This is a genomic window from Xanthomonas prunicola, assembly GCF_002846205.1.
GTDB classification, from domain to species: Bacteria; Pseudomonadota; Gammaproteobacteria; order Xanthomonadales; family Xanthomonadaceae; genus Xanthomonas; species Xanthomonas prunicola.
The window spans coordinates 230,686-346,028 of sequence record NZ_PHKV01000005.1 but is presented as its reverse complement, the minus strand read 5'-3'; the positions used below and the strand labels follow the sequence as shown (position 1 = coordinate 346,028).

The window sequence follows — 115,343 nt, the reverse complement described above, 5'->3', positions numbered from 1 at the left end:
TGTAAAAAGAGCGCCGGCGTCGCCGGTTCCTCATTCCCCAACGGGCATCCGCCCGACCCACAGCAGATCGATTCCCGCCATGACCGAGCAGACCCCCGCGCCGCAGACCCCCGCCGACGAGAACAGCCTCATCGCCGAGCGTCGCGCGAAACTGGGCGCATTGCGCGGCCAGGGCATTGCCTACCCGAACGACTTCGTGCGCGAACACTTCGCTGGCGACCTGCAGGCCGAATTCGCCGATGCCGACACCTGGACACCCGAAGCGCTGGAAGCCAGCGGACGCACCGTCAAGATGGCCGGCCGCCTGATGGCCAAGCGGGTGATGGGCAAGGCCAGCTTCGCGCAGATCCAGGACGAATCCGGGCGTGTGCAGCTATTCCTGCAGGGCAATGTGCTGGGCGATGCCTACACCGCCTTCAAGGGCTGGGATGTCGGCGACATCGTGGCGGTGGAGGGCGGGCTGACCCGCACCAAGACCGGCGAGCTCTCGGTCAAGGCGAGCGCGCTGCGCCTGCTGACCAAGTCGCTGCGCCCGCTGCCGGACAAGTGGCACGGCCTGTCGGACGTGGAGCAGCGCTACCGCCAACGTTACGTCGATCTGATCGTCACTCCGGAAGCGCGCGAAGTCTTCATCAAGCGCTCCAAGATCATTCGCGCCATGCGCGCCTGGCTGGATGCGCGCCGCTTCCTGGAAGTGGAAACGCCGATGATGCATTACATCCCCGGCGGCGCCACCGCCAAGCCGTTCACCACCCACCACAACGCGCTGGATCTGGACCTGTACCTGCGCGTGGCCCCGGAGCTGTACCTCAAGCGGCTGGTGGTCGGGGGACTGGAGCGCGTCTACGAGATCAACCGTAATTTCCGTAACGAGGGCGTGTCGACCCGGCACAACCCCGAATTCACCATGCTCGAGCTCTACGAGGCCTATGCCACGTACCACGAGATCATGGACCTGACCGAGCAGGTGATCCGCGACACCGCGCAGTCGGTGCTGGGCACCACGCAGGTGAGCTGGGACGGGGCCGCCATCGATCTGGCGCCGGCTTTCCGGCGCTGGCGCATGGATGAGGCCGTTCGTCACCACAATCCGGAGATCAGCGCGGCCGATTGCACCGATCGCGAGGCGCTGGCGCGCCATTGCGAGCGGTTGAAGATCCGCACCAAGCCGTCCTATGGCTGGGGCAAGTTGTTGCTGGAAATCTTCGAGGCCACCGCGGAACACACGCTGGTGCAGCCGACCTTCATCACCGACCACCCGGTCGAAGTGTCGCCGCTGGCGCGGTCCAGTGACACCGAGCCGGGCTACACCGACCGCTTCGAGTTGTTCATCAACGGCAAGGAGCTGGCCAATGGCTTCTCCGAGCTCAACGACCCCGAAGACCAGGCCGCGCGCTTCCAGGCGCAGGTGCAGGCCAAGGACGGCGGCGACGACGAAGCGATGCACTACGACGCCGATTACATCCGTGCGTTGGAGTACGGGATGGCGCCGACCGGCGGCCTGGGCATCGGGATCGATCGTCTGGTGATGCTGCTGACCGGCAGCACCTCGATCCGCGATGTCCTGCTGTTCCCGTATATGCGTCCGGAAGCCTGACTTTTTTGCGCTGTCGGTGTGCCGACGGCACAGATACTGCATATGCTAGGGCGGAGCCTCGAACACGGTATTGTTCGGGGGGAGCCGGCGCAGGAGCCGGCGTCATCGCTTTTCCGTTCTCGAGATAGAGGAGCAACGGCTATGCAGGATGTTTTAGGGAGTCCGGGCGGCATGATGTCGACGGATACATGGGGAAGCTGGGCGGAAAAGGCGGATCTGGGATTGAACATCGTCATTGTCGATGACCAGATGTCCGCGCGGACGATGTTGCGTCATGTCATCGAGGACATCGCGCCGGAGCTCAAGGTCTACGACTTCGGCGATCCGCTCGACGCCTTGGCCTGGTGCGAGGCCGGGCGCGTGGATCTGTTGCTGCTCGACTACCGTATGCCCGGGATGGATGGCCTGGAGTTCGCGCGGCGCCTGCGCCGTCTGCCCAGCCACCGCGATATCCCGATCATCCTGATCACCATCGTCGGCGACGAGCCGATCCGCCAGGCGGCGCTTGAAGCCGGCGTGATCGACTTCCTGGTCAAGCCCATCCGACCGCGCGAGCTGCGCGCACGCTGCTCCAACCTGCTGCAGCTGCGTCAGCAGAGCGAGAGCGTCAAACAACGTGCGCTCTCGCTGGAACAACGCCTGCTGGCCAGCATGAACGAGGTCGAAGAGCGCGAACGCGAGACGCTGTCGCGGCTGGCGCGTGCGATCGAATACCGCGATTCTGGCACCAGTGCGTTCCTGGAGCGCATGTCGCACGTGGCCGGCCTGATCGCCGAACAGCTGGGCCTGTCGGAAGAAGAAGTGCGCATCATCGAGATGGCCGCACCGCTGCACGACATGGGCAAGATCGCCATTCCCGATTCGGTGCTGCTCAAGCCGGGCAAGCTCACCGACGACGAAATGAGCGTGATGAAACGTCATCCGCGCATCGGCTACGAATTGCTCAGCGGCAGCCAGAACCGTTTCATCCAGGTCGGCGCCTTGATCGCGCTGCGTCATCACGAACGGTATGACGGCACCGGTTATCCGGATGGCCTGGTCGGCGAGGCGATTCCGCTGGAAGCGCGCATCGTGGCAGTGGCTGACGTGTTCGATGCGCTGCTGTCGCCGCGCCCGTACAAGGAAGCCTGGACCATGGATGCTGCGCTGGCCTACCTGTATGCCCAGCGCGGCCGTCTGTTCGACCCGCGCTGCGTGGATGCGCTATTGCGCGGCCGTGCGCAGCTGGACCAGATCTGTGGCGAGTTCTCCACCGCATCGGCGCGACCCGGGGTGTGAGGTGAGGGTGGCGCCTGGCCAGCTGGGCGATCGCCCCATCGGGCGACCTTACGGCAAGCATGGTCAGGCGTCCGTCGCGCTGCTCTGGAGAACGATCGGCAGCGCGCCGCGCCGCGGCGGTGAGGCCCTACACACGGTCTTGACCCCTGCCACGCTCAGCTTGGGTGCAATGTTGGCGTGGCAAGGTCACCATGGCGCAGCGATTGCACTGCCGGGTGCGTTAACCTGCATTCCTGTGACGTTGTTGCGTACGCTGCACGAGCGAGACCGGGCATCATTTGGCCTGCGTTCGCTGCAGGTATCGACGCTGCGTTGCAGCCACGGAAGGATCCCAACCCATTGACGCGAGCGCGCGTCTGAGGCGTCTATGAAGTCTCCACTGCCATGGTTGAAACAACGTCTGTCAGGGCGGGCGGATACGGAACACGCGCAAAACCTGATCCGTATCATCATCACCACGCTGTTTATTTCGTACCTGGGCTGGCGCTATCAGCACACCCACGGCGACACCTTGATGGCCACCTGGTTGATCCTGGTCGGCGAGCTGGTGGTGTCGCTGGCGCTCATGGTGGCGATCCTGCTACGGCCGCAGGTGTCACACACGCGGCGTCTGATCGGCATGCTGCTCGATTACACCTGCACCGGCGCCATCATGGCAATTCAGGGCGAACCGGCGTCGCCGTTGTACGCGGTGTGCATGTGGGTGACCATCGGCAATGGCTTGCGCTACGGCAGTAACTATCTCCGTGCCGCCACGGCGATGGCCAGCCTGAGTTTTCTCAGTGCCATCCTGATCTCGCCTTACTGGAAGGCCAATCCCTATCTGAGTTGGGGCTTGCTGCTGGGGTTGATCGCGGTGCCGCTGTACTTCGACTCGTTGTTGCGTGCGATGACGCGCGCGGTCCGCGAGGCGCGGCATGCCAACCAGGCCAAAAGCCGATTCCTGGCCAATATGAGTCACGAGTTCCGCACGCCGTTGAACGGGTTGTCGGGCATGACCGAAGTGCTGGCCACCACGCGTCTGGATGCAGAGCAGAAGGAATGCCTGAATACCATCCAGGCCTCGGCGCGCAGCCTGCTGTCGCTGGTGGAGGAAGTGCTCGATATTTCCGCGATCGAGGCGGGCAAGATCCGTATCGATCGCCGCGATTTCTCGCTGCGCGATCTGATCGACTCGGTCAACATGATCCTGCAGCCCCAGGCCAAGGCGCGCGGACTGGATTACGGCACCGACGTTGCCGTCGACGTGCCGGACCTGCTCAAGGGCGACACCGGCCATCTGCGCCAGGTATTGCTCAACTTGCTGGGCAATGCGGTCAAATTCACCGAGCACGGCCATGTGCTGCTGCGGGTCGCGCGCGTCTCGGGCAATGGCAATGAGACGGTGCGGCTACGTTTCGATGTCGAGGACAGCGGCATCGGCGTGCCGATGGACATGCGTCCGCGCTTGTTCGAGGCGTTCGAGCAGGCGGACGTGGGTTTGTCGCGCCGCTATGAAGGCACCGGCCTGGGCACCACGATCGCCAAGGGGCTGGTCGAGGCGATGGGCGGCGTGATTGGCTTTCTACCCAATCCTTCCGGCGGCAGCGTGTTCTGGTTCGAGCTGCAGCTGCAGATCGGCGTACTGGAGAAGGCCGCCCCGACGCGTAAGCCGGTGGGGGCCCTGCTGGAGACTCCCGACGAGCTGGAAGCCTCCAACGTCATTGCCTTCTCCAACCCGTTTCTGCGTCATCGCGCGCGCGTGCGCAGCATGCGCATGCTGGTGGCGGACGACCATGAGGCCAATCGCATGGTGTTGCAGCGATTGCTGGAGAAGGCCGGGCACAGGGTGATGTGCGTCAACGGTGCCGAGCAGGTACTGGACGCGATGGCCGACGAGGACTTCGATGCGGTCATCGTGGATCTACACATGCCAGGCATGAGTGGACTGGACATGCTCAAGCAGCTGCGAGTGATGCAGGCCAGCGGCATGCGCTATGCCCCGGTGGTGGTGCTTAGCGCCGATGTCACACCGGAGGCGATACGCGCGTGCGAGCAGGCCGGTGCGCGTGCGTTTCTGGCCAAGCCCGTGGTGGCGGCCAAGTTGCTCGACACGGTGGCCGAGCTGGCGGTCAGCACCCGTCCACTGGCCACGCCCGCCCCCGTTGCGCAGGCACCGACCAGTTTCGAGGGCGTGCTCGACGCCAGCGTGTTGGACGAACTTGCCGCGTTGGGCATGGGTGAAGGATTCGAACGTCAGTTCATTCGGCAATGTCTGGATGATGCACACAATTGTGTCGGTGCGATCGAACGCGATGGCACCCGCTCGGATTGGGAGCAGCTACGCGAGAGCGCCCACGCATTGCGTGGCGTTGCCAGCAATCTGGGCCTGGCCCAGCTGGCCAGCAGTGGCGGCGAGCTGATGCGCATGGCCGACTGGCAACTGCAGGCCGACTGGCGACAACGGCTGTCGGCGTTACGCGAGCAGCTGCAGGCCGGAAGGGATGCACTCGACGCGCGCCTGCAAGGCGTCAAGGACGACGAGCGCTCCCCCCGGAGTAGTGAATAGCCCGCCGCACATCAGCTGGCGTCGAGCCCGGAGCGACGCGATTGCGCACGGACCAGGCGGTCCATGGTACGCAACGACTTCTCGCCTAACTGCATCGCCGTATCGACCCAGATTTCGGTGATGCGCATCATCTCCTCTAGCGGTACCGCCGTGGTCATTTCGCGCACCTGCTGCATCGCCGCCCAGGCATGTGGTGTGCGCTTGCTTTCGCGGATCACCTGTTCGACTGCGGCGACGCCCTGGCCGCGCGGCACCACGCGATCGATCAATCCCATGCCAAGCAACTCCTCGGCGGAGTACAGATTGCCTTCGAGCATGATCTTTTGCGCCAGTTGCGCACTGACGCGCTGGCACATGAAAGAGTAGGCGCCCATCCCCGGGAACAGGTCGAACAACACTTCGGGCAAGCCCATCATCACGCCTTCCTCGGCGATGATGGTGTGGCAGCTCAACGCCGCTTCGAACCCACCGCCGAGCGCATTGCCCTGCACCAGGGCGATGCTGTGCGCACGCGCGCCGAGGCCGACATGGAATGCATGCACGCCGCGTACACAGCGTTGGGCGTAATCAAGCAGTCGAGCACGGTCGCCTTCGCGAATGAGCTGGCAGAACAAGGCCAGATCGCCGCCCAGGTTGAACACGTCACTGTCGGACGCCAGTACCACGTGCGGTGCCAGCACGCCGGCGTTGGTCAGGCGCTGCCCCAAGTTGGTCTGATAGCCGGTAATGTCGTCGACCAGGCGCGTCGAAAAGCAGGCGCGCCCCGGGTTGGCGGCGAGGTCGGCATGCATATGGATCCAGTACACGTCACGCTGCGGTTCTTCAATGATGCGGAGGCTCGAGCCAATGTTGGTGCGAATGAAGGGTTGAACTGCAGACATGGTGGTTCTCCGTGATGACCGTCCGGCCGGCCGCCTTTCGGACGGAGATGAGGTTGAACGCGTGAGCGTGCGCCGACCCTGGATTCTATGCGTGTAAAAGCGAACGCCCGCAAGGCCTTGTGGCATTGCGGGCGTCGCTGAATACTGAACGATTGGATCTGCGGTATAGCCGGTATTACGTTTTCGGCGCGTCCCGCAATTCGCGGCGCAGGATCTTGCCGACGTTGGTCTTGGGCAACTCTTTGCGGAATTCGATCACGCGCGGCTGCTTGTAGCCGGTGAGGTTGGCGCGGCAATGCGCCTTCACATCATCAGCGGTCAGGGCCGGATCCTTCTTCACGATGACTGCCTTGACGATCTCACCGGATTTCTCATCCGGCATACCGACGGCTGCCACTTCCAGCACGCCGGGCATTTCGGCGATCACGTCCTCGATCTCGTTGGGGTACACGTTGAAGCCGGACACCAGAATCATGTCCTTCTTGCGATCGACGATGTAGACGAAGCCCTGTGCGTCCATCCGCGCGATGTCGCCGGTATGCAGCCAGCCTTCGGCATCCATGACCTTGGTGGTTTCTTCGGGCTTCTTCCAATAGCCCTTCATCACCTGCGGGCCCCTGATGCACAGCTCGCCAATTTCGCCGAGCGGCAGTTCTGCGCCGGCGTCGTCCTTGATGCAGGCATCGGTGGACGGAATCGGCAGGCCGATCGAGCCGTTGTAGTCCTTCAGGTCCATCGGGTTGATGCACGCGGCCGGCGAGGTTTCGGTCAGGCCGTAGGCTTCGACCAAGGTCAGGCCGGTGACCTTCTTCCAGCGCTCGGCGACCGAGCGTTGCACGGCCATGCCGCCGCCCAGAGTCATCTTGAGCGAGGAGAAATCCACCTGATCGAAGCCAGGCGTGTTGAGCAGGCCATTGAACAGCGTGTTGACGCCGGTGAACGCGGTGAAGCGGGTCTTCTTCAGTTCCTTGACGAAGCCGGGCATGTCGCGCGGGTTGCTGATCAGATGATTGCAGCCGCCGATTTTCATGAAGACCAGGCCGTTCGCGGTCAACGCGAAGATGTGGTACAGCGGCAGCGCGGTGATCACCACCTCGTTGCCTTCTTCCAGCTTGCCGGTGCCGGCAAGCCACTGGTGCGCCTGCTGCATGTTGGCGACCAGGTTGCGGTGGGTCAGCATCGCGCCCTTGGCCACGCCGGTGGTGCCGCCGGTGTACTGCAAGAAGGCGATGTCGTCGGGCTCGATCTGCAGCGTCGGCACGCGATGCTTGCGGCCCAGCGCCAGCGCGTCGCGGAAGCGGATCGCGCCGTTGATGCGGTAATCCGGCACCAATTTCTTGACGTACTTGACCACGAAGTTGACCGCCGCCGCCTTCGGGAAGCCGAGCATGTCGCCCAGGCCGGTGGTGATGACTTGCTTGACTGGCGTGTCGGCAATGACCTGCTGCACGGTGGTGCCGAAGTTATCGATGACCACCAGCACGCTGGCGCCGGAGTCGATCAACTGATGCTTGAGTTCGCGCGGGGTATAGAGCGGATTGACGTTGACCACGGTCAGGCCGGCACGCAGTACGCCGAAGGTCGCGATTGGATATTGCAGGCAGTTGGGCATCATCAAGGCGACGCGGTCGCCCTTCTTCAACTGCAGTTCGCCAAGCAGGTAGGCGGCGAATTGCTCGACCAGTTGATCCGCTTCGCGGTAGGTGATGGTCTTGCCGAAGCTGTGATACGCAGGCCGGTCGGCAAAGCGTTTTACCGACGTGGCGAAGACCTCGGCCACCGTGCGGAACTGCTCAAGATCGATGTCGGCGGCAACGCCGGCCGGATAACTTTGCAACCAAGGACGTGCCTGATTCATCTGCCCCCCTCCAGGGTGTTCTTGACGCGCCGCAGTGTGTTCCACGGCGTTACAACAGCTGGCAGCATACCGTCATGGATGGAAAAGGCGAAGCGTGATGCAGAGCAGCATTCAAGTGCGCTCGCGTGTGACGTGGGTGGGGTTTTGCTTGCTGGTGTTGCTCGGGTGCACGCGTGCCGCGCCGGAACAACGGCTGCGCGCAACGCTGGAGCAGATGCATCAGGCCATCGAGGCACGCGAGATCGACGATGCGATGGCGCCGGTAGCCGAGGACTTTGTCGGTGAAAACGGGCTGGACGCAGCCGGGTGACGGCGCTGGATGCAGGTGCAGATGCTGGGCAGCCAACAGATCGGCGTGACCATGGGGCCGGTCGACGTAGCGCTGCGCGGCGACACTGCCACGGTGCGCTTCACGGCGCTGTTGACTGGCAGCAATGGCCGCTGGGTGCCCGATCAGGCGCAGACCTACCAGGTCACCACCGGTTGGCGATTGCAAGGCAGCGGCTGGCGGCTCTATCACGCGCAATGGGCGCTGGCAGGGCGGTGAAGGCGTTGCTCGGCTGCAACGCCTCGATTGTAAGTGCCGCCCATGGTCACATGGCGTGGCCGATACTCGACCCAACACACACGCCTGGGATGCAGGAGCATCGACCAGGTGCGCAGCGCCCCGCCCTGAGGGGATGCCGAGGTCTGGTGCTGGTGTGGCAGTGGGCATGCGTTGTTGAAGTGCGATGCACGCGATTCCCAACCACCTGGCAGCGATTCACCAAAGTTTGCTCGCCACGTCGTGTGATGCCGGAAACGCAACTCCCGCCGAGCGGCGGGAGTTGCGTGACATCTCTGGGCCCCAGGGCCCAAACGCCGTGGTCAGGCTGCCTTGCGGGCGGCCAGTTGGCGCAGCACGTACTGCAACAGCCCGCCGTGCTTGAAGTACTCCACTTCCTTGGGTGTCAGCAGCAGCACCTTGACCTGGAACTGCTTGACGCTGCCGTCGGACTTCCTGGCATCGACGGTGGCACGGCGGCTGGCGCCATCCTGCAGGCCGGTGATGTCCAGCACTTCCGAGCCATCCAGTCCCAGGGTCTGTGCGTTCTCGTTTTCCAGGAACTGCAGCGGCAGCACGCCCATGCCGACCAGGTTGGAGCGGTGAATGCGTTCGAAGCTCTCGGCGATGACCGCCTTGACCCCGAGCAGGTTGGTGCCCTTGGCGGCCCAGTCACGCGAGGAGCCGGTGCCGTATTCCTTGCCGGCCAGCACCACCAGCGGTACGCCGTCGGCCTTGTACTTCATGGCCGCATCGTAGATCGCCAGCTTTTCCGGCTGGCCGCCGTCGGCGGGGTAGTACAGCGTGTTGCCGCCTTCTTCGCCGCCGAACATCAGGTTCTTGATGCGGATGTTGGCGAAGGTGCCGCGCACCATCACATCGTCGTTGCCGCGGCGGCTGCCGTAGCTGTTGAAGTCGGCCGGCTGCACGCCGCGTTCCTGCAGGAAGCGGCCTGCTGGCGAATCCTTCTTGATGTTGCCTGCCGGGGAGATGTGGTCGGTGGTGATCGAGTCGCCGAACAAACCCATGATGCGCGCGCCGTGCACGTCGTCCACGTTGCCGACCTGCATGGTCATGCCGTCGAAGTAGGGCGGGTTCTTGATGTAGGTGGAGGCTGCATCCCACTCGTACAGCGCGCCATCGGGGGAGGCGATGGTGTTCCAGCGGCTGTCGCCCTTGAACACGTCGGCGTAGTTCTGTTTGAACATTTCCGGGCCGACAGTGGCGGCGATGGTGTCGCCGATTTCCTTGTTGCTCGGCCAGATGTCGCGCAGGTACACCGGCTGACCATCGCGATCGGTGCCCAGCGGCTCGGTGGTGAGGTCGATGTCGGTGGTGCCGGCGATCGCATAGGCCACCACCAGCGGCGGCGACGCCAGATAATTCATCTTGACTTCGGGATGCACGCGGCCTTCGAAGTTGCGGTTGCCCGACAACACCGATGCGACGACCAGGTCGTCCTTGGCAATCGCGACGGACACGTCCTCCGGCAGTGGGCCGGAATTGCCGATGCAGGTGGTGCAGCCGTAGCCGACCACGTAGAAGCCGAGCGTTTCCAGGTCGGCAAGCACGCCGGCCTTGCTCAGGTAATCGGTGACCACGCGCGAGCCCGGCCCGAGCGAGGTCTTGACCCACGGCTGCGCCTTCAAGCCCTTGGCCGCCGCGTTGCGTGCCAGCAGGCCGGCGCCGAGCATCACCGCCGGGTTGGAGGTGTTGGTGCAGGAGGTGATGGCGGCAATCACCACCGAGCCATCACGCAGCTGCCAACCGGCGCCGCTGTCGGCCGCACCTTCGGCCTGGGCCGCCTTGGCGCCGACCGCGGTGCCGCCACCGCCTTCGTTCTTCAGGCGATCTTCCTGCTTGAGATCGGTGAGCTTCTTGCTGCGCGCCTCGGCGAACGGCTTGAGGCTCTCGCGGTAATTGGACTGCATGTCTTTCAGCAGCACGCGGTCCTGCGGGCGCTTGGGGCCAGCCAGCGACGGCTTGACCTCGCCCATGTCCAGCTCCAGCGTGGCGCTGTACTGCGCCGGCGGAGTGTTGGCGTCGTGCCACAGGCCCTGCGCCTTTGCATAGGCTTCCACCAGCGCAATCTGCTCCTCGCTGCGGCCGGACAGGCGCAGGTAGGTCAGCGACTCTTGGTCGACCGGGAAGATACCGCAGGTGGCGCCGTATTCGGGGGCCATGTTGCCGATGGTGGCGCGGTCGGCCAGCGGCAGGTGCTGCAGGCCCTCGCCGAAGAACTCAACAAATTTGCCGACCACGCCGGCCTTGCGCAGCATCTGGGTGACGGTGAGCACCAGATCGGTGGCGGTGGCGCCTTCGGGCAGTTTGCCGCTGAGCTTGAAGCCCACCACCTGCGGAATCAGCATCGAGGAGGGCTGGCCCAGCATCGCGGCTTCGGCTTCGATGCCGCCCACGCCCCAGCCCAGCACGCCGATGCCATTGATCATGGTGGTGTGGCTGTCGGTGCCGAACACGGTGTCCGGGTAGGCGACCAGGCTACCGTCCTTGTCCGCGCTCATCACCACGCGGGCGAGGTTTTCCAGATTGACCTGGTGGACGATGCCGGTATTGGGCGGCACCACCTTGAAGTTTTCGAACGCCTTCTGGCCCCAGCGCAGGAAGCCGTAGCGTTCCTGGTTACGCTGGAATTCGATCTTGCCATTGAGGTCGAGCGCGTCGGGCTTGCCGAACACGTCCACCTGCACCGAGTGGTCGATGACCAGTTCGGAGGGGATCTGCGGGTTGATCTGGTCGGCCTTGCCGCCCAGCTTGACCACCGCATCGCGCATCGCCGCCAGGTCGACCACGCACGGCACGCCGGTGAAATCCTGCAACACCACGCGCGCGGGCATGAAGGCGATTTCGATATCGGGTTCGGCTGCGGGGTCCCACTTGGCGACCGCTTCGATATGGTCCTTGCCGACGGTCAAGCCGCCGTCTTCGTGCCGGAGCAGATTCTCCAGCAGGATCTTCATCGAGTAGGGCAGGTGGCCGATATCGAAGCGCTCGCCCAGTTTGGGCAGGCTGTAATAGTCGTAGCGCTTGCCGTGGACCTCAAATGAGGTGCGGGTGGAAAAGGAATCGCTCATGTATCACTCCTATGGCGTCGAAGGCTTTAGGTAGGGGTCCATTCTGAGCGATTCAGTGTGTACGCACGGTGTGTCAAGGTCGATCTGCCGGCTTGAGTACGATCGCGCAAGTACGTATCATGCGTACATACTTTCTGGAGCATGCTCATGGAAGCCACCGTTGCCGAACGCGGACAGATCACGCTGCCCAAGGCCGTGCGCGATGCCCTGGGCCTGACCAAGGGCACCACCCTCAAGATCGAACTCGATGGTGGCCGCATCATCTTGCGCAAAGATGTCAGCGAGGCGCTGCGCAAGGTGCGCGGCAAGTTCAAGCTGGTCGATGGCCTGACCAGCACCGACGAGGCCATGCGCGCCATTCGCGGCCGCGCGCCCGGGGATCCGTTCGACCCATGATCGCCCTGGATTCCTCGGTGTTGCTGGACATCCTCATCGGCGACCCGGTGTATGGCGAGGTGTCGGAGATCTGCATCGGCGATGCGCTGGCCCGCGACGAAGTGGTGGTCTGCGATGCGGTGGTGGCCGAAGTGCTGGCCATGCTCGACACCCAGGTCGACCTGATGGAAACCCTGGCCTCGATCGGGGTGCGTTACGAAGCCACCCAGGAAGCGGCGGCGGTGCGCGCCGGCCATATGAACAAGCGCTTCCGCGCACGCGGCGGCAAGCGCGAGCGGGTGGTGGCGGATTTTCTGATCGGCGCCCACGCGATGCTTCAGTGCGATGGGTTGATCACCCGCGACGAGGGCTTCTTCCGCGACTACTTCAAGGGCTTGAAGATCACCGTCCCCAAGCCCGTTGCCTGATCCACGTCTTCCGATCCACGCCTGACCTTTTACACATTCACTGCTGTCCTTTTTGGAGAACCCGCATGTTGGAAGCCTATCGCCACCACGTTGCAGAGCGCGCCGCGCTCGGTATCCCGCCGCTGCCGCTGACCGCGCAGCAGACCGCCGAGGTCATTGAGCTGTTGAAGGCTCCGCCGGCGGGCGAAGAAGAATTCCTGGTCGAGCTGCTCAGCCAGCGCGTGCCGGCCGGCGTCGATGACGCCGCCAAGGTCAAGGCTTCGTACCTGGCTGCGGTGGCCTTCGGCACCGAGAACACCGCACTGATCAGCCCCACGCGTGCAACCGAGCTGCTCGGCACCATGCTGGGTGGCTACAACATCCAGCCGCTGATCGACCTGCTCGACAACGCCGAGCTGGGCGCCACCGCCGCCGAAGCGCTCAAGCACACCTTGCTGGTGTTCGATGCCTTCCACGACGTGCAGGAAAAGGCCGAAGCCGGCAATGCGCACGCCAAGGCCGTGCTGCAGAGCTGGGCCGATGCCGAGTGGTTCACCAGCAAGCCGGAAGTGCCGCAGAGCATGACCGTCAGCGTGTTCAAGGTGCCGGGTGAGACCAATACCGACGACCTGTCGCCGGCTCCGGATGCCACCACCCGCCCGGATATCCCGCTGCACGCGCTGGCGATGCTGAAGAACAAGCGCGACGGCGCGGCGTTCGAGCCGGAAGAAGACGGCAAGCGCGGCCCGATCCAGGCCATTGCCGATCTCAAGGACAAGGGCCACCTGGTCGCCTATGTGGGCGACGTGGTCGGTACCGGTTCCTCGCGCAAGTCGGCGACCAACTCGGTGCTGTGGTGGACCGGCGAAGACATTCCGTTCATTCCCAACAAGCGCTTCGGCGGCGTGTGCCTGGGCAGCAAGATCGCCCCGATCTTCTACAACACCATGGAAGACGCAGGCGCCTTGCCGATCGAGCTGGACGTATCGCAGATGGAGCACGGCGATGTGGTCGAGTTGCGTCCGTACGACGGCAAGGCGCTGAAGAACGGGCAGGTGATCGCCGAGTTCGCGATGAAGTCGGACGTGCTGTTCGACGAGGTGCGCGCCGGTGGCCGCATTCCGTTGATCGTCGGCCGCGGCCTGACCGCCAAGGCGCGCGAGTTCCTGGGCCTGCCGGCCTCGGACCTGTTCCGCCTGCCGATGGACCCGCCGGACACCGGCAAGGGCTTCTCGCTGGCGCAGAAGATGGTCGGCCGCGCCTGCGGCTTGCCGGAAGGCCAGGGCATGCGCCCGGGCACGTATTGCGAGCCGAAGATGACCTCGGTGGGCTCGCAGGACACCACCGGCCCGATGACCCGCGACGAGCTCAAGGACCTGGCCTGCCTGGGCTTCTCGGCCGACCTGGTGATGCAGTCGTTCTGCCACACCGCCGCCTACCCGAAGCCGGTGGACGTCAAGACCCACCACACCCTGCCGGAATTCATCTCCACCCGTGGCGGCGTGTCGCTGCGTCCGGGCGATGGCGTGATCCACAGCTGGCTCAATCGCATGCTGCTGCCCGACACCGTCGGCACCGGCGGCGACTCGCATACCCGTTTCCCGATCGGCATCTCGTTCCCGGCCGGCTCCGGCCTGGTGGCCTTCGCCGCCGCCACCGGTGTGATGCCGCTGGACATGCCCGAGAGCGTGCTGGTGCGCTTCAAGGGTGAGATGCAGCCGGGCGTGACCCTGCGCGACCTGGTCAACGCGATTCCGCTGTACGCGATCAAGGATGGTCTGTTGACCGTGGCCAAGCAGGGCAAGAAGAACATCTTCTCCGGCCGCATCCTGGAAATCGAAGGCTTGCCGAACCTGAAGGTGGAGCAGGCGTTCGAACTGTCCGACGCCTCGGCCGAACGTTCGGCGGCCGGTTGCACCGTGCACCTGGACAAGGCACCGATCATCGAATACCTGACCAGCAACATCACCCTGCTGCGCTGGATGATCGCCGAAGGCTATGCCGATGCGCGCACGCTGGGCCGCCGCATCAAGAAGATGGAAGAGTGGCTGGCCGATCCGCAACTGCTGCAGCCCGATGCCGACGCCGAGTACGCCGCCGTCATCGAGATCGACCTGGCCGACATCCACGAGCCGATCGTGGCTTGCCCGAACGACCCGGACGACGTCAAGACGCTATCCGAGGTCGCCGGTGCGGCGATCGACGAAGTGTTCATCGGTTCGTGCATGACCAACATCGGGCACTTCCGTGCCGCCGCCAAGCTGCTGGAAGGCAAGCGCGATATCCCGACCCGCCTGTGGGTGGCGCCGCCGACCAAGATGGACGCCTCCGAGCTGACCAAGGAAGGCCATTACGGCACCTTCGGCGCGGCCGGTGCGCGCATGGAAATGCCCGGCTGCTCGCTATGCATGGGCAATCAGGCGCAGGCACGCGAGGGCGCCACGGTGTTCTCCACCTCCACGCGCAACTTCCCCAACCGCCTGGGTCGCAATACCAATGTGTACCTGGGCTCGGCGGAGCTGGCGGCGATCTGCTCGCGTCTGGGCCGGATCCCGACCAAGGACGAGTACATGGCCGACGTGGGTGTGATCAAGACCAGTGGCGAGCAGATCTACCGCTACATGAACTTCGATCAGATCCAGGAATACCAGGACGTGGCCGATACCGTCGCGGCCTGATTTCAGCCGCTGGTCTGTGTGAGTCCGAAATGCCCGGCACGCCGGGCATTTCGCTTTTCGGACAATCGCTTCGTGTTGTCGTCACGAAGCCGGGCGTTAAAGCAACTACCAGCTGACTGGATTGTGGCATTGCAACAAAAATCTGAGGTCCACGGGTCTAGAGTCCGGCCGCTCTACCACTGTCCGTTGATGCCCATGCCCATTTGCACAATTTCCGGTCAGACGTTGCACTACACGCAACACGGCCAAGGTTTTCCGGTTTTGCTTGGTCACAGTTATCTCTGGGACGCTGCGATGTGGGAGCCGCAGATCCAGGCGCTGTCGCAGCATTACCAGGTCATCGTTCCCGAGTTGTGGGGGCATGGGCAATCGGACGCATTGCCGGCGGGTACGCAGACCGTGGGGGATCTGGCCGATCAGATGCTGACGCTGATGGATGCACTGGAGCTTCCGCAATGTGCAGTGGTGGGTCTGTCGGTGGGTGGCATGTGGGGCGCGGAGTTGGCGATGCGCGCGCCGGAGCGCGTGCGTAGCCTGGTGTTGATGGACACCTTTATGGGTGCCGAATCGCAGGCGACGCAAGCGCGCTACTTCGCATTGCTCGATGCGATCGATGCGGCGGGGCAGGTGACCCCGGCATTGGTCGAGGCGATCGTGCCGCTCTTTTTCCGCCCCGACATCGATCTGCAGTCTGCGTTGCCGGCGGCGTTCGCGCAGCGTCTGGCGGCGATGTCGCCCGAGCAGTTGCGCGCTTCGATCGTGCCGCTAGGGCGGCTGATCTTCGGGCGCGACGATCGACTCGAAACGCTGGCTGCGCTCAACCCTGCCAACACGTTCCTGTTGGGTGGCGAATACGACGTTCCGCGCCCGCCGGAGGAGTTGTGGATGATGGCCGAGGTCATCGGTTGCGACTACGAACTGGTGCCCGATGCAGGGCATATCGCGTCGCTGGAAAATCCGGCGTTCGTCAATGCGCAGTTGTTGGGATGGTTGAAGCGCACGCTGCAGTGATGCTTGGTTGGTCGCGTGCGCGGTGTCCTCACCGCGCGCGGGACACGCGGTGAACCCGCCCACGGGGGCCCGATGGCGGCATCCCTGCCGCCAACGGTCCTGCAAGCGGCGAAAGCACCGCAGCAGATCGTTGGCTGGTTGTTTGACATGACGCTCTGCAGCGAAGCCGCAGCGTAGCCAGGCCGCAGTCGACGCACGCATGGCGCGCATGTCTTAGGAAAACTGAGCTTGTTCTCGACGTGACCGGCAACAGGTCGCGATCGATAGGCAGCAGTGTTGGCGTGCACTCCCAATCAATGCCTGGTACGAGCAGGAAATGCCGGACTCGGTGGCAACCGCACCCTGCCTCATCGCCAACACCCCGCTTTTCATCAGTTGCGTTAAGAGCGGCTAACAAAACTACTGCGCAGCCCCCAGGCGGGCGTGGCCGGTGCTCGGAATCGGCATGTACCACGCGGACACTCCGGTTCCTGCGCGCCATCCGCGCCCACCTGACGGCTGGCTACGTTTTGTTAGCCGCTCTAAGGCTGTGTGCCCAGCCACGCTTCCAGCGCTGCGGCCGGTAGCGGCCGCGAGAACAGATAGCCTTGTAGGACTTCGCAGCCCAGGTCGGCGAGAAACAGGCGTTGTGCTTCGTTTTCCACGCCTTCGGCGACCACGTGCTTGCGCAGGTGCTCGCCGATGCGTAGCACCGAGGTGGTGAGCGCGCGGGCGTCCTCGCTGTGTTCGATATCGCGGACGAAGCTCATGTCCAGTTTGAGTTCGTCGATCGGCAGGCGATGCAGATGGCTCAGGCTGGAATAGCCGGTGCCGAAATCGTCCAGCGACAGCGAGATGCCGGCTTCGCGGATGGCGTGCAGGTTTTCCAGCACGCCCGGCTGGCCGGACAGCATCACGCTTTCGGTCAATTCCAGGGTCAGGTCGGAGGTTTGTACGCCGGTGTCGGCGATCAATCGAAGCAGATCGGGAAGCATGCGCGGGCTTTCGAAGCTGCTGGCCGACAGATTGACCGAAACGCGCGTGACCGGCACGCCGCGCAGACGCCAGTCTGCCACCTGCTCACAGGCCCGCCGCAGGACCCAGGCGTTGAGCTGCGGCATCATGCCTTGCTCTTCGGCGACAGGCAGAAAGCGTGCGGGCGAAATCGCGCCCAGCTGCGGATGATTCCAGCGCAGCAGCGCTTCCACGCCATACAGCGCGTGCGGTGCGGCGCTATGCATCTGCGGCTGGTAGTGCAACTGCAGTTGGTCGCGGCCGATGGCCTGGCGCAGCTCCGCTTCCAGCGCAACGCGTTCCTGCGCCATGCGGTTCATGTCGGAACTGAAGAAGCGGAAACGCCCACCGCCTTCCTTCTTGGCGCGATTCATCGCCAGATCGGCGTGGCGCAACAGGATATTGATCTCGCGGCCGTCCTCGGGAAACATCGCTACGCCGATACTGGCCGACGAATGCACGGTCATATGGCCGACCGGCAGCGGGCTGGCGATACTGACCAACAAGCGCTCTGCGGCGGCACTGGCCTGCTCTGCACTGCATTGCGGCAGCGCAAGTGCGAATTCGTCGCCTGACAGGCGCGCCAGCATCGCCGTAGCGGTGAGTTGGTCGTTGATGCGCAGGGCGATATCGCGCAACAGGCCATCACCCGCGGCATGGCCCTGGCTATCGTTGATGAGCTTGAAACGATCGATGTTGATGAACATCAACGCTGCTGGTTCGCCGGCGTATTCGGCCTGCGTCAGCGCCTGCTCGGCGCGCGCGTTGAACATGATGCGATTCGGCAAGCCGGTGAGCGTGTCGTAGAACGCCAGTTGATGCACGCGCTGGCGGATCTGCTCGCGCTCCAGCGCCAGCGTGCACAGTTGCTGGCACAAATCGGTCAGCCGCACATGCCAGGCATCGGCACGGTGCGGCTTGCGGTAATACAGCGCGAAGGTGCCGAGCACGCGCGCACTGTTGGAGCGGATCGGCGTACTCCAGCAGGCGTGCAGGCCCCACCGCAACATCGTATCGCGATACGGTTCGAACGACGGGTCGGTGGCGATGTCTTCCACCATCACCGCGCGACCGCGCCAGGCCGCGGTGCCGCAGGCGCCTGCGCCCGGGGCGATTTTCAAGCCGTTGACCGCTTCGGCGTATTCGGGCGGCAGGCTGGGCGCAGCCAGCGAATGCAGGCGGCCCTGGTTGTCGGCGCTCATGACGGCCGCCAACACTTCCGGGGCGATGCGTTCGACCTCGGTGCAAATCAGCGTCATCACCTCGATCAACGGGCGTTCCTGCACCAGGGCTTCCAGCACGCGGTGCTGTAGCACCTCGTGCATCTTGGTGTCGGTGATGTCGGTCAGCACCGCCACGTAATGCGAGGGGGTGTGGTCGGCGTCGTAGATCGGGTTGAAGTTGAGCGAGACCCACAACGGCGAGCCGTCCTTGCGATAGACCAGCAAGTCGGCACGGGTCTGCTGCAAGGCATCGGCGCGCTCGCGCACGCGCGCGACTTCGCCCTGGTCGCTCTGCGCGCGGGTCAACACATCCGATGGACGCTGACCGACAAGCTCGGCTTCGGTGTAGCCGAACATGCGCTGGAAGCCATCGTTGGCATACAGCAGGCGCGATTGCAGATCGCAGATGAGAATAGCGCTGCTACTGCCATCCAGCGCTTCGGCCAGCAGGCGCGAACGGCGCTGCTCGGGCTGTTCGCCGGCCTTGGCCATGCCGGCGGTGACCGGGCCGGGCCTGACCAGATCGTGGCTTGGCGCGTTCGCATGCACCGGCTCAGCCGTCCCCGGCGTGCGATAGACCTCCGCGTCCGTAGCAGCGCCTGTCGCGCTTTCCTGTGTCAGCGGAAGGGACGGGTCGGTCGGGTGCGAGGGATGCGCGGCCATGCCGGATCAGCGTGCCTGCGCCGACAATGCGAGCAAGCGCTCGGCCACGCGCTCCAGCGGCACCACTTCCTGCGCCGCGCCGAGTTTGTACGCCGCGCCGGGCATGCCCCAGACCACGCTGCTGGCTTCGTCCTGCACGAGCGTCGGCGCGCCGGCCTGCAGCATTTCCAGCAGCCCGCGTGCGCCGTCGTCGCCCATGCCGGTGAGGATGGCGCCGACCGCATTGGGGCCGGCATTTGCGGCGACAGAACGGAACAGCACATCCACCGCCGGCTTGTGGCGATTGACCGGCGGACCATCGTCGATACGGCAGCGCCAACGCGCACCGTCGCGGATGATGCGCAGATGCTGGCCGCCCGGCGGCAGATACGCGTGACCGGGAAGGATCGCTTCGCCATCAGTGGCTTCGCGCACCGACATGGCGGAATGGCGGTTGAGGCGCTCTGCAAATGCAGTGCTGAAGCTGGCCGGCAGGTGCTGGGTCATCACCACTGCGGGCGCATCGGCGGGCATGTGTTCGAGCACCACGCGCAGCGCTTCGGTGCCGCCGGCGGACGCACCGATGGCGATCAGGCGGTCGGTGGTGCGAAAGCGCAGCGCGCTACCGGGCACCGGCGCCGACTGCATGTCGAGCGTGACCTTTGGTGTGCTGGGGCGGTGCAGTGCGCTGACCTTGGCTTTGGCGGCCATCTTGACCTTGCTGACGATTTCTTCTGCATAACCTTCCAGCCCGCGTGCGACGTCGATCTTGGGCTTGGACACGAAGTCCACTGCGCCCAGCGACAAAGCCTGCAAGGTGGTGTCGGCGCCGCGCTCGGTCAGCGATGAAATCATCACCACCGGAGTAGGGCGCAGGCGCATCAGGTTTTCCAGGAACACCAATCCGTCCATGCGCGGCATTTCCACATCCAGCGTGATGACGTCCGGATTGAGGCGCTTGATCTTTTCGCGCGCCAGCAACGGGTCGGCGGCGGAGCCGACCACTTCGATGCCGGCATCGCGCGAGAGGAGTTCGGTGAGCATCTGACGCACGACCGCCGAATCGTCGACGATCAGTACACGCACAGGAGTTTCCAGCGTCATTCGAACAACTCCACTCCACCGGTGACCGGTGCTTTGGATAGACGGGCGCGCACGGCCGATTCGGTGGCGGCGACTTCGGCTTCGTGTGCATGCGGCAGACGCTGCACGACGACGCGGCCGGTCGTTGCGAAGAACCACACCTTGCGCGGATGGATGCCGCACAGATCTTCAGCAATGATGGGAATGTGTTCTGCCTGCAGGTACTGGCGGACGAACTCGGCGTTGCGGGTGCCGACCGGGTTGCTGGTAAAGCCCTTGAGCACGTTGGCGCCACCGAAAACCTTGGCTTCGATGCGTTTGCGGTGCGCGCCGCGCTTGAGCATGTCGTTGATCAGCAACTCCATCGCGTAACTGCCGTAACGCGCGGGTGCGCCATCGCCGATCTGGCCTTCTGGCAACAAGAAGTGGTTCATGCCGCCGATCTTGAGCACCGGATCGCGCAGGCAGGCTGCAACGCAAGATCCCAGGGTGGTTGTCAACGCGGTGTCGTCGTCCACCACCAGATACTGCGTGGGCAGCAGTTTGGCGGCGATGGTCTGGAAGCGCGAATCGCGGTAGCGCATGACGTCGTCGACTTGCACGGCCGTACTCATGTAGAGGCTCCTGCGCGCGGTGCGCGCCGATACAGCGTGCGCCCGCACGGCTGGATCAGATCGGCCGCGTGCAGGTAATTCTCCGAATGCCCGGTATAGAGCAGGCCGTCGTCGCCCATGTGGCTGACCAGGCGCGACAGGATGCCGCGTTGAGTGGGCTTGTCGAAATAGATCATCACGTTGCGGCAGAACAGCGCGGCATACGGGCCGCCGACGTCGTAACGCGGTGCCAGCAGATTCAACTGGCGGTATTCGATGAGTTGGCGCAGTGCGGGAATGACCCGGCACTTGCCTTCGTTGGGGCCGCTGCCGCGCTGAAAGTATTTGCGCTTGATCGAAGCATCCAGCGAGGCGACGCGGTCGATGGCATAGACGCCACGCGACGCGGTTTCCAATACCTGGGTATCGACGTCGGTGGCGACGATGCTCACCGGCGGGGTCAGCGTGCCGAAGGCTTCGCAGGCGGTGATGGCGATGGAGTAGGGCTCCTCACCGGTCGAGGCCGCGCACGACCAGATCTTCAACGGCGCCTGCGAGGCGCGCTTTTGCAGTTCTTCGCGCAGCTTGTCGAAGTGGTGCGGCTCGCGGAAGAACGAGGTCAGGTTGGTGGTCAGCGCGTTGGTGAATGCCTGCCATTCTTCCTCATCGTTGCCGGCTTCGAGCTGATCGAGATAATCACGGAACGAGCGCAGACCGAGCACGCGCAAACGACGCGAGAGACGGCCATACACCATGTCGCGCTTGGCTGGCGCCAACGCGATACCGACACGCTGGTAGATCAAGTCGCAGACGCGCTTGAAGTCGCGGTCGCCGAAGTCAAATTCGCGTGTGTCTGAAGCGGGGGTCGTAGTCGTCATATCCATACGCGTCGTGAGCTATCACTAGATATCGGCCACGTAGTCACGCAACTGAAGCGCCAATGCATGGATTGCACGCGGTTGGGTTCGGTAGGCCGTGCGATGGGGTATGGCGGTGCATTCGCTGGCCGCTCAGAGCCATGGCGGCTCATCAGGTTGTCCGCAGCAGCGTGCGCGTGGTGATCAACGCAGATGCCGTGCCCAGATGCACAACGCCCCGGCTGTGCCGGGGCGTTGGGGTGACAGCGGTGAATCAGAACTCTTGCCAGTTACCGTCGGCCAGCGCAGCCTGTGATTTGGCAGGCCGCACCGCGGTTGCCGCTGCCCGCGCTACCGGCTTGGCGGCGCCTTTCACTGCAACCGGGCGCGAGGCGATCTGCCGCACGCGTGCGGTCTGGGTTACCTGCGCAGCCGATTCGTCCAGCTTGAACACCGACACCGCTTCGGCCAGGTGACCGGCCTGCTCTTCCATCGAGCGGGCGGCGGCGGTGGCTTCTTCCACCAGCGCAGCATTCTGCTGGGTGGTTTCGTCCATCTGGGTGATGGTCTGGTTGACCTGCTCGATACCGGACGATTGCTCCTGCGAAGCAGCAGAAATCTCGCCCATGATGTCGGTGACGCGCTGCACGCTGGCCACGATGTCGGCCATGGTGGCGCCAGCCTTGCGGACCAGTGCCGAGCCTTCGGCAACCTTGTGCACGGAATCGTCGATCAAGCCCTTGATCTCCTTCGCCGCACCGGCCGAACGCTGTGCCAGCGTACGCACTTCGGAGGCGACCACCGCAAAACCGCGGCCCTGTTCGCCGGCACGTGCCGCTTCCACCGCTGCATTCAACGCCAAGATATTGGTCTGGAAGGCGATGCCATCGATGACGCTGATGATGTCGGCGATCTTCTTGGACGAGGCTTCGATGCCGGACATGGTGGTGACCACCTGCGACACCACTTCACCGCCTTGCGAGGCCACGCCGGTGGCACCGATGGCAAGCTGGTTGGCCTGACGGGCGCTTTCGGCGTTCTGCTTGACGGTGGAGGTGAGCTCTTCCATGGAAGCTGCGGTTTCTTCCAGGTTGGCGGCCTGCTGCTCGGTACGGTGCGACAGGTCACTGTTGCCCGAGGCGATTTCGCCAGCGGCCGAGTTGATCGCACTGGACGACAGCTTGATGCGCCCAACGATGTCGGCCAGCTGCTCGGCGGTGGCATTGGCATCGTCACGCATCTGCGCGAACACGCCGCTGAACTCGCCATGCATGCGCACGGTCAGGTCGCCGCGCGACAGCGCGGACAACAGGGCCGAGATCTGCTCCAGGCTGCCGGCATTGGCATCCAGCAAGCCGTTGAGCTGCTGCGCCAACTGCAGGAAGAAACCCTGCTTGCCGTCGGTTTCCACGCGGCCGCTCATGTCGCCGCTGGCAGCGGCACGCACGATACGGGCGACTTCGTCTTCCACCTGGACCTCGATGGTGCGGTCGCGCCATTCGCAGACTTCGCCGCTGGTCTCGCCCTGTTCGTTCTTGATGGCGGTGACCGTCTGTGCCAGCACCACTTCGCCGAAGCGCTCTTCGAAGCTGGTGACGCCATCGCGTTCCAATGCGGCAATGGCCTTGCGCACGGTCGCATCTGACAGACCCAGATAGCTGATGTGCTGACCGATGACCTTGCTCGCATCGAACTCGGGCGATGCCAGGCGGATGCTGCTTTCGTACTGCGCCACGATCTTCTTGAAGGCGTCGTTGGCGTAGATCATCACGCGCTCGGGATCGGTGATGAAGGTGCCGGTCGAGGACTTGTCCAGCGCGGTACGGATACGCAGGTTTTCGTCGGCAATCCTCTGATCGCGTTCGATACGCTCCTTCAGGTCGCGCTGCATGCGCTGCATCGAGCGCATCAACTCGCCCACTTCGTCCTGTCCCTGCACGTTGATCTGGCCGTCCAGCTTGCCGCCGGCGATCTCGGTGGCGGTGGTGACCGCGCCGAGCATGCTCTTGACGATGGAACGGGCGAACAGGAACGCCAGGCCCAGGCCGCCGGCAATGCCGATCAGCAGCACCATCACGGTCAGCGAGACGGAGGTGGCGTGGACCTTTTCGGCCTTGGTCTTGGCTGCCTGCGCCAGCATGTTGTCTTCGGCGATCAACGCAGCCAGCGAATCCTTGGCCTTGTTGTGCAGGGTGCGGGTTTCGCCGACGAAGGTGTCGATGGCGTCGTCGGGCAGATTGAGTTCGATCATTTCATTGACGCTGGCGTAGGAAGCCGAGGCCTTCTTCCAGTCGGCCACGAACACGTCGAACAGCTTCTTCTGTTGCGGGCTCTCGATCAGGCGCGGGTAGCCCTTGATGGTGGCCTCGATCTCGCCATTGAGCTTCTTGGTGCGAACCTTGGCTTCCTGCTTGACCGCATCGCTGGCGCGCACCAGGTTTTGATAAGACGCATTCCGGTATTCGCCCAGCATGCCGCGCAGATCGCCGGCTTCGCGCACGCTGGACATGGTGTTGCCGGCCAGGTCGCGGGTCACGTTGTTGAGCGATGCCAGCCCCGAGTACGCGATGATTCCCTGTACCAGCATGATCAGCAGCACGATGCCGAACGCCAGCATCAGCCGCGGCATCAATTTCAGATTATTGATCCATTGCATTGACACGATCCCCCGTAAAAGTCAGTCCGCATAATCCAGACAGCACATCGCCACGCATGGGCGTGGCGATGTGCGATGCGATTACTTGATGGTGGCGAGCTTCAGGCTGGCCGGGGAGCTGACTTCGATTTCGGCGCGCGAGCTGTCGCGCTGGATCTTGCCGAGGACGCAGACGTCCTTGCCTTCCAGGGTTTCCGGGGCAAAGCTGAACTTGCCGCGGTTGGCGCCGTCGATACGGGCCGAGAAGGTGTGGCGCGGGAACATGCCGCCCATGTACAGGAAGGTGGGTTCGCCTTCCGAGCTCTGCGCGTACTTGGCCTTTTCGACCTTGCCGCACACCATGCCGTCCTTGCCAACGAAGCGCGTCGCCATTTCCGGCGGAATCATTTCCTGCGACTGGGCCGACAGCGAGGGAGCAACGATCACGAGAGCAGCGACGGGGAGGAGCGAGAGCAGGAACTTCATTGGGATTCTCCAGAAATCAAAAGTCGAACGGTGACCCGTTGAGTGGATGCGGGCTTCCATTCAGCTATCGGCTAGCCGCCGTTCAACTTGAATCCAAAAAATGTGATGTTCATTGCACTTCAATAGCGTGGTGCGTCGTGTGTGGGGAGACTCCCGACACGCAATAGTCTTAGATGCGTTCGCTTAACGCATTGCGGCCGTCGGAGTGGTGCAGTGGATGCCGGGCGGCGCCATGTACACGTGGTACATGACGGCTCCCGCACACCCCCACACCTCTGCCGACGACCGCAGGCGAGGCAAACCAGCCGCTTGAATCAGGCGGCTTCTTCGACCAGCTGCTGGCCCAGCTCGGTGCTGTCCAGCAGGGTTTCGATATCCAGCAGGATCAACATGCGATCGTCCTGGGTGCCGATCCCCGAGATGAAACGGGTATCGACCGCAGCGCCGAACTCGGGCGTGGGACGGATCTGGTCGTCGTTGAGCGGAATCACGTCGGACACGCTGTCCACGACGATGCCGACGACGCGGTCTTCGACGTTGAGCACGATCATCACGGTGAAGGCGTCGTAGCGCGCTTCTTTCAGGCGCAGCTTCAGGCGCAGGTCGATCACCGGCACGATGGTGCCGCGCAGGTTGATCACACCCTTGATGTAGTCGGGCGCGTCGGGCAGACGGGTGACCGAATCGTAGCCGCGGATTTCCTGCACTTTCAGGATGTCCACGCCGTAGTGTTCTTCGCCCAAAGCGAAGCTGAGGAATTCACCACCGGTGCCGGTGGCAGTGCTTTTGTCGTTCATGGAAACTCCGGGCGTTGCGGCTAAGTGTCAGGTTGCGGCAGGACTGCGGCAGCAGAGACGGATGAGGGATGCCCTAGCAACATCGGCGGGGTGGGCAGCAACTTTAGGTGCCGGCCTCGCGTGGTGAGGGAGGGTTCAGAACACGCCGCTCTTGCGCGCGTTGCGCTGGCGGTCGACGCGGAAAATGTAGCGCTGGATGGTTTCGTCGGCGCCGCGCGGCAATTCGCTGAACTGCATGCCGATCCGGAAGCCTTCGCTGCCGTTGGGTAGCGTCTGCTTGTACTGGCTGCACACGGTGAGCGGCAGCGTGATGGGGGCCGTGTCGGGCAGTTGCAGAATGCAGTTGCGATACGTGCGTTGCGGCTCAAGCAATGGCATGCCGTCGGTGAGCGACACCGCCAGGCCGCCGCTGCTGATGTCGATGACGCGCAACTGCAGCTGAAGTGCTTCGCCTTGTGCGGCTTCCTGGCGGATGGTGCAGACGGGGGAGTCGGTGATCGGCGTTTCCAGCCGGTACGATTCACGCCGTTGCATGTGGTACATGGCGTCGGGCAGGTCGGCGCGGAAAGCGACGTGGATATCGCGCTCGATGCGCTCTGCCTTTTCCAGCCGGAAGCGGATGTTGACCCGTTCCAGTTGGGCATAGCACAGCAGGTATTTGGCGCCTTCGATGGCGCGGTTGGAGGCCTCGTTATGGCTGCCGTCCAGGATCACGCAGTCGTCGTCTTCGTCCACGTCCAGCACGGCGGTGGGCACGGCCAAGTCGCGGCCGGCCACATGCATGGTCACGATGGCGCGTTGGTCGAGCAACTGGCGCAGCAATCCACGGATCTGCCGCTTGTTGCGCAGCAGATAGCGCTCGTCACCTTCGGCGAGGTGATCGGCGTCGTTGTCCAGCTCTGAGGTATCGCCTTGGGACATGGGCACAAGCACAGTAGCAGCGGGAAGGCGCCTGGCGGGTTGTCCCGGCGTCGCCTTGATATCGGCGGCAAAGCCAGATCTTTAAGAGTGGCTGACGAAACGGTTGTGTCGAGGTCGCTCAACGCTATGCGTGAAATGACCACTCGAGTTGGTCGATGCGCAGTGTTTCGGCAAGCAACCAGCAGTGGTCGGGAGCGGTGTCTGGCGGCATGGATGCCCACAGGGACGGGTTCACGGCGTGACCCACAAGCGGCGAGGGCATCGCGCCCTCGATGCTTGTGGGGTTGCTGCAGGCAGTCCTGTTTGCCGTCTCAGCTGTAGGCGTGGCGTGCGTTGGCCAGCAGGGTGTTCAGGCGGTCCTGCGGCTCCAGGCGGAACACCGCCACCGCATCGACCAACTGTGCGGCCTGGTCTTCCATCGAACGGGCTGCGGCGGTGGCTTCTTCCACCAGCGCGGCGTTTTGCTGGGTGGTTTCGTCCATCTGGGTGACGGTCTGGTTGACCTGGGTGATACCCGCAGCCTGTTCGCGCGATGCGCTGGTGATCTCGCCCATGATGTTGGTGACGCGCTGCACCGAGGTCACCACTTGCTGCATGGTGCTGCCGGCTTCGGACGCCAGTGCAGCGCCGTTGCCGATACGGGTCACCGAGTCTTCGATCAGGTGTTTGATCTCCTTGGCGGCGCCGGCCGAGCGCTGTGCCAACGTGCGCACTTCCGAGGCAACCACGGCAAAGCCGCGGCCCTGTTCGCCGGCACGTGCCGCTTCCACTGCTGCGTTCAAGGCCAGGATATTGGTCTGGAACGCAATGCCGTCGATGACGCTGATGATCTCGGCGATCTTCTTCGAAGAGGCGTCGATATCGGCCATGGTGGTCACCACGCGGTTCACCACATCGCCGCCCTTTACGGCTACACCGGCGGCATCGAGTACCAAGCGATTGGCCTGGTCGGCGTTGTCGGCGTTCTGCTTGACGGTGGCGGTGAGCTCTTCCATCGAAGCAGCGGTTTCTTCCAGCGCGGCCGCCTGTTGTTCGGTGCGACGCGACAGGTCGCCATTGCCGGTGGCGATTTCAGTGGCGGCCGAATTGATCGTCAGCGAGGAGTCCTTGATACGGCGCACGATGCCGGCCAATTGATCGGCGGTGGCATTGGCATCGTCGCGGATGGTGGCGAAGACGCCTTGCAGTTCGCCGTCCATGCGTGCAGTCAGATCGCCTTGCGACAGCGACGAGAGCAGGGCAGAGACGCGCGACAGACCATCGGCATTGTTGTCCAGCAGCGTGTTGAGCTGCTGAGCCAGCAGCAGCAGGAAGCCATGCTTGCCCCGGAGGTCGATGCGCTCGCTGAGATCGCCGGCGGCGGCGGCCTCCACCACGTGCGCGACCTCCTGTTCCACCTGCACTTCCTGGGTACGGTCGCTCCATTCGACCACATAGCCCATGCGCTCACCGGTGGCAGCCACGACCGGGCTGACCACTTCCTGCACGATGCGGCCGCCGATTTCAATCTGTGCAGTGTGCGTGCTCTTGAGCTGATCCAGCAGGCGTGCCTGCTCGGGATTGCGATGGAACTGGTCGATGCGGGTATCGCTCAATGCAGTGGCATCGAAGTTGGGCAGGTCGTGCCGCACAACGTCCTGCATTTCCGACAGCATGCGCTGCAGCGGACGATTGACGTAAATGATGCGGCGGTCGGCGTCGGCGATCATCACATTGGTGCTGACGTCGTCCAATGCGGTGCGCACGCGCAGTGCTTCGCTGGCGATCAGGTGGTCGCGTTCCAGGCGTGCGCGCAGGTCGTCGCGCATGGTGCGCGCGTTGAGCAGCAGGCGGCCGAGTTCGTCGTGCCGGTCGATGTCGATGGGGTTGTCCAGGCGGCCGGCAGCCACGTCGCCGAGCACGCGTTCCACTGCCAGCAGCGGACGGGTGACCATCTTGCGCGCGGCGATGAACACCACCGCGATGCACAGCGCCAACACCACCAGCGAGAACAGCAGCATGCTGCCCATGAGTGCATCCAGCGGGCCGTCGATGGCACTGCGCGGCTGCGCACCGATCACCGCCCACTGCCACGGCGCGTAGCGCTGTGCGGTGACTTCGAACGCCTGGCTTGCGCCCTTGGCATCGCGCAGCTGCACGTTGGCGCTGGGCTGCTTGCCGTCCAGCGCTGCCTGCAACAGCGCCTGCTGTTCGGCCGGCACCAGCGCCGCCAACGTGGCCGGGGTGCCCGGCGGGGCCGCGATGACCTGGCCCTGGCGCTCGCCTGGCGCCATATCGACGATGACGAAATAGCCGTCCTGGCCCAGCTTGGTGGTGCTGACCTGGGCCTTGAGCGCGGCCAGACCCTGGGTGTAGTTGCGCCCGACGAACAGCGCACCGATGACCTCGCCAGCGGCGTTGCGCAGCGGCTGGTAATGGGTCATGTACTGCTCGCCGAACAGCTGTGCCTGGCCGGTGAACGCCTTGCCTTGCGACAGTGCGGCGTAAGCCTTGCCCTTGCGATCGAGCAGAGTGCCGATGACGCGTTCGTTCTGCTTGTTGCGCAGCGAAGTGGTGATGCGCACGAAGTCATCGCCGGTGCGGGCGAAGATCGTGGCGACGCCGCCGGTTGCCTTGGCAAAGCGGTCCACTGCGTCGAAATTGAGATTCAGCGCCTGCTTGCCGACGCGCAGCGATGGGGTGTGCTGTTCGCCGATGGTGACGGTACTGCTGCTATCGAGTTCGCGCGCGCCGGCGGGGAGCATGTCGTCGAACACGCTGCCCAGGCGCTGGGTGCCTTCGCTGAGGGTGACGTCGTACATCGCCACCGACTGCTGCATCAGTCGAGTACTGGAACGCAGCTCGGCCTTGACCTGCGATTCGATATCGCCAGCGGACTGGCGGTAGATGGTCAGGGCCAACAGACCCAGCGAAATGGCGATGACCAGCGTGAGCAGTGCGGAGAGCCGCGTACCGACCGAAAGCCGGTTGAAGGAATGCATGAGGAATCGACCTTGCCCGGGGGAGGGCGTTACGAATGCGTGAGGTCCTTAGCGGCTGGTTGTTCAAAAAATTGATTGTTTCTGTTGAAAGCAGCACAAATTTGGGCGTTCCATCCAGCATTTGAACGCTGAAAGCGGTTTCATAACCTCCGCAGAATTTTGCTATTTGTAAATTTTGAGTGAAATTACAGCTGCTGTGTGTGCCGCGGCGTGCGACATGCGGCTGGCGGATGCATGTCTTGCCGCTCTCCTGCGCCGGGATTTTAGGCAGCCAACACCACTGCTAAGAGCAGCTAACAAAACGTAGCGAGCAGCCGCCCGCCTGGCGGCTGCGCAGTCGTTTTGTTAGCTGCTCTAAATAGCCGCCAGGCGGTCTCTGCCGTTGCTCGGACTCGCACGCATGCACATCGGTTCCTGCGCATCGTCTCGCCTGCGGATTGCTTGCCGCGTCTGTCAGTGACTCTTAGAGCGTGTTATGCACTTTGAGATGAGATGCGTTGTCCGTCAGCGGCGCAGCGCCCGCACCGTGCCGCTGACGGTCAACCCTCCGGGAAGCGCCCTGTGGCGCGCCGATACCGCGTTGCGCGCCTTGCCCAGGCGGCCAGCCTGGGCCGCAGCGCACGCCTTGTCTCGATGCGCCAAAGCACGCTCGCACTCATATCAAAGTACATAACACGCTCTAGGGAACGACAACACAAAAAAAGGGCCGCTTCCCCTCGCAAGGGAAGCGGCCCATAAGATCTGCGGAGCGCGGATCAAAGCTCTCGAATCGTTCTGTGTTGCTGACAACGGTGTTGCATGAAACGCGGATCGACAGCTGCGCCTATCAGGTGAGGATGGCCACGGCGGTGTATGCGATTGCAAGCAGTCGCCGATTCTGTGCCGGTCGCCGACGACTGCCGGCGACCAATAACGTGTAGGGCTGCTGCTTAAAACTCCTGCCAATCGCCCGCGGCAACGGTCGACGTAGATGCGCTGGCCGTCACGCGGCGCGATGTCGCGGTTGCGAGTGCGGCGCGTGCAGCCGGGCGTGCTGCCGGCCGCTGGTTGCTCACCGCACCAGCGATCGCCGACAACTTGCGGGCCACCGGTGCTTTTGCATCCACCTTGAACACCGCAACGGCTTCGGTGAGTTGCTGCGCCTGTTCTTCCATCGCGCGTGCAGCGGCGGTGGCTTCTTCCACCAGCGCAGCGTTCTGCTGGGTGGCTTCATCCATCTGCGTGACGGTGAGGTTGACCTGTTCGATGCCGGCCGATTGTTCCTGCGAGGCAGCGGAAATCTCGCCCATGATGTCGGTGACGCGCTGCACCGAAGACACGATCTCGGCCATGGTGCGGCCGGCCTCATCCACCAGCTGCGAGCCGTCTGTCACGCGTTGCACCGAATCACCGATCAGGTCCTTGATCTCCTTGGCGGCAGCGGACGAACGCTGCGCCAGCGTGCGTACTTCACTGGCCACCACGGCAAAGCCGCGACCTTGGTCACCGGCACGCGCCGCTTCCACCGCGGCGTTCAACGCGAGAATATTGGTCTGGAACGCGATGCCGTCGATGACGGAGATGATGTCGGCAATCTTCTTCGATGACGCCTGGATGCCGGCCATGGTGTCGACGACCTTGCCGACCACTTCGCCACCTTGCGAGGCCACGCTGGCCGCACCGATCGCGAGTTGATTGGCCTGGCGTGCGCCTTCCGCATTCTGCTTGACGGTGGAGGTGAGCTCTTCCATCGAAGCAGCGGTTTCTTCAAGGTTGGCGGCCTGCTGCTCGGTGCGTTGCGACAGGTCGTTATTGCCAGCAGCGATTTCGCTGGCGGCCGAATTGATCGACACCGCCGAGGTCTGGATGTGCCCGACAATGCCGGCCAATTGCGTGACGGTGGCATTGGCGTCGTCGCGCATCTGCGCGAACACGCCCTGGAACTCGCCGTCCATGCGCGCGGTCAGATCCCCTGCGGCAATCGCCTGCAACATGCCCGACAACGCTTGCAGGCTGCCGTCGGCCGTGGCCATCAGCTGATTGAGGCTGTCGACCATGATGCGGAAGTCGTACTGGAACTGCGCTGCATCGCCACGTGCACTGAAGTCGCCAGCAGCAGCGGCCTGCGCCAGTTGCTTGATCTGCTGATTCATCGCCGCCAGGTTGCGTTTGACCTGCGCCATGGTCTCGGTGAGTTTGGCTTGTTCGCCGGGCAGGGTGTCCATGTCGTCGCTGAGGTCGCCGATCGCGTAGCGGCCCATGATCTGCGCCAGGCGTGCTGTGACCTGGATGTGGCTGTCGACCAGCGCGTTGGTATCGCCTGCCATGCGGCCGTAATCGCCGGGAAATGCGCCGACATCCATGCGGAAGCTCACCTGGCCGGCATCGTGGCGCTTGGCCATGTCCAGCTGGGCGGTAATCAGGTTGCGCACCTGCGACTGCATCTTGTCCATGGCATGCAGGAGGCGGCCGGTTTCGTCGCTGGCATCGCTGTGCACGGCGTTATCGAGCCTGCCTTCGGCAATCGCCTCGGCGGCCTGGGTCGCGCGGCTCAGCGGTCGAGTGAGGCTGCGGGTGATCAGCAAGCCCAGGGTGCCGCTCAGCAGCACCACCATCAGCGAACCGCCCACCAGCAACTTGCGCGAATCGTCCATCGACTGCAGCGCCACGTCGGCCGCTTCGGCGGCAAGCTTGTCCTGCAATGCGATGTTCTCGGCGATCTTGTCCTGCCACTTCTGCAGCGCGGGCGCTGCTTGGGAAAGCATCAACGGCAACGCCTGGTCGCTGTGGCCGGACATCACCAGGTCGATGACCTTGTTGTTCAAGTCGCGCACTTGCGGCGCGATGCGATCGATCTCCTCACGGATGCCAATGCCCTGCGGCGAGGATGGGATGGCATACAGCGCATCGCGCGCTTTGCTGTAGTCGGCGCGTGCCTGCTTGATGGATGCGATGAATTTCAGATTGTCTTCGTTGCTGGTCGGCAACACGACATTGCGCAGCTCCGCGGCGATGACGTAATTGGCATTCATCATGTCGTTGGAGAGGCGGATCTTGGTCATGTTCTGGTGCACGAGTGCATCCACCAGCACACGTGCGGAGGTCAGTCCGCGATAACCGATAAAGGCGATAAACCCGGAGAGCAGGATCAGCACGGTGAAGGCGGCAGCCAGACGCGGCCCGACATTGAAACGCAGTAAAAGAGAGGTCATAGGATCGCTCGACTCAAGAGGGTAGGAGGCGGTTGCGTCGACAGGCCGGCAAGGCGCGCTGCGCTCGCATCTGTTTGTCATCACGCCCACGAAGTAACGGCGCGGTCTGCAGTCAACTGAGCGTGTTAGGCAAGTTCGTAAAGCGCGTTCTCAGGCACGTGACGGGCGTGTGTTGGTAAGCGCCGCCTCGCTCTGGAACTATGAAAAATTATGCTTTTTTGGCGTTGAAACTTGTGTTTTCAGGAAATTTTTCGAGGTTGCAGGAATCATGAGGCTGCCCTCTGATTCACATGTTGAACACTCCGCCTCACTTGGCAGCACATCTGACGCAGCGTTCGGCAGTGCCACGACAGCCGTGTGTAACGGACTGTCGTGGCGCTGCTGCCTTCGCGATCAGAACTGCTATGCGATCAGAACTCCTGCCAATCGGCCAAATCTGCGGCGGATGTGGCATTGCTGGTGGCGCTGCGACGTGGCGCTGTGGCCACCGGGGTGACGCGTGCTGTCTGGCGCGGTGCGAAGCGGGCATTGGCCGGTGCGCTGGCAATGGCCGACAACTGACGTGCCACCGGCGCATGCGCAGCCACCTTGAAGACCGCTACCGCTTCGGTCAGCTGCTGCGCCTGTTCTTCCATCGCGCGTGCGGCGGCAGTGGCTTCTTCCACCAAGGCAGCGTTCTGCTGAGTGGTTTCGTCCATCTGGGTGACGGTCTGGTTGACCTGCTCGATACCGGCATACTGTTCCTGCGAGGCCGACGAGATCTCGCCCATGATGTTGGTGACGCGCTGCACGCTGGCGACGATCTCGGCCATGGTGGAGCCGGCCTGATCGACCAGGGTTGCGCCTTGCGCGACCTTCTCGACCGAGTCGTCGATCAGGTGCTTGATCTCCTTGGCGGCACCGGCCGAACGCTGTGCCAGCGTGCGTACCTCAGAAGCGACCACCGCAAAACCACGGCCCTGTTCGCCGGCACGCGCTGCTTCCACCGCGGCGTTCAAAGCCAGGATATTGGTCTGGAATGCGATGCCGTCGATGACGCTGATGATCTCGGCGATTTTCTTGGACGAGCCCTGGATATCGGACATGGTGGTGACCACCTTGGCCACCACATCGCCGCCTTGCGAGGCGACCGCAGCGGCGCCAATGGCGAGCTGGTTGGCCTGGCTGGCGTGTTCGGCGTTCTGCTTGACGGTGGAGGTGAGCTCTTCCATCGAGGCAGCGGTTTCTTCCAGATTGGCGGCCTGCTGTTCGGTACGCTGCGACAGATCCTGGTTACCGGAGGCGATTTCGCCCGAAGCCAGACCAATCGCATCGGCCGCAGTCTGGATGCGGCCAACGATGCTGGCCAGTTGCTCGGCGGTAGCATTGGCATCGTCGCGCATCTGCGCAAACACGCCTTGATATTCACCGCTCATGCGGGCGGTGAGGTCGCCTGCAGCGATCGACTGCAACAGGCCCGAGAGCGACTGCAGATTGCCATCGGCGGTGGCCATCAAGGTGTTGAGGCTTTCCACCATGATGCGGAAATCGAACTGGAACTGCTCGGCATTGCCGCGTGCGGTGAAGTCACCATTGGCCGCGGCCTGCGCCAGTTGCTTGATCTCGGTGTTCATCGTACCCAGGTTGTGCTTGACCTGGTTCATCGCCGCGGTGATGGCGGCTTTTTCGCCAGGCAGTTGCGGCATGTCTTCGGACAGGTCGCCGATGGCATAACGCTCGATCAGGTGGATGGTCTGCATCTTGACCTTGATGTGCGCGGCCACCAGCTCGTTGGTGTCATTGGCCATGCGGCCGAAATCGCCGGGGAATGCACCAGCATCCATGCGGAAGCTGATCTGGCCTTCTTCATGACGCTTGGCCATGCCCAGCTGTGCGGAAATCAGATTGCGCAGCTGGCCCTGCATGCCGTCCATCGCGTGCAACAGCCGGCCGGTTTCGTCGTTGGACTGCGCGCTGACGTCGTTGTCCAACTTGCCCTGGGCAATGGCTTCGGCAGCGCGGGTGGCGCGTGTCAGCGGAACCACCAGGCTACGGGTGATCAGCCATGCGAGCACGCCGCTGATCAGCACAACCGCCAAGCCGCCACCAATCAACATGGCACGGCCGCGGGTCATCGCCGTGGTGGCGAGCGCATTGGCTTCCTGGGCGCGCTGGCGTTGCAGCGCGGAATATTCCAGCAGTGCGTCCTGCCAGGCCTGCGTGGCAGGTGCGGCGTGCTGCAACAGCAAGGGCATCGCTTCGTTGGTCCTGCCGGCAAGGTCCAGGTCGATCACCTGCTGGTTGAGCGCGCGGGCGGCCTTGTTGCTGGCATCGATCCTGTCACGTATCGCCTGGGCCACCGGCGTTGCCGAGAAGGTGTAGAGCTTGTCGTGCGCATCCTTGTAGATGCGGCGCTGCTCTTCGATGATCGACACGAAGTGTTGATTTTCTTCGTCCGGCGTCGGCAACACGATGTTGCGCAGCTGCACGGCGATGACCGACACCGCGTTGTTCATTTCCTGCAGATGCTGGACGATGACCATGTTGCGATTGGTCAGCGTATCCAGGCTTTGGCGCGCCTGCGCCAGTGTATACAGGCCGGCGACAACCAGGGCGCAGGACAGCAGGATCAGCGTGCCGAAGGCAAAGGTCAGGCGCTTGCCGACGTTGTAGCGTTGAAGAAGGGCGATCATGGTTGGGATCTCGAGAGCGATGGGCAGGAAAGGGGCGATGCGCTGGGCGCGGCGGCGTACTGGAGACGCTGTTGGCGCTCGTGCGGGCGTGCGTCGAACCGATCCATCGAGATCTGCGACGTGACGGTCGCAACATCACCGATTGCAGGGCAGGTATGCATGCTTGGATCTGGTAACGGCAGCGAGCATTGCGGCTGAACTCGCCAGATCTGGAGCGTATGGGTAGGCGTCACTGAGGTGAGGATGGCGTGCACAACTGCCCGGAAACGCCTGCCAAACCGGCATCTCGGAGATGTCGGGTATTGGTGCCTTCACTTCTTCTTGACGCACGCGGAGGAGGGTGGCTGGCGTGGAGACTGCGCGCGGCGGGGCGTTTGGGTGCACCCATGCCGCAGCCCAGTGCTCATCCGGCGACTGCGATCGTGCAGCGGAGGTCTATCAGAGGCGGTCTATCGGACGCGGCCGGCGAAACGCGCTCGCATGGTGTGCCGTCGTGGCGCCATTGCCTGACCGACGCAGGCAGCCGGCAACGTGCCGGTGTGGGACGCATGCGTGAGCGCAGCGCCCCGATGCAGCCAAGCTGCCAGGTGTCGCCTCAGGCAGCGCGACCCAGGCCGCTGCGCTGCAGCTGGAACACGGACACCGCATCGCGCAATTGCTGCGCCTGTTCTTCCATCGAACGGGCGGCTGCAGTGGCTTCTTCCACCAGCGCGGCGTTCTGCTGGGTGGCCTGATCCATCTGCGCGATGGTCTGGCCGACCTGTTCGATGCCTTGCGACTGCTGCTGCGAGGCCTCGCTGATCTCGCGCATGATGGTGGTGACGTTCTGCACCGAATCGACGATCTCTTGCATGGTACGACCGGCCTGGCCGACCAGCTGGTTGCCGTGTTCGACCCGGCTGACCGAATCGTCGATCAGTTGCTTGATCTCTTTCGCCGCACCGGCCGAGCGCTGCGCCAGCGTGCGCACTTCACTGGCCACGACTGCAAAGCCACGGCCTTGTTCGCCAGCACGCGCGGCTTCCACTGCGGCGTTCAAGGCCAGGATATTGGTCTGGAAGGCAATGCCGTCGATGACGCTGATGATGTCGGCAATCTTCTTGGACGCGGCCTGGATACCGGCCATGGTACCGACGACCTCACCGACGACCGCACCGCCTTGCGAGGCGACCGTGGCCGCACCCACCACCAACTGGTTTGCGCGGCGCGCATGCTCGGCGTTGTCGCGCACGGTGGAGGTGAGTTCTTCCATCGAGGCAGCGGTTTCCTCCAGATTGGCCGCTTGCTGTTCGGTGCGCTGCGACAAATCCTGATTACCCGTTGCGATTTCGCTGGCAGCGTCGTTGATGGCATCGGTGGAGTGCTGGATGCGCCCGACAATATCGGCCAGCTGGATCACGGTGGCATTGGCGTCGTCGCGCATGCGCGCAAACACGCCGTGGAAATCGCCGTGCATGCGGGTGGTGAGATCGCCTGAGGCAATGGCCTGGAGCACGGTCGAGAGCGACTGCAGGTTCGCGTCGGCAGTGGCCATCAACTGATTGAGGCTGTCCACCATCGCGCGGAAGTCGTACTGGAAGCGCTGCGCATCGCCACGCACGCTGAAATCGCCATTGGCTGCGGCCTGTGCGAGCAGCTTGATCTCGCTGTTCATCGCCGACAGGTTGGCCTTGACGGTATCCATGGTGTCGGTGAGCACGGCTTTTTCGCCGGGCAGACGGTCCATGTCCTGGCTCAGGTCACCGATGGCGTAGCGCGACATGGTCTGCGCGAGTTTCATCTTGACCGCGATGTGCGAGCCAACCAGCGCATTGGTGTCGCGCACCATGGTGGCGTAAGCACCGGGGAAACTGTCTGCCTGCATGCGGAAGCTGATCTGGCCGGCGTCGTGGCGTTGCGCCATGTCGCTTTGCGCGCTCAGCACGCGCTGCAGCTGTTCCTGCATGCGGCGCATGGTGGCGAGCAATTGCCCGGTTTCGTCGCGGTCGGCTGCGACGACATGATCGTCCAGCTGGCCCTGCGCGATATTGGCCGCGACTGCAGCGGCGCGGCGCACGTTACGGGTCAGGCGCGACAAGGTGTACCAGCCCAGCGCGACGATCAGCAGCGCCAGCACCGACAGGCCGGCGATCGCTTGCCACATCGCGTTGCGTGCGTCGACCAGGTGGCGTTCGGATTGCCGCTGCAGCGCCTGCAACGAGACCTTGCTGAGGTCCCGCATGGTCTGGCCAAGTGCATCAAGTGCGGCATTCCACTGTGCGTCCGCTTTTGCATCGCTGCCGTCCAGGGCGGTACCGAGTGCGGCCAGTGCTGCGCTTGCCTGGGTGGCTTCGATCTTGGCGGCATCGGCCAGGGCAGGGTCGGGCTGTTCCAGCAGGCCCATTGCCTTGTCCAGCTCATGGCGGAAACGCGCATGGTTTCGGGCAAGCTGATCGAGTTGTTCGCGCAGCATGGTACGGCTGTCGCCCGCCTGCGAGGGGTCGCTGGCGGCGTCCAGGCGCGTCAGCGATTCGGTGGTCTCGGGGCTATAGATCAGCGTGGAAACCACCAGGTGGTAGCTCTCGATATACGGGGTGTAGACCAGCTGGCTGTCGTCGCGCAATGCATCGAGCGCGGAGAAGGCCTGTTCGCTGACGGCGGCATAGCCCGCGGCGGCGGCACCGGCAACGTGGCGCTGCTGCAGGGCCAGTAATTCCTTCTGGCTGCGTTCGAAGCCAGGCAAGGTGGCAGTAGTGGCGAGCAGTTGGGTGAGATCGCGCTCGGCGCGCTGTGCCGCCGCACTGGCGGCGCTTCCGCTATCCACATGGGCGGCATGCAGGTCGGTGATCAGGCCCAGCATTTGGCCAAGCGGTGCGTAGCTGCGCAATTCATTGCTGCTGATGGCGACGCTTTCGTTGAGCTTGCCGCTGTAGAGCAGCACCGGGATCACCATCCCGGCCAACGCGAGCACGCCGATGATGCCGAGTTTCCTGGCGATGGCCAGGTCATCCCAACGGCTGGTCCAGCGGCGTGGCGAAGCTGGAACGGTCTGTGGCAACGGCGTGGGTGAGGTGGTCATCGTCACTTCTCATGGAGATAAGCAGGCTATCGGCTGAGGCCTTATATGCCTTTAGTTGGTCGGCATTGCGGCCGGCCAGTTCGGTTCAGTCACTGCTGTCGGTCGGTTCAGAACTCCTGCCAACTGCTGTCGTTGCTGGGCGCGGCGACCACAACGCGCGGCTTGGAGGCCGGGGCGCGCCCGGCCGCAACGACGGTCGCCTTGAACGCGGGCGTCACTGCCGGGCGTGCGGGTGCCGCCCGCGAGACAGGCGCGGCATCGTTGCCATCGGTCTTGAAGACCGCCACTGCCTCGGTCAATCCGACCGCCTGTTCTTCCAGTGCGCGTGCGGCAGCCGTGGCTTCTTCCACCAACGCCGCATTCTGCTGGGTGGTTTCGTCCATCTGGGTTACCGTCTGGTTGACCTGTTCGATGCCCGAGGACTGCTCCTGCGAGGCGGCGGAGATCTCGCCCATGATGTCGGTCACGCGCTGCACGCTTGAGACGATTTCGGCCATGGTGGTGCCGGCGCTGTGCACCAGCAGCGAGCCTTCGGCCACGCGTTGCACCGAGTCGTCGATCAGGTCCTTGATCTCCTTGGCGGCACCGGCCGACCGCTGTGCCAAGGTGCGGACTTCCGAGGCGACCACGGCAAAGCCGCGGCCCTGTTCGCCGGCGCGTGCTGCTTCCACTGCGGCATTCAACGCCAGGATGTTGGTCTGGAAAGCGATGCCATCGATGACGCTGATGATGTCGGCGATCTTCTTGGACGAAGATTCGATCCCGCTCATGGTGTCGACCACCTTGCTGGCGATCTCGCCGCCCTGCGAGGCCACCTTGGCGGCGCCGATGGCGAGCTGGTTGGCCTGGCGTGCGCTTTCGGCATTCTGCTTGACGGTGGAGGTGAGTTCTTCCATCGAGGCAGCGGTTTCTTCCAGGCTGGCAGCCTGCTGTTCGGTACGCTGCGACAGGTCGTTATTGCCGGCGGCGATTTCGCCGGTGGCTGCGCTGATGTTGCTCGCCACGCTCTGAATCCGCACGACGATGCGCGTGAGCTGTTCGGTGGTGGCATTGGCGTCGTCGCGCATCTTGGCGAACACGCCGTGGAACTGACCGTGCATGCGGGCAGTGAGATCGCCGGCGGCGATCGACTGCAACAGCGCCGACAACTTGCTCAGGCTGGTGTCGCTGACTTCCATCATTGCGTTGAGGTCCTGCACCATGCGCAGGAAATCGTGCTCGAACCGCTGCGCGTCGCCGCGTGCGCTGAAGTCGCCGGCCGCAGCCGCGCTGGCCAGTCGCTTGATCTCGGTATTGATCGCCAGCAGGCTGGCCTTGGCTGCATCCATCGATTGATGCAGCACCGCGCGGCTACCCGGCAGGCGCCGTGCGTCGCGGCGCAGATCGCCGCGGGCGTATTCGTTGAGTACTTCGATCGCATCGACGATGGCGTCCAGGTGCTCGAACATCATGGTGTTGATGCCCTTGCTCAGGTCGCCGTAGACGCCGGGGAAGTCTTGCGGCATGCGGTGCGTCATGTCCTTGTCGGCGTGCAGCTCGATCATCCGCGTGGTTTCGCTGGAGAAACGCTGCAACTGCGTCTGCATCTTGGCCATGGCGCTGAGCAAGCGTCCGGGCTCGTCGGTTGCGGTGGTGTGCACGTTGCTGTCCAGGCGGCCCTCGGCGATGGCCTCGGCGGCACGGGTGGCGCGGTGCAAGGGCTGGGTCAGGCTGCGGGTGATCAGCCAGGCCAGCAGGCCGCTGACCACAATCACCGCAATGCCGCCGGCGATCAGCAACGCCCGGCCATGATCCATCGCGGTATTCGCGTCCGCATAGGCAGCTGCACCACGGGTGCGCTGGCGGGCAGCGTACGCATCGAGTGCGGCCTGCCATTGTCGGTTCGCCGGTGCCGCCTGCTGCATCAACACCTTGAGCGCCTCATCGGGCTTGTAGTTCAAGCCCAGGTCCATCACCTGCTGATTGGCGATACGGGCTTTTTCGCGCGCAGTATCGATCTGCCGGCGCATCTGCGCACCGGTGGCGTTGGCCGGCGGGCGTGCGTAGAGCTTGTCGTGGTTTTGGTTGTAGTGCTGCCACTGTTCCTCGATCACCTTGGCAAAACCGAGGTTTTCTTCCTGCGTGGTTGGCAGGACGATATTGCGAACATTGATCGCAATGTCTGCACTGGCGCTGCGCATCTCGCCGACATATTCGAGGATCGCCATATTGTGCTTGACGATCGAGTCCATGTGCCCACGCGCTTGTGTCAGGGTCATCAGGCCAGCGACCACCAGGCCGCAGGACAGCAGAATCAGGAAGCCGAACGCGGCCGAAAGGCGGGTGCCGACGTTATAGCGTTGAAGAAAACCGATCATGAAACATACCTGCCGGGAGGGGGGATAAGGAGACGGTCCGGTGCAACGGCGGCGACCTCGCGATCACGGTCGGCACCCGCTGCAATCTCGGGACGGCCCCACGACGTCTATCGCTGGCGCTGGTAAAGCGTGTCGGCGCCGTCCCGATTGCAGGGCAGGTAGCGGCGACCCCGTCCTATACTTGAGCTCGCCATTTAGGTTTAGTTATAGCTGGCATCGTTCACGGATTGGGCGCGCGCTTCTCGACGATGCAGGCCAGGCCGTGTGGTGCTACCAGGGACCATGCAGCGGTGTGTGCAGGGAGGGCGCCTGGCGCGCATGTCGGTAGAGGCACCAAGCGCTGCTTTGCTGCAGGCGCTCCAGGTGCATGTCGATAAGTGATTGATCGGAAAGGGGCGAGCTAGCCGACAAGCGCCGGCTGCATCGGCCGGCGGGCGAGTTCTCTGGCGCGGGGCAACGCCAGCCAGGCTGCGACCGGCATGCGGTGCGTTGCCGGTTGGGTCGATCAATGCAAAGCGGGCCCGGTCGAACGTCTGCAGCCTGCAGACGTTCGATCGGGCCCGGCGGTGTTCCAAAACGCTGTTGTCCGTGGAGCTGACGTCTGACGCAGTTGGCATCGGTAGGCCTTGGCCCACCGATGCCGATCCTGCCCGTCAGAACTCCTGCCAGCTGGTCTCGGCGGTCGTGGATGCAGCGATCGCGCGTGGCTTGGCTACAGCGGTGCCGCCGACGGTGCTCAGCTTGGCGCGCACGGCCGGCGCCGCCTTGACGACGTGGGCAGTGCGAACGTTGCTGGTGGTGCCGTGCTCGGTCTTGAAGACCGCCACTGCCTCGGTCAATCCAACCGCCTGTTCTTCCAGCGAGCGTGCGGCGGCGGTGGCTTCTTCCACCAGCGCGGCGTTCTGCTGGGTGGTTTCGTCCATCTGGGTGACGGTCTGGTTGACCTGTTCGATGCCGGCCGACTGTTCCTGCGAGGCGGCGGAGATCTCGCCCATGATGTCGGTGACGCGCTGCACGCTGGCCACGATCTCGCCCATGGTGGTGCCGGCGCTGTGCACCAGCACCGAGCCTTCGGTCACGCGGTGCACCGAGTCGTCGATGAGGTCCTTGATCTCCTTGGCGGCACCCGAGGAGCGCTGCGCCAGGGTGCGCACTTCGGAGGCGACCACGGCAAAGCCGCGGCCCTGTTCGCCGGCACGTGCGGCTTCCACCGCCGCGTTCAAGGCCAGGATGTTGGTCTGGAACGCGATGCCGTCGATGACCGAGATGATGTCGGCGATCTTCTTGGACGAGGCCTCGATCCCGCTCATGGTCTGGACCACCTTGCTGACGATCTCGCCGCCCTGCGAGGCCACCTTGGCGGCGCCGATGGCGAGCTGGTTGGCCTGGCGTGCGCTTTCGGCATTCTGCTTGACGGTGGAGGTGAGTTCTTCCATCGAGGCAGCGGTTTCTTCCAGGCTGGCAGCCTGCTGTTCGGTACGCTGCGACAGGTCGTTATTGCCGGCGGCGATTTCGCTGGCAGCACCCTTGATCGACACGGCCGACTGCTTGATGCCGGTGACGATCTCGGCCAGCTGCGTGGCGGTGGAATTGGCATCGTCACGCATCTGCGCAAACACGCCGTGGAATTCACCGCTCATGCGGACGGTGAGGTCGCCGGCAGCGATGGACTGCAACAGGCCCGAGAGCGCTTGCAGATTGCCATCGGCGGTGGCCATCAAGATGTTGAGGCTTTCCACCATCACGCGGAAGTCGTGCTGGAAGTTTTCGGCATGGCCGCGGGCGCTGAAGTCGCCATTGGCGGCGCATTGCGAGAGATGCTTGATTTCGCGATTGACCGAGGACAGGTTGTCCTTGACCTTGGCCATGGTATCGCTGAGCACGGCCTTGTCGCCGGGTAGGGCTTCCATGTCTTCGCGTAGGTCGCCGATAGCGTACTGGCCCATGATCTGTGACAACCGCATCATCACTGCAACGTGCGAGGCGGCCAGGTCGTTGTTGCCGCGCACGATGGTTGCGAAGTCGCCAGGAAACGCTGTCTCGTCCAGACGGAAGTTCAACTCGCCCTGATCGTGCCGGCGCTTCATTTCCAGCTGGCCATGCAGCACCTTCTGCAACTGCTGCTGCATCTTGCTCATGCTTGCGAGCAGGCGGCCGGTTTCGTCGGTGCCGCTGCTGTCCACGCTAATGGACACGTTGCCGGCCGCAATCGAATCGGCCACGTGCGAAGCGGTGCCCAGGCGATTGATCAGGCGACGGCGGATCAACCAACCGCTGACCAGCGCCGCCAGCACGGCGATGCCGCTGCCGATGATCATCGACCAACGGCTACTGGTCTTTGCAGCCTGCAATGTCGCGCTGCGCTTGACCAGGAGTTCGTTTTCCTGCCCTTCGAAGTCGACCAGCAGCTGACGAATCTGCCCCATCGCCGCACGTTCATGACCGGCTCTGAACTGGGTGAGCAGTGCAGACAGTTCGGCGTCGTTGCTTTTGCCACGCAGCGCGATCAACTTGTCTTCAAAGCCCATGAATTGGTCATAGGCCGCATGCAGGCGCTGCAGGCGTTCCTGCTGCACCGGGTTGTCGGCTGTCAAGGTCTTGGCGTGGGTGAATTCTTTTTCGAACTGCACCTTGCCGTTGTTGTATGGGGCGAGATGGGTTTCCTGCCCGGACAGCAAAAAGCCGCGTGCGCCGGTCTCGACATTGACCGTGGCGATGGACATGGCGCGGCCGGTGGCGATGACCTGATAGGTGTGGTCGTTCATGGCGACGGCGTCCGACAGCTCGGACTGCCCGCGTATCCCCACTGTCGCAACGATCAAGAGCACAAGAACAACTGCGCCGAAGCCCAGTGCCAGTTGTGTCGAAAGACTTAGCTGTTTCATCGAATGCACCTTGAGCTGATAACAAAATGTGTAGTGAGAGCCATCCATTCGGCGCTCCCGGATCGGCCGTGCGGTAGGCATCGTGCGGTGAGGTATTCTCTCGATCGCGTGCATACTCATCGCTGACATAGCTAGCGGCGGTGTCACCCAGGACTGAAGGGTGTCGTCACGAAATAATCACGCGATTTCGACACCATTTAGGGTTGTGACCCCGGCCCGCGCCGACTGCAGCAGCGACCGGCGCGTGGACGTCATCTGCGGCCGCTCAGCGAAGGCCGAACTCGACGTCAAAACAGGCCCCCTGGCGGACGAACAGATGCTGTCGGCGCGTCCCCAGTACCGGCGCCCTGTCGTCGTGTGACGTTGCACCGTGAGCCAAAACAGAGAGACATAAAAAAACCGCGTTCGCTACCGAACGCGGTGTGTCTGTGCACTCGCCGTGACCAGTGCTAGAACTCGGCCCAATTGGACTCGTTGGAGGCCACCGAGGTGACAGTGGAGCGCGCCGGCGGACGTGCGACATGCGGCTTGGCGGCAGACTTGCTCGCCACAACCGGGCGCTTGGCAGCGATCTGGCGCACCACCGGCGCGGCGCGGGTGGCCGTTTGCACGTCGTTCGACAGGCGGAACAGTGCCACCGCTTCGGTGAGTTGCTGGGCCTGCTCTTCCATCGCACGTGCAGCAGCCGTGGCTTCTTCCACGAGCGCCGCGTTCTGCTGCGTGGTTTCGTCCATGTTGGTCACGGTCTGGTTGACCTGTTCGATGCCGGCCGACTGTTCCTGCGAGGCGGCGGAGATCTCGCCCATGATGTCGGTGACGCGCTGCACGCTGGCCACGATCTCGCCCATGGTGGTGCCGGCGCTGTGCACCAGCACCGAGCCTTCGGCCACGCGCTGCACCGAGTCGTCGATGAGGTCCTTGATCTCCTTGGCGGCGCCCGAAGAGCGCTGTGCGAGTGTGCGCACCTCTGAGGCGACCACCGCAAAGCCGCGACCTTGTTCACCGGCACGTGCGGCTTCCACCGCCGCGTTCAAGGCCAGGATATTGGTCTGGAATGCGATGCCATCGATGACGCTGATGATGTCGGCGATCTTCTTGGACGAGGCCTCGATTCCGCTCATGGTGTCGACCACCTTGCTGACGATGGCGCCGCCCTGCGAGGCCACGCCAGCCGCACCGATGGCGAGCTGATTGGCCTGACGTGCGCTTTCGGCGTTCTGCTTGACGGTGGAGGTGAGCTCTTCCATGGAAGCTGCGGTTTCTTCCAGATTGGCAGCCTGCTGTTCGGTACGTTGCGACAGATCCTGATTGCCTGCGGCAATTTCGCTGGCTGCACCCCTGATGGACGTGGCCGAGGCCTTGATGCCACTGACGATCTCGGCCAGCTGGGTGGCGGTGGCGTTGGCATCGTCGCGCATCTGCGCAAACACGCCGTGGAAGTCGCCGCTCATGCGGGCGGTGAGATCGCCCGCAGCGATCGACTGCAACAGGCCCGAGAGTGACTGCAGATTGCCATCGGCGGTGGCCATCAAGGTGTTGAGGCTTTCCACCATCACGCGGAAGTCGTACTGGAAGCGCTCGGCATCGCCGCGGGCGCTGAAGTCGCCCTTGGCCGCGGCCTGCGCCAGTTGCTTGATCTGGGTGTTCATCGTGCCAAGGTTGTGCTTGACCTGGTTCATCGCCGCGGTGATGGCGGCTTTTTCGCCAGGCAGTTGCGGCATGTCTTCGGACAGGTCGCCGATGGCATAACGCTCGATCAGGTGGATGGTCTGCATCTTGACCTTGATGTGCGCGGCCACCAGCTCGTTGGTGTCATTGGCCATGCGGCCGAAATCGCCGGGGAATGCACCAGCATCCATGCGGAAGCTGATCTGGCCTTCTTCATGACGCTTGGCCATGCCCAGCTGTGCGGAAATCAGATTGCGCAGCTGGCCCTGCATGCCGTCCATCGCGTGCAACAACCGGCCGGTTTCGTCGTTGGACTGCGTGCTGACGTCGTTGTCCAACTTGCCCAGCGCAATGGCTTCAGCAGCGCGGGTGGCGCGGCTCAATGGCTGAGTGAGGCTGCGGGTGATCAGCAGGCCAAGCGTGCCGCTCAGGAGCAACACCAGCGCCGTGCCCGCTATCAATAGATGGCGCGATTGGTCCATCGATTGCAGCGCTGCCGCCGAAGCTTCCTCAGCCGACTTGTCTTGTAACGTGATGTTCTCGGCTATTTTAGCCTGCCACTGCTGCATGGCGGGCGCCGCTTCCTTCAGCAGCAGGGGCAGGGCCTCATCGGTATGACCGGTCGTCACCAAATCGATGACCTTGTCGTTGAGCCCCCTTACGACCGCTCGGCGGCGGTCCATCTCATCGCGGATTTGCTTTCCGGCAGGCGATGTGGGCATGGCATAGAGCGCATCGCGTGCCTTGGTATAGTCGGCACGCGCCGCCTGCACATTCTTTATGAACTTGCGATTTTCCTCATCGCTAGTCGGAAGCACTACGTTGCGGAGTTCCGCGGCAATGACGTAGTTCGCGTTGATCATGTCATTGGAGAGGCGGATCTTCGTCATGTTCTGGCTGACGAGAGCATCCACCAATGTGCGCGCGGAGCTGAGGCCGCGGTAGCCAATGAAGGCGATGGTTGCGGATAGAACAATCAGAACAGCGAAAGCTACGGCCAGCCTCGGGCCGACGTTATAGCGCTGCAGAAAAGCGTTCATTTTGAGTTCCTTGCTGCCTGAGCGGTGAGGTATATGAGGTAGATGTGGCGTCGACGAGTGAAAGAGGATGCCGCCGGTTTAATTAGCGGCGGTCAATGCATCTACTGAATACCTCTTGTCAGAAATAGGCATATGTGACAAGGATTGACAAAATCAAAGGCTCGCATGAGCGCCTGTTTTAGCTTTTGAAAGACGCTGCTGCTGCTGCGCGGCAAGAAAAAGGCCGCGCTACCTGGGTAGCGCAGCCTTCGGGGCGTCGATGTAGCAATTTGATGACTTGCGTCAGAACTCGGCCCAATCGGACTCGTTGGACGGTGCCAATGCCACTGCTGCGCGGCCGGCCGGGCGCGCAACCTGCGGCTTGGCGGCAGGCTTGCTGAGTGCAACCGGACGCTTGGCGGCAATCTGGCGCACCACCGGCGTGGCACGGGTCACCGCTTCCAGTTCGGCCGAGAGGCGGAACAGTGCCACCGCTTCGGTGAGTTGCTGCGCCTGCTCTTCCATCGAGCGTGCAGCGGCAGTGGCTTCTTCCACCAATGCGGCGTTCTGCTGGGTGGCTTCGTCCATCTGGGTGACGGTCTGGTTGACCTGCTCGATGCCGGCCGACTGTTCCTGCGAGGCGGCAGAAATTTCGCTCATGATGTCGGTGACGCGCTGCACCGAGGAGACGATCTCTGCCATGGTGCTGCCGGCCTGATTCACCAGCGCCGAGCCTTCGGCCACCTTGCTCACCGAGTCGTCGATCAAACCCTTGATCTCTTTCGCTGCACCGGCCGACCGCTGCGCCAGCGTACGCACTTCCGAGGCCACCACGGCAAAGCCGCGACCCTGTTCGCCGGCACGTGCGGCTTCCACCGCTGCATTCAAGGCTAGGATATTGGTCTGGAACGCGATGCCGTCGATGACGCTGATGATCTCGGCAATCTTCTTGGACGAGGTCTCGATCCCGGACATGGTCGTGACCACCTGGCCGACCACGTTGCCGCCGTGCGAGGCCACACCCGCTGCGCCGATCGCGAGCTGGTTCGCCTGGCGGGCGTGTTCGGCGTTCTGCTTGACGGTGGAAGTGAGCTCTTCCATCGAGGCAGCGGTTTCTTCCAGATTGGCGGCCTGCTGCTCGGTGCGTTGCGACAGGTCGTTGTTGCCGGCCGCAATTTCACCCGCAGCCGTGTTGATCGCAAGGGTGGAATGCTTGATGCGGCCCACGATGTCGGTCAGACGCTGGGTGGTGGCGTTGGCGTCGTCGCGCAGACGTGCGAATACGCCGTGGAATTGCCCGTCCATGCGTGCGGTGAGGTCGCCTTCGGCCACGGCGCCGAGCAGCTGCGACAGCTTGCCCAGGTTGCGGTCGCTGACTTCCATCATCGAATTCAGATCCGACACCATCACCGCGAAGTCGTACTTGAAGCGGGTCGCGTCGCCGCGTGCGCTGAAATCGCCAGCGGCGGCAGCTTGTGCCAGCTGCTTGATCTCGGTGTTGATCGACAACAGGCTGGCCTTGGCCGCGTCCATCGCCTCGTGCAGGATCGCGCGGCTGGCCGGCAGACGGCGCGCGTCCTGGGTCAGGTCGCCCTGTGCGTACTGATTGAGAATGCGCACCGCATCGGTGATGGCATCCAGATGCTCGAAGATCATCGTGTTGATGCCGCCGGCCAGCGTGCCATACACGCCGGGGAAATCTTCCGGCATGCGGTGGGTGATGTCTTCGGCAGCATGCAGGTGCGACATGCGCGCGGTTTCGTCGGTGAAGCGGCGCAGCATCTGGGTCATGCCAGCGGTGGCATCCAGCATCTGGCCGATTTCATCCTTGCTGGTCTTGCCGACCTGCACGCTCAGATCGCCGCGCGACACCGCCTGGATGGCGCCTAGCGCCTTAGAGAGCGGGGAGGTGATGCTGCGCGCGATCAACCAACCAAACGTGACCGATAGGGCGGCCATCAGCAAGGTGCCGATCAGCAGCACGGCGCTGGTCAGCTTGAACGAGGCTGCGCTGGCAGCAACCATGTCGCCAAGCGCTTTGGACTGCTGTGCATACAGCTTGTCGACCGAGGCGAACAGTTCCTTGCGGATCTCGCCCGATTGCTTGCGTGAGAACTCCATCGCGGCGGCGCGGTCGGGTTCTGCATAGAGCTTGCGCAGTTGCTGGTTGGCCGCGAAATAGCGTGCGCTGGCATCGGTCAGCTTGGCGTACTCGGCCTTCAACGGCGAGGTCGGACCGATCTTGGCATCCAGCTGCTTTTGGGTTTCGGCGTACTTGGCCTGGATTTCGTCCATGCGCTTGAAGAAATACGCATAGCGTTCCGGGTCCTCGAGATTGACGAACTGGCCCACCTCATACACACGGAATTCGCCAGCGAAGCCACGCAGTTCGGACAGGCGGCTCAACACCGGCACCACGTCCTGATTGATCAGGGTGGTTTCGCTCTGCATCTGCTTCATGCGCGAAAAACCCAGGCCGCCCAGTAATGCGGTGAGCACGGCACTCAGGCAGAAGGCAAACATCAGTTTGCGGCGGATCGGCCAGTCGTTGAACTTGTTCATCATTTGCTCCGAAGCATTGCTTAGCGGCGTTGTCCAGCAAGCTAGCGGCCGGTACGCCTGATTCTTTAGTTATGAAGTATTAGTGTCATCAGAAATGATTCCCGCCGATGGCCGCCGAACCGCTGTTTCAACCGCGATAGCGGCCATGTGACGGTGCCATTGCGCCAGAAATGGGCCGCAGTGCCGCACGGGTGTTGCTCAGAAGTCCTGCCACTGGCTGTCGTTGCCGGCGGTGACCGTCGGAGCGCTCGCTGCCGGCTTGCGTGCAGCCGGCGCCCGTGTGCTGGTCTTGCTTGCCCGATTAACTGCAGCGGTGGTCGGCTTTTTAACCGCAGGCGTTGTATCCAGCGAACGCGGCGCATCGGCCAGGGTAAAGCGCGACACCGCTTGCGCCAGCTGGCTGGCCTGGTCTTCCATGGTGCGCGCTGCGGCGGTGGCTTCTTCCACCAATGCGGCGTTTTGCTGGGTGGCTTCATCCATCTGGGTGATGGTCTGGTTGACCTGCTCGATCCCTGACGACTGTTCCTGCGAAGCGGCCGCGATCTCGCCCATGATGTCGGTCACGCGCTGCACGCTGGCCACGATATCGGCCATGGTGGTGCCGGCCTGATGCACCAGCTGCGAGCCCTCGGTGACCTTGCTGACCGAATCGTCGATCAGATGTTTGATCTCTTTCGCGGCACCGGCCGAACGCTGCGCCAGCGTGCGCACTTCCGAGGCGACAACCGCAAAACCACGGCCTTGTTCGCCGGCGCGGGCCGCTTCCACGGCCGCATTCAAGGCCAGAATATTGGTCTGGAAGGCGATGCCGTCGATGACGGAAATGATCTCGGCGATCTTCTTCGAGGAGACTTCGATGCCGGACATGGTGGTGACCACTTGCGCCACCACCGCGCCGCCCTGCGATGCCACACCGGCCGCACCGATTGCCAACTGATTGGCCTGGCGGGCGCTTTCGGCATTCTGCTTGACGGTGGAGGTAAGTTCTTCCATCGACGCGGCGGTTTCTTCCAGATTGGCCGCCTGTTGCTCGGTGCGCTGCGACAGGTCGTTGTTACCGGCGGCAATTTCGCTGGAAGCGGTGTGGATGCTGCCCGCAGCCTGCTGGATGCGCCCGATCACCTGTGCCAGTTGCTCTGCGGTGGTGTTGGCGTCATCGCGCATCGTGGCGAAGACACCATGGAAATCGCCCTGCATCCGCGCACTCAAATCGCCGTCGGCCAGTGCGCTGAGCAGGCGCGAGACTTCGTCGATGCTGACCGCGTTGGCATCGAGCAGGGCATTGAGCTGCTGTGCAAGTTGCAGGAAAAACCCTTGTTTTCCCGCACTATCGATGCGCTTGGAGAGATCGCCGGCAGCCGCGCTGCGGACCACGTCGGCCACGTCGATTTCGACCCGCGCCTCGGCGGTACGATCGCGCCATTCGCAGACAAACCCCAGGTGCGCACCGGCATCGTCGCGAATGGCCGAGACGTTTTGGGTGATGCAGGTGGCGCGGTAGTGCACCTCGCGTTGGGCTGCGCCCTGGCGATCCAGGCGCTGATAGATCTCGGCGTCCTGTGCATTGCCGACTTCCAGCAGCGAGACCGGTTGGCCGACCAGATTGGCCTGGCGATTGAATGCAGGCGCGCAGGCATGGATATCGTCCGCGTAGGTGTGCAGTAAATTCTGCAACGCGCTATTGGTGTAGATGATGGTGAGGTCCGGGTCGGCGATGTACATGCCGGTGGAGGCGTTATCCAGGGCGGTGCGGATCCGCAGATTTTCGGCAGCGATGCTGCGTTCGCGTTCCAGGCGCTCGCGCAGGTCGCGCTGCATGCGCGCCAAGGCGGCCATCAGGCTGCGGCTGTGCTTTGCAGCGACCGGAATCGGTTGGTCCAGGCGGCCTTCGGCGATGTGCTGCGCGGCTGCCATGGCCAGCTGCGGCTCGCCGCCGAGCAGACCGAACACCGAGCGCAGGATCCAGGCAGCGGCCAGCGCCAGGCCCACGAATGCCAGTACCACGGCGCCGCCTTGCTGCCACATCACGCGGTGGCTGTATTGCTCTGCCTGGCGGCGGCTGGCTTCGTTCAAGGCCAGGATGCGCTCGCTGATGGCGCCCATGCGGGTTTCAAGTTGGCCGAACTTGCCGTTGAAATCAGCGTAAGCCGCTGCGCTGTCGGCATGCGTTTCGGCTGCCTTCACTACTTGGTCGGCGGATGCGATATAGGCCTGTAGTGCCGGCGTCACCGCATCCAGATCTTTGCGCAATGCAGGTTCCAATGGCAGTTTGCTGTTGGCTGCCAGCGACTCGCGGAATTCACCGGCATGTTCGCCCAATCCGGCGCGCGCGGCCGCAACGGCTTTATCGTCTTTCGTGGAGGCAGCAAGCAACGCGGCAGTGACATCGCCGCGTAGCGCGTCGTGCATCATGTCCGCCTGCATGTGGTTGCGCAGCGCGTCGGAAGAGATGACCTGTACGGCGATCGCATCGAGCAGACCACGTTGGCCGTTGTAGCCGACGCCGCCCAAGGCGAGCAGCGCCAGTGCGGCCACCAGCACCAGGACGCCCAACATGTGCATGATTTTCATGGTGCAACCCGTGTCAGAAGCGGAAAGACAGACCCACGCCGAGCGCGTGATCCGGTGAGCGGTCGTTGAGCCCGCGGCTGTAGACCGCGTCCAGTTGTACGTCGTTGCTCAGCAGCCAGGCCGAGCCGACATCGAGCAGCGCCACGGTACCGCCATCGTCGCTTTTGGCGATCTGCGGCAGCGCCACTTCCACGAACGAGCGCACGCGATCATTCCAGGCCTTGCCGAGCACTGCGCCAAAAATGCCGGCGGTGTAGCGGTTTCCCTGGCCGTCGTCGTCCCAGATCACGCCGGGCATCATGCCGGCAGAGACGCTGTCGCTGAGGTCCCATTCGGCCACCAGCCGGAACGAGGGTCGCGCACCATGGCCGCGTACCGCTTGCGCGCCGCTGGGTAGATCCACATGCAGCAACCAGGCCAGCGAGGTCTTGCCATTGTCGGAACTGGCCAGGTGATGTTTGATGCCGAGCGAGACGTCGGACATGCCGCTGACCTGCGTATCGCCGGGCAGGTCGATGCGCTGCCAGCCATCGGTTTCCAGCCGCAATTCCCAGGTCTGGCCCAGGCCGTAGCGCAGCAGCGTCGGCGTGGAATACGCATCCACTGCATCATCGCGTTCCCACGCAACGCTGGTTTCCACCTGCACGCGACGGTCGCCCACAGTGAGGCTGGATTCGACGAAATCGGGCCGATCGGTTGCGATCGGGTCTTCAGCGCGGGCATGACCGATCACACCCAACAGCGCGAAACAGCTGGCGATAACTGATGACTTCATGGCATCCCTTGCGTGGCAATCTGCGGAATCAAATATCCGGATGCATGGTCTGGCTGCATTGCTGCAACAGCTCACATGCATTGCTGGACCGGCTGGTGCGGTGGGGCGCAGGCAGTCGAGGTCATCCACACTAACGGCAACACTGCATGAATCTTGATGCGCGTCAGACGGGCGGATGGGGCAGGGCGGTGCGCAGCATGCCAATCATGCGCCGTGCGGGGATGTAGCGATGGAGGGCGAATAACCCTGCGCGTCATGCAGGTGCGCTTGTGCTCGCTTGTGGCGCGATGTCCGGCGTGCATGCAGTGCAGACATGCCGGACATCACGCAGAGCACTCAGCACAGGGCGATCAGAAATCCTGCCACTGGCTGTCGTTGCCCGTAGTGCCAGGCGACTTGCCTGCGGGTCGGCGCAACGTTGTCGTCACGCGCTTGCCGCTGGCAGGCACGTGCTTGGAGGTGGCCACTGCACGCACCGCTGGTTTGGCCGTCGATGCCGCCAACACGGGTTTGACCGCATGGCTGAGCTTGAAGACGGCGACCGCCTCGGTCAGCTGACCGGCCTGTTCTTCCAGCGCACGCGCAGCCGCAGTGGCTTCTTCCACCAGCGCGGCGTTCTGCTGGGTGGCTTCATCCATCTGCGTCACAGTGAGGTTGACCTGCTCGATGCCGCTGTATTGTTCCTGCGAAGCGGCGGAAATCTCGCCCATGATGTCGGTCACGCGCTGCACGCTGGCCACGATCTCACGCATGGTAGTGCCGGCCTGATGCACCAGTGACGACCCTTGCGCCACCTTGCTCACCGAATCGTCGATCAGGTGTTTGATCTCTTTTGCGGCACCAGCCGAACGCTGCGCCAGCATGCGCACTTCCGATGCGACCACGGCGAATCCGCGGCCTTGTTCACCCGCACGCGCCGCTTCCACCGCCGCGTTCAGCGCCAGGATATTGGTCTGGAACGCGATGCCGTCGATGACAGAGATGATCTCGGCAATCTTCGTGGACGAGGTCTGGATGCCGGACATGGTGGTCACCACCTGTGCGACTACCGAACCGCCATGCGATGCAACGTCGGCCGCGCCGATAGCCAGCTGGTTTGCCTGGCGCGCGTGCTCGGCATTTTGTTTGACGGTGGAGGTGAGTTCCTCCATCGAGGCCGCGGTTTCTTCCAGATTGGCTGCCTGTTGTTCGGTGCGCTGGGAGAGATCGTTGTTGCCCGCAGCGATTTCGCTGGCGGCTGCGCTGATCTGCGTGGCCGAGGTCTGGATGCCGGAGACAATCCCGGTGAGCTGCGCCACGGTGGCGTTGGCATCGTCGCGCATGCGGGCGAACACGCCCTGGAAGTCGCCGTCCATGCGCACAGTGAGGTCGCCCTCAGCCAGGGCGCTGAGCAGGCTGGAAATCCGTTCCAGGCTCAGCGAAGTGGTTTCCAGCAAGCCGTTGAGCTGGCGGCCGAATTCCAGATAGAACCCCTGCTTGTCTTCCAATGCCAGGCGCTGGCCGAAGTCGCCCATCAAGGCGGACTGCACCAGCTCGGCCACTTCCTGCTGCGTGCTGACTTCGGCGCTGATATTGCGCCACAGCAGCATGCTGCCACTACGGTGGCCATCGGGGGCATACAGCGGGGTCATGGTCAGATCCAGCGTCACCGGCCCGAAGCGATAGCGCTCCATGGTGGTGGACTGCAGCTGGCGCAGACGTTGCGTACGCGCCGTGCCTTCACTGTCGTTACCGAACACATACTCCATTGGCTTGCCGACCACCGCATCGGCACTGAAGCCAGTCTGGCCCTTGGCATGGAAGGCAGGCTCGCCCCGCTTGAATGAGGTGTGCAGCGCTTCGGTGATGAACACGGCGTTGTGCTGTTCGTCGGCCAGCAACACTTCCATTTCCGAGTGTTCCAGCGCGGTGCGGATACGCAGGTTTTCGTTGGCGACCTGCGCATCGCGCTCGATGCGTTCGCGCAAGTCGTTCTGCATGCGTTGCATGGCGCCCATCAGGCGGCCCACTTCGTCCTGGCGCTGCACCGTGATCTGGTTGTCGAGCTTGCCCGAGGCGATCGCATCGGCCACGTGCGCGGCGGCCTCCAGCGGCTGCACCACCTGGCGACGCAGGAGCGCGAACAGCGCCACGCTGAGCACCAGCGCCGAGCCCAGGCCGACGGCAAGAATGGTCCAAAGTAAGCGATGCGCCTGCTGCATGATCGTGGCATAGGGCACCACCACACCCAAGGCGAAGCGTTCCTGCGCCTTGCCAATCTGCAGCGGGACGTAGGCGCTGACTGCGCCATCGGCATCGGGGGTGAAATTCAGCGCGTCTTTGCCGGCCTTGATCGCCTCCAGCAGGGTGCGGTGGCGGGCATCGGTGACTTGCTTGCCGATGCGCGCGGTGTCATGCGACGCCAGCACCACGCCCGCGGGCGACAGCAGTTCGACATACCCGTCTTGCATCGGGCGCAGGGCGCCCAGGCGCTGCTGCAACGCAGACAGTGCCACGTCCACGGTTATCGCGCCCAGATACTTGCCGCCCTGCAGGATCGGCGTGGACAAGGTGGTCATCAGCACGGTCTTGCCGCCGATCTTGTAGTCGTAAGGCTCGGCCACGGTCTGCCGCAGCAGGGCGCGCGGTCTCAGATTCCAGTCGCCCAGGCCGGGGGTTTCGTAATCGGTGAGTGGCTCGCGTACCAGTGTCTGGTCGCTGCGTCCCCAGTAGGTCATGAAACGGCCGGTGGCATCGTGGCCCTTGGTATTGGCGAACGCGCTGTCCTTGCCATCGAACGCTTGCGGCTCCCACAGCGTGCCCATGCCCACCCACTCGGGGTGATCCTGCAATTGGTCATGCACGACGGCCGCGGCATTGTCGCGGCTGATGCCGCCATTGGCGCGTTGCACCAGCAATGTCGTGGCCAAGGATTGACCGGTGGTCAACGCCTGGCCAAGTTCGCTGCCGATCTGCTCTGCTTGGTAGCGCGCGGCATTTTGCATCGTGGCTTGCGCAGAGGTGCTCAACGCGCGGCTGCTTTGCCAATAGGTGATGGCTGCGGTCAAACCGAAGCACAGCGACGCGATGACCGCCGTGCCGAACATCAGGCGATACGCCAGGCGTCCACTGAAACGTGAGTGTTTGGAAAGCGAAGTCATTGGTGTGGCCGCGGAAGGAAAAGGGGAGCTCCGCCGAAGCGGAGAGGGGCGATCAGTGCGTGGTCAGCGCGACCCACGCCGGTGCGCGTTTGCTGGCATGGCCGAACTGGTTGGACGTCGCAGCAACGACCCGGAAGCTCGACACCGCTTCATCCAGTGGTTGCGCCTGCTGCTGCATGGCATTGGCCGCTGCGATGGCTTCTTCCACCAGCGCCGCGTTCTGCTGGGTGCTCTCGTCCAGCTGGGTGACGGTGAGGTTGACCTGCGCGATACCGGTCGACTGTTCCTGCGAGGCAGCAGAAATTTCGCTCATGATGTCGGTGACGCGCTGCACCGAAGAGACGATCTCGGCCATGGTCTTGCCGGCCTGATCCACCAATGTCGAGCCTTGATCGACCTTGCCGACCGAGTCGTCGATGAGGTGCTTGATCTCTTCCGCTGCACTGGCAGACCGCTGCGCCAGCGTGCGCACTCCGAGGCCACCACGGCAAAGCCACGGCCCTGCTCGCCGGCGCGTGCGGCCTCCACCGCGGCGTTCAACGCCAGGATGTTGGTCTGGAAGGCGATGCCATCGATGACGCTGATGATCTCGGCGATCTTCTTGGACGAGGTCTGGATGCCGGTGCTCTCGGTGTCGCTCGCCAGCAGGCTGGCCTTGGCCGCGTCCATCGCTTCGTGCAGCACCGCGCGCGTGCCGGGCAAGCGCGCCGCATTGCGCGGCAGGTCGCCTTGCGCATAGTCGTTGAGGATGCCGATCGCATCGACGATGGCATCCAGGTACTCGAAGATCATCGTGTTGATGCCGCTGGCCAGCTCGCCGAAGACGCCGGGAAAATCGCTGGGCATGCGGTGGGTGACATCGTCGCCGGCATCTGCACCATCACCTTGGTCTGCGCGGAGAAGCGCTCCAAGGTGTGCACCATCTCGTCGGTGGCCTTGCGCATCTGGCCGATTTCATCGGTGCCGTGTTCGGCGGTGCGCACGCTCAGGTCGCCACGTGCCACGCCTTTGATGGCCGCCAAGGCACGCGACACCGGCTCCAGGATGGAGTTGCCGATCATCCAGCCGACCAGCAAGTTGAGCAGCACCAACGCGCCGCCCGCGATCGCAACGACGCTGGTGAAGACCAGCGCCTGCGATTGGATGTCGTCCAGGGACACGCCGGTGCCGATCACCCAGCCCCACGGCGTGTACAGGGCCGCGTACGAGGTTTTCTGCACCGGGTCTTTCTGTCGGGGTTTGGCCCACGTGTAGTCGACATCGCCGCCGGCCTGTGCTGCGGTGGCGAACGCCGGAAAGACACGCTTGCCGTCCGGGCTCAGCACGTCGCTCAGCGGCTTGCCAACCAAGTCCGGGCGGGTGGGGTGCATCAGCATCACCGGCGCCTGGTCGGTGACGTAGATGTCATCCACACCGCCGCGTGCGCGCATGGTGTACAGCGTGTGCAGCGCGCTCTTCTTGGCCGTCTCCACGTGGATCTCGCCCTTTTCGGCGCGTTCGGCATAGCCATTGACCACTGCAATCGCCATCTCGATCTGGCTCTTGAGCCCATCGCGGCGGGCATCGGTGAGATCCACGTACTGCATGCGTGCGGCGATCACGGCCAGCGCAATGATGCCCAGCGCAACCAAGGCGGTCTGGGCGAAGAACTTGCGCTTGAGCGGCACGTTGGCCAGCGTTTTTGCAACCGTGGTCTTCAGCGGCATGGCAGATATCCAGCAAAGGAATGTGGCCCGGTATAAGTCGAATAGCGACCCGGCTGCGAAAATGTTGAGCCGGACACAACAGGCCTGCGGCTGATTTGCGGCGGTGTTGACGCCTGGAGTCGCGTGCTTTTACTTCGTGCGTTAACGCGCTGGCACGGCGCGTTGCGTCCGCAGTGCAGTTGCAGCTGGCTGGGCATGCCAGCGCACCACGCGGTGCATGGAAGACATGTTGTGCCGTACTCGCCCATGGCGCGTGACATGGGCGGCATGGCGATCTCGCGACCTTTAAGTGGCTCACATCCGCCTGACGCATTCATCAGGCGGATATGGTGACGGCGCTCAGCATCTGATGAAGGCGATGCACATGCAGCACTGCGCATCGAGCACGGTGTATCCGGCACGGACAGGCGGGCACCGGCGTGGCAGTCGTTTCGTTATTTACTTCAGCCGCAGAAGGCGTGTTGACTCAGCGGGGAGTGAAGCGCGTGACAGCGATACTGCCCGGTCGCTGCGTGGCGACGTTTGCGTTGCCTGCGTCGGGTCAGTTGCGCTGCGCAACGCTCACGCTTGCGACCGATTGCTGCAGGCTCTGCAGTTCGGTCCACAAGACATGGCGGGTATCGCCGCTATCGCCCAGCGACAAGGCTTGTGCGTACTGCAGGTCGCCTTCGTGCAGGGCACGATTGGCCCGGCGTTGCTGCGCCAGATACTTGCCCAGTTGCTGCTGCACCAGCGCGAACTTGCGTGCCTGTTCGCCCTGTGGTGCGGTGGCCTGGAAGTAGCCAGCATGCCGGGCGATCCGCTGACGCAGATTGCCCAGACGCTCGTCATAGGCCTCGATACGCGCCGCGTCGTGGCTGGCGGCAAGCTGTGCACGTTGATCATCGTGCAGCTGTGCCAGATCCAACGCCAGCGACTGCAATGCCGTGACCGGCACATTATCCAGAAGGACCGAAACCGGTGCTGCCGGGGTGGCGAAGGAGGGCGGCAACGACACGCACGCAGCCAGCAACCCGACGGCGAACACACAGCCCAGCATGGTGCGGGCAGAGCGATTTGACTTGGCGGTGTGCATGCGGACTTCCTTTGATCTAGCACGGGCAATGCGGCCCTCAGTGGTTCCTGTATCGGCCGCAAAACCCTGCGCTTGATCACCTTTCGACCAGCGGCGGTCCCGACTGCATCGACTGTGCAAGGCCACACTCCCTTCCTTCCTGCGGCAACAGATGGTTCGCAGCACCGGATGAGAGGACGCGCGCGGCCTCGTCCAGCCCGACCGTAAGCGGTCGGCAACCGGCAACCGCCTCTGCGCAGCGTCATCTCCACAAAACAACAGCCCCGACATCGCTGCCGGGGCTTGGGACGCACTCGCCGCCTGATCCGGCGGCCATGCAGCTGCAGTGCGCTTAGAACTCCTGCCAGTTCGCATTGCCGTTGCCGGCTGCGACAACCACTGGGCGTGGTGCTGTGGTGGCATTGGCCTTGAGTTTCGCGACAGCAGGCGCGGTGACGCGTTTCGCAGCGGTGGCCGGCTTGGCGGTGGCCAGGCGTAGCGGAGCAGGGCGGGTGTCCGAAGGCGACATGGCGGCGATCTGCTGCACCTTGAAGATCGACACTGCATCGGACAGCTGGCCGGCCTGTTCTTCCATCGCACGTGCGGCGGCGGTGGCTTCTTCCACCAGCGCGGCGTTCTGCTGGGTCGCCTGGTCCATCTGCGTCACGGTGAGGTTGACCTGCTCGATGCCGGCCGACTGCTCCTGCGAGGCAGCGGAGATCTCGCCCATGATGTCGGTGACGCGCTGCACGCTGGCCACGATCTCGGTCATGGTGGTGCCGGCCTGGTCCACCAGCAGCGAGCCCTCGGCGACCTTGCTCACCGAGTCGTCGATCAATTCCTTGATCTCCTTCGCTGCGCCGGCCGAGCGTTGTGCCAGGGTGCGCACTTCGCTGGCCACCACCGCAAAGCCGCGGCCCTGATCGCCGGCACGCGCCGCTTCCACCGCCGCGTTCAAGGCCAGGATGTTGGTCTGGAAGGCGATGCCGTCGATGACGCTGATGATGTCGGCGATCTTCTTCGACGATGCCTGGATATCGGCCATGGTGGCGACGACCTTGCTGACCACCTCGCCACCTTGCGAGGCCACGCTGGCGGCGCCGATGGCGAGCTGGTTGGCCTGGCGTGCACCTTCGGCATTCTGCTTGACGGTGGAGGTGAGTTCCTCCATCGAGGCGGCGGTTTCTTCCAGGTTGGCCGCCTGCTGCTCGGTGCGCTGCGACAGGTCGTTGTTGCCGGCAGCGATTTCGCCGGCAGCGGTGTTGATCGCGCTGGTGGCCAGCTGGATGCGCCCGACGATGCCGGACAACTGCTCGGTGGTGGCATTGGCGTTGTCGCGCATCTGCGCAAACACGCCATGGAACTGGCCGTGCATGCGCTCGGTCAGGTCGCCGGCGGCAATGGCCTGCAGCACCCCGGACAACGCACCGAGGTTGCCATCGGCGGTGGCCATCAACTGGTTGAGGCTTTCCACCATCGCCAGAAAGTCATGCTGAAACCGCTGCGTATCGCCGCGCACGCTGAAGTCGCCATGCGCGGCGGCCTGCGCGAGCAACTGGATCTGACCGTTCATCGCCGAGAGGTTGCGCTTGACCGCATCCATGGTGTCGCTCAGCACGGCCTTCTCGCCGGGCAGGCGGTCCATATCCTCACTCAGGTCGCCGATGGCGTAGCGCGACATGATCTGCGCCAGCTTCATCTTCACTTCGATATGCGATGCGACCAGCGCATTGGTGTCGCGCACCATGCTGCCGTATTCGCCGGGAAACGCCGCCTGATCCATGCGGAAGCTGATCTGGCCGGCATCGTGCCGGCGCGCCATGTCCTGCTGCGCGGCGGCCACCGCCTTGAGCTGATCCTGCATGCCGCGCATGCTGGTCAGCAACTGGCCGGGCTCGTCGCCCGGCTGCGGGCCGATCGGGTTATCCAGCTTGCCGTGCGCGATCGCTTCGGCCACCTGCGTGGCCTGTTTCAGCGGGCGTACCAGGCTGCGCGAAATCAGCCACGCCAGTGCAGCGGCCAGGCCGGCCGCCAACAGACCGAAGGCGATCAGGGCGCGATTGGCCAGCGCCACGCTGCTCAGGATCGTGTCCGCACCGGCGGCGTTCTGCTGGTTCTGCAATTCCACCGCGGCGGCGATCGCCTTGGAACGGCGTTCCAGCAAGGGCTGCGCCTGGCCGCTGAGCAGCCGCTTTGCACCCTCCAGGTCGCCAGCGCGCACCAGGTCGAGCAGGCGGCCGTTGGTGGCGCGTGCAGCTGTGAGGCTGTCTTCGATGGCCTGCCGTGCGCGCATGCCGTCGCTGTTGGTTGGTAGTTGTTTCAACGCCGCCCACAGCTGCGCGTAATGTGCGCGATTGGCCTTGAGCTGCGCATCGACGGCAGGCAGCTGTTGCGGGCTTGCCAGCATAAAGTCGCGAAGATAACGCTCGCCGAGCATGTTGCTCTCGCGCATTTGGTTGAGCAGCGCAGCCTTGCGGTTGTTGATCTCGATGATGATCGAGACCTGCTGTTTGACGGTCTTGAATTCGTACAGCGCCAGGGTGGTGGAGCCGGCCAACAAAACGATCAGCAACGCGAATGCCAACGCCAGGCGTCGCCCGACGGTCAGGGAGTGCAGGAATGTCATGGTGTTCTCTAGGGGAGGGTGGAAAAGAGATACACCGGTAGCGTTCGCCAGGCAGATTTCTGAAGTGTCATGCTGCAGTGCAGCATGCTTACGTTCATGGTTCCAATACGCCAAGGCACGTGTGGCTATGCATCGCGCGCGCATGCTGACTGCAATGCGTGACCTGCTCTCATGGATGCCGCGATGCTTGCGCGCGAGTGTGGATCAACCGCGCACGCGCAAACACAAGCTTCGACATCGCTGCCGGGACTTGGGCGTGTTGGCCGCTTGGCGGCTGTGCTACACAGACGTCGCGGTCAGAACGCGTGCCAGCTCGAATCGCCGTCGGCGGCTGCGGCTACCGGCGCGCGCGGCGCTGCAGTGGGCGTGGCCCTGGCGTCGACAACAGCCCACGCACGCTGAGCATGCACGCAAGCGCAAACCCTCCCAGGCCCAAGGTGATCGGCACGGTGCAGGAAGACGCCACGGCCAGCTCGCTGGCAACAGCAAGATGACGAAACCGGTTCTTGATGTCTTGTTGTGTTGCAGAGAGCGACTGGCTGCGTGGGCGCCCGCCAACAGGTGGGGCAGGGACGTGTCAGAGTCGAGGATCTGGACGAAGGACCCGGATCTACCGTCGGTCGTGCTGGGCCGAACGGGTGGTACTGATGCCGGCAGTCCCCAGACTGCCGGCGATCGCTCCAGCGCCCATCGTGCAGCGATGGTGTGGTGGAGCCTTGCGCCGCGGCATCCAGGCCGCGGCGAATGCATTACGCGGCTTGCGGCACCTTCAGCGAGCGCACCAGGCCACCGATGTCCACGATCAGCGAAACCCGCCCATCGCCGAGGATGGTGGCGCCGGAGACGCCCGGAATCCGCCGGTAATTGTTCTCGATGTTCTTGACCACCACCTGCTGCTGGCCAAGCAATTCATCCACTTCCAGCGCGATCTTCTGGCCGTCTCCTTCGACCACCACCACCAGCGATTCGGTGGAGGACTGTTGCCCGCCGAAGCCGTAGTAATTGGTGAGCGACAGGATCGGCAGATACTCCCCGCGGACCCGCAGGACCCGGCCGTCGCCGGCCATCGAGCGGACGTCTTCCGCAGCCGGCTGCAGTGCTTCGAGCACGTAGGACAGCGGCAGGATCAGCGTTTCGCCGGCGACCGACACGGTCATGCCGTCGAGGATGGCCAGGGTCAGCGGCAGACGGATCAGCACGCGCGTCCCGCTGCCGGCGTTGCTTTCCAGCTGCACTTCGCCACCCAGGCCCTGGATATTGCGGCGGACCACGTCCATGCCCACGCCACGACCGGACAGGTCGGTGACTGCATCGGCAGTGGAGAAGCCCGGTGCGAAGATCAAGTCCCACACCTGCGCGTCGGTCGGGTTGTCCGGCACGGCGATGCCGCGTTCGGCCGCTTTTTCCAGGATCTTGGCGCGATTGAGGCCACGGCCGTCGTCGCTCACTTCGATCACGATGTGGCCGCCCTGATGCGAGGCCGCCAGGGTGATGGTGCCGGTCTCGTCCTTGCCGGCGGCGCGGCGCGCATCGGGCAGTTCCAGACCATGGTCGATCGAGTTGCGCACCAAGTGCACCAACGGATCGGCAATCTTTTCGATCAGCCCCTTGTCCAACTCGGTGCTCTCGCCAATCGTGCGCAGACGCACGTGCTTGCCGAGGCGGCTGGAAAGGTCGCGCACCAGGCGCGGGAAGCGGCGGAACACCGCATCGACGGGCAGCATGCGCACGCCGATGACCGCTTCCTGCAGATCGCGGGTATTGCGTTCCAGCAGGTCCAGACCGGCGAACAGCTGTTCGGCATGCGCCGGGTCCAGGCCGGTGGAGACCTGCTTGAGCATGGCCTGCGTAATCACCAGCTCGCCGACTAGGTTGATCAAGGCATCGACCTTGTCCACGCTGACGCGGATCGAGCTTTCTGCTTCTGCAGCGGCGGCCTTGGCCGGCGTTGCTGCCGCGGCGGCAGCGGGTTCGGCGGCGGCGGTCGGTGCGGCGGCGCTGGCTGCAACCGGTGCAGCGTCCACGGCCAGGCTCGGCGGCGGGCCGGGCACCGCCATCGGGCGGATGTCCAGTTCGCAATCGTCCACCACCCAGGCAAAGGTGTCTTCGATCTTGCTGCGCGGAATCTTGCCGATCAGGCCCAGATCCCACGCCAGATACGCTTCGAGCGGATCGATGTTTTCAAAGCCCGGCATGCGCTCCAGACGCGCGGCAATCTGCAGCGGGCCAAGGTGCTCGAGCTCGCGGATGATGCGCAGCGGGTCGTTGCCGCTCATGAACAGCGACGGCGCCGGAGTGAAACCGATGTGCCAGGCTTCCGGTTCTGCTTCCTTCGGTTTGGCGACGACCGCAGCCACCGGCGCTTCGCCGGCGAGCACGGCGTTCAAACGGGTATGCACGGCCTTGACTGCAGCCGGGTCGGCCGGGGTGCCGTGTTCGGCTTCGCGCAACAGGGCGCGCAGCACGTCGACCGAGCCAAGCATGGCATCGACCGCATTGGGTTCGAGCTGGCGCTTGTTGGAGCGCAACTCGTCCAGCAGCGTCTCCAGCACGTGGGTCAGCCCGGCGACGGCATCGAAACCGAAGGTGGCAGCGCCGCCCTTGATCGAGTGCGCGGCGCGGAACACCGAGTTGATGATTTCCGGGTCGCGGTTGCCTTCTTCAAGAGACAACAGCCCGGCCTCCATCGCGTCGAGCCCTTCACGGCTCTCTTCGAAAAAGGTGGCGTGGAAGCGTTGCAGGTCCATGCTCATGGGCGTGAAATCCGAAGGTGAAGCGAGAAGGGTTTAACCGAGAACTTTCTGGACGGTGGCGATCAGCTGCTCTGGATTGAACGGCTTGACCAGCCAACCCGTCGCACCTGCCGCCTTGCCTTCGGACTTCTTGTCGGCCGCCGACTCGGTGGTGAGCATGAGCATCGGGGTGAACTTGTAGTCCGGTAGCTGGCGCAGCTCGCGAATCAGCGAGATGCCGTCCATGTTGGGCATGTTCACGTCGGTGACCACCGCATTGAAGCGCTGACCCTTCGCGCGGCCCAGCGCAACGGCGCCGTCTTCGGCTTCTTCGACGGCAAAGCCGGCAGAGGTGAGGGCGAAGGAGACCATCTGGCGCATCGACGCCGAATCGTCCACCACCAAGATACGTGCGCTCATGCGGCGTTCTCCACAGATTTCAGGTTGTCATTGGATGCGGGAAGTCCGAGCGCGTCGGTAACGCCGAGCAGACGAGCCGCATCTCTAAAAGTGTCGTTGCAGCCATCGAATTCGGTGTGCAGACCGGCCTGGCGGCGGCTCTGCACAAAGGCGCAGAGCAATTGCACGCTTGCGGTGTGGATGCGCCGGACTTCACCGGCATCAAGCACCAGGTCGCCGTCCTGGGTGAGGAATCCGGCAAGCTTTTGCTTGAGGTCGGCGCTGGTCTCGATACCGAGATCCTCGCCCAATGTCACTGTGCTCATTGTTGCTCCGAACGGCTGGTTCTATGCGTACTAACGGCGGGGTGCGGGAAAGCTTTAACGCTGAATCGTTATGCGTGCAGGTACGAGCAAGCTAGGCGTATCAATGCAGCAGGTGGGTGGCATCGAGCAGGATCATCGGCTGATGGCCCAGGCGTGCAACGCCGCGGAACAGGTTGTTATAAATGCGGCACAGGCGTGCGTTGTCTGGCGGTTCGATCTGCTGATCGGTCAGACTGGTGACGTCTTCCACGGCCGACACGCGCAGGCCCATGGTTTCGCCGTTTTCTTCCAGCACCACCACGCGGGTGTGCAGATCCATGTCAACCGGCGAAGAGCCGAGGTGAATGCCCAGATCGATCACCGGGACCACCTGGCCACGCAGGTTCATGATGCCGAGCATCGCGCTGGCAGTGCCGCGCAACGGCAGTAGCGGTACTGGCAAGACCACTTCCTGCACCTTGAGCAATTCCAGTGCATAGGTCTGTTCGCCGCAGCGCAGGCGTAACCAACGCGTGCTGCGTTCGCTGGCGCGGCGTTCGGCGTGAATCTTGTCGGCCTGGCCGGGCGCCAGCAATGCCTGCAACCCAGTGGGCACCGGTGCAGCGCGCATCGGTGCAGGTGCGGCACGGGGTGCGGGTTTCGGTATCGGGGCAGGTGTGGGTACGGCGAGCGGTGCGGCGTCTAGCCCGAAGGCTGGGTCGGCATCCATTTCTGCCAGCAGATCGGCGGTCAGCAGGTCCACCGCGGTGGGCGCGGCGGCGAAGGCCGGGTCCGCGTCCATTTCGGCGAGGAAATCGGCCGCGATATCGGCCGCGCTCGGCGCGGCGACCACGGGCGGGCCGAAGGCCGGGTCCGCATCCATTTCAGCGAGGAAATCGGCCGCGATATCGGCTGCGCTCGGAGCGGCTGTGACAGGCGGGCCGAAGGCCGGGTCTGCATCCATTTCGGCAAGGAAATCGGCCGCGATGTCGGCAGCGCTGGGCGCGGCGGCCACGGGCGGGCCGAAGGCCGGATCGGCATCCATTTCCGCCAGGAAATCGGCAGCGATCGCATCGGCGCTCAGCACCGCGGCAATTGCATTGGAGGTGGCGGCTTGTGAGACCGCGGCAGCTTCGGGAAGCGCGGCAGCCTGCACCTGCGGCTCGGCCAACGCGAGATCTGCGTGCGCAAGCGCCGGCGTTTCGACAGCGGCGATAGCGGCCGCAGCGGGCGGGGCGAGGATCTCGACGCCTGCATCGTGCAGCAGGCCCTCCAGATAATCGTCCAGCTCACCGTTAGCGGTGGGGTTACTCATGCGGCTTGCTCCATGCGCATCGCGTCATCGGCCAGCACCCATTCCAGCGCGCGGCGATAGGCGGACAGGCCGCGGCCCTGATAGTCGCCGCCGACAGCGGGGACGGTGAGTGCGGCGGCATTACAGATACGGGTGTCCATCGGAACGGCGTCTTCCCACACCACCGGGCCGTAGGTGGTCTGCATTTCCTTGAGCGTTTCGTTGCCTGCGCGGGTGCGGCGGTCGAACAGGGTCGGCAGGATCGACATCGGCAGCTCGCGGCGACGCGAGCGCTGCACCATGTCGGCGGTGCGCACCATGCTGGCAAGACCATGCAAGGCCAGCGGCTCGGCCTGGGTCGGCACCACCACGCGGTCGCAGGCGGCCAGCGCATTGATCATCAGCAGGCCGAGCGTGGGCGGGCAGTCGAGCAGGATGTAATCGTGTTGACCGGCGTGGCGGGTCATTGCGTTCTGCAATGCCAGGCCAAGGCCGGGTTGATTGGCGCTACGGCGCTCCAGCGTGGCCAGTGCGGCTTGCGCGCACACATACGACAGGCCGGGGATGCTGCTTTCGTGCGCCAGGCTGGCCAGATCGCTCGGTGGGGTGCCGAACAGGTCCAGCACCCCGCGCGGCGGCGGGTCGACCGCCACGCCGAACGCGCGGGTGAGCGAGGAGTGCGGATCGAGGTCGATCAACAACACCCGGTGGCCGAGCGCGGCCAGGCCGCGACCCAATGCCAGCGTCGTGGTGGTCTTGCCGACGCCGCCCTTTTGGTTGGCGATTGCCCAGATACGCATGTCACTGCACTCCTTGAATTACGGCGGGGACGGAACTTGTGCCGCTTTCGGTGGTGCCGGCCGTTTGGCCGCCGTCAGACTTGGGAAGCTTGGGCGCCCCGGCGGCGGTCGCATGCAGCTGCGATGGCGGATCGGGTGCGAGTGAGCCAGCCGAGTCAGCGAGGATGATCAACACCACACGCCGGTTCGCATTCCGTCCCGCCTCAGTGCTGTTATCGGCACGTGCGCGGAATTCTCCATAGCCCACCATCGCCAATCGTTGCGGGGCGACGCCGTCGTCGGCGAACAGGTGCACCACGCTGGCCGCGCGCGCCGCGGACAATTCCCAATTGGAAGGGAATTGCGCGGTGGCGATCGGCTGGTTATCGGTATAGCCCTCCACGCGCACGCCATTGGGTGCGTCGCGCAGCACCGAGGCGAGCGTGGACAAGGTGGTGCGGGCATTGCCGGCCAACGCGGCCGAGCCGGTGCCGAACAGGATATCGCTGTTGATCTCGACCTCGATCCACAGATCGTTGCGGCGGATGGTGATGAGTTTCTTGTCGATCAGCGGCGCCAGCGTCTTGCTCAGCTGTTGCTCCACTGCATCCATCTGCCGCTGCGCGCGCGCCAGTTGCGCCTGGTTGCGCAGCGACACCGGCATGCGCATCTGCGCGGCCATCGACGGCAGCAGGGTAGGGTCAGTCGGGCCGTTGGAGGCAGCCATCGGCGCGCCGGCCTTGATCACCGAGGGGCGGTCGTAATCGGCGCCCAGGGTCTGGGTCTTGCCCAGCTGTACCGGGCTGGCGGTAGTGGACGAGCCACCGAAGGCACTGGTCAGCGCCTGCGCCATGACCTTGTATTTGCCCTCGTTGAGCGAGGAGATGGCGTACATGACGACGAAGAACGCCAGCAGCAGCGTCATCAGATCGGCATACGGAATCGCCCACGCTTCGTGGTTGCCATGTTCTTCGTGGTGTTTGCGACGACGGGCCATAAGCGGTTAATGCAAGTAGCCTGCCAATTTTGATTCGATGTTGCGCGGGTTCTCGCCCTGGGCGATCGCGATCAGGCCTTCGATCGCCATTTCGCGCTCGTTGGTGCTGCAATGGATCACGCTCTTGAGCTTGGCGGCGACCGGCAGGAACAGCAGGTTGGCCGAGGCGATACCGTAAATAGTGGCGGTGAATGCCGCGGCGATGCCGTGGCCGAGCATGGCCGGGTCGGCCAGATTCTTCATCACCGCCATCAGGCCCAGCACCGCACCGATGATGCCCAGCGTGGGCGCATAGATGCCCATGCCCTCGAACACCTTGGCCGCGGCAAGATCCTGACGCTCCTGGTTGTCCACTTCGATCTCGAGCATGTTGCGCATGGCTTCCGGCTCCACGCCATCGATCAGCATCTGCAGGCCTTTGCGCAGGAAGGCATCCTCCTGGCGCGGCAATTGGTCTTCCAGGCCCAGCAGGCCTTGGCGACGGGCGATGTTGCTCCACTCGACGATCCGCGCCAGCAGCTGCGGGCGATCGCTGGCCGGCGGCTGGATCACCCAGCGCAGGATCTTGAACGCGCGTCGGAAAACTGCCGGTGAGGTGTGCAGCAGGATCGCGGCCACCGTGCCGACGATGACGATCACGAAGGCAGCCGGCGACCACAGCGACGAAATGCCGGCACCTTTCAACACGCTGCCGCCCACGATCGCCACGATCGCCAGCACCAGTCCGATTACGCTGAGTCTGTCCATGCATGCGGTATCGGCCCAGGCGCGGCGGACTTGATAGATGCGGCTGGTTGGCGCGCCAGAAAGTTGTCGTTCTGGGTGATGGGTCTTCGAATTGTCGACCTCGTTGAGGGCGGTCGCGCGGCCGGGAGTCGGTCCCTCGGTCGGAAAAGGTCTCGATGAACTCAGTGATGCCTCGGGTCAGCCCTTGCGATACGAGGGTGGAAATCGCCAGCACGACCGACGCGGCACTGGCGCCCCCCTCCCGCCGGAGCACCAAGGCAAGGCTGGCGCGCTGCCGGCGCGCATGTCTTGGTGCGCCCGCCCTGCTAGCGCGGACAGGGGCACGCAGCCGGGGGGAGAGTACGGCGAAGCACGATGCCAGCGTGGTAAGCGGCGCCAGCGCGGCCGGGAATGGGCTCCTCGGCTCGGCAGGCGTCCTGTCTGACTCGCCGTCGCGGCACATCCCTGTGCCGCTCTCCGCCGATCCTCGGCCACGCTGGCGCCTGGGTAGTTCATTTCCGTGGCTTGAAGACGGCTCAGATGCTCAGCGACATCTTGGCTTGAACCCAGTTCCTGCGCAGGAGGCTAGGGACGGCTTGCGCAGCACTCGCCTCTCTCTCGATGCAGTGAAGGCACCCGCGGGCAGCACCGCAGACGGTGGTTGTCAGTGACCAGATCAAAGGTGGGGCCGGCGAGCGATGTTACGGTCTAGCCATTGACATGCTTCTGCGACGGTTTGCAAAACGTCCTGACGGTGTGCCCATCGCACCCCGGGTACCGACTGGGGCGCAACTCAGGACTGACGTCGAATGCGTCTTGCGACGCCCGTTACGCGGCCGGTCCAGTCTGAAGAATTGCGCGGAAGTTGCTTACTCCGGCACCTGCACTGAGATGAGCCGACAGCTTCGGTCCGTGACGATTGTCTTCGCAGCGGTGTCCAATGCCGCGGCATCGGGCCGGTAGCGTTGGGGCAAGCGCTCGCCCTGGACCAGGGCGCGAGATGTCGTACACATGTCCGGTGCGAACGCGTCATCAGGGAGAGGGTGGGTTGGGGCTTAACTATCGGCAGTTTGTTCTGGGGTTACTGTGCTCCACCGCGTTGGTCTCCGCACTCGCTGTTTGGGTGAATTATCGAATTAACCTGCATATTCTGGTGTCTGCCTGGTCGGCGGTCGATGAGCTTTATTACGACGGACATTTCAATGGCTACGACTGGGCGGCTGTCAACGCGACCTACAGGAAGAGAATTCCGCTCTTCGATTTTAGTCATGCAAAGACGGTCGACCTGGTAGGGGAAATGTTGGGCTTATTGGAGGCGTCGCATCTCCAGTACTTCACGGCCGAGCAGGCCGCGCGTGGCATTCCAAAGAAGGAAGATCTGGTCGGGCTTCAATGGCCCGATGCATTCGTGGGAGCGGGCATGCTGATCTCGGAGCCCGGGTTGGTACGCATGTCGGTCGTTGAATCCATCGACCCCCATTCTCCTCTTTATGTGCGAGGTGTGCGCGTAGGCTGGCATGTCTTGTTGTGTAATGCCGCCAATCCAGTCGCTTCTCAGAAGACGCTGGACATCGCCGTATCCACGACATCTTTGGCTGGTGTCTCGCACTATTTTGTTATCCCGGTCGCCCTTGCTGCGGCGCGCTCGACGAATCTTGAAAGACGCGATGGGGTTCTTCGAGTCAATAACGTCGATTGGATGACGTTTGCCAACGTGCTGGGCTCGCTTTCTGGAACGGGTGAACTGCCTGGCCTGATCGATTACCGGCCATTGAAGCTGACGACCACCAGCGGTGAGGCTGGAAATGGGCTCAACGTGATCGAGGTGGTGAATCACTCCAGCGCGGAAAGGGCGGGTGTCGAGCCAGGCGACCACTTGGTCGGCATGGGGCCGGTATCAGGACAGCCGTTCGGGACCTATGACTACCGTCTCAGGCAGCCATCCGGGCAAGTGGTTCAGGTCAGGACAGATCCCAGCGAGCACACCATGGGGCAACGACTCATGGCCAAGCTCTATGAGCGTGTCGCCTATGCGCATCGGGGTTCGATCGTCCTGGAATTCAACGACTTCAATACGAAGAATGCGCGTTGGGTGACCCAGCAGGTTGCCGCGCATCCCGGGCAGCCGATCGTGCTCGATCTCCGGCTCAATCGTGGTGGCGCCGCAACGGCCCTTGGCGAGATTGCCGGGAACTTTCTCCCCGCAGGGACGCTGCTTGGAACAGAGCGCGGTCGCGCATCGTCCCGCGAGCTGCGTGTTCCAACGGGAATGACCGCCACGGATGTTCCGCTCACGGTCCTTGTCAGTGAAGCCAGCTCCAGCGCTGCCGAGGTTCTGTCGGCGACCCTGCAACACTATCGCCGTGCCCGCGTGATTGGTCAGCGCACTGCCGGGCAGGTGTTGATTGCGCAGGTCTTTTCGCTCGATCAAGGGGCCAAGATTCATATTCCGATCGCTTCCTTCAAAGATCCATCCGGTGTCTCGCTCGAAGGGCGGGGAGTGATCCCGGATGTGGCCATCGCCAGTTCCCTGGCCGATATCCGCAACAATCGCGATGCCGCACTCGAGTGTGCAGCGTCCATCGATCGCGGAGGCGATTGTTCCGCTGCGCCGCCGCGTGCGCTTTCACTGTCTCAGCGCAAATGCTATTGAACTGATGCGTGCAGCGGCAGGTGCGTTGACGCGCCAGCTGCCTCACGCAACGGGCTGGGGTAAGCGGATCGATTGCTCGGGGTCGGCATGTCCCACGCGAAGGCTGCGGTTGCTGGCTGAGGGCGATGGCCGTGATGCCGCTGTTGTCGGGCACCCGTGCGACCCGATCGCCAGGGGGGGTGCCGTATCGTCTTGTGGGTCAGGGCAGGTGTCGATGTATCTGGATCCGCAGTGAGGATCCGCGGTGAGTAAGAAAGCTCGTGAGCCAGCGGGTGCGCGATGCGGCGGCGTCATTTGAGCGGTGGCAGAACGGCTGACAGGCTCTGCCAGGGATCTGCTCAGATCCATTGATCGAACACCCAGACAAGCACAACCGATAAGGAATCCTCGCGTATCAGAATCGCCGTGGCGATGGCGATGGCGATGGCGATGGCAGCCAAGTGGCGTGCGGTGGGCCATGTCCCTGGCGTGCGTCAACACGCATGTCGATCCTGTCTCTGGCTGAGCCCGGTTGCAAATGACGGGGAGTGCAGCCGCTTCGCTAAACCACTTGCGCCTGGATGCGGGCCAGGGCGTGTTGCTGTCCGCGATCGAACTACTGCAGCGCTTGCACGCGGCAGGCCATGCTGTGCCGTGCCGCGTGCAAGCGTGGCGAGCCCGGCCGGCCATCGTGGATGCCTTGCAACGCCGCGGGCCTGTTGCGGGGCAGAATGCGCTGCCGCATGGGCTGTGATACTTAGTTTTCCACTGCATTAGAACGATCTAATCGCCTCTGCGCAGAAGGGGGAGGGAAAACGAGGAAGCCGGGTCGCCGCAACGGCGCCGGATATTTCTGCGTCACTTCGCGCGGCGTTCTTGTCCGATCGTTGGATCGACAGGAATCGGCCGAAGCCGATCACTATTGGGAGAGCATGATCGAAATGAACTGCATGCCATTCGCACGCAACCGCAGCACGCTGTCCGCCGGCATCGCCATCGTCTTGTTCGCGAGCGCCGCCTCTACCACCGCTGTCGCCCAACAGGCCGACGTCACGCCGGCGCCCACGGACCAGGCCGAGTTGCAGGCCACGGACCTGGATGCGGTGACGGTGACCGGCTACCGCTACGCGATCGAAAAAAGCCTGGAGCAGAAGCGCAACGCCAACGCCGTGGTCGATGTGATCACCGCCGAGGACGTGGGCAAGTTCCCCGACAAGAACGTGGCCGATGCGCTGCAGCGCGTGCCCGGCGTGGTCATCAGCCGCGACGGCGGCGAAGGCAAGAACGTCAGTGTGCGCGGCCTGTCCTCGGAGCTGGTGCTGACCGAATTGAACGGCAACTACATCGCCACCGCTGAATCCAACGGCGACCCGACGCGCTCGTTCAACTACACGCTGCTGCCGTCGAACCTGCTGGGCAGCGCGGAGCTGTACAAGACCCCGGAAGCACGCATCGACGAAGGCGGCATCGGCGGCACGGTGATCCTGCAGACGCGGCGCCCGCTGGAACTGGAGCCACATTCCGGCTTCGTCTCGGCCGAGGGCACTTGGTCGGATACCAGCAAGAAGACCGACGGCCAGTTCTCTGGCTCGTACTCGTGGCACGACAAGGACAACCGCTTCGGTGTCTTCGTTGGCTACACGCAGCAGAAGCGCACCGCTCGCACGCTCAATGCCAGTACCGAGAGCTGGCAGTGGTACGGCCGCGACGAAGTCGGCCCGGCGGTCGACGTGAATGGAAATCCGTCGGACTTCAACGCCAACTGGTGGGGCGGTACCGGTTTCTGGAACCAGGACGGCAATTACTCCACCGGTTTCATGATGCCGACGGCGGTCAGCCTGGACGCCAAACGCGAGGAGCGCGAGCGCAAGGGCGGGCAACTGACCTTGCAGTTCAAGCCGACCGACGACCTGACGCTGACCGCGAACTACTTCCGCTTCGACCTGTCGCAGGACTCGCAGACCAATACCATCAAGATTCCCGAGTGGAACATTGCCCGCTATAACGGCGACGGCAACTGGCGCGGCGGCCGTCTGCTCGACGGGCTGCAGTTCGATCCCAGCGGCACGATTGTCACTGGCGCCGCCTACAGCCTGCGTCCGGGCAAGACCTATTATTGCAGCGAGGCGCAGGCCGCCGCGGCCGGCCTGCCGCCGGGCGGCTGGGGCTCGGACGATTGCACCGTGCCGACGCCGCAGATCACCGGCAGCTACAACATCGAGAAATCGCAGTCGCAGACGGTGGACCTGGGCGGCGAATGGCGTGGCGAGCAGGTGGACGTGGCGTTCAAGGTCGGCCGCACCTGGGCCAAGGGCGGGCCGGAGCTGCAATTCTCCCTGCCGATCAAGCCGCGCCTGCAGAACGCCGACGGCAGCTGGAGCAACGGCAACTTCGCCAGCGCCTGGGACCTGACCGGCACGCCGTCCATGACATTCTCGCCGCAGCTGATGCAGAACCTGCGCGACGGCATCCTGCAGGTCGACCTGGGCTCGACCGGCTCGTCCTGGACCCGCAATACCAATCAGCAGCAGTACGCGCAGATCGACACCACCTGGCATTTCGATGGCGAGGTCGTCGACTCGCTGCAGTTCGGCCTCAAGCGTCGCGACGGCGGCATCCACCGCAATACCGGCAACAACTACTGGGTGTGCCCGGGCACCGATCCGGGCGACTACGACAACCGCTACTGGAACGGGCGCTGCAATGCCATCGCCACGCAGTTCTCGCCGGGGCTGCTGTTCGCGCAGGACAACCTGGCCGGTGGCGTCAATGCCAGCGCGTTCCCGGCGATCAACTTCCCGGGCTACATCGGCTACTTGAACCAGACCTACGGCGCGATGCAGACCCGCAGCGAAGACAACTTCGTTTACAACGTCGACGAGGAAATCTATTCCACCTACCTGCAACTCAACTTCCACACCGAGCGGCTGCGTGGCAACGTCGGCGTGCGGGTGGCGCGCACCGGCCAGCGTGCCGAGTCCACCGACAAGGTGACCGCCTACAACGACTATTTCTTCGACGGTGCCGACGGCAACCCGCTGGCCTGCCAGCAGGGCGCCGCCACGCCCGGCGGCGCACCGGCCGACACCTATTGCGGCACCGAAGGCTACTGGCGTTTGGCCGACAGCGTGCAACGCACCGAGTCGTTCGTGGTCAGCGGGCTGGACCGCAATTACACCGACGTGCTGCCGAGTTTCAACCTGGCCTACGACCTGACCGAAAACCTGCTGCTGCGCGCGGCAGCCGCGAAAGTGATTGCGCGCCCAAGCTACAACGACATCGCCGCGCCCGGCAGCCTGGAGTTTTACAGCCCCGAGTACGTGGCCGACCGGCGCCTGACCGGCGGTGCCAGCGAGCAGGGCTGGTACGGCTCGGGCAGCAACAAGAACCTGGAGCCGTACAAGGCCAACCAGTTCGACCTGGGGCTGGAGTGGTATTTCCAGCCAGGCTCGGTGGCAGGTGTGGGACTGTTCCGCAAGAACGTGGAGAACTTTGCGGTCGACGTGATCAGCGACGTCAACATGATGGTCGACGGGCAGCCGGTCACCGTGCAGAACTACAGCACCCAGGCCGGCGGCCAGGACGCAGTCTCGCAGGGTGTGGAGCTCTACGCGCAGCACACGCTGCCATTCGGTCTCGGTGTGCAGTTCAACTACACCTACAACGATGCCAGCAAGGCGGCGGTGCGGCTGGAGGACGGCACAGAAGCCGGCAAGACCTCCATGCCGGGCAGCGCCAGAAACCAGACCAACCTCACCATGTTCTACGAGACCGACAGTCTGCTGCTGCGCGCCTCGTACAACCGCCGCGGTGAGCTGGTGCAAGGCCTGGTCAACGGGCTGAACGTCTTTGAAGAGCCGTATTACCAGATCGATGTCAACGCGGCCTACAACATCACCCCGGCGCTCAGCCTCACCGCCTCGGTGCTGAACCTGACCAAGCAGGAGTTCCGCTCGCACCTGGGCGAGGACACCCGCGCCCGCTTCTACACCGGCGGCTACGCCGGCCGGCTGGCGTACATCGGGCTGACCTACAAGTTCTAGGCGCCAGTGGATCGCGCCCATGCCTGCCGCATGGCGGTATGGGCGCGACCGTTCGGCGACGGCCGGGCTGCAGTGGAAGTGAACCTGGAACCGTTATTTCAGCCAAAGAACAGCACGCACGTTTGGCTGACATCAAGTCTCGTGCCCAGCCAAATCGGGTGCGCTGACCGGCATCACGGTTGTCGGTGAAGTGCGAGGTGGCTGTAAGGGTTTTCTGATAATCATCAAATTTTCATAATTTTTGTGACGTACATCGCTTTATCTATTATTTTTACCTTGCTTTGACATAGGTGTCAGGGCATGTTGCCCGGGCTCGGTTAGTGCGTCGAAATTTTATGGATGGAAATTTTGAGTTAACGCCGCTTGATTTGGCCTTTGCGCCACTTCCAGGACGACGCGATGCGCCTGACGCCTCTGTTTGGCTCGATGCATCGTTTTCGGTCTATACGCCAGCGTTATTGGAGCCACCACTTCGAACCCATGAAAAAGTTGGTGATTACCAACGCTTTGAGTCAGATGCTCAATGCGTCGGTTACCTTTCAGCCCTGTCTTCCAGGCTAATTCACGTATGCAGAGGGAGTTGGAAGTTCACCTCGATTCCTGATTTAAGGGCAAGTAGTCAAGCGGCATTAGCTATCAATGCGTCCCTCAGAGCAGGACTTCCAGATACGCATGGTGTTTTGAACTGGTCATTAAATTTGGCCAAAAATTTCGGCAATAGCAAAGTCAGAAGTCGCACAGATAATGCATGGGTTGGCGGTAAGAAACCGTCAGAAGCGTGGCTGGTTTTACCGCAGGCAGATCAACTGCCTTCTCTTTTGAAAAACCTTGAAGATTTGCTACAAGGCAAGAGCGCCCAGCCGGTCAACTGCGCATTTTTCGAAGCCATTGCGTATCAGATGATCTGTATCCATCCGCTCAGTGACACCAATGGACGGGTGACTCGCACTCTCTTGATTAATATTGCGGGACGCTATCGAAATTTTTATCCACTATACATTGCTCACTGCCTGGTCTTTGCCAAACAGCGAACAGGTCAAACCTGGATGCAAGCATCCTTGACGGCAACAAGTCGAAATCTCAGTAATTCAGAAGCGTGGTTGGATCAAATCAAATTAATATTGCAAAAAATTTCTGACTTAGCAACAGCTGGTTTAGATCCGAGAGCGCTGTGGTCACTTCTTTCATACGGATATGTATCCATAGAAACGCTTTGTGCTGGCAAAAATGCATGCAATCCGGCGCTTGCTGCAAAAATTATGGGGCGTCTACCGGCGCTTTTGGAACAGGAACAGGGGGTATTTTACTCAGCCGAGCTTGAAATCCTGATCATCGGAATTGATCGCTCTATTAATAAGGATAGTTATGAAATTGAATGAGTCGCAGGACGGCAAGCCCAAGCAGCTCAAAGCTGCGATTAGGCGAACCATTTATCTGACATTGGTGCTGGCCGGGGTTGCAAGCGTCTTATCGCCGTTCGCATCAGCCTCCGATACCGAAGGGACCACGACGATGCCGCCTGTCGAAGTGCCGCCTCCTTACATCCCGCCGCCGATTGAAAATCCGACACCACCTTACTATCCAGATCCGGGTGACGGTGGCGGTGACAATGGTGGGGGCGGTGGTGGTGGTCCGGATGAGCACGAGGTTGTTTGTGAAAACCTTAGGGCAACCAAACCTGCAATGTGTCCTAACCCAATACCTCTGCCGGAAGGCGGGACATATGCACAAGACAAACTACCCGGAGCGAGCATCCATGGCAAATCTACGGTGCTAATGGCGATTGGCTATTCGCAGGGTAGAACATTTGGACCAAACGGAACCACAGCCCCACCAGATGGAGCCACTGCTTGGTGGATGGATTTTATTTTAAATAAGCAAACGGCAAATTATGCTAATCCCGGCATGTCGTTTAAAGAAGCAACTAAGATTTTTCGTGACGACTTGGCATGGGTGTGCGAAGAACAGACAAAAGAGTCAAATAAATATCGAATAGTGGGTCAACTAACCGTTCCTGAATATTACTGTTTTGAGATTATGAAGGCGCTGGATATTGAAGCTGATGATCAAATGAACTTTGTTCAATTTTTCATTGACTGGTCTAAGCGCTATGCGGTTAATCTCGAGAGATATGTGCCAGGAGAAGCTCTCAGTTCTGGGAGTCTGGATAACTCGATTGGCGTTAAATGGAAAGTCACCTCAGCCGATGCTTCCTGTTCAAGATGGTGGACCAATTTCCAACAAAATCAGTGCAGCCTATAATGGATAGAGCTATGAAAGCAAAAATGATCTTGTCCATGGCGCTGCTTTCCGGCGCGCTTGCTGCCTGTGGAAAAGCCGACAAGCCAGCGGAAAACAGCGACTCACCAGCTTCCCAGACTGGGACTTCTTCGCCTGCAAAAGCTGATCACAGCGCAGCTGTGGATGGAGCGCAGCAGACGGCGAAGCTACAACAGCCTAGCGGCGTGCAAGATGCCAAGCAGTATTTGTGTCAGGGCGGCGGAAGTGCTTGCAAGGCAGGTGGCCCTTTGGTTGCTAACTCGGATGCCGAGGCAAAGTGGCTTTTGTCTAATGGCTATCCGACTGAGGCCGAACTTGCACGATTGGACCAACTGACGTTGGATCAGTTGAAGGCAGAATCGCAGGCAGGCAATAAGGCCGCAACTGTCATTTATGGAAAGAAGACGGCAACGAGTGGCCACTTCCAGGAGGGGCTTGGCATTTTAAGGAATGCGGCATCTGCTGGAAACTTATACTCGTATTATGGATTGTCGGATATCTACGCCAGCGAGACTAAGGATAAAAATCTGATCGATAGTGCCGCATATCTGCGTTTGGCGTATCTGTTGGGAGACGGCAAAGCATCTGCTGACATTGCTCTTCGAGGGTTGAGTAGCGTTGAGAGCGTTGCTGCCGATGAGCGTGCAGCTTCGCTTTACAAAACATTCTCTAAATATCAGCGTCCGTCTCCGAGACCTGTTGAGTAGAATTTAGCGGAAACATAAAAATGAGGAGGCAAAGCCCTCCTCATTTTTTTGGGGAGGGTGAATCGCGTTGCTACTCACTTGGAAATAACGGTTCCAGGTCCACTTCAACTGTAGCGTGATCGGGTCAGGTGCACTTATCAGGCAACGGCGCTCGGCTCGCGTGGCCCGTATGGAACTGCTTCAGCGGTGCACACAGCTGCGCGAGACCTGCCAGCGTGTATTGACACGCCAGACCGCGTACTTGCAATCTAGTCCCAAGGAGCGTCGAAACTCCTCACGTAGCGGTACCCACCTCCGTCAAACCGGTGGGTTTTTTGTGCCTGCATCCTGCAGGTACAAGCCGACGCAATGCCTGCGTCGGGAGGGCGGCTAATACAATACCCGCAAGGGGAATATGCCCGCCGGCTACGTGCGGTTTCGAACCTCCCGACATCCCGTCGCCGTTGGCGGCGGTTCTTGGGTTGTTCCAGGAGGGCGTTGCCATGTCTACCGCACCATCCATGCCGGCATCTGTGCCGGTTGATCTGTTGCCAGCTTCCGCTCACCACCTGCTGTGGGATGTGGGCGAGGTGCTGCGCCGGCTCGTCGCACGCGCAGCTGTTGAGCAGGCGAGCGACGATCCCGCGCATTCGCTGACTCGACAGCTCGTTGTGTTGCCGCGCACCTCGCGTGGCCAGTTCGCACGCAGTACCGTGGCGTTGCAGCAGTGCGTTGCCGCATCCACCAACGACCACCCGGAGGCGCCATGACGCCCCGTCGCCCACCCACCGCATCTGCCAGTGCACGGCCAACCCGCAAACGTGCACGTCCTACGCCGCCCAAACGGGTGCAGTGGGTCGTTGTGGAACCCGACCGCACGAAGCTGCCACCGATGCTGCCGCCCGACCCGGACGCGAACCCGCAAGGCCCCGGCACGCTACCGGAACCCCGCCGCGCCCGCCGCCCGCGCCAATGCACCGTCAGCTACACCCATTACCCCGGCGCCCACGACCACGCCGGCGACCAGCACGTACCCCACGTCCGCCTCAGCGGCCTATGGCTGGAACAACTGGGCTTTGCCATCGGCACCAAGCTGCGCATCACCGCCAGTGCGGGGCAGTTGTTGATGGAGGTGTTGCCGCTGGTGGAGGTGCCGGCCAAGGCGCGCAGCGTGCGGCGATGATGCTGCGGCTGCCAGACCCTTGCGATTGACCTCTGTGCCCGATGCCACTAGCGTCGCAGCCACACCAGCGCACAACGGACGCTTCATGATCGCGCGCCCCCTCTACGCCTTGCTCGCCACCCTCGCTCTGGGCGCATGCGCCCACACCGCGGCCACCCCAGCACCGGCAACCGTCACGGAGACATCTGCCATGAGTTCCTCAGCCGATCACGTACCTGCAGATCCTTCCAAAGGTGGACCACGTACCGCGCAGGAAGCATTGGAGCGGGTACTGGAGCTGATTCGCACAAGTACCAGCATTGAATCGTTCACTGCCGACCATGTGTCTGGAGCAATGGGCCAGTCGGTAGAGCATCGCGATGATGGTTCCGGCCGGTTCGGTGCCAGCGGAGTGCTGACCCGAGATTGGAACTACGGATTTGGTGTCAACAAAACCGAAGTAAAGGGTGCATGGTTCGAGTTCCTGTTCCTGCCTAACCCGCCAGAAGCCTCTCCCTCTATGTCGGATATCTGCCAGATCGACTTTGAGGCATTTGCGGCGCACCTTGAGAAAATGGGTTTTTCGCGACAGCGCAATCTTGTCGAGGATAGACGATGGATGAGCGATGTTTTTCAACGCCCAGGGATGCGGGTGGAGCTCTTCCCACGTGGCGAGGCTGACGAGCCTTTGGCGCGCACCACTCATCAGTGCGTCGAGTGGGTTCAAATTCGCTAGTCCAACCTGAGTCTGGACAAAGCGATGCTCCAGGAGGTGGTCAATGATGTTATTCGAACGCAAGGAGTTTTCATGAAAATAAAGTCTGTTGGCTGCGTGGCGCTTGCGCTCTTCTTCATCACAGGATGTACGGTAGTATCCGCGGGCGCGGACATGAGCGCTCCATCCGGCGACTCGCTTTGTGAGCAGTCCCGTGGTTGGGGAGGCTCAGGTTCGACGCAAGCCCTACAAATCAATCCACAGGTCTCTGAAGATGATAGTGGGCGTTCTTATCGCTTTGATCTTGGCGGTCGAGGCGGTTTGAAGCGCTTGGCCGCTAGTTGTGGATGGGGCTCATATGCGGAATGTAGTTTTGAGGCAGTCCGATCTGATGGAGAAAGCTATCGCTTCTCGGAGATGTCCACGTTTGGTCTCTGGGAGACGAAAGAAGGGTTGTATCTTGTTTACCGTATCGTCGCGCCAAAGGAAAAGGCCGCAGAAGGAAAGCGGAGAGTCGTGAGGGTGGGTAATCCGCCTGCAGAGATCTGCAATCAGATCGGAGATTACTCTAATTTAATGTAGTTTTGGATAAGGAGATCAGGGATGCCTATCAACTATCGCGAGCTTACCCAAGAGCAGTACAACGCGCTCACCGGTGATCTGGTCAAGCTCACTGAAAGCTTGCACGCTCGCCCCCAGGATGTCGGCGATGGTCGGGCCACGATTGGCTATGGCTATACATTCAATCGTTCAAACAATGCTGCAATCTGGGCTGAGTCAGGCATCGACCTCTCGGATGCACAGCGCAGTCAATTGGCAGCGATCGATGCTGCAGCCCCCGGGGACCGCACGAGGCTGGGTCTGCAGTTTGATCGTACGCTCAATGCTGCCGAAGGAGATCGGCTACTAGCTGCATCCATGCCTGAGTACGAGCGGCCGATCAATGCGTTGAACATGCCAATGTCACAAGAGCGCGCGGCGCTTGTGTCTCTGGTTTACAACCGTGGCGCGGGTTCGTATAACGCCAACATGCAGGCATTTCGGGATGCTGTAGTGGCCGGAGATCGCTCCGAGGCTTGGTTTGAGATGCGCTACAACGCCTGGGGAAGCAATGCTGCTGCGGAAGCGGGTCTTCGCAAGCGTCGTGTACTGGAGTCCGAACTCTTTGGCCTTTACAACGATCCAAACAACGTCACAAGCGACGAGGCGCTGTCTACTTACCAGATGTATCAGCAACATCGCGAGCGCATCAATCGTGACGAAGCTCGCTGGGGTGTGGATATTGACGGAAATCCTGGTCAGCGTAACTTGATTGCGGAGGCGAATCGGGACTATGCAGCCTTGCTGGAAGGGCGAGGTAATGTGCAAACCCTTGCGCAGTCGTTGGACCCAGCGCGTTTGCGCCTGCTTTCTGACTTGCGTGAGCAGCATCCTGAAATTGCAGATCGCTTGAGCAACGAGGCATTCAACGCGGGCTCGATCCACGTAGATGCGGGGCGAGATTCTACGCGCGTTGCCGTGGATGCCGATCACGCTTCGACAATCGATGCGACCCGCCGGAGGAACGGCGCAGAGGTCAGCAATAACGATCTGCTGCTAGGAGGCGGAGGTAATGACACCCTGATTGGCGGGCAGGGTAACGACGTCCTGATAGGTGGGCCGGGCCATGACATGCTACGTGGTGGGGCTGGTAATGATACCTACGTCGTTGACGATGGGGATGTAGTGCAGGATGCGGACCGCAGTGGGCAGCTGTTTTGGGATGGCCAGCGACTGACTGGAGGCACCCGGCAAGCTGATGATCCAGAGGGAGTGTTTCGTAGTGCAGATGGTCAAACTACTTACCGTATCCAAGGCGCCGATCTATTGATTGGTAACGAACGAGGGCAATCGGTAACGGTGCAGAACTTTCAGTCAGGAAGCCTGGGCATCGAACTCAGCCAGGCGCGTGTTCAGCACGAGCGCGGTGCATCGCAGACGGAGCAAGGTGCCGTCCAAATCTCGGAAAGCGGGAGATATCAGCTGGCATCGCTATCCCAAGACCCGCTCCATCGCGAAGCAGAAGAAGCCGTTCGTCGCCTCGAGCAAGGCCTCGGTCGAGAGTACGACGACAACAGCGCCCGCCTTGCGGCAAGCAGTGCATATCTTGCAAAGGAAGACGGGCTGTCGCGAATCGATCATGTCGTACTGAGCGAGAACACAAAATCCGTGCGACAAGGCGAGAACGTCTTTGTGGTGGAAGGCGCGTTGAACGACCCCGCTCACAAGATGGCGCATATGAAGACGAGCGATGCGATTGCGCAGCCTGTCGAGCAATCCTTAGCGCAATTGCAGGCCTTGGGCGAAACGCAGCGCCAACAGCAATCCCAGCAGCAGGAGCAGCAGCGAGAGCAATTGATCGCACCTCAACACCGGATGGTGTGAGGCTTGGTGCAATTTGTCTGGGGCTGACAGTGATGGGGTCAGGTGCACTTATCAGGCGACGGCGCTCGGCTTCCGTGGCCCTTATGGAACTGCGCCAGCGGCGCAATGCCTGCGTCGGGAGGAGGCGCGACAAAACGAAAATCCGCCAGAAACCATAGCGGACCCGGACGGCTGCAATCTCTTCGATCCTTCGAATCAGTGGCGCGTCATCATTATCCCGAGGCTGGTAATACCAAGTCGATCGACTCTGCTTGAGGACCGCGCAGGCTCCACGAATCCCAACGCGATGCCGGTCATCAGATGGCCCACGTGCGTCTTGCGCTGCGCGGGCCTCAAAGCTTTTCTGACATCACGTCCTGCAACATCACCTTGTCCAGGCTCAGATCGGCCTCGAGCTGCTTGAGCTTGCGGTTCTCTTCCTCAAGCTGGCCTAGCCGGCGCAGTTTGGCGACGCCGAGCCCGCCGAACTTCTTGCGCCACGCATAGAACGTGGGCTTGGCTGATGCCCATCTTGCGGTAGATCTCATCGAACGTGGTGCGGTCTCGGCCTGCTTCAGGGCGAACGCGATCTGCGCTTCGGTGAACTTCGACTTCTTCATGGCGACGGGCCTCTTTGGGCCTGAGTGTCGCCGAATTTTCTGGTTCGGGCCGGCCCAAATTATATGGATTAGGTCAGTCGACGTATTACCGCAACTTGCAGAAGGAAGCCGGCGCGAACCTTAAAACCCTTTGACCGCTTGAGTCTGCACTGATAGTGTCGGCAAGCCACGGTTAAGCTCGCTTTTTAAGAAGCAAAACTTAAGGAGATCACATGGATTTGTGCTCAACGCTGCTACCAAAGACACTTACCTTCATCACAACGTACCGTTGTACAGCAGCCTGCACACAGTGCTGCTTCGAATCCAGCCCCAATGTTAAAGGGCGTCTCAGTCGCGACGAAATGATGCGAGCCCTTCACGATGTGAAGGACAGCTTCCCATCACTGCGCGTGGTGGTATTCACCGGGGGCGAAGCCACGCTGTTAAAGGACGACTTAGTAGCCGTGATTGCAGAAGCCACCTCGCTCGATTTGGTTACGCGAATTGTTTCCAATGGTTCTTGGGGCAAGACCAAGGCCTCTGCCACACGGATGGCCGGAAAACTGGCCGGCGCTGGGCTACGCGAACTGAACATTAGTACCGGTAAGGACCATCAAGAGTGGGTGCCGCACGAATCGGTTGTCAATGCCGCGGAAGCAGCCTTCAATGCGGGCGTGCTGACCTTATTGACGGTTGAGGCGGACACAGCAGAAAGCGATAAGTTGTCTGCTCTTGCGCGCGATCCAACTATAAAGAGTCTCCGTGACAGGGGCCTACTGTTGCAATCGAACAGCTGGATGTCGTTCATTGCCAAGGGGGAGGAGCGCGAGCACGTTCTGCATACCGGACGCCGCGCAACGCCTTGCGAGCAAATCCACAACAATATCGCCATCACACCCTATGGAGAGGTGTCCGCCTGCTGTGGCTTGACCTTGGAGCACATCCCCGAAATGAAGTTGGGAACGATGGCCGAAGGTGTGTCCAACATCTACCTCCGTCAACATGACGACTTTATGAAGTACTGGCTGCGCATGGATGGGCCTGCGGAAATCGTGCGTAAGGTCATGGGAATAGAGCGCGCTGATCAATTGCTAGCCGGGTCGGTGCACATATGCCATGACTGTGCGGTATTGCATAAGAACCCGGAGATCCGCGAAAAGATCTCCGCCACCTATGAGCAGTTCGTACCGGAAGTGATGAGTCGCTATGCCTTGGCATCAGCGGTCGATCAAATCGTGGAAAAGCAGGGAGCGCAATGATGAAGCGACGCAAGTTCATTCAATCAAGCTTGGCAGCAGGTGCAGTCGCATCGTCCTCTGGTGGTGTCGTGGCTGCTGATCAAGCTATGCGTGTATTTGGTCAGCCTGCTAGCCTAACCGGCGGCACCGCTAACAGCGCTGCCACGAAGATGCTGCTTCCGCTGTCCCGTGGCGGTATGCCGACCGAAGGTTGGGACAGGTGGTCGAAGTTGACGGCCGCAGTAGTCGAAATGTTCTCCGATCCTTCGCAGCGAAGAGCCTTCAACAACAACCCGCATAAATTCTTGGCCAACCTTGGTTACGACAGCGCGATGGAGGCACCAACCCTAGCATTGCTTGTTGCGTTGTCTGATCCGCTGGTGCAGAGCGCAGCGCTCGAAAAAGATTATATTTCGCTGCTCAATTACCTGCATGTGGCCGGCGCGCTCGAAAAGCCCAAGTCGGACGTCCTGACCCAGCAAATGTCCAAGGTGCTGTCCAGCAACCTTGCCATAATCAAAGAAACGTTAGGTTTAGCACCCGACGCGCCGCTTGATGCCGAGACTGTTAAGCGTTTCGTGGGTGCGTCAGCTTCAGTGCCGACCGCTGCGGATCTCGCTGCCATTGGCAATATTGCCCAGTTGGTCCGCGTGGCGCCCGGGCAGGCCGTTGCGGGCGCGATTGCTGCAGTTGTGGCTGCCGTGGAGGCGGCGGTGGGCGTGCAAGTGGTGGCTGTGCTATTCAATTACGTCACGTTCGTTACGCATACGTCAGTGACGGGAGCAACGCCATCGCCGGGACAGCCGCAAACATCGCAGTCAATGTCAACTGGAATATTCACGGGGCAGATGAGTAGGCTCGACCCGGATATTTGCGACAGTTGTACCGTGGCGCAGCGTGCCGCTGCAATGCTTGGCGCGCCTGAGTTGTACTCGGAGCATGCCAAGCTGGTCATTCACAACGAGGTGGCGTCTTTTCTGCGCGCCATGCAGCAGGTTGGATTGATTGGCTTCGAGGAATCGTCATTCGAGACAATAGTGGATGCCGTGTACCAATACGGCATGCGTACCATTACAGCTTAAATAGGAAGTCAGCTATGAACTGTGACATCCCGCTGCACTTGGCCAATGGGAAAACATACTTAAGTATTTTTGGCCCATTCGTGTTCGCTCTGGCTTTCGTTGCGTTTCTCTACTTTGCTGGCAAGGCCCCGACACCGCTGAAGAAGGGGGCTCTAGTGATCGTTGTCTTGGCCAATATAGCGATAGCCGGTTTCTTGGTCTGGCAAGCTAGGAGCGCACGCGTGAGTATCAGTGGGAATGCCCTCATGCTGCGGGCCGGGACGGACAGTGTCGTCTTGCCATTGGGCGCCTTGCGTTGGGGCGAAGCAGCAGACGCTAGCGCTATGCGCTTTCCCTTCCGTAAGGCGGGGACCGGCCTTCCCGGGATGCACGTCGGTTGGTTCCGTCGAGAGGGAGGCGGCGATGCCTTCCTGCTGCGCTCTTCGGAGCCCGCTACGCTTATCCCAACCACTAAGCAATTCGATGTGGTCATTCCTACCACCGCTTACGAACAAGCGCGCAAATGCGTTTATGACCATAAGACGGCCGAATAGTTGACTCTGTTCGCCGGTGGAGCGGCTCATCCCTTTGAAAAGTAGCTGGTTAGGGACGGTGTGTGCCTACAGGCAAATGGTTGCGGATATAGCCAGTGATGTAGGTCATGACGACTTGCACTCCAGCTGTCGTGGTCAAGTTTTGGTGGACTGCGCGATAGGTGATTTCAGGTAGTGGCTTTCTAGTAGTCGGGGGGGGTGATCGGTAGCCGAGCGCGGAGTGCAGCCGGAAGGTGTTGTAGGAAATAACAGTTCCAGGTTCACTTCAACGCATCATTGGCGTCGCCAAACTATCGCGCCCATTCTTGCCACACGGCGGTATGGGCGCACGGTCCGGCTCTCGGATCATCTGCATTACCTTCAGGTTGAAGGCGTTATCGACGTCTGGAGTTTTTACCCGGTGCGGGGCTCGTCGAGGAGGATCACCCCATCGATGTGTCTACAAGCATTAGACCAGCACACCAACTTACCGCCGTGTGTAGCGGCGTAGATCGGCAGCAATACTGCTAGTGAAACGACAACGGCCGCAATACGCGGCCGTTGTCGTTAGATCAGGCAACAAGGATCGTTTTGACGATTCTCGATTCCCGATTCCCGAATATCAATGATCGCTGGAGCGCAATCCATCCACATCCAGGATCAGTGCCATGCGGCCGTCGCCGATCAGGGTAGCGCCGGCGTAGCCGGGTAGGCCGCGCAGGGCGCGAGGGAGTGGTTTGATCACCACTTCCTCGCGGCCGCGGACCTGGTCCACCACCAGGCCGAAGCGGGTTTCGCCGGCCTGCAGCAACACCACGGTCAGCAGCGGCGGTTGTTCGGCCGGTACGCCCAGCCAGCGGCGCAGGTCGATCAGGGGCAGGGTGTGCGAGCGGCGGTCCAGCACGGCGCGACCGTCGAACCAGCCCAGCGAGGTTTGCGGTGCATGCAGCACTTCCACCACGCGCGCCAGCGGCAATGCGTAGACCGCTTCGCCGGCCTGCACCAGCAGGGTTGGCAGAATCGCCAGGGTCAACGGCACGCGGATCATGAAGCGGCTGCCGCGGCCCAGTTCGGACTGGATCTGGATCTGCCCGCTGAGTTCGCGGATGCGCGATTGCACCACGTCCATGCCGACGCCGCGGCCGGAGATGTCGGTGACTTCCACCTTGGTCGAGAAGCCCGGCATGAAAATGAGATGCAAGCACTCGTCGGTGCTCAGGCGAGCGGCCGCTTCGGCGTCGATCAGGCCCTTGTTGCGGGCGATCTCGCGCAGGCGTTCCGGGTCGATGCCGGCGCCGTCGTCCTGGATCTCGATGCTGACGTAGTCGCCCTCCTGCTGCGCGGACAGGCGCACATGGCCGCTGCGCGGCTTGCCGGTGGCTTCGCGCAGGGCCGGCGATTCGATGCCGTGGTCGATGGCGTTGCGCACCAGGTGCACCAACGGGTCGGCCAGGGCTTCGACCAGATTGCGGTCCAGTTCCGTTTCGGCGCCGATCAGTTCCAGTTCCACTTCCTTGGACAAGGTACGCGCCACATCGCGCGCCACCTTTGGGAAGCGGGCGAACACCTTGCTGACAGGTTGCATGCGGGTGCGCATGACCGCGGTCTGCAGGCGGGCGGTGGCGATGTCCAGCGTGCTGACCGCGCGGTCGAGTTCTTCGTCGCGCAGCCGGGTACGCAGTGTCTTGAGACGGTTGCGCGACAGCACCAGTTCGCCGATCAGGTTGACGATGGCGTCCAGGCGCTTGGTGTCCACGCGAACGGTCTGTTCGGCTTCGGCGCCGCTCTTGGCTGCGGCCTTGCCGGCCGCCTTGGGGGCGGGGGCATGCGCATCGTCGCCGTGTGCGGCAGCAACCGGCTTGGCGGCCGCCGCCTGCGGTGCGGCCTTGACCGCCGGCGGGCCGCTCTTGGCATCGAACTGCGCGATCAACGTGGCCGGCGCATGCGGCACGGCCTCGCCCGAGCCCATCGCATCCAGCATCGCCTGCAGATAATCCAGCGACTGCTGCGCGGCATCGAAGTGATGCGCCTGCAGCACCGCCTGGCCCGAGCGTGCCATGCCGAGGGTTTCTTCGGCGGCGTGGCACAGCTCCACCATGGGCTTGATCGCCAGAAAGCCGGCGCCGCCCTTGAGCGTGTGGAAGCCGCGGAACACCGCGTTGAGCTGGTCTGCTTCTTCTGGCGCCTGTTCCAGCGACACCAGCTGTTCGCCGAGGCGATCCAGGATTTCCTGGGCCTCGACGATGAAATCGGCAGCAATATCGTCTGGAACAGCACTCATGGTTACAGCCCCAATCCTGACAGCAGGTCGTCGGCGTCGTCTTGCGACACCGCATGACGGTCCAGGCCCTTGACTGCAGGACCGGCAAGACCGCCGTCGTCTTTCTTCGGTTCGATGTTCTTCGGCGGCAGGCCGAGCGCACCGAAGCCTTCATGCACGCGCCGCACGATACCTGCCACGCGACGGATGATCTGGCCGCTCAGGTCCTGGTAGCTCTGCGCCAGCGATAGCTCGGTCAGGTTGTGGCGCATCTTGTCCATCAGCGCGCCCTGATCCTGATTCAGCCCGCCGTCGCGCAACTGGTTGGCCAGTTCGCGGCATTCTTCGACCAGATCCAGCGTGCGGTGGCTGGCCTTTTCGGTCATTTCCACCACATGGTCCAGTCGCGAACACGCATCGTCCAGCTCGCCGGCTTCTTCGGGCACGGTGGGCAGTTCGCCCAGTGCCTGGCCGAGTTCGCGGGCGAGCCGGCTCAGGCTCTGCATCATCGGGCGCGTGCGCAGGGCGGCGAGGTGATCCACCTCGCGACGCCAGGCGACCTGGTCACCGCTTTCCAGTGCATCGAGCGCGTTTTGCAGGCGCTCGATCAACGCGGCACGTTCGGCATCGGTTTCCACGGTGGCGTTCATCAGGCGGTCGCCGCCAGACGTTCGAACACCTTGCCCAGCTTTTCTTCCAGCGTCTGCGCGGTGAACGGCTTGATGATGTAGCCGTTCACGCCGCACTGCGCGGCTTCGATGATCTGCTCGCGCTTGGCTTCGGCGGTCACCATCATCACCGGCAGGTGCTTGAGCTTGGCGTCGGCGCGGATGTTGCGCAGCAGGTCGATGCCGGTCATGCCGGGCATGTTCCAGTCCGTCACCACGAAGTCGAACGGGCCAGCACGCAACGCCGCCAGGGCGCTGTTGCCGTCTTCGGCCTCTGCGGTATTGGTGAAGCCGAGATCGCCCAACAGATTCTTGACGATACGTCGCATCGTCGAGAAGTCGTCCACGATCAGGATCCGCATGTTCTTGTTCACATCAAGCTCCTAACACGAAAAAATACGCGAAAAAATTATTCGTCAATTTCGACACCGGCATCGGCCAGTTCGAAGACTTTGAGGCGGCCCCGCAAACGCACCACTGCCTGGCCGTGGATCTGGCAGACGCGCGATTCGCTGACACCGAGCACGGCGCCGATTTCTTTCAGATTCAATTCTTGTTCATAGTACAGCGACAGCACCAGCTGCTCGCGCTCGGGCAATTGGCCGATGGCCTTGCCCAGTTCGCGGCCGAATTCGCCACGCTCCATCATCTGCTGCGGGTTGGGGCCACCCTTGGCGGTGGTGTCCAGCTCGCCGTGATCTTCGATGCGCGATTCCAGGCTGAGCACCTGGCCACGTGCAGCATCTTCCATCAGACGCAGGTAATCGGGCAGCGGCATTTCCATTGCGGCGGCCACTTCGGTGGCGGCGGCGGCGCGGCCGGTGTTCTGTTCGATCTTGCGCACGGCGGCGGCGGCATCGCGGGCGCGGCGGTGCACCGAACGCGGCACCCAGTCGCCGCGACGAATTTCGTCGATCATCGAGCCGCGGATGCGGATCGAGGCATAGGTTTCGAACGAGGCGCCCTGGTCGGAGTCGTAACTGCGCGAGGCTTCGATCAGGCCGATCATGCCGGCCTGGATCAGGTCGTCCACCTCCACGCTGGCCGGCAGGCGCGCGGCCAGATGGTGGGCGATGCGGCGGACCAGGTCCGCGTGCTGGGTCACCACGTCGTTGGCGTTGTTGCGCTGCACGGCGCGGTACTGCGCGCTGGCCGTGGTTGCGGTAGCGGTGCTCATGCGGCCACTCCCCGTTGGATGATGCGTTCGACAAAGAACTCGACGTTGCCGCGCGGCACGGTGGGAGCCTGCCAGCGCGAGGTACGGCGTGCGATTTCGGCAATGGCCTGCGCCGACGGACTGGCGGGGTAGGCCTTGATGACCGGTTGCTGACGCTGCACCGACAGGCGTAGCCAGTCGTCCTGCGGCACGTGGCCGAGATAGTTCAGCGACACGTCGCCCAGGAACTTTTCGCACACGCGCGAGAGCTTGTCGTACAGCAGGCGACCTTCGTTGGGGTCGCGCACCATGTTGGCGATGATCTGCAGGCGGTCCACGCCGCGTTCGCGCGAGAGCACCTTGATCAGGGCGTAGGCGTCGGTGATCGAGGCCGGTTCGTCGCAGACCACCACCACGGTGTCCTGGGCCGCCTGGCAGAAGGTCAACACGCTGTCGGTGATGCCGGCGGCGGTGTCGATGACCATCACGTCCAGGTCGCGTTCCAGTTCGGAGAACACGTTGACCAGGCCGATGTGCTGGGCCGGAGCCAGTTCGGCCATGTGGCGGCGACCGGAGGCGGCCGGCACCACCAGCACGCCGCCGGGGCCTTCGATGATCACTTCATCCAGCGTGCAGCGGCCGGCGATCAGGTCGGCCAGGGTGTACTTGGGCGCCAGGCCCAGGACCACGTCCAGGTTGGCCAGGCCCAGGTCGGCGTCCAGCAGCAGGGTGCGTTTGCCCATGTCGGCAAGCGCCACCGCCAGGTTGGCGGAGATGTTGGTTTTCCCCACGCCACCCTTGCCGCCGGTCACGGCAATGGTGCGCACCGGGCCCAAGGGCTCGGGACGGGTCGCCGACAGGGGGAAGGCGTTGGTCAGCTTGGCGTATTCACGCGACTGCATGGTTGTGCTCCGGAGTACAGGGCTTATCGGCAGCGCGCCGCAAATCTTCAAGGCGAAGAACGAGACTGGCGGCATTGGCGCGGTGCAGGTCATCGGGGACCCGCTGTCCGTCAGTCACCCAGGTGATGGGCATTTGGTGGTCGACCACCACCGACAAGGCGCTGCCGAAGCGGCCGGTCTCGTCGAGTTTGGTCAGCACCACGCCTTGGGGCTTGGCGTGGGCGAAGCGGCGCACGACCTCGTCGAGGTCGGCAAAATGGGAGTTGGCGGGCAGCACCAGCAGCGACGTCACCTGCTGGGCGGCGCGTAGCCAGTTCAGCTGGGCGGCCAGGGCGCGGTCGCGCTGGCCCATGCCGGCGGTATCGATCAGCACCAGCTTGTAGTCGCGCAGGCGCTCCAGCAGCTCAAGCAAGCTTTCGGCGCTGTCGGCCTCGTGCACGGCGATACCGAGCTGGCGGCCGTAGCTGTGCAGCTGCTCGCGGCCACCGACGCGCAAGGTGTCGGTGGTGACCAGGGCGACGTCGCGCGGGGCGTGCTGGGCGGCGAAGCGCTGTGCCAGCTTGGCGATGGTGGTGGTCTTGCCGGCACCGGTCGGGCCGACCAGGGCGATCACGCCGCCGCGTTCCAGCGGGTCGATCGGGGCCACCGGCAGGCGCTTGGACAGCAGTCCCAGCATCAGCCCGCGGCCACGGTGCAATTCGGTATCGGCCGGGATCTGCATGGCGACATCGCGGGTCAGGCCGGCATCGAAGCCATAGTCGTCCATCAGCTCCAGCGCCTGCGCACGCACCGGGGAGCCACGCAGGCGCTCGTCGGTGAGGCGGTTCATTTCGCGCTCGATCATCTGCCGCATCAGCGCCAGCTCGCCACGTAGCTGCTTGAGTTCTTCGTCGTTCTGCGGGGCCGGCGCGGCGGCAACCGGAACCGCGGCCAGCGCGGCGGGGGCGACGACGATCGGCGGCAACGCGGCCGGCGGCAGGATCTGCGGCAGGGCGTCGTCCAGATCGAAGTCGGCTTCGTCGTCGCGGTCGTCTTCGTCCTGGCCGTAGCCGGCATGCGTGGCGAGCGCCGCCGCCATCACCGGGCTCGGCGCCTGCGCCGGAGCGGCGTGCACGACAGGGCGCTGCACCGGGGCGGTGGTCAGGAAGTCGGCGAACAGCTGTTCCGGCACGGCCGACAGTGCGTGTTCCTGACGCGGGGCAGTGGTGACGGCAACCGCGTGGGCCAGTGCCTGGGCGGCCGGCGAAGGGATGCTGGCGGTGCGTATCGGCGCGGCAACCGGCGCCTGGCGCGGCACGTTGACCGGCTGACGCAGCGCCATGGCGGCGATCATGTCTTCAGCGGCGCTGGCAACGCGCTGGCGCTGGCTCACATTGGCATCGGCAGCCGGCTTGAGCGGGGCGTGTACCGGTGCGGCGGACCTGGCCGGAGCTTGCGGGGCAGGCGCCTGCTGGATGGGTGCCTGCTCGCTGTGGGCGGCGGCCGGGGTCTCGGAGCGCGCGGTTTCCAAAGCGCGCTGCACGAGTTCTTCGTCGTAGTTGCTGGCAGCGACGATCTCGATGCCTTCAGCGGTACGGCGGTTGGACAGGATCACTGCGTCCGGGCCGTGTTCTTCACGCACCATGCGGAATGCGGTGCGCATGTCCGGGGCAACGAAGCGTTTGATTTTCATGCGAAGTGCCTCCAGGAACGGGACCCGCCGGACGCCGGACGGGTGCGCGATGAATGTGGGTGTGTTGCCAGCGTCATGAGTTGCCTGTCCCGGTCGTTGTTCCAAGTCCTGCGTTCGCCCCGGAGCGGTGCTGCTGCTGCGGTGTCGGCAGAGCTAATGCATGCGGTGTGCCAAAACGTGTTGTGCTGGGTTTCTGGCGGTGCGCTGACGCTGGAAAGCGGCGGGGAAGTGCTGGGTTCGGGCGCTGCCTGCGCATCCAAGTCGCTGTATTGATTGGATTCTTCTGGATGGGCGAGGCATCGGTGCCGCGATGGTCGCAGTGCTCCGATTGATCCGGGAGGCGAGCGGTAGGCCCGCGCGAAGACATCTGGCTGGCCGGTGCCATGCAATCGATTGGACGTTCAGCCGAGTGGCGGATTTCCGGCGCGCAGATGAGGGGCCGGCCTGCAGCACTGCGCGTAACTGCTGGCGCCAGCGAACGCTGCGATCTGGTCCGGACGGTGTTGGATGCGCAGCAGCACCTGGTCGCGACCTGGGCCGCCTCCAAGACGTCAGTGCGAGGTGTTTCATGTAAGCCACGCGTGCAATGGGCTCACGAGCGGCAGGGAACCTTGGGTCCTGCTGCAGCTTGAGTGCTTCGTGGCCCGCGGCGGTGGATGCTGCGACCGGTCTGGCGCTGAATGCCAGACCGGTCTTGCGGTCTGCCGACACGTCTTGCCTGTCGAAGGAGCGCACGGGCGCTCGCGTTCCGCGGGCGCACGCGCCGGTGCCTGGCCGGCTTAGCTAATCGTACCGACCAGCTTCAAGCGCTTGTCTTCCGGTACTTCGCTATAGGCCAGCACCGACAGGCTGGGCACGCTGTGGCGCACCAATCGGGCGAGTGCGGCGCGCACCTGTCCGGGGACCAGCACCACCGCCGGTTCGTTGCGGGCTTCCTGTTTGCCGACGCACTCGGCCAGGCTCTGGTGCAGGCGTTCGGCCAGGCCCGGTTCCAGCGCCACGCCATTGCCGTGGGTGGATTCCTGCAGCACGCGCTCCAACTGCGGGGCCAGGGTGAACACCGGCAGTTCGGCCGACATGCCGGCGATTTCCTGCACGATAAAGCGGCCCAGCGAGGTACGCACGGCGGCAGTGAGGGTGGCCGGGTCCTGGCTGTGCGGGGCGTGTTCGACCAGTGCTTCGACGATCTTGCGCAGCTGGCGCACCGGGATCTTCTCGATCAGCAAGTTCTGCAGCACGCGCACCACGACCGACAGCGGCAGCGCCTTGGGGGTGAGATCTTCGACCATCTTCGGCGCAGTCTTGGCCAGCGTCGCCAGCAGCTGCTGCACTTCCTCGTGGCCGAGCAGTTCCGGGGCGTGTTCGCGGATCAGGTGCGACAGATGGGTGGCGACCACGGTGGCCGGGTCGACCACGGTGTAGCCCATCGATTCGGCATAGGCGCGTTGATGCGGCTGGATCCAGGTGGCGTCCAGGCCAAATGCCGGGTCCTTGCCGGGGATGCCGTCGAGCTGGCCGAGCGCGCCGCCCGGGTCCAGCGCCAGCTCGCGGTCGGAATAGATTTCTGCGGTGGCCACCGGCACGCCGTGCACCAGCAGGCGGTAGGCGTTGGCGGACAACTCCAGGTTGTCGCGGATGTGCACCGGCGGGACCAGGAAGCCGATGTCCTGGGTGAGCTTGCGGCGCACGCCCTTGATACGCGCCATGAGTTCGCCGCCCTGGGTCTTGTCCACCAGCGGGATCAGCCGGTAGCCCACTTCCAGGCCCAGCGGGTCGATCGGACGCAGCTCGTCCCAGCTCAGTTCGGCGCTGGCCTGTGCGGCAGTGGCGGCCGCGGCGGCCTTCGGGTCAGTGGCGGGGTCGCCGGTCGGGGCAACCACCAGGCTGCGTTTGTACATCTTCCAGGCGATCACGCCCAGGATCAGACCCAGCGTCAAAAACGCGACGTTGGGCATGCCCGGCACCAGGCCGACCAGGCCCAGGATGGCCGCAGCCACCGCCAGCGCGCGGTGCTGGCCGAACACCTGGCTGATCATGGCCCCGCGCATGTCCTGTGCCCGCGAGGCGCGGGTCACCAGCAAGGCGACCGAGGACGACACCAGCAGGGCCGGCAGCTGCGCCACCAGACCGTCGCCGATCGACAGCAGGGTGTAGGTGGACGCGGCATCCATGAAGCTCATGCCGTGCTGGAGCATGCCCACTGCCATGCCGCCGACCAGGTTGATGAACAGGATCATGATCGCGGCGATGGCGTCGCCGCGGATGAATTTGTTGGCGCCGTCCATCGCGCCGTAGAAGTCGGCTTCCTCGCGCACCTCTTCGCGGCGGGCCTTGGCTTCCTCGCGCGTCAGCAAACCGGCGTTGAGGTCGGCGTCGATGGCCATCTGCTTGCCGGGCATGGCGTCCAGGATGAAGCGCGCGGTCACTTCCGACACGCGCCCGGCACCCTTGGTGATGACCACGAAGTTGATGATGGTCAGGATCGCGAACACCACGATGCCCACGGCGTAGTTGCCGCCGATCACGAACTGGCCGAAGGCCTCGATGACCTTACCGGCCGCGGCGTGACCGTCCTGGCCGTTGATCAGGATCACGCGGCTGGAGGCGACGTTCAGCGCCAGCCGCAGCATCGTGGTCATCAGCAGCACGATCGGGAAAATGGTGAATTCCAGCGGGCGCTGCACGTACACCACCGCCAGCAGCACCATCAGCGAGATGGCGATGTTGAAGGTGAATAACGCATCCAGCACCGGCGCGGCCAGCGGCACCATCAGCATGGCCAGCATGGCCATCAGCGCCAGCGGCGCGCCCAGGCCATTGCGCAGCAACTCCATCACGCGGCGGGCATTCATCGGGGCGGGCTGGGCGCTCATGCGCTGGCTCCCTTGCCGAACTCATCCACGTCCAGCGAGGGCAATTCCGGCATCGGGCCGCCGTTCCAGCCACGCAGCTGGTAGACGTAGGAGAGCACCTGGGCCACGACCGAATAGAGTCTCACGGGAATTTCCTTGCCGATTTGTGCTTCCCTATACAAGGCGCGTGCCAAAGGCGGTGCGGTGACGATCGCCACCCGGTGCTGCTCGCCGGATTCGCGGATGCGGAAGGCCATTTCGTCCACGCCCTTGGCCACCACGATCGGGGCGCGCATCTTGCCGCCTTCGTACTTGAGCGCCACCGCGTAGTGGGTCGGGTTCATCAGCACCACGTCGGCCTTGGGCACCGCTTCCATCATCTGGCGCTGCGACATCTGCATCTGCATCTGGCGGATGCGGCCCTTCACCTCGGGGCTGCCTTCGCTTTCCTTCATCTCGCGCTTGATCTCTTCGCGCGTCATCTTCAGCTTCCGCATCCAGTTCCATTTCTGGTACGGCGCGTCGATGGCGGCCAGCAGCACCAGCGCACCGGCGGTGTAGAACAGCAGGCTCTTGGTGAAGTCCAGCCCGTTGCCGACCGCCTGTTCCAGCGGCTGGCTCACCAGCGAGCGCAAACCCGGCAGGCTCTTGGAGATGCAGAAACTGGCAGCCAGACCGACGAACACCAGGCGCAGCACCGACTTGACCAGCTCGGCCAGGCTATTGCTGCCCCACATGCGCTTGATCCCGTTGGCCGGGTTGAGCTTGGTGAGGTCGGGCATGATCGCCTTACTGGAAAAGTGCAGGCCGCTCATCAGCAGCGGACCGGCCAGGCCGGCGGCCAGGCAGATGCCGATCAGCGGCAGCATCACCCACAGCAACTGCAGAAGCAGATCGCCGAAATGGCCGAACAGCGCCATGGGGTGTTCGCGCATCGTCGGGTCCGGGCTGAGCGCGGTCTTCATCCAGACGGTGGCGCGATCGCCGATGCCGCGGGCAAGCGCCATCAGTGCGAACACGCCGGCACCGAACACGGCGGCCGTCGAGAGCTCGCGCGATTGCGGGATGTTGCCCTGCTCACGGGCCTCGCGCAGGCGTTTTTCGGTGGGAAGCTCTGTACGCTCGCCGCCGTCTTCGGACTCAGACATGGAGGTGCCGGTGGGGGATTACCCCAGCTGATGCAAGCGGCGTTCCATATGGTTGAGACGGGAATCTGAAATCGGGATTGGGGAGTCGGACAAGCGGTGGCTGCGGGTTGAACCGCTGGCGGGACGTTGTGGCTGCAGTGGGCGGCTCAGCTTGCCAGGCGTTGCGGGCCGTCGCGCTGGGCGACCACGGTGGCGATAAAGCGTTCGGCATCCATCGGGCGGCCTAGCAGATAGCCTTGCAGCTGGTCGCAACCCAGCCGTTCCAGGGTATTGCGCTGGGCGGTGGTTTCCACCCCTTCGGCCACCACCTGCAGACGCATGGTGTGGGCCAGCGCCACCACGGCGGCCACGATGGCGATGTCTTCGGCACTGCTGTCCATGGCCTGCACGAAGCTGCGGTCGATCTTGAGCTCATGCGCCGGCAGCTTGCGCAGGTAAAGCAGGTTGGAATAGCCGGTGCCGAAGTCGTCGATGGCGATGCGCACACCCAGCGCGTTGAGCTGACCCAGGGTGCGCAGGCAGGCGTCGGCATCGCGCATGGCCATGGTTTCGGTGATTTCCAGGGTGAGCTGGCCTGGTGCCAGCGTGAACTCGCTGAGCGTGGTGGCCACTTCGTCCAGCAAGCTGGGCGAGGCCAGCTGGAGCGCCGACAGGTTGACCGCCACCCGCCAGTCGCCGTGCCCGGCTTCGCGCCAGTCACGCATCTGGCGGCAGGCTTGCCGCAGCACCCAGCTGCCGAGCAGGCCGATCATGCCGCTGCGTTCGGCCAGCGGAATGAAGCTGTCCGGCGGCACCAGGCCGCGTTCGGGGTGCTGCCAGCGGATCAGCGCTTCGGCGCCGATCGGGCGGCCGTCCTCGGCGCAGTATTTGGGCTGGTAATGCAGTACGAACTGGCCCAGTTCCAGCGCACGCGGCAATTCCTGCAGCAACTGCAGGCGCTCGCGGGTGGTGGCCGTCATCGAGCGTTCGAAAAAGCTGTAGCGGTTGCGGCCGGCGTGCTTGGCATGGTGCATCGCCGCGTCGGCATGCGCCAGTAGCTGGGGACCGCTGCCGGCATCTTCCGGGTATAGCGCAATGCCAATGCTGCTGCTCAGACGCAGTTCGTGGTTGGAGACCAGAAACGGCACCGCCAAGGCCTGCACCAGGTGCGCGGCGAGTGCGGCGCCATCTTCCGGGTCGGCGATGTCGGCCATCAGCACGAACTCATCGGCGCCCAGCCGCGCCAGGCTGCCATGCGCGCGCCGGTGTGCGTTCAAACGCTCGGCCACCACCACCAGCAGGCGGTCGCCCAGCTGATGGCCGTAGCCGTCGTTGATCACCTTGAAGCCGTCCAGGTTGATCAGCATCACCGCAAAGCGCTGCCCCTCGCGCTGGGCGCGCTCGATGTTCTGCAGGAGATGCTCGTGCAGCAGCACGCGGTTGGGCAGGCGGGTCAGTGGGTCGTGCAGCGCCGCCAGTGCGAGGTCGGCATTGGCCTTGGCCAGCGATTGCGTCAGCACGTCGGTGCGCTGCTGAAAACGGCGCGACAGCAACGAGATCACCAGTGCCAGCATCAGCAAGACCAAGGTCACCAGCACCACTGCCGCCAGCCACGACAATGGCAGCTGCGTATCGGCGCCGCCTCCACACAAACTGCCGGGCGCGAACCGCGCGGCGGCCATGCCGGTGTAATGCATGCCCACGATCGCCACGCCCATGATCACGGCGGCGATCAGGCGCAGGCTGTAGCGTTGCCCGTCATGGCGCAGCCGGAAGGCGATCCATAACGCAGCGGCAGAGGCGACGATGGCAATGGCGATCGATAGCCCGAACAGCAGTGGGTCATAGCTGATGGCCTTGACCATGCACAGCGCGCCCATGCCCATGTAATGCATCAGCGCAATGCCCAGCCCCATCAGCAGCGCACCCAGGCCCAGCCGTGGCAAGGGCAAATCCGCGCGCGAGGTCAGCCAGAGCGCTAGCGCCGAGGTCAGAATCGCCACGAGCATCGAGTAGACCGTCAACGCCAGGTCGTAGCCCACCGGAATCGGCAGCCGGAACGCCAGCATGCCGATGAAGTGCATCGACCAGATGCCGATACCCATGGCAATGGCGCCGCCCGCCAGCCACGCGGCTGCGAAGCCGCCACGACTGGCAGTCATCCATGCGGCTAGCTGCAGCGCGGTGTAGGAGGCCAACACGGCCACCACCAGCGACAGCATCACCATGCCAAGGTTGTAGGTCCCGACCACCTATCCAGTTCCCACGTCGAAAGACGCGTTGCCCAAGACCTAGCGACCCCCTGCGCGACTTCTTGAGCGCAGGGGAGCGACGAATGTCATCAACCGTGCGTTGCCGCCAGAGACTGCACGCTCCAACCTGCTGCGGCCGCCCGGGCGACCTGCGCAATCACAGCACGCGCTTCAACCGCCGGCGCGCCATGCATCGGTACTGCATGCGCGCTGCGCTAGCTGGCAGGGCATGGTCGCTTGCGCAGCTTATGCCACCGAACTTTCCGGTTCCTCTGGTTCGATGCGATTACGGCCGGAGCGCTTGGCGCGATACAGCGCCTCGTCGGCACGCGCCAGCAACGAAGCGGCGGTGTCGCCGATGCGGAACCAGGACACGCCCACCGAACAGGTCACCTGCAGCGGGCGTGCGGCACCCACTTCGTACGGGGCCAGGCTGAGCGCTTCGTGGATGGCACGTAGTCGGTGCTGGCTCTGCTGGGTCATGCCCGGCAGCAACAGCAGCAATTCTTCACCGCCGTAGCGGCCCACCTTGTCCGATTCGCGCAGGCATGCCGTCAGCCGTGCGCCCACCTTGGCCAGCACGGCATCGCCGACCAGGTGTCCGTGTTCGTCGTTGACCTGTTTGAAATGATCCAGGTCGATCAACACCACCGCCAGCGGATGCTCGCCGTGCGCGCAGCCCTGTAGTTCGTCGGCCATCGCTTCCAGGATGCCGGAGCGATTGAGCAGGCCGGTCAAGGCGTCGTGGCTGGCCTTCAAGGCCAATGCCGCACGCGCGCTTTCCAGTTCGCGTTTTTCGCGCTCCAACTGGTAGGTGCGCTCGGCCACCAATTCGGCCAGCATGCGTTCGCGCGCCACCAGGTGGCGATGCCGCCAGCGCCACAGGCCGATCAGCAGGCCGCTGCCGATCAACACATACAACGCGATCGCCGGCGGGCTGCGCCACCATAGCGGCGCGACCGCGAAGGGCAGGTCCGCGATGGGCGATACGGTGCGACGATAGCGATCAAGCACCTGTACCTGCAGGCGGAAATGCCCAGAGGGCAGTGGCGGCTGATCGATGGACAGGTTGTCGCTCTGGATCCATTGGTCGTGCAGGCCAAGCAGGCGATAACGCACCGTCAGGCGGCTGGGATCGTCGTAGACCTCCATCGTCGACAACTCGATATGGAGCGGTCTATCGCTCCAGCCCAGCAGTTGCCCGCGCTGCACCGGCATGCCGCCGCGGCTGACACTGTCGATGCGCACGCTTGGCTGGCGTTCGTCGAACAGGCGCGCCGGGTCGCTCAGGTGGCTCACCCCGCGTGCGGTTCCGATCCATATTGAACCATCCGGATCTTCGGCAAACGCCGCCTCGGAGACGTCATCCCAGATCAACCCCTGCGATTGCGACAGGTGCGCCCATCGCTCACCGTCGTAGACCTCCACGCCGCGCGCATGGCCCACCCAGACCCGGCCGGCGCTGTCGCCACGCAGCAGGTACACGCCGACATCGCGCAGCGCTTCGTCACCGATTTCCTGCAGGTCCAGACCGTCGCGCAGCAACATGCCGTGCCACAGGCCGGGGCGATAGAAGGCCAGCCACACCTCACCGCTGTCGCTGATATGGAACTTGTTGATCCATGGCTCGGGCGCGCCGCCGTTGACCTTGACGGTGACCTTGGACCATTGCCCATCCTGCAGCCGGAACAAGCCGTTGGCGGTGGAAACCCACAGCGTTCCGTCGGCAGTTTGCTGGACATCGGTGTAGGCAATGGCGGGCATGTCGGCCACGGTCTGCATGCTGCCGCCGTCGAGCGGGTGCTCGATCACGAACAGGCCACCGGCACTGAGCATCCACAGCCGGCCCTGGCGGTCGATCAGCAGGCGACGCCCAGTGCGCGGCAGCTTGGCAATTTGCGCGCTGTGCCCGTCCGGCCAGGTGCGGTGCAGGAAACCGGCCGAACTGAGTGTCCACAGACTTCCGTCTTGGCTGCGCTGCATGCCCACGATCTGGATGCCGGCGTTTTGCACTGCCGGGACGAAGCGCCCATCCCGATCGGCCTGGCGGCCGATGCCGTGTTCGTTGCCGACCAGCAGCGCGCCTTGCCCATCGCGGGCGATCGACCAGGTTGGCGCGGCCGGCATGCCTTGCGAGGTGTCCCAGTTTTCGATCCATTCGTAGCCGGCCCAGCGCACCAGACCTTCGCCGTCGACGGTCATCCAGACATCGCCTTCGCGGTCTACCAAGATCGCATCGCTGCTGCCGGGTGGTAGCCCATTGTCGGTACCGAAAGTGCGCCAGTGGCCGTTTTCCCAGCGCGCCAGGCCGTCGTTACGACGCACCAGCACGCGTCCCTCGCGGTCCATCACCAGTGGCGCCTGCCGCCCGACCGTACTGCCATCCAGCAGCGGCAGCGGACGAACGCTGAAGGTGTCCGCGCCGCGCGCGCGATAGAGCAGGGTGCCGGCACCGCGGGCCCACACCCCACCGTCGTGGTCGCGCAACACGCTGGACCAACGGTCGTCCGGCACACCGTGTTCGGGTCCGAATACCTGCACCTTGTGCTGCGCATCGATGGCGCACAGCTTGCGTGCGCAACCCACCCACAGCGTGTTTCCATCCACCGACAAACTGAACACCTTGGATAGCTCGGGAACGCGCACGCGCGTTGCGGTATCCAGCAACGGTTGGCTCTGCCAGTGGCCGTTGGCGCGGGCCTGCAGAATTTCCAGACTGCCGCCACTGGCCAGCACCGTGCCCCAGGGCAGGCTGGCGAGCTGCATCTCGTCCTGCAGGTGCTGGGCTTCATCCGGCGCCAGTTTGCGGAACCCGTGTTCGTCGCCGACGAACACGCTCTGGAAGCCTGTGACCCACAATCGCCCATCGGCGGATTCGGTCATCGAGCTGATGTGCTCGTTGCGCAGACCATCCAGCGGCACCTGTTGAAACGTGCGCCCGTTATAGCGATACAGCCCACTCTCGGTGCACACCCACAGCAAGGTGGCGCGGGTCTGCATCAGGCAGGTGCCTGCAAGGCCGAGCAGGCCTTGGTCGTGGGCGTACCGCCGGATGCTGATGCTCTGCGCGCCGGCCAGATCCGCCAACGACAGCAACGCCAACAGCAACACCACGGCAAACGGTGCACGCCGGTGCGACGACCTCCATTGGCGGTACTGAAACCCCACGGACGTTGCAGTCTCCCACGCATCGGCGCATGCGGTCCGCGCCCCTCGCGCGGTGTCTCACGCTTGCCGTTGGCAGCCCCCCATAGCAGGCCGCGTTGGAACAACTAGCGGCTGCAAACGCGTATTTCTTTAATGCTTCAACGAGCATGACGGCGTGAGGGTCTGGCGAACGCGGCTGTTTGCTGGGTTCGCTGGACGGCGCTGGTCGCGCGCGTGTGCACACGTGGCCCATACACGGTTCCCACAGCCGTTTCCAAAGCGTGCGATTGGCAGGCGCAGGCGTATGCGTCTTGCGGCATTACGATGCGTTGTCAGTGTTGACCTGTCTTAAGCGTCCGCGTGGGATGGGGTGCAACGTGTGGCTGCGTTATGCGCGTTGCTGCCGGTCCATCGTCAAGACCTGCCATTACACCTGGCCAAGACCATCCAGGGGCACGTGGTCGTAATCGATCCGATTGCGGCCGCTGCGCTTGGCCCTGTAAAGCGCGGCATCGGCGCGCGCCAGCAATTGCTCGAGCGTTTCGCCAGATTGGAACCAGGCCACGCCGATTGAGCAGGTGACGTGCAGCCAGCCGCCATCGATGGGGTAGTCGCCGCAGATGCCGCGGTGCAGGGCATCCAGCCGATGCGTGGCATCCAGGTTCAGCCCTGGCAGCAGCGCCAGCAATTCTTCGCCACCATAACGGCCGATGCGGTCGTCGCCGCGGATGAGCGTATCCATGCGGCGGCCGACCCCGGCCAGCACGGCGTCGCCGGCCAGATGGCCATGTTGGTCGTTGACCAGTTTGAAGTGGTCCAGATCGATCAACACCACCGCCAACGGACGCCCGCTGCGCGCGGCATGCAGCAGCATCTCGCGCAATGCGGCCAGGATGCCGGCGCGGTTGAGTAGGCCGGTGAGTTCGTCGTGGGTGGCCTTGAGCGAGAGTTCGGTGCGCGCCGCTTCCAGATCGCGCTTGTCCTGTTCCAGCTCGGCAGTGCGGTCGGCCACCAGTTGCTCCAGTTCACGCTTGCGCCGCAGCAGTTTGGCGGTGCGCCAGCGCAGCAGAGCGATCACTGCCACGACGGCCAACAGCAGGTAGCCGACGATGGCAGCGATGCTGCGCCACCATGGTGGACGTATGACGAACTGAAAGCGCGCGATCGGGCTGGCACTGCGCTGATAGGCATCCAGCGCCTGCACCTCCAGCGTGTAGTTACCCGGTGGCAGCAGCGGATAGGTGAGGTGGCTGAGCGAGGACGTGGTCCAGCGCGCCTGGCGGGCCTTGACCCGGTAGCGGAAGCTGATGCGGTCGGTGCCGCCCTCCACGCCGGGCGTGCTCAACTCGATCTCCAGCGGCGTTTCCGACCAGGCGAGCGACGCGTCGGCATGCACGATCCGGGCACCACGCCGTACCTCGGCGATCTCGACCCGCAGCGGTTGCGCGGCGAACAGCCGTTGCGGGTCGCGCAGATGGCTGAGCCCCCGGCTGCTGCCGATCCAGATGCTGCCGTCGTCGTCTTCCAGAAAGGCGTTGGACGACATGTCGTCCCATAGCAGCCCCTCAGCACGGGTGATCCGCGACCAACGACCGTTCTGGTACAGATCCAGCCCCTGGCTACTGCCCACCCACAATCGCCCCTTGCGGTCGTGGCGCAGGATGAAGGGCATGATTCTGGAAATCAGCGGGTCGTCCACCGCCTGCAACAGCAGGCTGCCGTCGCCTTGCAGGCGGCCGTGCCACAGGCCGGTGTCGCGCAGCGACAACCAGATTTCGCCGTCGGGTGCGAAGTCGATCTGGAGCATGTCCTGGCTGGGCAAGCTGCCCCGCACGGCGATCTTCACCCAGGTATCGCCGTGGCGGCGATACAGGCCATCGCGGGTGGCCGCCCACAGCCGGCCCTGGCGATCGAAATCGATATCGCCGATGAACTTGCCTTCCATTGCCGGTTCGGGGGCCAGGGCATAGGGCGGGGCGGCCTGGCCGCGGACCAGGCCGCGCGGTGTCGCGATCCACACCGTCCCGACCTTGTCGAACAGCAATTTGTAGCCGGCCATGGGCAAATCCATCACGCGGCGGGTCACCCCGGTGAGCGGATCGCGCCGGGCAATGGCGCCGGAGTAATACGACACCCAGGCCGCACCATCGGGCGCCACGGTGATGTTCAGTGCCTGCGACAACACCGCACCGTCTTCCAGCAGCCATGGCTGCGCATGCGTGGCATTCCGCTTCAACAGGCTGGCGCCACCGTCGGCACCGACGGCGAGCATGCCGTCGGGTAGGCGCTGCATGGTCCAGGTCGGCGCTGGCGGCATGCCTTGCGCTTCGGTCATGTGCTCGATGCTGCCGTAGCCCAGCATCCGCTGCACGCCCATTCCGCGGGTGCCGAGCCATAGCGTGCCGTTGCTTTGCAGCAGCAACGGGCCGACCAGGGCCTCCAGCTGGAGGCCCTGGTCGGCGCCGATATCGGTCCAGTGCGTGCCTTCCCAACGCACCAGGCCATGATCGGACCGGGTCACCATGCGTCCACGCGAGTCTTCCACCATCGTGGTCGAGCCGGACAGCGTATTGAAACTGTTTTCCGGATTGGCCGGGTGGTCGTTGAAACGGGTGGCGCCGGGTTCGCGCGAGACGATCTTGCCGCCGCCGCGCAACCACAACCGTCCGCCCCGTTCGCGGAAGATCACCCGCCAGCGTCGCGCCGGCACACCATCGGCTTCGGACAGCGCTTCGACCACAGTGCCGCGCGCATCCAGGCGACAGACTCCGGCATCGCACGGTACCCAAAGGAATTGCCCATCGGCCAACAGCGTCGTGCCCGGCGCACGCAGTTTGCCGTCGGCGGTGCGCACCGGCAGCGGTTGGACCTGCCAATGGCCGTCGGCCGCTGGCGTCAGTGCCAGCAGCGCGCCGTTGCTGAGCACCGCAACCCCGGTGCGGTAGGCCGCGATGACATTGCCGGCGTCGGCACGGATGCGTTTGCCGTGATCCAGCACCTGCACGAACTGCTCGCCGTTGCGCACGAAGACGCCGTTGGCGGTGGCCACCCACAGGCGCCCGGCATGATCCAGCGTCAGCGCGCGCGTGTAGCGCGCATCCAGCCCCTGACCCTGGCCGACCGGAATGAAACGATCACGCTCGAAACGGTGCAAGGCCAGCTCGGTCGCCACCCAGACCACACCGCGGCGGTCTTCGACCAAGCCGGTGATGCTCATGCCTTGCAGACCATCGCTTTGCGCGTAATCGTGGAAGCTGTAGCTCTGCGCGCGCGTGCTTCCGATGCCCGCCGTTGCGAATGCGACCACGAACAGCCCGCGCCAGACCCAGAACGCGATGCGCTGCGGCGCAGAAAGGGCAAACAGCATATGCAGCTTGAACATCGGTCCCCGTTGGATGGGTAGGTGGTTGAGGCGTGTGAGCATCAATAAGTCAGTGGGATTGACGGCCTGTCGATCACAAACTTGAACGGCGGACTACGCGGTCAATTCTCTGGCGGCATCGAAGGCGGTATCGAACATGCGCTGCACGGGCGGGGCAAATTCGCTGGCGAAGCTTGAGAGCAGGAACAGCCCCAGCAACACCGTCAGCGGCAAGCCCAACTGCACCGGATTCAATGCCGGCGCTGCCTTGGCCAACGCGCCAAAGGCCAGATTGACCGCCAGCATCGCCACCATCATCGGCAAGGCCAGAGTCAGCCCGCCGCGCAGGATCTGCAGGAACAGGGTGGGCGCCACTTCGGCGAATGCCCCGGCATCGGGCAATGCGGTGCCGATCGGCAAGGCCTTGTAGCTGTCCACCAGCAGTGCAATCACCGCCAGATGACCGTTGGCCGCGAAGAACAGCAGCCCGAAACCGATATAGAACCACTGCGCAATCACGCCGGAGGTCACCCCGCGCATGGGGTCGGACATCTGCGCGAACGACAGGCCGGTGGACTGCGACACCAGTTCGCCGGCCAATGCACCGGCTTCGAAAATCAGCTTCAGCATGAAGCCCATGCTGGCCCCGACCGCCAGCTCGCGCGCAATGCTCAGCACGGCCTGCGCGGTGAAACCGTCCCACTCCGGCACCGGCGGCAGGATCGGCGCCAGTACCATGGCCAACGTACCGGCCAGCATCACCCGCACCCGCCCGGGCACTGCCCGCGTACCGATCAACGGCATTGCGGTGAGCAACGCACCGGTGCGCAGCATGGTCCACATGATCGCCCCGACCATCGCGAACGCGCGCTGGCCGTCGATCACCATTTGGGTTGCAGAATCCATCCGCGCTGGCCCGCTAGCCGATCAGATGCGGTATGCGCTGGAACAGCGCGATGGTGAACTCCACCAGATGCCCCAGCAGCATGCTGCCGGTGGCAAACAGCGTGGCCGTCAACGCCACCGCCTTGGCCACGAAAGCGATGGTCGGCTCGTTCAATTGGGTCGCGGCTTGCACGACACCGATCACCACGCCAACCACCAGCACGGCCAGCAGCATCGGCCCGGCGATCCACAGGACGGTGACCAGGCCACCACGTAATTCGGTCAGGGCGATTTCAGGGCTCATGGGAGGTGCTGATGCAAGTGCGGTGCCAAAGGGGCGGGGATTGGGGATGGGTGGTTCGGGATTTGGGCTTGACCGGCGCTTTGGCAGTGGGTGAGGCCGGTTGCATCCTTGCGATTGGCCTTGCCGTTAGTGTGTCGCTGTCGCTGTCGCTGTCGCTGGGCTTGAGTTTTGGGCGGAGGGCGTGATGCTTTGTCTTTGTCTTTGTCTTTGTCTTTGTCTTTGTCTTTGTCTTTGTCTTTAGTCTTTGTCTTTGCGTTGGCCATTGGCTTCCCAATCCCCGATACCGCAGCGGCGGCCACGTGGGAATTTTTCAAATGGACGTCCATGTCCCTTTGAAAAACGTCGCGCATCCATGCGCGCCGCCCCTGCGGGTTTACCCCGAATGGCCTGCCGCGGTGGTGTGGGCCCCGGAAGCGAAAGCCAGAGCTAGGCGCGATCGCGCGAAGCGATGGCAAAGCGCGAGAGCTAGCCCTTGCAGCTACGACGCGTTGAAGCTCGCTGCCAGCGTCCCCACCACCAGCACCCACCCATCCACCAGGATGAACAACAGGATCTTGAACGGTGCCGAGATCAACATCGGCGAGAGCATCATCATGCCCATCGACATCAGCACGCTCGCCACCACCAGATCGATGATCACGAACGGGATGAAGATCAGAAAGCCGATTTCGAAGGCGGTCTTCAGTTCGCTGGTCACGAACGAGGCCACCAGCACCGGGAACGGCACCGCGTCCGGGCCGGCGTACTTGCCGTCGCCGGCCATGCCGGCAAAGGTCATCAGATCGGTTTCGCGGATTTGCGCGAGCATGAAGGCGCGCAGCGGCTGAGTGGTCAGTGTCCAGGCAGTGGAAAAATCGATCTGGTTATTGAGGTACGGCTGCAAGCCGGCGCCCCACATCTTTTGCCACACCGGCATCATCACCAGCGCGGTCAGGAACATCGACAGGCCCAGCAGCACCTGATTGGACGGCGTCTGGCCGGTTCCCAGTGCCTGGCGCAGCAGGCCCAGGACGATGGTGATGCGGGTGAAAGCGGTCAGCACCAGCAGCATCGACGGCAGCAGGGTGATCGCCGTCATCAGCAGCAAGGTCTGCAGCGGCAGGCTCACCGGCTGGTCGCCGATGCGGCCCACGCTCACGTTCGGCAGCGACGGCAGCTGGTTGGAACCGGCCGGCACCGCGGCGGGCGTTGCAGCCGGTGCAGCGGCTTGCGCCATCGCCGGCAGGGCAGCCGGCGTGGCCGCGGCCAGCATCGGGCAACTCATCACCAGCAGGATCAGCACCAGGCGCACGCTGCGCCCCCAACGATTCCAACGGCTCAACATGTCACGGATCCTTGCGCAGCTTCTGTGCGAGCAGCTGGGCGAAATTGGGGAGTTGCTTGAAAGTGGGCAGGGTGGGGGCCGGCGTGGTCGGCAGCGGTTCGGGCAAGGTATGCAGCGTGCTGATGCCGCCGGCGGTCACGCCGAGCAACAACTGCTGGCCGTTCACCTCCACCACCACCACACGTTCCTTGGCACCGACTGCCAGGCTGGTCACCACACGCAAGCCCTCGGTGCTGCGGAATCCGCTGCCGGGCATGCGCTTGAGCAACCAGCCCAGACCGACGATCAGCGCGAGCACCAACAGCAATGCAAAGACCGCGCCAAACAGGCTGGGCGAGGACGGCGCCTGCGTACCGACCTGGGTGGCCTTGGCCGCCACCGGCGCGACGGTGGTCAGCAGGCCGATCACCGCAGCCTCCGGATCCGTTCGCTGGGGCTGACCACATCGGTCAGGCGAATACCGAAGCGATCGTTGATGACGACGACTTCGCCATGCGCGATCAAGGTGCCGTTGACGTACACGTCCAGCGGTTCGCCGGCGCCGCGTTCCAGTTCCACCACCGAGCCCTGATTGAGCTGCAGCAGGTTGCGGATCGGAATGCGCGCGCGGCCCACTTCCAGCGACAGCGTCACCGGCACGTCCAGGATGACGTCCAGGTTGAGGTCGGTGGCATTCTGGTCGTGCTCGGCCTGCAGGCTGTCGAAGGTGGCAGGCGCGGCGTCGAGGATGTCGGAATTGATCATTTGCTGGAGTCCTGGGAGGGAACGGCGCGTGGGGCTTGCACGCCGGGCGGGCGTACGGCGGTGATCTTGACGGCGTTGTTGCCATTGGAAACGCCGAATTCGCCGGTGAATAGCGGGATCTCCTCCACGCACAGCGGCACCTGGGCGGGCAGGTCGATCGGCAGGATGTCGCCGACCTTCAAACCGGTGAGCTGGCGCAGGCTCATGCGCTTGCTGGCCAACACGCTGGAGAGTGTCACCTCGGCGGTGTCCAGCTGCTCGCGCAGCATCACGTTCCAGGAGTCGTCGCGGTCGTTGCGGTCGCTCTGGATGCCGGCATCGAGCAGTTCGCGGATCGGCTCCAGCATCGAATACGGCAGGGTGATGTGGATTTCGCCGCCACCGCCTTCCAGCTCCACATGGAAGCGGCACACCACCACGTACTCGCGCGGGGTGACGATGTTGGCGAAGTGCGGGTTGATCTCCGAGTTGATGTACTCGAAGTCCACGTCCATCACCGGCGCCCAGGCTTCCTTCAGGTCGGCGAAGGTCTGCTTGAGCATCAGCTGCACCACGCGCATCTCGGTGGCGGTGAATTCGCGGCCTTCGATGCGGGTGTGATAGCGGCCGTCGCCGCCGAAGAAGTTGTCCACCACGGTGAACACCAGCGTGGGTTCGAACACGATCAAGCCGGTGCCACGCAGCGGCTTGAAGCGGATCAGATTGAGGTTGGTCGGCACATACAGCGAGTGCATGTACTCGTTGAACTTGACCAGGTCGATGCCGCGCACCGACAGGTCGGCCGAGCGCCGGATCAGATTGAACAGGCCGATGCGCCACAGTCGCGCGAAGCGCTCGTTGACCATCTCCAGCGTCGGCATGCGCCCACGGATGATGCGGTCCTGGCTGGACAGATCGTATTGACGGGCCTCGCCCGGCAGCGGCTCCGGCTCGGTGTTGACCGCGCCCGAATCCACGCCATGCAGCAGGGCATCGATCTCGTCTTGGGAAAGCAGATCACTGACGCTCATGGACAGGCCTTACTGAGTAACGAAACTGGTGAACAGCAATTCTTCGACGCACTTCTTGCCGGTCTCGCTGGTCATGACCTTCTGCGCTTCGGCCAGGGCGGCCTTCTGCAGCTTCTGCTTGCCGGCCAGGTCGGCCACGTCGGTGGCCTTGGTCTGCGACAGCAGCATCAACAGGTGCGCACGGATGGCCGGGGCGTTCTCGGTGATGAGCTTGAGCTCTTCCGGGTCGCGGGTGACCAGCTGCACTTCGACCTGCAGGTACTGCGGGCCATCACCGGGGTCGGCCAGGTTGACCACGATCGCCGGGTCCATCGGAAAGTACTGCGCCGGCTTGGGCACCTCGGCCACCTTGGGCGCGTGCTTGCCGCCTTTGTCATCGGCCTTATGGCCCAGGAAGAACCAGGCGCCGCCGCCAGCAGCGGCCAACACCACCACGCCGATGGCGACCAGCAGGATGGGCTTCTTACCGCCCTTCTTCTTCTCGCCCTTGTCGTCTTTGTCTTCGGTCTTCTTGGGTTTTTCGGCCGCTGCCACAGTGTGCTCCAGGGGAATGCTCACCCTGTCATTGCAATTGGCATGCCAAAACCGCGCCGGTTTCCTGGCGCAGTCAGCGTGCAAACCGAAAAACCCCCGCAAGCCTTGCGCTGCGAGGGTGGAAGGGCGTCATCAGCAAGTGGCCAAGGCGCGATTTTTTGCGGCACCTGGGCCTGCCCGGCGCGCTACCTCAGGCGTAGGCGTCCAGCAATCCACGCTGGCGTAACACCACCGACGGAATTCCGACGGGCGGGGTGTCGTCCAGGGTGAGACCGTTGCCGCTGTCGTTGCCACCATTGCGATTGCCGGACGGGTTCTGCTGTTGCTGACCAACATCGGCCTGGCCCAGCTGGAATCCGTTCTGGCCGAGCATTTCGCGCAGCCGCGGCAGGCTCTGTTCCAGCGCCTGACGGGTGTCGGCATTGGCGGCAGTGAAGCTGGCGTTGACCTTGTCGCCGTCCAGATGCAAACGCACCTCGACCGGGCCCATCTCGTTCGGGGTCACCTTGATGTGGGCGTGGCCGATCTTCTGGTCGGCCAGCCAGCTCATGCGTGCGCCGATGGCATCGTCGAAGGAGTCGCTGCCCAGATCCGGGGTGGGGGTGGGCGAGGCGCTGAAGATCGGTGCAGCGTCCTGCAGGCGGGTGAGCGCCGGCGCGGTGGTGGTCGGCAGCACGAACACCGGGGCGTCCGGCGCTGCCGCAGCGGCGCTATCGTCGGCGGACGGATCTAGCGTCTTGGTGGCCATGCTCATCAACGCGGCAGTCTGTGCGTCGCCGCTCACGGCGGTGGTCGACATGGGCTTGGCGCCTGCAGCGGCGGCCGGCACCAGAGCCCCCAGCGCGGGAAGGGTGGTGCCAGCACCCGCAGTGGCGTTGGCTGCGGTTGCATCGGTCGGCAGTGCTGTGGCCGTCGCTGCGGCGTTGGCTGCGCCGGCCATGCTGGCGGTCAGCGCCGCGGCGGCGGCAGCCAGTACATCGCCACCCGGCAATGCCTGTGCGAGCAGGCCCATGCCGAATCCGCCCAGGCCCGCCGGCGGCCAGCCGGCATCGGTCGCCGATGCAGTTGCCGCCTCTGCTGGTGCGTCTTCGCTGGCCGTCGCGGTGGCGGTCTTGGTGTTCTTGCCGGTCTTGCTGGCAGCGCCGGCCGTGCTCTTGTCGGAAGCTGCCGCGTCCTTGGCGGTGCTGGACTTGGCCGGCTTGGCATCGCCGTCCTGCGCCCGCGGCCGTGCGGTGGCATCGCCGGCCGCGTCGTCGTGGGTGTCCTCGTCGTTGCGAGTGTTGTCGGACTGATTGGACTTGGGTGCGGCCTGCTTGGCGGGCACGCGTTCGGGCGCCTGCGGCGGGGCCTGGTTCGGCGTGTTGGCCGGATTGAGCATGCGCGCAAACTGGTCCTGGCCTGCGTCCGGTTCGGACGACGGGTCGCTGTAGCTGGATTTCTTGCCGGTGCCGGCAAGCGCGCCGAGGCCGGCGGCGAAGGCGGACAGGGGGGTCATGCGGATTCTCCGTGGGTGTCTTGGCTGCGGGCCAGACGCGAACGACGCGCGCCGAGGTCGTCCATCTCACGCTGGTCGCGGCGTTCGATCACTTTGTTTTCCTGGGCGCGGTAACTGGCGGCCAATTGCTCCAGCACCTGTTTTTCGCGGCTGGCCAGCAGCAGGCGGGTGCGCTCGGCTTCGACCTTGGCGATGTTGCTTTGCACGGTCTGCGCCTGTTGCAGCACCGCGCTGTCGAGGCGGTCCAGAAATGCGCGGCGGTTGGTCAGGGCCACTGCGCTGGTGCCGGCCATCTGGCTGTTGGCGTATTCCTCGGCGTAGCGGCGCAGTTCTTCCAGGCGCGACTGGTGGGTCTCCAACACGCGCTGGCGTTCGGCCAGATCGCGAGCGACCTTGTCTTCCTGTTCCTGCGCGCGGCGCAGTAATGGGTCGATCCGTTTGGACTGCATCATGAATTAGTTCTCGGGTTCGACCAGTTGTTGCAATGCGGACAGGCTATCGCTCAGGACCGACGCCTTGTGCACGTCCTGCCCAAGGAATTCGACGATTTCCGGCCAGCGCGCCAGGGCTTCGTCAGTGGCCGGGTCGCTGCCGCGCTGGTAGGCGCCGATGGCGATCAGATCGCGGTTGGCGGTGTAGGCAGACAGCAGCCGCTTGAGCTTGCGGATGCGCAGGCGCCAGGTGTCGTCGGCGATGTCCTGCACCACGCGGCTGACCGACGATTCCAGGTCGATGGCCGGATACAGGCCGCTGTCGGCAACCCGACGCGACAACAGAATATGGCCGTCCAGGATGGCGCGGGCGGCGTCGGCAATCGGGTCCTGCGGGTCGTCGCCTTCGGTCAGCACGGTGTAGAAGGCGGTGATCGAGCCCCGGCCCTTGGCGCCGTTGCCGGCCCGTTCCACCAGCGCCGGCAATTTGGCGAACACCGACGGCGGGTAGCCGCGGGTGGTCGGCGGCTCGCCGACCGACAGGCCGATCTCGCGCTGCGCCTGGGCGAAGCGGGTCAGCGAATCCATCAGCAACAAGACGTTCAAGCCTTGGTCGCGGAACCATTCGGCAATGGCGGTGGCACGGTAGGCGCCGTGCAGGCGCGCCAGCGGCGGACGGTCGGCGGGGGCGGCGACCACGACGGCGCGGCGCAGGCCTTCCTCGCCCAGGGTGGTTTCGACGAAATCGCGCACTTCGCGGCCACGTTCGCCGATCAGCCCGACCACGATGACGTCGGCCGACGTAAAGCGGGTCATCATGCCCAGCAGCGTCGACTTACCGACACCGGAGCCGGCGAACAGGCCCACGCGCTGGCCGCGGCCGATCGGCAGCATGGCGTTGATGGCGCGCACGCCCACGTCCAGTGAGGTGGTGATGGGTTCGCGCGCCAGCGGGTTGATCGACATGCCGGCCATGCTGACGCTGCCTTCGCCGCGGATCGGGCCCTTGCCGTCCAGCGGGGTGCCATCGCTGTCGATGACGCGGCCGAGCAGGCCTTCGCCCACTTCCACGCCGCCGCGGCGCCGCGAGGGCACCACGCGCGCATTCGGCAGCAAGCCGTGCAGTTCGGCGCTGGGCATCAGATACGTCCGTTCGCCGGCAAAGCCGACCACTTCGGCATCGACCCAGCCGCCATCGACTTCGACCTTGCAGGTGGCGCCCATCGGCGCTTCGCAGCCTGTCGCTTCCAGGGTCAGGCCCACGGCGCGGCGCAGGATGCCTTCGCGGATCAGGGTGCGTCCGGCGGCAGGCTCCAGGCCAAGCGTGCCCAGCCGGGTGGCCAGGCGCAGGTTGCGCGCATCCAGCCAATCGGCCGGGGTGGCACCGAACAGGGCGCTCACAGGCCCGCTCCGGATTTGCGCATGACTGTCTCCAGCGCGGCCCGCAGGCGCGCATCCAGGGTGCCGTCGATGCGCACGCTTTCGGCGTGCACACGCAGGTCGCCGCGGCTCAGGCTCATGTCCGGGGCCACGCGGGTGGTGCTGGTGGGTGCCAGATGCGGCAGCAGCGCGGTGATGTCGTCCGGGTGCAGCCGCACTTCGACCTCGCGGCCGGCACCGCCGACGGCATCGACCGCCTCGCCGACCAACTCTGCCAGCAGCTGCGGGTCGGCTTGATAGGCACGCCCGACCAACTGGCCGGCGATGCGCACGGCCAGCTCGCCGAGCGCACCGACCACTTCATTTTCCAACCGCGCCAACGGGCGGGTGAAGTTGTCCAGGATGCCGTCGATCTGCGCGGTCAGGCGGCGCACTTCCGACTGGCCCTGGGCAAAACCTTCGGCATGCCCGCGTGCGAAACCTTCCTGCTGGGCGGCATCCTCGATCGCCTGGATCTCTTCCAGGGTCGGCGGACGCAGCACCGGCTCATACACGGCAGGTGCGTCGAATTCGGTGTCTGGCGCAGCCGGGGCCAGGTGCAGGTCCGGGGCCAGCCAGCGGGTGACCACGTCGTTCATACCATGGCCTCTGCACCGGCGCCGCCCAGGCTGATGGCGCCTTCGTCAGCCAGGCGGCGGACGATGGTGAGGATTTCCTTCTGCGCCGCTTCCACGTCAGCCAGACGCACCGGGCCGCGCGCTTCCATGTCTTCGAGCAGGATTTCGGCCGCGCGCTGGGACATGTTGCGGGTGATCTTTTCGCGCACCTTGACGTCGGCGCCGCGCAGGGCCAGGCCCAGGCGCTCGCCGGAGACTTCGCGCAGCAATGTCTGCAGGCCGCGGTCGTCCAGGTCCACCAGGTTGTCGAACACGAACATCAGGTCCTGGATCTTGCCGGCCAGGTCGGCGTCGATCTTGCCGATCTCGCCCAGCACGCCTTGGTCGGCGCCGGTGTCCAGGAAGTTGAGGATGTTGGCCGCCACCTTGATGCCGCCCACATTGGACGACTTCAGATTCTGGTTGCCGGCAAACTGACGCTCCATGATGTCGTTGAGCTCGCTCAGGGCGTTGGGCGGAATGCCGTCCAGGGTGGCGATGCGCAGCAGCACGTCGGCGCGGGTGCGCTCAGGCAGCAGCTTCAGGGCCTCGGCAGCCTGGTCGCTGTCCAGATGCGCCATGACGATGGCGATGATCTGCGGGTGTTCGTTGCGCACCAGGTCGGCCACCGCGCGCGGATCCATCCACTTCAAGGTGTCCAGACCGGTGGTATTGCGGCCCAGCAGGATGCGGTCGATCAGGCCACCGGCCTTGTCGGCGCCCAGCGCCTGGATCAGTACGTTGCGGATGTAGTCGTCGGCGCCCACGCCCAGCGAGGTCTTGCCGGCCAGTTCGCCGTTGAAGTCGTCCATCACCTTCTCGACTTGATCGCGCGAGATGCCGGTCATGGTGGCCATGGCGATGCCGATCTTCTGCACCTCCTTGGGGTCCATGTGCTTGAGCACTTCGGCTGCGTCGCTTTCCCCAAGCGACAGCAACAGCACGGCAGCGCGTTGTACGCCGGTCATCGGTGGTGTATCAGGCTTCACTGGCGACCCATCCCTTTACGACTTGTGCAACACGTTTTGAATCGGCTTTGACTGCTTCGCGCGCAACACGCATGCGTTCTTCGTACGCGTCCGGCAGGGCGATCGCCGGCTTGCGCTCCTGCCCGATGCTGGCGGTGTCCTCACCCATGTGCGGCAGCAGCGAGTCCTCGTCATCGACCATCCGCACGTCGGCACTCTGTGGAGTGCCATCGTTGCTGCCCTTGCGCTGCTTTTCCTTGATGGCGGTCACGCCGGTGAGCTGACGCAGGGTGGGGCGCACCACACCGAACAGCAGCGCCAGCACCACCACCGCACCGACCAGCAGGCGCAGACCGTTCTGCACGCGCGGGTCTTCCCACCACTTCGGGCCTTCCTCGCCCGCCACCGCTTCGCGCACGAACGGGGCATTCATCACCGACACCGTGTCGCCGCGTGCCGCGTCGAAGCCCACTGCCTGCTTGACCAGGCCTTCGATACGGGTGAGCTCGGCAGCGGTGAGCGGCTGTTCGACCATCTTGCCCTTGGCGCCGGGGCGCGGGACGTTGTCCAGCAGCACCGCCACCGAGACGCGCTTGATGCGACCGGCCGGCTGGCGGGTGTGTTGCAAGGTTCGGTCCAATTCGTAGTTACGGGTGGCGCTCTTGGAACTTTCGGTCGGCGCGGCCGCTGCGGCGGCCTGGCCGTTGGCGGCAGCCGGGGTGCCCGGTGCGCCTGCAGCGGCCGGCGCCGGCGGCTGGCCGGGGCTGTTGCTGGTGGCACCCGGAGGACCCTGCGGGCCGGTGGCTGTGGTGCTGGTGTCGTTGATCTGCTCGCTGCGCAGCTTGGCCGGCTCGCCGTTGTAGAGCT

The 115,343-nt window shown here is 63.6% G+C and carries 75 protein-coding genes, 1 other RNA gene and 5 pseudogenes (1 of these 81 running past the window's edge); 23 read left to right on the top strand and 58 right to left on the bottom strand.

All coding sequences use genetic code 11. From position 1 onward, the window contains the following. Positions 1-79: 79 nt before the first annotated feature. From lysS to XpruCFBP8353_RS16610, 3 genes are all read left to right on the top strand, one after another. Positions 80-1,597: a lysine--tRNA ligase gene (lysS, locus tag XpruCFBP8353_RS16625; RefSeq protein WP_101364182.1), complete on the top strand. Its 1,518-nt coding sequence runs from the start codon at positions 80-82 to the stop codon at positions 1,595-1,597. Positions 1,598-1,738: 141 nt separating this feature from the next. Continuing rightward, positions 1,739-2,875, top strand: a complete 1,137-nt coding sequence (locus XpruCFBP8353_RS16620; protein WP_101364181.1) for an HD-GYP domain-containing protein — start codon at positions 1,739-1,741, stop codon at positions 2,873-2,875. 367 nt (positions 2,876-3,242) lie between these two features. Next, complete coding sequence (locus tag XpruCFBP8353_RS16610) at positions 3,243-5,423, top strand: ATP-binding protein (protein WP_101364179.1); 2,181 nt, start codon at positions 3,243-3,245, stop codon at positions 5,421-5,423. 11 nt (positions 5,424-5,434) lie between these two features. Here XpruCFBP8353_RS16610 and XpruCFBP8353_RS16605 read toward each other — a convergent pair whose 3' ends face one another. Together XpruCFBP8353_RS16605 and XpruCFBP8353_RS16600 are read right to left on the bottom strand one after the other, a co-directional pair. Further along, positions 5,435-6,304 carry a crotonase/enoyl-CoA hydratase family protein gene (locus tag XpruCFBP8353_RS16605; RefSeq protein WP_101364178.1) on the bottom strand — a complete coding sequence of 290 codons (870 nt, stop codon included), beginning with the start codon at positions 6,302-6,304 and terminating at the stop codon, positions 5,435-5,437. Positions 6,305-6,479: 175 nt separating this feature from the next. Further along, entirely contained in the window at positions 6,480-8,162 is a 1,683-nt protein-coding gene (locus tag XpruCFBP8353_RS16600) for a long-chain fatty acid--CoA ligase (protein WP_101364177.1), read from the bottom strand. Between the two features lie 97 nt (positions 8,163-8,259). On the opposite strand from XpruCFBP8353_RS16600, the pseudogene XpruCFBP8353_RS16595 reads away from it, so the two are divergent. Then, positions 8,260-8,709, top strand: a pseudogene (locus XpruCFBP8353_RS16595) (hypothetical protein). Positions 8,710-9,029: 320 nt separating this feature from the next. On the opposite strand, the gene acnA reads toward XpruCFBP8353_RS16595, so the two are convergent. Continuing rightward, positions 9,030-11,798 carry an aconitate hydratase AcnA gene (gene acnA, locus XpruCFBP8353_RS16590; RefSeq protein WP_101364176.1) on the bottom strand — a complete coding sequence of 923 codons (2,769 nt, stop codon included), beginning with the start codon at positions 11,796-11,798 and terminating at the stop codon, positions 9,030-9,032. Positions 11,799-11,945: 147 nt separating this feature from the next. Between acnA and XpruCFBP8353_RS16585 the strand changes: the two genes are divergently transcribed. From XpruCFBP8353_RS16585 to XpruCFBP8353_RS16565, 5 genes are all read left to right on the top strand, one after another. Beyond that, on the top strand, positions 11,946-12,194 hold the full coding sequence (locus XpruCFBP8353_RS16585; RefSeq protein WP_016903180.1) for an AbrB/MazE/SpoVT family DNA-binding domain-containing protein: 249 nt from the start codon (positions 11,946-11,948) through the stop codon (positions 12,192-12,194). Then, entirely contained in the window at positions 12,191-12,601 is a 411-nt protein-coding gene (locus XpruCFBP8353_RS16580; RefSeq protein WP_011259444.1) for a type II toxin-antitoxin system VapC family toxin, read from the top strand. The genes XpruCFBP8353_RS16585 and XpruCFBP8353_RS16580 overlap by 4 nt, the downstream gene beginning before the upstream one ends. 65 nt (positions 12,602-12,666) lie before the next feature. Continuing rightward, positions 12,667-15,258 (top strand): bifunctional aconitate hydratase 2/2-methylisocitrate dehydratase, encoded by a 2,592-nt coding sequence (gene acnB, locus XpruCFBP8353_RS16575; RefSeq protein ID WP_101364175.1) that lies wholly within the window; start codon positions 12,667-12,669, stop codon positions 15,256-15,258. Between the two features lie 195 nt (positions 15,259-15,453). Next, complete coding sequence (locus tag XpruCFBP8353_RS16570; protein ID WP_101364174.1) at positions 15,454-16,269, top strand: alpha/beta fold hydrolase; 816 nt, start codon at positions 15,454-15,456, stop codon at positions 16,267-16,269. Between the two features lie 445 nt (positions 16,270-16,714). Beyond that, positions 16,715-16,787, top strand: a non-coding RNA gene (locus XpruCFBP8353_RS16565) — sX9 sRNA. A gap of 3 nt (positions 16,788-16,790) precedes the next feature. On the opposite strand, the gene XpruCFBP8353_RS16560 is transcribed toward XpruCFBP8353_RS16565, so the two are convergent. The 30 genes and pseudogenes from XpruCFBP8353_RS16560 to XpruCFBP8353_RS16415 form a co-directional block, all read right to left on the bottom strand. Beyond that, positions 16,791-19,148, bottom strand: coding sequence for an EAL domain-containing protein (locus XpruCFBP8353_RS16560; protein WP_243391128.1), 2,358 nt, complete (start codon positions 19,146-19,148; stop codon positions 16,791-16,793). A gap of 6 nt (positions 19,149-19,154) precedes the next feature. Further along, on the bottom strand, positions 19,155-20,231 hold the full coding sequence (locus XpruCFBP8353_RS16555) for a protein-glutamate methylesterase/protein-glutamine glutaminase (RefSeq protein WP_101364173.1): 1,077 nt from the start codon (positions 20,229-20,231) through the stop codon (positions 19,155-19,157). Further along, the gene (gene cheD, locus XpruCFBP8353_RS16550; protein WP_010365269.1) at positions 20,228-20,824 is read right to left on the bottom strand and encodes a chemoreceptor glutamine deamidase CheD; all 597 of its coding nucleotides are present in this window, start codon (positions 20,822-20,824) and stop codon (positions 20,228-20,230) included. The genes XpruCFBP8353_RS16555 and cheD overlap by 4 nt, the downstream gene beginning before the upstream one ends. Further along, positions 20,821-21,687, bottom strand: coding sequence for a CheR family methyltransferase (locus tag XpruCFBP8353_RS16545; RefSeq protein WP_101364172.1), 867 nt, complete (start codon positions 21,685-21,687; stop codon positions 20,821-20,823). Before XpruCFBP8353_RS16545 ends, cheD begins: the two co-directional genes overlap by 4 nt. A gap of 247 nt (positions 21,688-21,934) precedes the next feature. Continuing rightward, positions 21,935-24,316: a methyl-accepting chemotaxis protein gene (locus XpruCFBP8353_RS16540; RefSeq protein ID WP_162301089.1), complete on the bottom strand. Its 2,382-nt coding sequence runs from the start codon at positions 24,314-24,316 to the stop codon at positions 21,935-21,937. A gap of 81 nt (positions 24,317-24,397) precedes the next feature. Then, positions 24,398-24,781 (bottom strand): hypothetical protein, encoded by a 384-nt coding sequence (locus tag XpruCFBP8353_RS16535; protein ID WP_014503234.1) that lies wholly within the window; start codon positions 24,779-24,781, stop codon positions 24,398-24,400. Between the two features lie 314 nt (positions 24,782-25,095). Next, positions 25,096-25,578, bottom strand: a complete 483-nt coding sequence (locus XpruCFBP8353_RS16530; protein WP_002806488.1) for a chemotaxis protein CheW — start codon at positions 25,576-25,578, stop codon at positions 25,096-25,098. Positions 25,579-25,713: 135 nt separating this feature from the next. Then, on the bottom strand, positions 25,714-26,499 hold the full coding sequence (locus XpruCFBP8353_RS16525) for a flagellar brake protein (protein ID WP_162301088.1): 786 nt from the start codon (positions 26,497-26,499) through the stop codon (positions 25,714-25,716). Between the two features lie 311 nt (positions 26,500-26,810). Next, positions 26,811-29,480, bottom strand: coding sequence for a methyl-accepting chemotaxis protein (locus XpruCFBP8353_RS16520; RefSeq protein WP_101364169.1), 2,670 nt, complete (start codon positions 29,478-29,480; stop codon positions 26,811-26,813). A gap of 929 nt (positions 29,481-30,409) precedes the next feature. Beyond that, the gene (locus XpruCFBP8353_RS16515; protein WP_101364168.1) at positions 30,410-32,671 is read right to left on the bottom strand and encodes a methyl-accepting chemotaxis protein; all 2,262 of its coding nucleotides are present in this window, start codon (positions 32,669-32,671) and stop codon (positions 30,410-30,412) included. 410 nt (positions 32,672-33,081) lie between these two features. Next, positions 33,082-35,343, bottom strand: a complete 2,262-nt coding sequence (locus XpruCFBP8353_RS16510) for a methyl-accepting chemotaxis protein (protein WP_101364167.1) — start codon at positions 35,341-35,343, stop codon at positions 33,082-33,084. Positions 35,344-35,938: 595 nt separating this feature from the next. After that, positions 35,939-38,401 carry a methyl-accepting chemotaxis protein gene (locus XpruCFBP8353_RS16505; RefSeq protein WP_101364166.1) on the bottom strand — a complete coding sequence of 821 codons (2,463 nt, stop codon included), beginning with the start codon at positions 38,399-38,401 and terminating at the stop codon, positions 35,939-35,941. A 107-nt stretch (positions 38,402-38,508) separates the two neighbouring features. Further along, positions 38,509-40,758, bottom strand: a complete 2,250-nt coding sequence (locus tag XpruCFBP8353_RS16500; RefSeq protein ID WP_101364165.1) for a methyl-accepting chemotaxis protein — start codon at positions 40,756-40,758, stop codon at positions 38,509-38,511. A gap of 653 nt (positions 40,759-41,411) precedes the next feature. Next, positions 41,412-43,523: a methyl-accepting chemotaxis protein gene (locus tag XpruCFBP8353_RS16495; protein ID WP_101364164.1), complete on the bottom strand. Its 2,112-nt coding sequence runs from the start codon at positions 43,521-43,523 to the stop codon at positions 41,412-41,414. A 569-nt stretch (positions 43,524-44,092) separates the two neighbouring features. After that, positions 44,093-46,351 carry a methyl-accepting chemotaxis protein gene (locus XpruCFBP8353_RS16490; protein ID WP_101364163.1) on the bottom strand — a complete coding sequence of 753 codons (2,259 nt, stop codon included), beginning with the start codon at positions 46,349-46,351 and terminating at the stop codon, positions 44,093-44,095. A gap of 282 nt (positions 46,352-46,633) precedes the next feature. Beyond that, on the bottom strand, positions 46,634-48,892 hold the full coding sequence (locus XpruCFBP8353_RS16485; protein WP_101364243.1) for a methyl-accepting chemotaxis protein: 2,259 nt from the start codon (positions 48,890-48,892) through the stop codon (positions 46,634-46,636). Positions 48,893-49,090: 198 nt separating this feature from the next. After that, positions 49,091-51,463 (bottom strand): methyl-accepting chemotaxis protein, encoded by a 2,373-nt coding sequence (locus XpruCFBP8353_RS16480; RefSeq protein WP_101364162.1) that lies wholly within the window; start codon positions 51,461-51,463, stop codon positions 49,091-49,093. A gap of 13 nt (positions 51,464-51,476) precedes the next feature. Further along, complete coding sequence (locus tag XpruCFBP8353_RS16475) at positions 51,477-52,238, bottom strand: transporter (RefSeq protein WP_101364161.1); 762 nt, start codon at positions 52,236-52,238, stop codon at positions 51,477-51,479. 350 nt (positions 52,239-52,588) lie between these two features. Then, complete coding sequence (locus XpruCFBP8353_RS16465) at positions 52,589-55,378, bottom strand: methyl-accepting chemotaxis protein (protein WP_162301087.1); 2,790 nt, start codon at positions 55,376-55,378, stop codon at positions 52,589-52,591. 52 nt (positions 55,379-55,430) lie between these two features. Further along, positions 55,431-56,484, bottom strand: a pseudogene (locus XpruCFBP8353_RS24650) (methyl-accepting chemotaxis protein); the annotation flags it as partial. Positions 56,485-56,568: 84 nt separating this feature from the next. Further along, positions 56,569-56,907, bottom strand: a pseudogene (locus XpruCFBP8353_RS24645) (cache domain-containing protein); the annotation flags it as partial. 718 nt (positions 56,908-57,625) lie between these two features. Next, positions 57,626-58,159 carry a hypothetical protein gene (locus XpruCFBP8353_RS16455; protein ID WP_101364160.1) on the bottom strand — a complete coding sequence of 178 codons (534 nt, stop codon included), beginning with the start codon at positions 58,157-58,159 and terminating at the stop codon, positions 57,626-57,628. A 331-nt stretch (positions 58,160-58,490) separates the two neighbouring features. Next, positions 58,491-60,764 (bottom strand): methyl-accepting chemotaxis protein, encoded by a 2,274-nt coding sequence (locus XpruCFBP8353_RS16450; protein ID WP_101364159.1) that lies wholly within the window; start codon positions 60,762-60,764, stop codon positions 58,491-58,493. A gap of 749 nt (positions 60,765-61,513) precedes the next feature. Then, complete coding sequence (locus XpruCFBP8353_RS16445) at positions 61,514-63,517, bottom strand: chemotaxis protein CheA (protein WP_101364158.1); 2,004 nt, start codon at positions 63,515-63,517, stop codon at positions 61,514-61,516. Positions 63,518-63,550: 33 nt separating this feature from the next. Then, positions 63,551-63,916 carry a response regulator gene (locus tag XpruCFBP8353_RS16440; protein WP_002806565.1) on the bottom strand — a complete coding sequence of 122 codons (366 nt, stop codon included), beginning with the start codon at positions 63,914-63,916 and terminating at the stop codon, positions 63,551-63,553. Continuing rightward, positions 63,913-64,221, bottom strand: a complete 309-nt coding sequence (locus XpruCFBP8353_RS16435) for an STAS domain-containing protein (RefSeq protein ID WP_003489692.1) — start codon at positions 64,219-64,221, stop codon at positions 63,913-63,915. The genes XpruCFBP8353_RS16440 and XpruCFBP8353_RS16435 overlap by 4 nt, the downstream gene beginning before the upstream one ends. A gap of 100 nt (positions 64,222-64,321) precedes the next feature. Further along, positions 64,322-65,515: a chemotaxis protein CheW gene (locus XpruCFBP8353_RS16430; protein ID WP_101364157.1), complete on the bottom strand. Its 1,194-nt coding sequence runs from the start codon at positions 65,513-65,515 to the stop codon at positions 64,322-64,324. After that, positions 65,512-66,294 carry a ParA family protein gene (locus tag XpruCFBP8353_RS16425; RefSeq protein WP_101364156.1) on the bottom strand — a complete coding sequence of 261 codons (783 nt, stop codon included), beginning with the start codon at positions 66,292-66,294 and terminating at the stop codon, positions 65,512-65,514. The genes XpruCFBP8353_RS16430 and XpruCFBP8353_RS16425 overlap by 4 nt, the downstream gene beginning before the upstream one ends. 1 nt (position 66,295) lies before the next feature. After that, positions 66,296-67,270 (bottom strand): flagellar motor protein MotD, encoded by a 975-nt coding sequence (motD, locus tag XpruCFBP8353_RS16420; protein WP_101364155.1) that lies wholly within the window; start codon positions 67,268-67,270, stop codon positions 66,296-66,298. A 6-nt stretch (positions 67,271-67,276) separates the two neighbouring features. After that, positions 67,277-68,017: a flagellar motor protein gene (locus XpruCFBP8353_RS16415; RefSeq protein WP_101364154.1), complete on the bottom strand. Its 741-nt coding sequence runs from the start codon at positions 68,015-68,017 to the stop codon at positions 67,277-67,279. A gap of 1,102 nt (positions 68,018-69,119) precedes the next feature. Here XpruCFBP8353_RS16415 and XpruCFBP8353_RS16405 point away from each other — a divergent pair. The 11 genes and pseudogenes from XpruCFBP8353_RS16405 to XpruCFBP8353_RS24530 form a co-directional block, all read left to right on the top strand. Then, on the top strand, positions 69,120-70,649 hold the full coding sequence (locus tag XpruCFBP8353_RS16405; RefSeq protein WP_162301086.1) for a S41 family peptidase: 1,530 nt from the start codon (positions 69,120-69,122) through the stop codon (positions 70,647-70,649). An 866-nt stretch (positions 70,650-71,515) separates the two neighbouring features. Then, positions 71,516-74,671, top strand: a complete 3,156-nt coding sequence (locus XpruCFBP8353_RS16395; protein WP_207759657.1) for a TonB-dependent receptor — start codon at positions 71,516-71,518, stop codon at positions 74,669-74,671. 335 nt (positions 74,672-75,006) lie between these two features. Next, positions 75,007-76,050 (top strand): Fic family protein, encoded by a 1,044-nt coding sequence (locus XpruCFBP8353_RS16390; protein ID WP_207759658.1) that lies wholly within the window; start codon positions 75,007-75,009, stop codon positions 76,048-76,050. Further along, positions 76,037-76,933, top strand: a complete 897-nt coding sequence (locus XpruCFBP8353_RS24355) for a hypothetical protein (protein ID WP_243391129.1) — start codon at positions 76,037-76,039, stop codon at positions 76,931-76,933. The genes XpruCFBP8353_RS16390 and XpruCFBP8353_RS24355 overlap by 14 nt, the downstream gene beginning before the upstream one ends. 11 nt (positions 76,934-76,944) lie before the next feature. After that, complete coding sequence (locus XpruCFBP8353_RS16375; protein ID WP_243391130.1) at positions 76,945-77,658, top strand: hypothetical protein; 714 nt, start codon at positions 76,945-76,947, stop codon at positions 77,656-77,658. Between the two features lie 482 nt (positions 77,659-78,140). After that, complete coding sequence (locus XpruCFBP8353_RS24350; protein WP_243391131.1) at positions 78,141-78,407, top strand: hypothetical protein; 267 nt, start codon at positions 78,141-78,143, stop codon at positions 78,405-78,407. Continuing rightward, on the top strand, positions 78,404-78,820 hold the full coding sequence (locus tag XpruCFBP8353_RS16360; protein WP_101364146.1) for a SymE family type I addiction module toxin: 417 nt from the start codon (positions 78,404-78,406) through the stop codon (positions 78,818-78,820). The genes XpruCFBP8353_RS24350 and XpruCFBP8353_RS16360 overlap by 4 nt, the downstream gene beginning before the upstream one ends. A 190-nt stretch (positions 78,821-79,010) precedes the next feature. Next, a complete protein-coding gene (locus XpruCFBP8353_RS24110) occupies positions 79,011-79,535 on the top strand; it encodes a hypothetical protein (RefSeq protein WP_243391132.1) in 525 nt (174 codons plus the stop codon). A 72-nt stretch (positions 79,536-79,607) separates the two neighbouring features. Then, entirely contained in the window at positions 79,608-80,096 is a 489-nt protein-coding gene (locus tag XpruCFBP8353_RS24345) for a hypothetical protein (RefSeq protein ID WP_243391133.1), read from the top strand. A gap of 21 nt (positions 80,097-80,117) precedes the next feature. Continuing rightward, positions 80,118-81,167, top strand: a pseudogene (locus XpruCFBP8353_RS24535) (glycoside hydrolase family protein); the annotation flags it as partial. 378 nt (positions 81,168-81,545) lie between these two features. Next, positions 81,546-81,938: pseudogene (locus XpruCFBP8353_RS24530) on the top strand (XVIPCD domain-containing protein); the annotation flags it as partial. 332 nt (positions 81,939-82,270) lie between these two features. On the opposite strand, the gene XpruCFBP8353_RS24640 reads toward XpruCFBP8353_RS24530, so the two are convergent. Continuing rightward, positions 82,271-82,537, bottom strand: a complete 267-nt coding sequence (locus tag XpruCFBP8353_RS24640; protein ID WP_101364142.1) for a transposase — start codon at positions 82,535-82,537, stop codon at positions 82,271-82,273. A 212-nt stretch (positions 82,538-82,749) separates the two neighbouring features. Between XpruCFBP8353_RS24640 and XpruCFBP8353_RS16335 the strand changes: the two genes are divergently transcribed. From XpruCFBP8353_RS16335 to XpruCFBP8353_RS16325, 3 genes are read left to right on the top strand one after another with little or no spacing between them, the layout of a single operon-like run. Continuing rightward, positions 82,750-83,775 carry a radical SAM/SPASM domain-containing protein gene (locus XpruCFBP8353_RS16335; protein WP_057681956.1) on the top strand — a complete coding sequence of 342 codons (1,026 nt, stop codon included), beginning with the start codon at positions 82,750-82,752 and terminating at the stop codon, positions 83,773-83,775. After that, positions 83,775-84,836, top strand: coding sequence for a hypothetical protein (locus tag XpruCFBP8353_RS16330; protein WP_133125660.1), 1,062 nt, complete (start codon positions 83,775-83,777; stop codon positions 84,834-84,836). The genes XpruCFBP8353_RS16335 and XpruCFBP8353_RS16330 overlap by 1 nt, the downstream gene beginning before the upstream one ends. Positions 84,837-84,850: 14 nt before the next feature. After that, positions 84,851-85,369, top strand: a complete 519-nt coding sequence (locus tag XpruCFBP8353_RS16325; protein ID WP_101364141.1) for a hypothetical protein — start codon at positions 84,851-84,853, stop codon at positions 85,367-85,369. A gap of 601 nt (positions 85,370-85,970) precedes the next feature. Here XpruCFBP8353_RS16325 and XpruCFBP8353_RS16315 read toward each other — a convergent pair. The 24 genes from XpruCFBP8353_RS16315 to fliF all read right to left on the bottom strand — a co-directional run. Continuing rightward, on the bottom strand, positions 85,971-87,629 hold the full coding sequence (locus tag XpruCFBP8353_RS16315) for a chemotaxis protein CheA (protein WP_101364140.1): 1,659 nt from the start codon (positions 87,627-87,629) through the stop codon (positions 85,971-85,973). Positions 87,630-87,631: 2 nt separating this feature from the next. Next, entirely contained in the window at positions 87,632-88,258 is a 627-nt protein-coding gene (locus tag XpruCFBP8353_RS16310; protein ID WP_101364139.1) for a protein phosphatase CheZ, read from the bottom strand. Next, complete coding sequence (cheY, locus tag XpruCFBP8353_RS16305) at positions 88,258-88,650, bottom strand: chemotaxis response regulator CheY (protein WP_002813536.1); 393 nt, start codon at positions 88,648-88,650, stop codon at positions 88,258-88,260. Before cheY ends, XpruCFBP8353_RS16310 begins: the two co-directional genes overlap by 1 nt. Before the next feature lie 35 nt (positions 88,651-88,685). After that, a complete protein-coding gene (locus tag XpruCFBP8353_RS16300) occupies positions 88,686-89,453 on the bottom strand; it encodes an RNA polymerase sigma factor FliA (protein WP_065467937.1) in 768 nt (255 codons plus the stop codon). Next, positions 89,450-90,334: a MinD/ParA family protein gene (locus tag XpruCFBP8353_RS16295; RefSeq protein ID WP_005918202.1), complete on the bottom strand. Its 885-nt coding sequence runs from the start codon at positions 90,332-90,334 to the stop codon at positions 89,450-89,452. The genes XpruCFBP8353_RS16300 and XpruCFBP8353_RS16295 overlap by 4 nt, the downstream gene beginning before the upstream one ends. Beyond that, on the bottom strand, positions 90,321-92,006 hold the full coding sequence (gene flhF / locus XpruCFBP8353_RS16290) for a flagellar biosynthesis protein FlhF (RefSeq protein WP_101364137.1): 1,686 nt from the start codon (positions 92,004-92,006) through the stop codon (positions 90,321-90,323). Before flhF ends, XpruCFBP8353_RS16295 begins: the two co-directional genes overlap by 14 nt. A 779-nt stretch (positions 92,007-92,785) precedes the next feature. Continuing rightward, positions 92,786-94,858 carry a flagellar biosynthesis protein FlhA gene (gene flhA, locus XpruCFBP8353_RS16285; protein WP_207759663.1) on the bottom strand — a complete coding sequence of 691 codons (2,073 nt, stop codon included), beginning with the start codon at positions 94,856-94,858 and terminating at the stop codon, positions 92,786-92,788. A 17-nt stretch (positions 94,859-94,875) separates the two neighbouring features. Continuing rightward, complete coding sequence (flhB, locus tag XpruCFBP8353_RS16280) at positions 94,876-96,006, bottom strand: flagellar biosynthesis protein FlhB (RefSeq protein ID WP_101364135.1); 1,131 nt, start codon at positions 96,004-96,006, stop codon at positions 94,876-94,878. A 146-nt stretch (positions 96,007-96,152) separates the two neighbouring features. Beyond that, positions 96,153-98,237, bottom strand: coding sequence for a putative bifunctional diguanylate cyclase/phosphodiesterase (locus tag XpruCFBP8353_RS16275; RefSeq protein WP_101364134.1), 2,085 nt, complete (start codon positions 98,235-98,237; stop codon positions 96,153-96,155). A gap of 246 nt (positions 98,238-98,483) precedes the next feature. Then, positions 98,484-101,405: a ligand-binding sensor domain-containing diguanylate cyclase gene (locus XpruCFBP8353_RS16270; protein ID WP_101364133.1), complete on the bottom strand. Its 2,922-nt coding sequence runs from the start codon at positions 101,403-101,405 to the stop codon at positions 98,484-98,486. A 406-nt stretch (positions 101,406-101,811) separates the two neighbouring features. Continuing rightward, on the bottom strand, positions 101,812-104,766 hold the full coding sequence (locus XpruCFBP8353_RS16265) for a ligand-binding sensor domain-containing diguanylate cyclase (RefSeq protein WP_101364132.1): 2,955 nt from the start codon (positions 104,764-104,766) through the stop codon (positions 101,812-101,814). A 93-nt stretch (positions 104,767-104,859) separates the two neighbouring features. Then, positions 104,860-105,651: a flagellar biosynthetic protein FliR gene (gene fliR / locus XpruCFBP8353_RS16260; protein ID WP_039432418.1), complete on the bottom strand. Its 792-nt coding sequence runs from the start codon at positions 105,649-105,651 to the stop codon at positions 104,860-104,862. 13 nt (positions 105,652-105,664) lie between these two features. Next, positions 105,665-105,934 carry a flagellar biosynthetic protein FliQ gene (locus XpruCFBP8353_RS16255; RefSeq protein ID WP_005917968.1) on the bottom strand — a complete coding sequence of 90 codons (270 nt, stop codon included), beginning with the start codon at positions 105,932-105,934 and terminating at the stop codon, positions 105,665-105,667. Between the two features lie 478 nt (positions 105,935-106,412). Then, complete coding sequence (fliP, locus tag XpruCFBP8353_RS16250; RefSeq protein ID WP_101364131.1) at positions 106,413-107,258, bottom strand: flagellar type III secretion system pore protein FliP; 846 nt, start codon at positions 107,256-107,258, stop codon at positions 106,413-106,415. A 1-nt stretch (position 107,259) separates the two neighbouring features. Further along, positions 107,260-107,667, bottom strand: coding sequence for a flagellar biosynthetic protein FliO (gene fliO / locus XpruCFBP8353_RS16245; RefSeq protein ID WP_101364130.1), 408 nt, complete (start codon positions 107,665-107,667; stop codon positions 107,260-107,262). Beyond that, a complete protein-coding gene (fliN, locus tag XpruCFBP8353_RS16240; RefSeq protein ID WP_016904992.1) occupies positions 107,664-108,002 on the bottom strand; it encodes a flagellar motor switch protein FliN in 339 nt (112 codons plus the stop codon). The genes fliO and fliN overlap by 4 nt, the downstream gene beginning before the upstream one ends. Continuing rightward, positions 107,999-109,012 carry a flagellar motor switch protein FliM gene (fliM, locus tag XpruCFBP8353_RS16235; RefSeq protein WP_101364129.1) on the bottom strand — a complete coding sequence of 338 codons (1,014 nt, stop codon included), beginning with the start codon at positions 109,010-109,012 and terminating at the stop codon, positions 107,999-108,001. The genes fliN and fliM overlap by 4 nt, the downstream gene beginning before the upstream one ends. Positions 109,013-109,021: 9 nt before the next feature. Further along, a complete protein-coding gene (locus tag XpruCFBP8353_RS16230) occupies positions 109,022-109,570 on the bottom strand; it encodes a flagellar basal body-associated FliL family protein (RefSeq protein WP_207759660.1) in 549 nt (182 codons plus the stop codon). 166 nt (positions 109,571-109,736) lie between these two features. Continuing rightward, complete coding sequence (locus XpruCFBP8353_RS16225) at positions 109,737-111,041, bottom strand: flagellar hook-length control protein FliK (RefSeq protein ID WP_101364127.1); 1,305 nt, start codon at positions 111,039-111,041, stop codon at positions 109,737-109,739. After that, positions 111,038-111,493, bottom strand: coding sequence for a flagellar export protein FliJ (gene fliJ / locus XpruCFBP8353_RS16220; RefSeq protein WP_101364126.1), 456 nt, complete (start codon positions 111,491-111,493; stop codon positions 111,038-111,040). The genes XpruCFBP8353_RS16225 and fliJ overlap by 4 nt, the downstream gene beginning before the upstream one ends. A gap of 3 nt (positions 111,494-111,496) precedes the next feature. Next, entirely contained in the window at positions 111,497-112,873 is a 1,377-nt protein-coding gene (gene fliI, locus XpruCFBP8353_RS16215; RefSeq protein ID WP_101364125.1) for a flagellar protein export ATPase FliI, read from the bottom strand. Continuing rightward, entirely contained in the window at positions 112,870-113,490 is a 621-nt protein-coding gene (locus XpruCFBP8353_RS16210) for a FliH/SctL family protein (RefSeq protein WP_101364124.1), read from the bottom strand. Before XpruCFBP8353_RS16210 ends, fliI begins: the two co-directional genes overlap by 4 nt. Further along, positions 113,487-114,476 carry a flagellar motor switch protein FliG gene (gene fliG, locus XpruCFBP8353_RS16205; protein WP_101364123.1) on the bottom strand — a complete coding sequence of 330 codons (990 nt, stop codon included), beginning with the start codon at positions 114,474-114,476 and terminating at the stop codon, positions 113,487-113,489. The genes XpruCFBP8353_RS16210 and fliG overlap by 4 nt, the downstream gene beginning before the upstream one ends. A gap of 10 nt (positions 114,477-114,486) precedes the next feature. Next, positions 114,487-115,343, bottom strand: partial view of a flagellar basal-body MS-ring/collar protein FliF gene (gene fliF, locus XpruCFBP8353_RS16200; protein ID WP_101364122.1) — the end only. The gene runs 868 nt beyond the window's last position; only the last 857 of its 1,725 coding nucleotides appear in the window; the start codon falls outside the window, past its right edge; it ends in the stop codon at positions 114,487-114,489.

Bases quoted from the DNA above. Each gene is read 5' to 3' on its own strand.
- flhF (WP_101364137.1), bottom strand. From the start codon at position 92,006: ATGAAAATCAAACGCTTCGTTGCCCCGGACATGCGCACCGCATTCCGC.
- fliP (WP_101364131.1), bottom strand. From the start codon at position 107,258: ATGTTGAGCCGTTGGAATCGTTGGGGGCGCAGCGTGCGCCTGGTGCTG.
- XpruCFBP8353_RS16225 (WP_101364127.1), bottom strand. From the start codon at position 111,041: ATGACCCCCCTGTCCGCCTTCGCCGCCGGCCTCGGCGCGCTTGCCGGC.
- XpruCFBP8353_RS16620 (WP_101364181.1), top strand. From the start codon at position 1,739: ATGCAGGATGTTTTAGGGAGTCCGGGCGGCATGATGTCGACGGATACA.
- XpruCFBP8353_RS16325 (WP_101364141.1), top strand. From the start codon at position 84,851: ATGAACTGTGACATCCCGCTGCACTTGGCCAATGGGAAAACATACTTA.
- motD (WP_101364155.1), bottom strand. From the start codon at position 67,270: ATGGCCCGTCGTCGCAAACACCACGAAGAACATGGCAACCACGAAGCG.
- XpruCFBP8353_RS16525 (WP_162301088.1), bottom strand. From the start codon at position 26,499: ATGTCCCAAGGCGATACCTCAGAGCTGGACAACGACGCCGATCACCTC.
- XpruCFBP8353_RS16465 (WP_162301087.1), bottom strand. From the start codon at position 55,378: ATGACTTCGCTTTCCAAACACTCACGTTTCAGTGGACGCCTGGCGTAT.
- lysS (WP_101364182.1), top strand. From the start codon at position 80: ATGACCGAGCAGACCCCCGCGCCGCAGACCCCCGCCGACGAGAACAGC.
- XpruCFBP8353_RS16360 (WP_101364146.1), top strand. From the start codon at position 78,404: ATGACGCCCCGTCGCCCACCCACCGCATCTGCCAGTGCACGGCCAACC.
- XpruCFBP8353_RS16505 (WP_101364166.1), bottom strand. From the start codon at position 38,401: ATGACCACCTCACCCACGCCGTTGCCACAGACCGTTCCAGCTTCGCCA.
- XpruCFBP8353_RS16555 (WP_101364173.1), bottom strand. From the start codon at position 20,231: ATGACGCTGGAAACTCCTGTGCGTGTACTGATCGTCGACGATTCGGCG.
- XpruCFBP8353_RS16495 (WP_101364164.1), bottom strand. From the start codon at position 43,523: ATGAACGACCACACCTATCAGGTCATCGCCACCGGCCGCGCCATGTCC.
- XpruCFBP8353_RS16335 (WP_057681956.1), top strand. From the start codon at position 82,750: ATGGATTTGTGCTCAACGCTGCTACCAAAGACACTTACCTTCATCACA.
- XpruCFBP8353_RS16600 (WP_101364177.1), bottom strand. From the start codon at position 8,162: ATGAATCAGGCACGTCCTTGGTTGCAAAGTTATCCGGCCGGCGTTGCC.
- XpruCFBP8353_RS16300 (WP_065467937.1), bottom strand. From the start codon at position 89,453: ATGAGCACCGCTACCGCAACCACGGCCAGCGCGCAGTACCGCGCCGTG.
- XpruCFBP8353_RS16605 (WP_101364178.1), bottom strand. From the start codon at position 6,304: ATGTCTGCAGTTCAACCCTTCATTCGCACCAACATTGGCTCGAGCCTC.
- XpruCFBP8353_RS16480 (WP_101364162.1), bottom strand. From the start codon at position 51,463: ATGAAAATCATGCACATGTTGGGCGTCCTGGTGCTGGTGGCCGCACTG.
- XpruCFBP8353_RS16570 (WP_101364174.1), top strand. From the start codon at position 15,454: ATGCCCATTTGCACAATTTCCGGTCAGACGTTGCACTACACGCAACAC.
- XpruCFBP8353_RS16440 (WP_002806565.1), bottom strand. From the start codon at position 63,916: ATGAGCGCACGTATCTTGGTGGTGGACGATTCGGCGTCGATGCGCCAG.
- XpruCFBP8353_RS16610 (WP_101364179.1), top strand. From the start codon at position 3,243: ATGAAGTCTCCACTGCCATGGTTGAAACAACGTCTGTCAGGGCGGGCG.
- flhB (WP_101364135.1), bottom strand. From the start codon at position 96,006: ATGTCTGAGTCCGAAGACGGCGGCGAGCGTACAGAGCTTCCCACCGAA.
- XpruCFBP8353_RS16435 (WP_003489692.1), bottom strand. From the start codon at position 64,221: ATGAGCACAGTGACATTGGGCGAGGATCTCGGTATCGAGACCAGCGCC.
- XpruCFBP8353_RS16510 (WP_101364167.1), bottom strand. From the start codon at position 35,343: ATGATCGCCCTTCTTCAACGCTACAACGTCGGCAAGCGCCTGACCTTT.
- XpruCFBP8353_RS24355 (WP_243391129.1), top strand. From the start codon at position 76,037: ATGAAATTGAATGAGTCGCAGGACGGCAAGCCCAAGCAGCTCAAAGCT.
- XpruCFBP8353_RS16375 (WP_243391130.1), top strand. From the start codon at position 76,945: ATGAAAGCAAAAATGATCTTGTCCATGGCGCTGCTTTCCGGCGCGCTT.
- XpruCFBP8353_RS16485 (WP_101364243.1), bottom strand. From the start codon at position 48,892: ATGAACAAGTTCAACGACTGGCCGATCCGCCGCAAACTGATGTTTGCC.
- XpruCFBP8353_RS16450 (WP_101364159.1), bottom strand. From the start codon at position 60,764: ATGACATTCCTGCACTCCCTGACCGTCGGGCGACGCCTGGCGTTGGCA.
- XpruCFBP8353_RS16455 (WP_101364160.1), bottom strand. From the start codon at position 58,159: ATGCACACCGCCAAGTCAAATCGCTCTGCCCGCACCATGCTGGGCTGT.
- fliG (WP_101364123.1), bottom strand. From the start codon at position 114,476: ATGACCGGCGTACAACGCGCTGCCGTGCTGTTGCTGTCGCTTGGGGAA.
- XpruCFBP8353_RS24640 (WP_101364142.1), bottom strand. From the start codon at position 82,537: ATGAAGAAGTCGAAGTTCACCGAAGCGCAGATCGCGTTCGCCCTGAAG.
- XpruCFBP8353_RS16515 (WP_101364168.1), bottom strand. From the start codon at position 32,671: ATGACCTCTCTTTTACTGCGTTTCAATGTCGGGCCGCGTCTGGCTGCC.
- XpruCFBP8353_RS24345 (WP_243391133.1), top strand. From the start codon at position 79,608: ATGAAAATAAAGTCTGTTGGCTGCGTGGCGCTTGCGCTCTTCTTCATC.
- acnB (WP_101364175.1), top strand. From the start codon at position 12,667: ATGTTGGAAGCCTATCGCCACCACGTTGCAGAGCGCGCCGCGCTCGGT.
- XpruCFBP8353_RS16415 (WP_101364154.1), bottom strand. From the start codon at position 68,017: ATGGACAGACTCAGCGTAATCGGACTGGTGCTGGCGATCGTGGCGATC.
- fliR (WP_039432418.1), bottom strand. From the start codon at position 105,651: ATGGATTCTGCAACCCAAATGGTGATCGACGGCCAGCGCGCGTTCGCG.
- XpruCFBP8353_RS16580 (WP_011259444.1), top strand. From the start codon at position 12,191: ATGATCGCCCTGGATTCCTCGGTGTTGCTGGACATCCTCATCGGCGAC.
- XpruCFBP8353_RS16500 (WP_101364165.1), bottom strand. From the start codon at position 40,758: ATGATCGGTTTTCTTCAACGCTATAACGTCGGCACCCGCCTTTCGGCC.
- XpruCFBP8353_RS16445 (WP_101364158.1), bottom strand. From the start codon at position 63,517: ATGAGCATGGACCTGCAACGCTTCCACGCCACCTTTTTCGAAGAGAGC.
- XpruCFBP8353_RS16475 (WP_101364161.1), bottom strand. From the start codon at position 52,238: ATGAAGTCATCAGTTATCGCCAGCTGTTTCGCGCTGTTGGGTGTGATC.
- fliM (WP_101364129.1), bottom strand. From the start codon at position 109,012: ATGAGCGTCAGTGATCTGCTTTCCCAAGACGAGATCGATGCCCTGCTG.
- XpruCFBP8353_RS16330 (WP_133125660.1), top strand. From the start codon at position 83,775: ATGAAGCGACGCAAGTTCATTCAATCAAGCTTGGCAGCAGGTGCAGTC.
- XpruCFBP8353_RS16315 (WP_101364140.1), bottom strand. From the start codon at position 87,629: ATGAGTGCTGTTCCAGACGATATTGCTGCCGATTTCATCGTCGAGGCC.
- flhA (WP_207759663.1), bottom strand. From the start codon at position 94,858: ATGAATGCCCGCCGCGTGATGGAGTTGCTGCGCAATGGCCTGGGCGCG.
- XpruCFBP8353_RS24350 (WP_243391131.1), top strand. From the start codon at position 78,141: ATGTCTACCGCACCATCCATGCCGGCATCTGTGCCGGTTGATCTGTTG.
- XpruCFBP8353_RS16310 (WP_101364139.1), bottom strand. From the start codon at position 88,258: ATGAACGCCACCGTGGAAACCGATGCCGAACGTGCCGCGTTGATCGAG.
- XpruCFBP8353_RS16520 (WP_101364169.1), bottom strand. From the start codon at position 29,480: ATGCATTCCTTCAACCGGCTTTCGGTCGGTACGCGGCTCTCCGCACTG.
- XpruCFBP8353_RS16425 (WP_101364156.1), bottom strand. From the start codon at position 66,294: ATGCGTATCTGGGCAATCGCCAACCAAAAGGGCGGCGTCGGCAAGACC.
- XpruCFBP8353_RS16490 (WP_101364163.1), bottom strand. From the start codon at position 46,351: ATGAACGCTTTTCTGCAGCGCTATAACGTCGGCCCGAGGCTGGCCGTA.
- XpruCFBP8353_RS16540 (WP_162301089.1), bottom strand. From the start codon at position 24,316: ATGCAATGGATCAATAATCTGAAATTGATGCCGCGGCTGATGCTGGCG.
- acnA (WP_101364176.1), bottom strand. From the start codon at position 11,798: ATGAGCGATTCCTTTTCCACCCGCACCTCATTTGAGGTCCACGGCAAG.
- XpruCFBP8353_RS16210 (WP_101364124.1), bottom strand. From the start codon at position 113,490: ATGAACGACGTGGTCACCCGCTGGCTGGCCCCGGACCTGCACCTGGCC.
- XpruCFBP8353_RS16265 (WP_101364132.1), bottom strand. From the start codon at position 104,766: ATGTTCAAGCTGCATATGCTGTTTGCCCTTTCTGCGCCGCAGCGCATC.
- XpruCFBP8353_RS16585 (WP_016903180.1), top strand. From the start codon at position 11,946: ATGGAAGCCACCGTTGCCGAACGCGGACAGATCACGCTGCCCAAGGCC.
- XpruCFBP8353_RS16255 (WP_005917968.1), bottom strand. From the start codon at position 105,934: ATGAGCCCTGAAATCGCCCTGACCGAATTACGTGGTGGCCTGGTCACC.
- XpruCFBP8353_RS16535 (WP_014503234.1), bottom strand. From the start codon at position 24,781: ATGAAGTTCCTGCTCTCGCTCCTCCCCGTCGCTGCTCTCGTGATCGTT.
- cheD (WP_010365269.1), bottom strand. From the start codon at position 20,824: ATGAGTACGGCCGTGCAAGTCGACGACGTCATGCGCTACCGCGATTCG.
- XpruCFBP8353_RS16545 (WP_101364172.1), bottom strand. From the start codon at position 21,687: ATGGATATGACGACTACGACCCCCGCTTCAGACACACGCGAATTTGAC.
- fliN (WP_016904992.1), bottom strand. From the start codon at position 108,002: ATGATCAATTCCGACATCCTCGACGCCGCGCCTGCCACCTTCGACAGC.
- XpruCFBP8353_RS16530 (WP_002806488.1), bottom strand. From the start codon at position 25,578: ATGAACGACAAAAGCACTGCCACCGGCACCGGTGGTGAATTCCTCAGC.
- XpruCFBP8353_RS16295 (WP_005918202.1), bottom strand. From the start codon at position 90,334: ATGCAGTCGCGTGAATACGCCAAGCTGACCAACGCCTTCCCCCTGTCG.
- fliJ (WP_101364126.1), bottom strand. From the start codon at position 111,493: ATGATGCAGTCCAAACGGATCGACCCATTACTGCGCCGCGCGCAGGAA.
- XpruCFBP8353_RS16390 (WP_207759658.1), top strand. From the start codon at position 75,007: ATGGATGGAAATTTTGAGTTAACGCCGCTTGATTTGGCCTTTGCGCCA.
- XpruCFBP8353_RS16560 (WP_243391128.1), bottom strand. From the start codon at position 19,148: ATGGCCGCGCATCCCTCGCACCCGACCGACCCGTCCCTTCCGCTGACA.
- XpruCFBP8353_RS24110 (WP_243391132.1), top strand. From the start codon at position 79,011: ATGAGTTCCTCAGCCGATCACGTACCTGCAGATCCTTCCAAAGGTGGA.
- XpruCFBP8353_RS16430 (WP_101364157.1), bottom strand. From the start codon at position 65,515: ATGAGTAACCCCACCGCTAACGGTGAGCTGGACGATTATCTGGAGGGC.